Origin of the sequence: Flavobacterium sp. K5-23 (assembly GCF_023278045.1) — a bacterium.
Taxonomy (GTDB): domain Bacteria; phylum Bacteroidota; class Bacteroidia; order Flavobacteriales; family Flavobacteriaceae; genus Flavobacterium.
On record NZ_CP056783.1, the window covers coordinates 3,069,970 to 3,185,312 of the forward strand.

Genomic DNA, 115,343 nt, shown 5'->3' on the forward strand with positions numbered 1-115,343 from the left:
CACTCGAAATAAAATCAATAAATTAGCCACTTCAAATTTATAAACATACACAATGAAAAATACTGCACTTACGCACATACACGAAAGTTTGGGAGCAAAAATGCTTCCGTTTGCTGGATACAATATGCCTATTTTATATGAAGGGGTGAATGCTGAACATGAAACTGTTAGAAATGCTGTGGGTGTTTTTGATGTTTCGCACATGGGGGAATTCTTGCTTTCGGGACCAAATGCTTTGGCTTTGATCCAAAAAGTGACTTCAAATGATGCATCAGTTTTGACTGTTGGTAGAGCGCAATATTCTTGCTTGCCTAATAATGACGGTGGTGTTGTAGATGATTTGATTATCTATAAAATCAAAGAAGAGCAGTATTTATTAGTTGTAAATGCTTCGAATATTGAAAAAGACTGGAACTGGATTTCATCTCATAATGACTTAGGAGTGGATATGAAAGACCTTTCGGAAGATTATTCATTGCTTGCTATTCAAGGGCCAAAAGCGGTTGAAGCGATGCAATCATTGTCTTCAATAGATTTGTCTGCTATTAAGTACTACCATTTTGAAGTGGCTGATTTTGCAGGAATCGAGCATGTTATCATCTCTGCAACGGGTTATACCGGTTCAGGAGGTTTTGAGATATATTGTAAAAATAGCGAAGTGGAGCAAATTTGGACTAAAGTTTTTGAAGCTGGAGCAGCTTTTGGAATTAAACCAATTGGATTAGCGGCACGTGATACTTTGCGTTTAGAAATGGGATTCTGTTTGTACGGAAACGACATCAGCGATACTACTTCTCCCCTTGAAGCTGGATTAGGATGGATTACTAAATTCACAAAAGAGTTTACCAATTCAGAGAACTTGAAAAAACAAAAAGAGGAAGGCGTTACTAGAAAACTGGTAGCTTTTGAAATGCAAGAACGTGCAGTACCAAGACACGACTACGAAATTGTAGACGGAACTGGAGCAGTAATTGGAATTGTAACATCTGGAACGATGTCTCCTTCCATGAATAAAGGTATTGGATTGGGTTATGTAACTGTTGCTAATAGCGCAGTGGACAACGATATCTTCATTAGAATTCGTAAAAATGATGTTCCTGCGAAAGTGGTAAAATTACCTTTCTACAAGAAATAAGAGGGTTTTTAGTCAAAAATTATGACTTTATTGGGCTTCTTTTTTAAAAAAATAGCCTAAATTTAAGTGTAATTTATGCCATAAGAACCTATGGGAAAGTCTGCACTGATATTGTTTTTCACAACATTTTCACTTTTTGCTCAAAATGATGTAAAAACATGTGAAATACTTTCTAAAATAAACACGTTAATTTTACGTGAACACATCCAACCTAAACCGATAGACGACAGCCTATCGGTTTTTGTTTTTGATAGCTTTATGGATGAACTCGATCCTTCCCGAAATATTTTCCTTAAGTCAGAATACGATGGTCTTGTTCAAAAATACCGTAAGCAAATTGATGACAACATTAAAAACAAAAATTGCAGTTTTCTAACGGAAATCATAACTGTATACAAAAGCAACTTATTGAGAAATAAGACTGTCTTAGAAAAAATCAACCTAAGTGAAATTGATTTCGAACTAATAGATACAATCCGATTTTACAAAAAACAATTTCCTTTTTATATGTTGGAAAATCAAGTAGAGAAAGTATGGACAAAAAAAATAAGATATGAAATATTAGATGATATCGCCTCAACAAGTAAAAATTTAGATTCTTTAAAAGTTAATTTTAATGCAATGGCAATTGTTTCTAAAAACGCCATAATACAAAAAGAACTGTGTAAAATAAACACTCTTTTAGAAAGTCCTGCATCTTATGATGAAAGTATCTATAATCATTTTTGCCGTTATTTTGACCCTCACACTTCCTATTTTAGTAATGATTCTAAATCCAGTTTTGTTGCTTCTTTATCTAATGAACGATTATCATTAGGAATGGTTGTAAATCTTAATGAAAAAAACGAAATTATTATTCACGAATTAGATCCAAAAGGACCTGCTTTCCAAACAGGAAAAATAAAAAAAGGGGATCAGATTATTTCTATTTCGAATCAGAAAGAAACACTTCAGGTTTCCTGTTCATCCTTAGAGTCTATTTCAAATATGATCCAGTCAGAAACAAATAAAGAAATTGTTTTGACATTGAAAAGAAATTCAAGTAACTATTTTGAAGTGCCAATTGAAAAAAAAATATTAAAAGACGAGAGCGATTCGGTTTACAGTTTTATCGTTGAAAAAAACAAAAAAATTGGATATATAAAAATACCGGGGTTTTATGGTGATTTCGAAGGAGAAAGCGGAAAAGGTTGTGCCGAAGATGTAGCTAAAGAAATATTCAATTTACAAAAAGAGAATGTAAAGGGCTTAGTTATCGACTTAAGTGATAATGGTGGAGGGTCAATGGAAGAAGCCATCAAATTAGCAGGGATATTTGTCGACAAAGGGCCTATTTCTATAATTATCGACAACAAACAAACACAAACAATTATAGAGGATCCCTTTTTTGGAATGCTATACAAAGACCCAATAGTTTTAATGATAAATAGCAGTTCAGCGTCGGCATCTGAGTTTTTTGCCTCGATATTGCAAGATTACAATAGAGCTATATTGGTAGGCACTCCCACTTTAGGAAAGGCAACTATGCAATCTATTCGTCCATTAGAAGAATATAAAGATGATCATTTTCTTAAAATAACTATTAATAAATTTTACAGAATTACTGGAAAAAGCCATCAGAAAACAGGCGTAAATCCTGATGTGTACCTGCCGGAATTCTATGAAAACATTTATCAAAAAGAGAAAGATCAAATCACGGCTTTCAAAAATGACAGTATTGAAACCCCTATTTATATCAAACCATATATAAAGCCAAGTTTGATTCAAAAAATAGCACTAAAAAATAATCGAAGAATTGATACAATCTCTTATTTTAATGAAATTAAAATAATCAATACTAAATTAAATTCCCTTAATAATAATCCTAAAAGGGAAACAGCAATGACACTAGACTCTGTTTTCAATGACCAAAAAGCAATTAATAGTTTATTTGAAGAAATCAGTTCTTTTGAAAGTAAAAAACTCGATTTAAACATTTATAATTCAGACCTAACCAATTTACATTTGAATTTTAATTTACCCGATAAAGAAAATAATCAGCTACGATTGAAAGCTTTAAAAACAAACCATTACCTAGGTGAAGCGATACAAATATTAGAAGATTTCATTACATTGAAATAAAAAATTGAATTATAACTCAAATTCGTTAAAAGAATATAGTTTAATTTTTTGTAAAATAACTAATAACTGTATTTTTGCATTACAAAACAATAAATAGAAATGGGAAGAGCATTTGAGTTTAGAAAAGGTAGAAAAATGAAACGTTGGTCAGCAATGGCTAAAGCATTTACTAGAATTGGAAAAGATATCGTAATGGCTGTTAAGGAAGGTGGACCAAATCCTGATGCAAATTCAAGATTACGTGCAGTTATCCAAAACTCTAAGGCAGCTAATATGCCCAAAGAAAATGTAGAGCGTGCCATTAAGAAAGCAACAGATAAAGATACGGCTAACTATAAAGAAATATTGTTTGAAGGTTATGCTCCACACGGAATTGCGATATTAATCGAAACAGCCTCTGATAACAACAATAGAACTGTAGCAAATATTCGTAGTTATTTTAATAAATGCAACGGAACAATGGGAACTCAAGGTTCAGTTGAATTTATGTTTGACCATACTTGTAATTTCAGGATTCCTGCAAACGGAATTGATCCAGAAGAGTTAGAATTAGAATTAATCGATTTTGGAGCCGAAGAAGTATTTGAAGACGAGGATGGTATTTTAATTTATGCTGCTTTTAATAGTTTTGGTACCATTCAAAAAGAATTAGAAAGCAGAAATTTAGAAATCCTTTCTTCAGGTTTTGAGAGAATTCCTCAAATCACAAAAAAACTATCAGAAGCTGAAATGGCTGATGTAGAGAAACTAATTGAAAAAATAGAGGAAGATGACGACGTGATGAACGTGTATCATACAATGGAAGAAGCATAATCTATCCTCCTTATATATACTAAACTCCAGTTAAGCTGGAGTTTTTTATTTAATATTGTGTTTAAATTCAAAATCAATACCCATGTTATTTCTTATTTTCAGTATTTTATGTAGTGTTACTGTAGGGGTTATTTTCAAAATTTCTCGAAAGTATACTATTAACACCATACAAATTGTTACTTGGAATTATGTTTTTGCCCTGCTTCTTTGTTACTTTTCTTTCTCCCCAGACTTAAAAACATTAGATGCTACTGCACCTTGGAGTATTTATATATCTCTAGGTATTTTGCTGCCATCAGTCTTTCTTTTTTTGGCTGCATCGATAAAACATATGGGTATCGTAAAAACAGACGCCGCACAACGGCTATCGCTGTTCATCCCCATCATAGCTGCTTGGTTATTATTTAAAGAAGATTTTAATCCACTAAAAATCACTGCTTTTATAATAGCTTTACCGGCACTATTACTTATTCTTTCTAAGAAATCAGACAATAAAAGTAATAAATGGATTTATCCAGCCGTCGTGTTGATTGGATTTGGAGTTATTGACGTATTATTCAAACAAATTGCATTAACTACAAGCTTGGCATTCACAACATCATTGTTGGTTATTTTTTGCATTGCATTGCTTATAATGATTGCTGTGGTCGTTTATGAAGTTGTTTTCAAAAAAGAAAAATTAAAAGGGATCAATTTCCTTTTAGGAGGCTTGGTTGGTGTATTTAATTTTGGAAATATCCTCTTCTACTTGAAAGCTCACAAGGCATTTTCAGAGAACCCTTCAACCGTTTTTGCAGGAATGAATATGGGAGTAATTATCATTGGAAGTCTCATTGGAATTTTAGTGTTTAAAGAAAAAATAAGCCTGAAAAACTACATAGGTTTATTTTTAGCTTTAGTCGCTATAATATTGATTGTAGCATCCCAAATCTATGCCTAAATAATTTCACGAAAACTCATCATAATTAAACCTGAACAATAAATCATAAAAGTTCTATAAATATAAAAAAACAAAAACTCCAGATTGCTCTGGAGTTTTTAATATCTAAAAAATAGAGTTACTATTTTATCATTTCAATTTTTTGAGATTCCTCTTCATTGATACTATCAAAGAATCCTTGCTCATTCATCCAGTCATCACTGAATACTTTACTCATATAGCGTGAACCGTGATCTGGGAATATAGCGATAACATTACTGTTAGCATCAAACTCTCCATCTTCGGCATATTGCTTTATGGCTTGTAATACAGCCCCTGAAGTATACCCTACAAACAATCCCTCTTTCCTAACGATTTCTCTTGCTGAATGTGCGCTTTCTTCATCGGTAACTTTAATGAATTTATCGATGATGTCAAAATCTGTAGCTGAAGGAATTAAATTTTTTCCCAATCCTTCAATACGGTAAGGATAGATCTCTTCATTATCGAATTCTTTTGTTTCATGGTACTTTTTCAATACCGAACCAAAAGCATCAACACCAAGAACTCTAATATCAGGATTTTGCTCTTTCAAGAATTTTGCCGTACCGGAAATTGTACCACCCGTTCCGCTACAAGCGATAAGATGGGTAATTTTTCCGTTAGTTTGTTTCCAAATTTCGGGTCCTGTTGAATTATAATGGGCATCAATATTCAATTGATTGAAATATTGATTTATATAAACTGAACCTTTCGTTTCTTCATGCAAACGTTTAGCAACATTATAATAAGAGCGTTCATCATCAGCAGATACATGAGCTGGACACACATAAACTTTTGCGCCCATACTACGTAACATGTCAATTTTATCTTTGGATGATTTAGAACTAACTGCAAGAATACAACTGTATCCTTTAATAATACTCACCATCGCTAAACTAAAACCAGTATTTCCTGATGTAGTTTCGATAATAGTATCACCTGGAGTTAAAATTCCTTTTCTCTCAGCCTCTTCAATTATGTATAATGCAATTCTATCTTTAGAGGAATGTCCCGGATTAAAAGCTTCAACCTTTGCGTAGAAGTTTCCTTCTAATTTTTCGGTGACCTTGTTTAGTTTAATAAGTGGTGTATTACCTATTAATTCTAAAACGTTATTATAAGCATCTATATCTTCTCTCATAAAAAAATAGTTAATCAAAGTTTCATTTTATTGAAACCTCGAACTATGGCAAATTTAACAAAAAAATTCTAATTACATTTTAATTTTCTCTAAATCTAATAAAAAGGCAAACTCCTTTGCCAACTCTTTCAGTGCTTCAAACCTACCTGAAGCCCCACCATGACCCGCATCCATATTCGTGTCAAGGTATAAAACAGTATTATCTTTTTTTAAAGTTCTTAACTTTGCTACCCATTTTGCAGGCTCCCAGTACTGAACTTGAGAGTCATGAAGCCCTGTAGAGATATACATATTAGGATATGCTTGCTCTTTTAGGTTATCATACGGAGAATAAGATCTCATATAATTGTAATATTTTTTAACATTTGGATTTCCCCATTCATCATATTCCCCAGTTGTCAAAGGAATGGTGTCATCAAGCATTGTTGTCATTACATCGACAAAAGCAACCTGAGCAATAACGCCGTTATATAATTCAGGTGCCATATTTATTAATGCTCCCATTAACAATCCTCCTGCCGAACCTCCTTCAGCATACAAATGTGCAGGTGATGTATATTTTTGTTCAATTACAAATTTAGAACAATCGATAAAATCCGTAAAAGTATTTTTCTTTTTAAGCAATTTTCCATCTTCATACCATTGACGTCCAAGGTCTTCTCCTCCACGTATGTGTGCAATTGCAAAAATAAATCCTCTGTCTAACAATGTTAATCGAGTTGATGAGAAATTAGGATCCATAGAGTGTCCATATGAACCGTAGGCATATAATAACATTGGGTTTTCCCCATCTTTTTTCAACCCTTTTCTATAAACCATAGAAATAGGCACTTTAGTCCCATCATTTGCAGTTGCCCAAACACGTTCTTCAATATAATTATCTTTGTCAAATTTACCTCCAAGAACTTCCAGTTCTTTTTTAATATCTTTTACTTTGGTTTTCATATTGAAATCAATAATCGAAGCGGGAGTGGCCAATGATTGGTATCCGTAACGCAAAATATCTGTATCAAAATCAACATTTATTGAAGTATAGGCCGTATAAGTTTCGCTTTTAAAAGGTAAATAATACTCCCCTTTCCCACTCCAAGGCATAATACGTATCTTACATAAACCATTAGATCGCTCTTCAACAACTAAATAGTCTTTAAATATCTCTATATTCTCAATTAACACATCGTCTCTGTGTGGGATTATATCAACCCAATTCTCCATTGAAGTAGCTATTTCAGGAGTTTTCATCAATTTGAAATTGGTCGCCTTGTCTTTATTGGTTACAATATAAAAACTATCTTCATAATGAGAAATATCGTATTCCAATCCTCTTTTTCGTTTTTGAAAAACTTTGAATTTCCCTTCTGGCTTATCAGCTAATAAAGTTCTATACTCCGTAGTCAAAGTACTTGAAGAACCTATTACTAAATATTTTTTTGATTTTTCTTTACCAACACCAACATTGAATGTATCATCTTTTTCAAAATAAACAAGTATGTCTTCTGATGAATCGGTTCCAAGTTTATGTTTAAAAACTTTATCAGAACGCAACGTTTTCTCGTCCTGTCTTGTGTAAAAAATCGTTTTATTGTCATTTGCCCAAGTTGAATTTCCTGTGGCATTTTCTATTTTGTCGGCATAAATCTCTCCAGTTAAAAGATTTTTAACGTATAAAGTATAGATTCGTCTTCCTACTACATCAATAGCATAAGTAGCAAATTGATTGTCAGTACTGATACTTAATCCACTCAATTTGAAATATTTTTTATCCTTAGCCATTTCGTTGCAATCGAACATAATTTCTTCTTTTGCATCTAGACTACCATTTTTACGAGAATAAACAGGATAATCTTTACCCGTCTCAAAACGAGTAATATAATAATAACCATTATATAAATAAGGAACTGACTCATCATCTTCCTTGATTCTGCCTTTCATTTCCTCGTACAATTCTTTTTGAAAATCTTTAGTATGAGCAGTCATTTCATGATAATACTCATTCTCTTTATTAAGATAATCAATAACCTCTGGATTTTCCCTGTTATTCATCCAAAAATAATTATCGACTCTTATATCTCCGAATTTTTCAAATATTGTAGGGATAATTTTAGCAACTGGTGGCTGTATGTTTTCTATCATTTCTAGAGCTTCATTTTTGTGGAAGTAGTTGCAAAAATAACAAAAAGACTACTTAGGATGAATATGTTTTTGATTAAACTTTTATTGATAATGATTCAACAATGTATTAAATTTGTAAATCAATAATTTATAAATTTAAAATTATAAAAATGGATTTAATGGGAATGATGGGAAAACTTAGGGATACCCAACAAAAAATAGAAGAAACAAAAAAGAGATTGGACAGTGTTTTAATAGACGAACAAAGTAATGATGGTTTATTAAAAGTAACATTGAGTGCTAATACCAAAATAAAATCAATCACAATTGATGATAGTTTACTAGAAGACAAAGAACAACTGGAGGATTATTTGATCTTGGTAATGAATAAAGCCATTGAAAAAGCATCAAGTGTGAATCAGGCTGAATTAGATGCGGTTACCAAAATGGATATGCCAATGATTCCAGGAATGGATGATTTGTTTAAATAAAAAATGTTTAAGGTTTAAAGTTTTAGTCAACACTAAAACTTTAAACCTTAAATTTTATAGTCAAGTTACATTTTCTCTAAGGTTTCTAACACATAATTATGCATTACCTCTCTATAATCTAAGTGCGTAACAATTCTAAGCTTGCCAAAGCCCAAAGAACTTATAGAAATATTTTTTTGCTTTAATTTCTCAATTAAAAGCTGCTCACTATAATTAGGCACTAATGAGAAAATCAAAATATTAGTCTCAACTGGTTCAACTGAGGCTACCCAACTCACTTTACTCAATACAGCAGCCAGTTCTTTGGCTCTTCGATGATCCTCAGCAAGACGTCCTATGTTATTTTCTAAAGCATAAAGTCCTGCAGCAGCTAAATAACCAACCTGACGCATACCTCCGCCTAAAATTTTTCTAATTCTAAGCGCTTTGTGAATAGTCGCTTTATCACCTAACAAAACAGACCCAATAGGTGCACCAAGTCCTTTTGACAAACAAACTGATATGGTATCAAAAATTTTACCAAAGGCTTTAGGATCTTGCTTTTTAGCTACTAAAGCATTCCAAATTCGAGCACCGTCAAGATGAAACTTTAAATTATTAGCATCACAAACTTCTTTTATTTTTTGTAAATCTTCCAATTCATAACAGGCTCCACCCCCTTTATTAGTTGTGTTTTCAACACATACTAAAGTTGTTAATGGGCTATGATAAAACTCGGGGTCATTGATTGCCCCAGCTACTTGGTCCGCTGTTATCATACCGCGATCTCCATCCAATAAACAACAAGAAACTCCACTGTTGAAAGAAACTCCACCCCCTTCATAATTATAAACATGTGCATATTTATCAGCGATTAACTGTTCACCTGGTTGAGTATGCAATTTTATAGCCGTTTGATTAGCCATTGTTCCTGAAGGGAAAAACAAACCCGCTTCCATACCAAATATTTGAGCAATAGTATCTTCTAATTCAATAACTGTTGGATCTTGTTTGTAAACATCATCACCCACCTGGGCATTAAACATATATTGCAACATTTCATAGGTAGGCTTAGTAACAGTATCGCTTATTAAATTTATTTCCATGTATTGATTTTATATTGTTTTTAAAGACACCATAAAACGTGTCTCTATTTATATTTTATTATTTTTGTCACACAAAATTACATAATTTATGACAACTACCGAACAAATAAAAGGTATTGTAGAGCGCCTTGGTGCGTTGAGGAGGTATCTTTGACGTTGATGCCAAACTAATTGAGATTTCCAACGAAGAAGAAAAGACTTTTGCACCTGATTTTTGGAACAATGCAAAGGAAGCTGAACTAATTGTTAAGAATCTAAGAAACAAGAAAAAATGGATAGAAGATTACGATAAAGCAGTTGAAATGACTGACGAATTGCAATTAGCCTATGAGTTTTATCGAGAAGGCGAATTGACTGTTGAGGAACTTGACGATCAATATACACTTGTTGAAAATCATATCGAAGCCATTGAATTCAAAAATATGCTTTCGGAAGAAGGTGATAGTTTGAGTGCTGTTCTACAAATAACAGCTGGTGCAGGTGGAACAGAAAGTTGCGATTGGGCTGAAATGCTTATGCGTATGTATATGATGTGGGCCGAGAAATATGGCTACAAAATCAAAGAACTCAATTACCAAAAAGGAGATGCTGCAGGAATAAAAACAGTGACTCTGGAAATTGAAGGTGATTATTCTTTTGGTTACCTAAAAGGTGAAAACGGTGTACACCGATTAGTACGAATATCTCCTTTTGACAGTAATGCTAAAAGACATACTTCGTTTGCTTCGGTTTATGTATATCCACTTGTCGATGATACTATTGAAATTGAAATTAATCCAGCCGATATCGACATTGTAACAGCTCGTTCTAGTGGTGCCGGTGGACAAAATGTGAATAAGGTTGAGACTAAAGTACAGTTGACTCACAAACCAACTGGAATTCAGATTCAATGTTCAGAAACGCGGTCCCAACACGATAACAGAAACAGGGCAATGCAAATGTTACGTTCGCAACTTTATGAAATAGAACTTAAAAAACAGCAGGAACAACGTAGCGATATTGAAGCTGGAAAAATGAAAATAGAATGGGGTTCGCAAATACGAAACTATGTTATGCAACCTTATAAATTAGTTAAAGACGTTAGAACTGGTTATGAAACCAGCAATGTAGACGGCGTTATGAACGGTGAAATAGACGAATTTCTAAAAGCATATTTAATGATGATGGGGCAAAAAGAAGAAGACTCATAAATTCATTTAATAAATTCAAACCCGACAGTTTTATGAAAAATTGTCGGGTTTTTTATATTTTTGAACAAGACACCTTACCTATTATAATTTCTATAAATAGTATAATACCTTTAAAAGGTAGAGCATTAATAAATTACTTTCTCCTATAAATAGAAATAAAGTTAATCTTATCCATTCCGAATCTTAAAATATTAGGAATTACAACACTAAATTGTTTTATTTGACTTCCATAATGTAACTAAACCAATTAATTAATGAAATCCTATTCAATCCAAGAAATAAATGATATTCTGAAAGGAGTCATTGTAGGTAATACCATAAACAAGATTACCGCACCAGAACAAATAGAAATTGCTTCCGATACTGAAATTACATTTATTGGTAACAAAAAATACGAAAAATTCTGGGCAACTTCTAAAGCTTGCGCTGCAGTTGTTAATGAAGATATCTCTATAGAACCAGGAGATAACAGGGTTTTTATAAAAGTTAAAAATGCGGATTTAGCTATGTCTCAAGTATTGGAACTTTATGCACCTCCTACACCTTTATTTAATGTAGCTATTCACCCAACAGCTGTTGTTGATGAAACAGCAATCATTTGTAATGGAGTGAAAATTGGTGCTGGTTGCTATATAGGTCCAAAAGTTATTATTGGAGATAATGCCGTACTATATCCTAATGTTACCATTCTTGATGAATGTAGCATAGGGAAAAACACAATTATTTGGTCAGGAGCAGTAGTTAGAGAGCGTTGCCATATAGGAAATGATTGTATAATTCATCCTAACGCTACTATTGGAGCAGATGGATTTGGTTTTCGTCCAGATCCAGAAAGAGGCTTGGTTAAAGTACCTCAAATAGGAAATGTAATCATCGGAAACGGTGTTGAAATTGGCGCTAATTCTTGTGTTGACAGAGGAAAATTCAGTTCTACCGTTTTAGGTGACGGATGTAAAATTGATAATTTAGTACAAATTGGTCATAACAGTAAACTGGGACGTTTTTGTATTATGGCAGGTCATAGTGGATTGGCTGGTTCAGTGACTTTAGGAAACGGAGTAATCATTGGCGGAAGCGCTTCTATTAAAGACCACGCAACCATAGGTGACGGAGCAATCGTAGGCGCAGGTTCTGGTGTTACTGGAGATATTGCAGCAGGAAAAACAATGCTTGGCTATCCTGCAATTGATGCGAGAGACGCACTCAGACAATGGGCTATTTTGAAAAGGCTCGTTAACGATTCTAAAAAATAACTTCGCTTTCACAACTAAATCAACAATAAAACAGTAGCTATCTACTGTTTTATTGTTGATATAACAATCCAAACATAAAAAACAGATTCTATTCTATCAATTACACTGAATATATTTCAGAAGATTTTGTATTTTAGCCGTCTATTTCTTCAAACACTATAACACATGGATTTAAGCTTCAATAAAAACGAAGATCACAATAAACTTTTACTTTCAGCTTTAAAACAAAAATTTGGGCAAGTAAAATTAGGCGGAGGCGAAAAACGCATCCAAAAATTGCATAACGAAGGTAAAATGACTGCCCGCGAGCGTATTGATTATTTACTTGATCCAAAAGCTAAAAGCATTGAAATTGGAGCTTTTGTAGGTGAAGGAATGTACAAAGAGCATGGCGGTTGTCCTTCTGGAGGAGTAATCGTAAAAATAGGTTATATTAGAGGAAAACAATGTATCGTAGTTGCAAATGACGCTACTGTAAAAGCAGGTGCCTGGTTCCCTATAACAGCAAAGAAAAACTTACGTGCGCAAGAAATTGCAATGGAAAATAGATTGCCTATTATTTATCTTGTAGATAGCGCTGGAGTTTACTTACCATTACAAGACGAAATATTCCCGGATAAAGAACATTTTGGACGTATTTTTAGAAATAATGCTCAAATGAGTAGTATGGGAATTACACAAATCTCTGCTATTATGGGAAGCTGTGTTGCTGGTGGAGCTTACCTACCTATTATGAGTGACGAAGCTATTATTGTTGATAAAACAGGAAGTATATTCCTGGCTGGAAGTTATTTGGTTAAAGCAGCCATTGGCGAAAGCATCGATAACGAAACATTGGGTGGAGCAACAACACATTGCGAAATATCAGGAGTTACAGATTACAAAGCCAAAGACGACAAAGACGCATTAGACAAAATAAAAAATATAGTTGATAAAATAGGTGATTTTGATAAAGCTGGATACAGCCGAATTAAAGCCGTAAAACCAGCCTTAGACGAAAAAGAATTATTTGGAGTTTTACCAAAAGCCAGAAACGAACAATATGATATGATGGAAATCATCAATCGTCTTGTTGATAATTCTGAGTTCGAAGCTTATAAGGACGGCTATGGCCAAACGATTTTAACAGGTTATGCCCGTATTGACGGTTGGGCTGTTGGAATTGTTGCTAACCAAAGAAAAGTGGTAAAAACTAAAACTGGAGAAATGCAATTTGGCGGTGTTATCTATTCTGATAGTGCTGATAAAGCCACACGATTTATAGCAAATTGTAATCAGAAAAAAATACCATTGGTATTCATTCAAGATGTTACCGGATTTATGGTGGGTTCAAAATCAGAACAAGGCGGAATCATAAAAGATGGTGCCAAAATGGTTAATGCCCTTAGTAATTCAGTAGTTCCAAAATTTACAGTGATTGTTGGTAATTCATATGGTGCCGGTAATTATGCGATGTGTGGAAAAGCATTTGATCCTAGATTGATTTTTGCCTGGCCAAGTGCTGAACTTGCCGTAATGGGAGGAACACAAGCAGCAAAAGTATTGGCCCAAATAGAAGCTTCTTCGCTTAAATCTAAAGGAGAAATTGTTGATGAAGCTAAAGAAGCCGAATTATTCTCAAAAATAAAAGCGAGATACGACGAACAAGTTTCTCCGTATTATGCCGCTTCAAGATTATGGACTGATGCTATTATAGATCCTTTAGATACCAGAACTTGGATTTCTATGGGGATTGAAGCAGCAAATCACGCTCCTATTGAAAAGAAATTTAATCTAGGAGTGATTCAAGTATAAATTACATCCAAATAGTTTACAAATAGCAGGTTGTTCCTTTTACAGCCTGCTATTTTTTTTTATATTTATCGCATCCAATATAAAGGAGATCCTAAATCCTAATATTGTAACAATAAGTTAGTTTTGGAATTATGAAAAAATTCGTTTTTTTAGTTTTAGCAATAGTCTTTTTTGTACAATGTACATCTACAAAAAGGCATAATGAACATTTGAATAATTTAATTTCTGTACAAAATCTAAAAGCAGATGTTGATTTCACTTATAAAAAATTACAAAAACTGCACCCAAAACTTTATTGGTATATTAGTAAAGAAGAACTTGATTATAAGTTTGACAGTCTTAAAACCAGTATTACAAAGCCACTAACAAGTTTCGAGTTTTACAAAAAATTAAGTCCTGTGGTTTCGGCTGTAAAACAGGGACACATATCTATTTCTCCACCCACTAAGAAAAGGACGAAAAAAGAAAAAAAAGCCTTTATAAAAAAAGGTACAAGCCCATTCACACAATTTGATTTTGAAATTTTCAACGATAAATTGTATGTTGTAAAAAACAAATCATACGATGAAACTGTGAAAATTGGTTCAGAAGTTGAAGCGATCAATAATGAAAGTATTGACGACTTATTTAAGGAGTATGAAAAAGAATTCTCATCTGATGGTTACAATAAAACTTTTATTTCAAAAAAATTACCTGATTATTTCTCAGGCGCCTACACGCTAAAAAATGGATTTCAAGATAGTTTAAAATACAGTTTCAATTATAATGACGAACAAAGATTGGTGTCCATTATTAGAAAAGTAGTAGATACCACTAAACCAAAAAAAGAAATTAAAAAGAAACTCACTGCATTCGAGAAAGCTAAAAAGAAAGCAGACGATAGGGACAAAAACACTTTTGGTTACAATCCGGATACCAAAACAAACAATAGAAACCTGCGGTTTATAGAAAAAGACAACAGTATTGCCGTAATTAAAATTAGAAGTTTTTCAAACGGGAATTATAGACGGTTTTACGAGGAATCCTTCAGTAAAATTGATTATAATAATTCAAAAACATTGATTATTGATTTAAGAAATAATGGAGGAGGCAGACTTGCTGAAATAGCTGATTTATATTCCTATTTATCAGATTCCACTTTTGTCTTTTTAGATAAGTCAGAAGTAGCGTCAAAAACGAGTATGTTTAAAAGTAATCCGTTGACAGGATTGCCTTTTTTATTGAAATTTACCATACCTTTTTATTATCCATATATCTTTTTTGCAGTACATAAAAACAAAGAAGGAAGCTATGTTTACCCTACGGAAACAAAACCTCATAAAATAAAAAAAGATGCTTTTAAGGGAAACATATATGTCCTTATCAACGGAGGTAGTTTCTCTGCTTCAAGTATAATTTCTTCAAATTTAAAAGGTTCTAAAAGAGCTTTTTTTGTAGGTGAGGAAACTGGCGGTGCATATAATGGAACAGTCGCAGGAAGAATGACTGATATAAAACTTCCCAAAAGCGCTATTTCAATGAAGATAGGATTAATGCTTGTAGCGCCTTTTCATAAAACAGTAATTGATGGCCATGGTGTTTATCCCGACAAAGAAATAACACCAACACTTGAAGATCGAATAAAAGGAATTGATCCGGAAATGAATTGGATTTTAAATGAAATTAACTCCAACAAATCTGAAATTTCAAATACAATTGAAAAGTAAAAAAATAATATAATAAAGTAATAATTTTATACAATTTCTTTAACACTCCCTCTTAAATGATTCTTAATCATCGGGGCACAACTAGTTTTTTACGTACCTTTATATAGTATTCGACCTACTCCTAAGTCTTTACAAAAACCTATTTATCAGTTTATTAATATTTTTAGTTTAATTCATTTAAAAAGATTTTTCTTATTTAGATAATTTCAAATTAATATATAATGAAACAAATTTTACTTTTATACATAGGGCTGTCTTTTTTATTTACACAGCAAATTAAAGCACAAGTAAAGCCTGAAAAGATCACAAATCAGGATCCAAATAACCCGACTATAATTGAAGTGGGTTTTAATGTGTCATTACCCGTTCATATAGAAATGTATCGCTCACACAGACTTGCAATAGGTGCCAACTTAAGAATAGCAGAAAAGATTACATCAACTACAGAGTTTGGTTTTAGAGTCGAATATGATTATCGATTCACTAAAAAAAACCATCCGGAAGTACCTCCTGATAGTACAATAAAAGAAAGAGCACTATATAGAAATTTTAGTTTATTTAGCATTAAACCTAATATCCAATTTAATTTAAATTCAAATTGGAGCTTGGGAGCTGAATCCGGAATAGGTTATGCCCGTTCTGACGAAGACCCTAATATTGGACTTGGTTTTGTATCTGAATTTAACGGGCCAACTCCATTTGGTTGGTGTTCTGGGATATATGTTGGGAAATATTTAGTTAAAAACAAACTCAACATATCCTTATGTTTGACAAATTTCGTAGCACATGGACATGCAGAAAATACCCTTGGACTAAAATTTAATTATTGTTTTAATAAAAAGGGGAGTTAAAAAACAGACTTTCTGGAGAATTATTTAATAGATTAAAATCAAATCAGGATATTATTCAAAAACTCTTTTACTCAGAACTCTAACGAAGATATTAACTTTTTCAATACTAATGTTAAAATAAAGTTTACAACATCTTGTTTTTTTTATAAAAACAAGTCCTATTACCTTAAAAATCACTAACTTAGTATAGTAAACCCTAAACATAAGTGACATGAACAACGTGAAAAACTTAAATAAATGGGCCAATGCCCACACTTATTTATCAGTAGATTTATTGCGAATTGCTCTTGGTGTTTTTTTATTTATAAAAGGTATTTCTTTTATAACGAATATACAATATTTAGTAGAGCTCATTTCGCCAATTGATAAAATTGGCGGTGGAATGTTTCTCATACATTATATAGCACCCGCACATATGATAGGTGGTATTATGATTGTATTTGGGTTGCTTACCAGATGGGCAATAATAGCTCAATTACCAATTCTAATTGGAGCTGTTATCGTTAATTTTATGGGTGAAATGCATTCTGAAAATCTTATAATAGCACTTTTAACATTGGGATTATGTAGCTTTTTCTTATTCTATGGAAGCGGAAAAAACTCCGCTGATTATTATTTTAAATTAGAAAAATAAATAAAAGATAAAAGCCTCTTGAGTCTCAAGATGCTTTTATCTTTTAATTTTACAAAATACTGGCTAATACCTCTTTCCTTTTTATTTTACCATTCTCAGTTTCAATGAATTTAGAAACAAAAAACACTTCTTTTGGTTTTTCATACTTATCCAGCACTTCAAACACAGTTTTCTCCAGAGTATCATTCTCTCCTTCAATAATAAGCACTAATTTTTCGCCCAATTCATCATCTGGGATTCCAGCAACAAAAAATCTTGATTGAATTTTTGTCGAAAGCTTTTCTTCTATTTGCTCGGGAATTAGTTTGACGCCACCACTATTAACAAGGTTATCTATACGACCTAAAAAAAGGAATTGATTATCATTTATTATTTCGACCAAATCATTCGTTATGATTGGCTCTAATGAAATATTTGGCGCATTTATAACTAAACAGTTCTTGTCGTTTTGTGAAATCTGAATATTCGGCAGTAAACTAAATGCCTCCTCTCCTACTTTTTTAGCAGCAATATGTGTAATCGTTTCAGTCATTCCATAAGTTTCATAAACTTTTGAAGAAACATCCGAAAGCTTATTTTCCAATGATTTATTCATTTTAGCTCCACCAACAATTATTTTATTTACATTTTTCAATTCGGAAATCGAATTTTGAACTTGTAAAGGAACCATCGCTACAAAATCATACCATTTATTATTATTCAACAATGGAAATGAACTAGGAGAAATAACATCGATTTCCAGCCCTAGTATAATACTTCTCACGAGCATCATTTTTCCGGCTATATAATTTGTAGACAAACACAGTAAAGCTTTGTCACCTGGCTTTAATTCGAAAAAATCACCCGTTGCTAAAGCGGAATTTACCATAGCCTGTTTGCTAATTTGAATGATTTTAGGTTCGCTTGTAGTACCTGAAGTTTTTAAATTTATATGAGTTTTAGAATCAAACCAATCCAAAATAAACTTACCAGCTGCAATTTCAAACTCGGCTCCTTCCTTTATCAAAGAATTAGCTATAATACATAAATCAAATCGATTCATTTTATACCCATTCAGTTTAAAACGATTATGTACGTTCTCATAAGTTATCACTCTCATTATTATCGTTTTTTATTAATTGTATAATGTGTTCTATTCAATTTTACCAGTTAATTTTTCTTTCCAGTTAGACCAATTGTATTTTCTACTAAATATATAAATAAGAATTGGGTAAATTACTAATACAGGTAAAATAACATCTAATCCTGCCTTTGGTTCTGAGATATCTTTTAAAATAGAATGCGTTTGAAAAGCGGACCAATCTGAGGTAATTAACAAAGCTCCCACCAGATTATTAGCGGCATGAAAACCTAAAGCAAGCTCTATTCCTTCGTCCATTAAAGTGATAATCCCTAGAAACAATCCTGTCCCTATGTAATATATAAATATGATGTTTCCCATTTTAACTACTTCGGGATTAGACAAATGCATAGCACCAAAAATAACTGAAGTCATTAACAAAGGAAACCATTTGTTATTTACAAGATTAGCAAAACCCTGCATTAAATACCCTCTGAAAATGTATTCCTCCGTACTGGTTTGAATGGGGATCAAGAACACGCCTATTACAACTAATATGGCAAACGGAACAGGCTTAAAATTAACCACAAAATCAGCCGGATTAGAGTAATAAAATAACACTGTAGATATAATCGTAAATGCAGACCATACTGAAAAAGAGAAAAACACCCTGTTCCAATCTATTTTGGACCTTGATGTAGTTACAGATAACATCGTTTGATTATGTAAATAGCGAACCACAAAATAAATAGCAACTAAAGTAAACACAAATGAAATCAAAATTAAAAACAAAGTCAGATTTGGTTCAAAAAAACGCATCATCTCTGTTTCATTTGCTGGATACTGCTTTCCGTTTACAGCAGTTTCATAAAAAAAACCAGCCAAAATGGGGATCTGACCTATAAATGAAGCCGTCAAAATCAATACAATACCTACAATATATTTCCAAAACTTATTCTCTGGACTCACTCCTTGTTCTATAAACATCTTTTATAATTTAATTATATACCTAAATATAAGTTATCAAAAGCTATTTTTGTTACATCAAAGTCTATTTAAAATTAAAAATATAACAAACACACTAATGATACAAATATACCATAATCCACGTTGTGGAAAGTCAAGAAATTGCTTAGCTTTTATTGAAGATGCTGGCGAGTCATTTGAAATTATTAAATATCTGGAACAACCACCTACTTTTCAAGAAATGGTTTCCCTTTTGAAAAAATTAAATTTTAAGCCAATCGAATTGGTTAGACAAAAAGAAAGTATTTGGATCGAAAAATTCAAAAACCAGGAGATGACTGATGATGAAATCATTCAGGCTATGATAACCAACCCTATTCTTATTGAAAGGCCAATTGTAATAAAAGAAGACAAAGCCTTTATTGCCAGAGATCAAGAAAAACTCCGAGATCTATTGTAAGTAATTTTAATTATTTTAACAGATTTTTATGATTTCCTTTTTAAACCTATTTGGATTCAAACAGTCCAAGTTGGATAATTTAAACCCTAACTAATGCAAAAAAGAATGAAATTTGTCGTTACATTAACATTTCTATTTACTTTCCTGTGCAATTTTGCGCAATCTGGTCCACCAGCAAAAGAAAAAATTAGAATTACAGGAAAAGTAATTGATAAAATAAGCAACCAACCGCTAGAATACGCAACTATTACCTTAATAAATCCTAAAAACCCCAAAGCTATTGCCGGTGGGATCACTAATCCAAAAGGAGAATTTGATGTGGAAGCCTTTCCAGGTGTTTATTCCATCAAGATTGAATTTATTTCATTCAAACCAACAGAAATAAAACAACAGATTATTCAAAAAAGCATCAATTTAGGAACAATAGCTTTGGTTGAAGATGCACAGCTATTAAATGAAGTTGTAATTCGTGCCGAAAAATCTACTGTTGAAATAAAATTAGACAAAAAAGTCTATAACGTAGGGAATGACCTTATGGTAAAAGGAGGAACGGTAAGCGATGTATTAGACAATATCCCTTCAGTTTCAGTTGATGTGGAAGGTAAAGTAAGTCTTCGAGGTAACGAAAATGTAAAAGTACTTATAGACGGAAAACCATCAAACGCCATTAATATATCTGATGCACTTCGATTAATTCCTGCTGATGCAATTGAAAAAGTAGAGGTTATTACTAATCCATCCGCAAGATACGATGCTGAAGGTGGTGGAGGAATATTAAATATTATTCTAAAAAAAGGAAAAAATCAAGGTTTAAACGGAACAATAATAGCTTCTACTGGTTATCCTGACAACCATGGCTTAAGCGGTAGTTTTAATTATAAAGCTGAAAAATTTAATCTTTTCACAACTCAAGGATATAATTACAGGAACAGTCCTGGAAACGCCTTAACTAATTCAGAATACCTAAATCCTGATAATATCACTAGAAATTACGTTAACGAGTCAAGAGAAAACGACAGATACAGTAAAGGGTATAATGGAAGTTTTGGTATGGAATTATATTTAGATAAATCATCATCTTGGACTAACACTTTTAATTATAGAAAAAGTAACGGAGACAATATTGACGACGTATTTCAAAATTATTTCAATGCTAACAATGTTTATGATTATACCAGAAATCGTATTAATAGAGAAGATAGTGACAGTGAAAGCATAGACTTTTCTACTAACTACACTAAAAACTTTAAAAAGGAAGGTCACAAATTAACAATTGACGGTTCGTTTTCAACAAATGATGAAATAAACACAGCGCTAATTAATGATTCAGCTACAAATTCAAATCAACTAAAACTTGACGCTACCATTAATAATCAAGATCAAAACAGAAATTTAATCCAAATGGATTATGTTCTTCCATTTGGAAAAGGAAGCCAATTTGAAGCGGGTTATCGTGGTGATTTCACTAATCTAACAACTGATTATCAAGTTAAAAATGATGGTGTTTCTAATCCTAATTTCACTAATATTTTAGAATACAAAGAGGCAGTAAATGCATTCTACTCCCAGTATGGCTTTAAAGTCAATAAATTTTCAGCTCTTTTTGGTTTACGTTGGGAAGATTCAAATATTGACATTAATCAATTGGTTACAAGTGACTTTAACACAAAAAAGTACAACAATTTCTTCCCTAGTGCATTCTTTACCTATGAAATATCAGATAAAAGCAGCACATCTATAAGCTATAGTAAACGTATTCACAGACCTAGAGGGAGAATGATTAATCCATTCAACAACTTATCCAGCAACATTAATATCTTCGTAGGTAATCCTGATTTAAACCCTCAATTTACTGATGCCATAGATCTGGGTTACATCAAGCGTTGGGATAACCTAACATTTAATACTTCTGTATACGTAAACAAAACGACGGATGCTTTTCAGTTTGCTAGGAGAGAATCTGGTGATTTTGTAAACGGAATACCTATTATCATTAGTTCACCAATAAATTTAGCTACTGAATATAGAGCAGGTTTTGAATTTACATTAAATTATTCTCCTTATAAATGGTGGAAATTAAATGGAAACTTCAATTTCTTTAGAAATGAAACTCAAGGTGATTTTGTTTATACAAATTCAAGTAACGTCCTTATTACTCAAGATTTTGATAATGTTGCCACAACTTGGTCATCAAGAATAACATCCAAAATAAATTTACCTTATAAAATAGACTGGCAAACTAATGTTAGTTATAATGGACCTGAATCTAGTGCCCAAGGGAAACGTTTAGGGATTTTTGCTGCAAACTTAGCCTTTAGTAAAGACGTCTTAAAAGACAAAGGAACACTTTCATTCAACATCAGTGACGTATTTAACACTAGAAAAAGAATGATGGAAGCTAATATTCCTGGAATCGTTAATTCCTATTCTGAAATGCAATGGAGAGTGAGACAGTTCAGCCTTTCCTTCACTTACAGAATAAATAAGAAGAAAAACGAAAGGGAAAAACAACCTAAGAAAATGCAAAATGAAGGTGATAATGACTTTCAAGGATAAAAAAAAAGGACTCGTAAAACGGGTCCTTTTTTTATGTAAAAATCAAATTAACTTTTAAAGTGATTCTTCTTTCTTTGCTTTTCTTTCTTTGTACATTTCCCATAAAGCTCCGCCAATCCAATACTGAACGAAACCTACTAAGAAGAACATTAACCAAAATCCTATAGTAAGAATGGTTAAGAAAAGTAAAAAGCCTAAATACTGTGAAAATTCAAACATGTTTTCCGGAATTTTTGAATGTAGCCACAAATGTAGGTCTAATATTTTTTCTTGGCAATAAAAAACCAGTTCAATTTTAATTAAAAAGGAATTATTCGTAAATTTATGGAGCTATTTCCCGCTATCGTTACATTCTTATATGCCAGAAAAAGGCATATAAGGGTTTTCACTTCAAACGAAGTTCACTGAACACCAATGAAAATAGAAATCAAGTGAAGTAATCGGGGCTAAAAAAAGAGCACTAAAATAGCGCTCTTTCCCAAAAATATATTATCCTAATACATCCTTCTACAATGAAATACCGAATAGAAAAAGACACAATGGGTGAAGTACAAGTTCCCGCAGATAAATACTGGGGTGCACAAACTGAACGTTCCAGAAACAATTTCAAAATAGGTCCTACGGCATCAATGCCAAAGGAAATAATCAAAGGTTTTGCTTATTTAAAAAAAGCTGCAGCTTATACTAATTGTGATTTAGGTGTTTTAACAACCGAAAAGCGTGACGCCATTGCAGAGGTTTGTGACGAAATCCTGGCAGGAAAACTAGACGATCAATTTCCATTGGTAATTTGGCAAACCGGTTCCGGTACGCAAAGCAATATGAACGTAAATGAAGTAATTGCTAATCGGGCCCAAGTTTTAAAAGGCTTTGCAATAGGAGAAGGAGAACAATTTATTAAGGCTAATGATGATGTTAATAAATCACAGTCTTCAAACGACACTTTCCCAACAGGAATGCATATCGCAGCGTATAAAGTTATAGTAGAAAACACTATTCCAGCCATTGAAAAACTAAGAAATACATTAGATACAAAAGCAAACGAATATAAGAGTGTTGTAAAAATAGGCCGTACGCATCTTATGGATGCTACTCCCCTAACCTTGGGTCAGGAATTGTCCGGATATACAGCTCAATTAAACTATGGATTAAAAGCTTTAAAAAACACTTTAGCCCATTTATCAGAAATCGCTTTGGGAGGAACTGCAGTAGGTACAGGAATAAACACCCCTGAAGGCTACGACATAAAAGTAGCCGAATACATAGCAGAATTCACTGGATTGCCATTTATCACAGCCGAAAACAAATTTGAAGCCCTAGCTGCTCACGATGCCATAGTCGAAACACACGGTGCTTTAAAACAGCTGGCTGTTTCACTAAACAAAATTGCCAATGACATCCGAATGTTGGCTTCCGGACCCCGTTCTGGAATTGGAGAAATTATTATCCCCGAAAACGAACCTGGTTCCTCAATTATGCCTGGAAAAGTAAACCCAACACAATGCGAGGCGCTAACAATGGTTTGTGCTCAAGTGATGGGGAACGATGTGGCTATTACTGTTGGAGGAATGCAGGGTCACTATGAACTTAATGTATTCAAACCGTTAATGGCGGCTAACTTCTTGCAGTCGGCACGCTTGTTAGGCGATGCTTGTTTATCTTTTGAGGAACATTGTGCTCAAGGAATAGAACCAAACTACAAACGAATTAAAGAATTAGTTGATAACTCATTGATGTTAGTTACCGCTTTAAACACTAAAATAGGTTATTATAAATCAGCTGAGATTGCACAAACCGCTCACAAAAACGGAACAACTCTAAAAGAAGAAGCGATACGATTAGGATATCTAACTCCTGATGAATTTGACTCTTGGGTAAAACCAGAAGATATGGTAGGGAAGATAAAATAATTATGAGTTATGAGATAAAAACCCTGCAATGTTGCCATTGCAGGGTTTTCTATGTTTAAATTGAGTCTCATTTATTCGAAAAATTAAACTTTTGTCGAAGTCCACCTCCTATTTAATAACCTTAATTATTTCCCGTCTACATAATCTTGTAAATAACTGAATCTAGGAGTTAGCTTTCCTTTATCGGTCATTTTTGCTCTATCCAATATTCCGTCTTTATCGCCGTTAAAAAATGCTGGAATCACATACTCCATAAACATAAGCCCAAAACCTTCACTAGCATCTTTTGGCAACTCACAAGGCAAATTATCTACTGCCATAACCACAATTGCTGCAGGATGAAAAACATCCACTTCTTTATGCTCAGAAGGCAAATATCCGTATATTGGTTCTGCAATTGTTGAAGCTCTAAGTGTACAAGCAATAGGACCATCAATATCACAAGAAACATCTCCCACTACTTTTATTTTACAATCTTTAGATTGAAGCATTTCTCTAGTAAGAATTGCTGGTGCGTCATTTCCATAAAAATGTCCCGTAATTACAATATCCGAAACTTTTGAAAAACGTTCAAAATCAGAAACATATTCCGTTGGATTTTTATAAAAATCTTTAGTATCTAATACTCTTCCGTCTAACCTCTTGTTGTAATCTAAAACATCAAGCTGTGTATAAACTGGTTGCGCATAGTTTTTTGTAAGGAAATTATCAACAGAAACCTCTTTTATTTTTATAGCATCCAAAATTTCTTTTATACCATTCCCAACTTTTCCAGAACCCGTGATTGTAATTTTTATTGGGGGAAAAACAATACGCTTTAATTGCGAAATCAATTCCTCTCTTCCCGATAGAGTCTCCGCTTTTGGTAATTTGAATAATTCAAATTTTATTCCAAAGGCACGAATACTATTATAAGCACCAACAATACCTGCATACCTCCCAAAACCAATTAATCTGCGATTCTCAGCAGTTACAATAGTTTCATGGTCGTATAAATCAATTTTTTTATCAAGAACAGCCAGTAATAGTTTTCTGTTATAAGGTTGCTTCTTTATTGTATGTGAAAAAAAGAAATACGCTTTATCAGCAATTAAACTTTCAACAGGAACTTCTTTAACACCAAATAAAACATCACAGTCATTCATGTCTTCTGACACTTCAATACCTAAATTAGTATATTGCTCGTCAGTAAATATTCGAATATCAGAACTTTCCACTTTCACTGAAGCATCTTGATAAAGCGCTTTTAATTTGACCAATTCATCAGGTGAAAATACCACTCTTCTGTCCGGTGGACTCTTTCTTTCTTTTATAATTCCGAATTTCATATTTATTACTGCTATTTAATGTTTTGGCTTTATATAACTTTATACGCGATATTTGTTACAAATATAACATATTTAACTAAATTGTGATTCTTTTTAAAAAAATAATTGTTTTTAAAAACTATTAGATACTGACTCCCAAAAAATTACAACTATTCATTTCTAAAGTCGTAATAAAATGTTGTTAAGTTTTAAAAAAAATAGAACTCAAAAGAGATTGATTCTATATATTTGCGATAATAGTACCACCAAAAATGATTATTCTAAAAAAAACAAATATACTACAAATAATACTTCTATTGCTCGTGTTGGGGTCATGTAAAGATGAGACTAACTCTAAAGCAAAAGAGGAGAGTTTTGTAGAAGACACATTACCTAAAATGAAACCTTTAATAAAGGAGTCATCAATACCAACAACCGCATACATAAATTCTAAAAAAGCAGAGGTAACTTCTTTTTATAATAAAAAATGGCCAAATCAAAGTGCTAACGGAAGTTTTCTTGTTGCAAAGAATGGTCAAATTATTTATGAAAAATATGAAGGCTTCGCAAATTTTAGATCAAAAACAAAAATTACAACCAATACTCCATTGCATCTTGCGTCAGTAAGTAAAGTAATTACCGCTACGGCCATATTACTATTGATTGATGGAAAAAAAATAGATTTAAATCAAAAAATAAACACCATTTTAAAGGAGTTTCCTTATCCAGAAGTAACCATTAAAACATTATTGAATCACCGAAGCGGAATACGTAATTATTCTTATTTTACTGATAAAAAAGAAATTTGGGACAGACATGACATTCTTACCAATAAAGACATCCTGAATTTACTGGTTACCAAAGACATCGATTTAGAATTTAAAACCGATTCCCGATTTAGTTATTGCAACACGAATTACGCCATTTTGGCATTGGTAATTGAAAAAATCACCCAATTGTCTTTCAAGGAAGCTATGAGCGAGATGATTTTTAAACCACTGGGGATGAAAAATACCTATGTTTATGATTATGAGAAAGACAAGAAAACTGCTGTTCCATCTTATAAAGGAAACAAAGTCGAAATAGGGTTAGATCATTTAGATGCTATTTATGGTGACAAAAACATTTATTCGACACCCAGAGATTTATTAAAATTTGACCGTGCACGAAATTCAGCTGAATTTTTAAATCCAACACTTCTAAAACAAGTGTATCATGGTTATAGCAATGAACGCAAAGGAACTAAGAATTATGGTTTAGGTATCCGAATGATTAATTGGCCAACCGGACAAAATTTCTATTTCCACAACGGCTGGTGGCATGGTAACACATCGGCATTTATTACTTTACCAAAAGATCAGGTAACCATTATAGCGCTTTCTAATAAATTCACAAGAAAAACCTATGATGTACGCAAATTGGCTGTTTTGTTTGGTGACTATCCTTTTAAAATAGAGGATGATTAAAAAAGGTATGATATTTGTATAATAATATATAGAAAGTAGATGTCAGAGTTCGTTTAAAAAGGATATATTTGCCATCTCAAATTAATTTTTGAATTTTAAAATAAAAAAGGGGTCGACTGGTTTTGACAGCAAGTCGAATTGAGAAGTAAGCACGTCGAGCATTGAGACCTTGCTCGTAAATATAAGATCTTATCATTTTACACGGCGAAAATAACTACGCTTTAGCTGCATAATCCGAATTATAGTAAGATTAAGCCACGTTCCTATCAGATAGGAAAGCTGGATTCTCCTTGAAAGCCTTGGTTTGTGGCGGTCAGTCCAGGAGAACCGTAAAAATAAACCTAGATTTCCATAAGCTTCGGGTGGTTATCGAATTAAAGAAGATAAGTAGTGTGTGGCTGTTTCTGGCCTAGCCCACTATCGAAAATCTAATCAGGAAATAAACGCGTAGAAAGCCTTTTAGTTGCTTGTTTGGACCCGGGTTCGATTCCCGGCGACTCCACAAAAAAAAGAAACCTGTAGTTCATTGAACTACAGGTTTTTTTTAGTTTCTGACCAATAATTCAAACCACTTCACAACTAGGAAAATGTACAATAGGAAAATTACAGGAGTTGGCAATAAAACAGAGTTGATTTGCTTTTTTATGCAAGCATAATGCTTCAGCGATTTTTTCTGGCTGTGCTATGATAACTTTTGGATTTAAGCTCATTTCAATAAAACGGCCTCTACCATCCTCAAGAACTTCAAGAATTGCCTCAGCTTCATCAGTATAAGACACCACTTCGATTCCGTTTTGAGCACAAACATATAAATACGACATCATATGGCAAGAAACCACACTGCTTAACAATAAATCTTCTGGATTATAACATAGCGGGTCGCCTTTGAAAGCTTTGGCAGCTGAAACATTTAGAATTGCTTTTCCTTCTATGGCAATCGTATGGCTTTTAGTATATTTCTTTACGGCTGAATCAAGATCTTTTGTTTCAGAAAACCAATTCAATTTTGCTTTAAAAAAATGTTTAAAAGTCATTTCGTTTATTTTATTTCAAAAGTAATCAAAAACCACTACAAGAATTAATCTTATTTCAGTGTCGGCATCTCTATAAATTAGTTGAAAACGATTTTTCTGAAATACAGACTTCACTAGAAGAACTCTCTATTAATTTCAATCTAGGTTAAAACAAAATTTTTAAATAATAATTTTTGTAGTTTTACCAGCCAATTCCTGATTTATAAAGTGAAAAATAAGATACTCAATATACCGCCAATACCTGCTGTGCTCTTTGCAATAATAAGCGTACAGTCAGGAGCTGCCATTGCAAAAACACTCTTCCCTATGCTTGGAGCTGCTGCTACTGCAACGCTAAGAATAGGACTGTCCGCTATTATTCTTTTGGCTGTTTACAGACCTAACTTATTTAAAATCACAGCCATCCAATGGAAAATTGTAATCCCTTATGGTTTATCCTTGGGTGCAATGAATTTAATTTTTTATTTGGCTATAGAGCGTATTCCGATCGGGCTTGCTGTTACCCTGGAATTTATTGGCCCGTTATTAGTGGCTGTTTTGGGCTCAAAACGTTTACTGGATTATTTATGGGTACTTCTTGCCGCCTCGGGAATTGTTTTAATTGCACCTTGGTCAAATAACGGAATAGATTTAATTGGAGTACTGTTTGCTTTATTAGCAGGTGCGCTTTGGGCAGCTTATATTGTATTGGGAGGGAAAGTCTCTAAAATAATGAAAGGCGGTGAAGCAGTTGCCACAGGAATGCTCTTTGCTACTATACTAATACTCCCTTTTGGAATTTTAGGAAACGGCCTAAATAGCCTCACGCCAACATTCTTTTATTTAGGGATTGCTCTTGCCCTTTTGTCCAGTGCCATTCCATTTACACTAGAGATGAAAGCCCTAGGACAATTACCTTCCCGAACCTTCAGTATTTTAATGAGTTTAGAACCTGCCGCTGCTTCAATTTGTGCGTTACTTTTTTTACAAGAATACTTAACTGTAAATGAAGTTATAGCGGTTGTCTTTGTTGTAATCGCCTCGGTTGGATCAACGTTTACATCGAAATCTAATGTTTAATATTTTGCAAATTACTTTTAAGAATATAGAATATCTTTATCTATACCTTTTTTTACCATTTTAAAAGATTAAGATCGATTGCAAATACCTTCAAAAACCATCCAATACTAATCGACAGTCCCAATCATAAACTTAAAGCAGATGTTCTTCCTCTGCATATTTCCATATCCTTTCTATTGTGCTGGGGGAATAATAACCTCTTTTTTCCTCTTTTATTCAAGAATTAATTTAATGCGAGTCTAGTCTGGTTTGGCTTTTAAAACAAAGTCCATACCTTCAATAATATCACCATCTTCAGATACTTTAATTGTAAAGTTTCTACAGGCTGGTTCAGCAACAAAATTAAGATTAGAAAGTTGCTCTGAATCAATACAAGCGCGATACTCTCCAGGTTTAAGTCCTAGCAAGTAAATATATCCATCTGATTCAGAAAGTATTTCTTTAAAAACGGTATCGCTCCCTTTTTTGTATACTTTTATCAAAACACGACCTAGTCCTTTCAATAAATCACCTTTGTCTAAATAAACCATACCACTAATTTCTCCCATAGACTGAATAGGTACATCAATACGCTTAAATTGATTTGGATCAATCATCACTTGATAGAATTTATCTTTAAATCGCCATGCAATATTATCTAATTCGGTATCACTAAAGGTTAAGGTATAGTCATTAAATGCATTCAAATTTGGAATACGAACTATCAAATCTTTTTCATTAAAAATAGCTTGGCCTCCATTTACTTTAACATTATTTATTTTAACCAAATGTTCTCCTTTATCGAAAACTCCATTTTGATTTATATCTAAAAATGGATAAATTAAAATACCTCCTTTACCTACCGAAGAATTATTACTGGTGTAAACTTGGTTATGCCCACCAGCACCAAGTGCTAAACTTCCTTGAGCTCCCATAGAAGACACAACTTGATTCCTGCTTTGAGACAAACCAACATTTGTTCGCGCAAAAGGCAAATCATATTTGTAACTTACATTTAAAAAATGATCGTTACTAAGTATGTTTTTTTCGTAAGAGACTGCGTAATACCCTTTAGTGGTTCTTTTTTCAACCTCTCCCCTATAAGACAAAAACAAACCGTTTGTAGCGTTATAACGCGCTGAAGTACGCAAAACAATATTGCTTTTAAGTCGGTACGACAACGCTAAATCATTTGTAACAAATAGACTCTTCTCTCCTACCCAGTTCATTTGTGAAGAGGTATAGAAACTGAAGTTTTTATAGTAGGATGAAAAGAGAAAATTAGCAAAATTATAATCAAAATTTTCATACGCTAATTTGGAATAATCCATTTTTAAAAACCCGTTGATTTTTTTAAATTTAAAAGGAACTGATATTTTCGCTTTAAATTCTTCAGAAGCATTAAATACGGTAGCTACTTGCCCATCAACATAGTTTGCATAATCTAATTCCAGTAAAATATTTTTAGTTAAATAATAATTAAGCAATGCTCTACTTCTAACCCCATGTACATACTCGCCGTTTAATAACATTTTACTAAAAGGTTGAATAGTTGTTTTAAAAAACGGAAGAATTCCTCCATTAGGCAAAGTCGATACATATTCCATACCACCACCAACAGTTATAAAACGATTTAGTCCATAATTAAATTCTGCTTTCCCAAAACGACTTTGATTCCCATCTTCAATCATCCCTGCGGACAAACCATATTCAAACTCGTTTACAGCCATTACAGTATACGGCACGTTCATTACACGCTCCTCAACGCGTTCTTCGCCTAAAGGACCATAATATTTTAGCTTTAAAGTAGAAAATCCATAAACATTGGGTACATTAAAAACAAAGGCTCCAGAAGCATCTGCAGTGGTGAAATTAACAAGAACATTATTAATATACAGCTCAATAGTCCAGTTAGGTTCCGTAAAATCACTTATAACATAACTCCCTTTTGCTTTTCTAACTGAAGTTGATGAATTACGAATAGTTGCTCCAATTAATGGGGCATTAATAAAGGAATACATTGGAACGTTTATTTTTCCAACTTGCGCTTGTTTGATTATAGTTTTATCATTGTCTACCCATTGCCAATGATAACGTAACTGCCTGTTATCAAATTTAATTTTGTCATTATAGATCATGGAAAAGTTAGCTTCACCATACAATAATTCAGTCCCTACATTTAACCCTATTATATTTGTAGTTAATCCTTTCCATACTTGAAACGAAGAAGCTGACCAATCGATAGTTCCGAATTTAAATAGATGGTAATTACGATTTATAATAGTATCAACTATTTGTTCTCCTTTTAATTTAGAAATATTAGTTCTAATTTTATCGAGTCGCATTTGTTTTTCAACTGGAAGTTCAAAATTAGCTTTTAATTTTATAGTTAAAGATCGATAGTTAAAATCCATCTTAATACCAAAAACGGGTAAAAAAAGAGAGGATTCCATATACAATGCTCCTTCTTCTTTTAATAAACTCCCTTTTATTTTTACAATTCTGCCACCAACATTAATTGATTCATTAGCAAAATCGACAGAAAAAGGATATTGTTCTTTTCCAATAAAGCCTTCAAGATTCAGCCCATTAGAACCATAATTACAAGGGATTTTTAAAATACTAAATAATTCCTGAATATTTATATACAACAAATTTTTATCTGTATATAACACATCGATATCAAAACTACCCACACCCTCTATAGTAACTGTTACAGGAAAGCCATCTAGGTTTATTGGGTCAACTGTTTTTTCAATAGTATCAAAATCGTTAACTATGGCACTATAGCTATTAAACGAGGTAAGTAAAAAAGCAAAAAAAATTATTTTAATAAAAAAAATAAAATTTCTTCGCATAGTAAATCCTATCCAAGATGATTTTATGCAATAAAAACTATAATTAATCATTCTTTATTCCTGATTAAAAGTAATAAAGAAACTCCCTGTATACACTCCTGGTATTGAGCCACCAGGCACATCAAGCGTCCCTCCAACACGAAGAGGTGTAACAAAATTACAATCTGTATTAATAATAAATGTAGTACCATTTGGTCCCTTTTCAGTTGGACCTACGTGAAGGGTAAGATTACCTCCATCGCTACCGGATAAATTAACCGTGGGATCAAAACTGATATTTACACTTCTTCCCGCACACAATTTTAGTTCGAAAATTGCAGGTTGATAGGTAGGAGCCAGACTCAATAAAGTAATATTACCCGTGTTAGTTCTTGTACCGTCCCAACCCACGATAACACTCCCTCCGCCAGCCCCTACTGCAAAAGTACCAAAATGAAGTTGTTGCGTAGCCATCACAGTTATTGAACGTTGTGGTAAACTTGGTTGAGCATAAGAAAAATCACAGCACAAGATTAGTATAGCCATAACAACTAGTCCCTTGTAGTACCTTATATTTTTAAAGAAAATTTCCAAACTCAATTTAATAATAAATAAACTATTTAATTTCTAACTCATTTTCGGCGTAGACTACAGGCTTACCACCTCCATTACTTATGTAACTAACTTTAATTGTTCCTCTTGTCCAAACATTTCCAGATGAATTACCTAATCTTATCTTAATATTTCGCTTTTCAATATTAGTATACACTCCTACTCCATTAACCGCAGCAATTTCATATGCTTTACCAATAGAAGGAACAAAAGAAACACGTATATCACCGTATAGGGATATATTCCCTTTACGATGTATGTTTAAATTTAGAATGCGATTCGTTTTGTCAACTATTTCCAGTTTTAAATCTTCTAAAGCTGCCGTAACACTTACTTCACCTGTTCTAATAATTACTGGAATACTCATCCCAAATATTGGAATTATTTGCACACTTAAAGATTTAGAATCCTTAATAGTGTCTTTTTGGCCAAGTGCCGTATAATCTTTCTCAGATCTGAAGTACAAATGAGAACGGTATTCTCCAGCTGCCATTTCCGGTTTTCTTCTATATTGCAACATAATAACCTGTGCTTCCTGAGGAGCAAGAGTTACTTGTCGTGGAAAAATACGCAAGTAAGGATCCGCAAAAGGTTGCCCAGGCAATTCTTCAACAAGATCTACAAAACTACCATCTTCATTCATTTTCTTTTGAACAAATGAAACAGAATAGGTTGTGGTTTCAGTACCCATATTCACTAAACTCAGTGATTCTCTCTGTTTATTCCCCTCAAAAACCACTCTTGTAGGAGTAACAAGTAAATCACCTTGTGCTTTCGTTTTATAACTAAAACCCAAAACAATAATACACAGTAATAAAATCCTTTTTTTCATTGTTCTAATATTTACCATAAAGCCAAAAATAAAACATTCTTTCCAAAAAAAAAGGGGAAAACTATTTTGTTTTCCCCCTATAGTATTTTATAAAATAATTCTAGTTATAATCAACACTAACATTAAAAATTCCTGCGTAAACACCTCCTGCATCTAACGCAGTTACATTTAATGTTCCACCAACCTTAAAACTATCCTGACCTGATCCATTAAGAATACCTCTGAAAGCAATCGCTCCCGCAGTTGCAAAACTCGCAGTTATATTATCAATTGTCATTGTAGTTGTTCCGTCAGTCACAAAAATTTCACTAGGCAATGACACTAGGTAAAAGGTATCTTTAGTTCCTGTAACATTAAATGCAGCATTTGTAGCAGGAGGATTAACTAATGATTGTTGTAGAACACCTGTAAAAGTACGAGTAGCATCACTTGGATTAAGAATAACTGTCCCTGACCCAGGGGTTAAGATATTTATAGTTCCAAAATGTAAAGCAGAAGTTCGAGAAAGACCCATCGGTCTAATTAATTTTGCTCCAGCTGTAGTTCCTGTTACAGTTGCAATAGTCTGAGCAGATACATTCGATGCTAATGTTGTAAATACAAATACAACGAAAAGCAATAGTAGGTTTTTTTTCAATTTTAGTAGGTTTTAGTTTTGTTTGGGCAAATATGAATAAAAATATATTCAGATTGCAAGATTAAACAACAATTGACTGTAATAACAATAAAATCGACTAAACGCACATTTATTCGTTTAAATACACATACAAACAAGTTTTTCTAAATTTTTTGTTAATAACCTACGTATTTTTACTTGAGTATGATTTACAAGCTAAACAAAAACACTTAACTAACTTAAATCAATCGCTTTACTATTTATTACACCAATAATAATGGTAAGATGATAAATCCAATTCATTCAAAAAAATTGAATAAATGAAAAATTATAAAAAAATCCAAAATGAATTTTCTTATTTGTTTATCAAACAAGAAAATTCATTTTGGATTAATAAAAAACTATTTGGGAAAACTTGAAATTTTAAAATTATATAAATACTTTCATTTAAGAAGAAAACTATTTCTTAAAATCAAAATGTAGATTTGTTACACTTCTTAAGGATAAAGAAATAAATACCGCTTGAATTAAATTCAATTTGGTGAAAATAAGACAATAAAAAATCACACTTTAATATATTCCCTAATTATAATCTACCATTACAACATAAGTTCCTGAATACATTCCTGCTTCTTGATCAGAATCAATGTTTAATTTTCCGCCTAATCTAAAACTACTTGTTCCGTTATCGCTAAGCACCTGACTTAGACTATTATTTCCTTCGTTAATTAAAATGTCACCAGTAGTATTTACAAATCGTACTTTAAGATCATCGATAATCATTGTACTAGATCCTGACTCCGCTATTGTAATTGAAGAAGGTAAGGTAATTGAATAACTTTTATTATGTGTTCCGGAAATTTCAAAAATAGCATTAGATGGAGATTCTCCAATTGAAGAAGCAGAAACCCCCCCGTTAAAATCTCTCGAGGCATCACCAGTAGAAAGTACTACTGAACCACCTAATCCAACTTGTTTAGTACTAGTACCAAAATTTAAAGAATTTTTCTCCGAAAGTTTCATTGGAACAACTATACTTGCTCCTGCCGAAGCATTTACTGATGCCCCTGATTGCGCTTTAACATTCGATGATAAACCAACTGCAATAAATACCAATAAATATGTAAATAGATTCTTCATATTAAAGCTGATTATATTCTATACTAACTTTGATTGCAATTAATAAATTTTGTAGTAATCTTTTTTCCCTCACTAACAACATTCAAGACTTTCCACATCTTAAATCTACTCCTAATTAACGCTATATTGCAAATAAATCCGATTAAATACACTTATTTTATAATTTGATAATACTTATACTACATAGCAATGAATTTACCTATGTTTAATATATAACCGAAATGATTGTAAGAAGTATCCAAACACATTGGTAATCTTTTTAGAATTTGTGGTATTTAATTCAATTTGACAGTATAGAAGTAGTTTTCTTTTTTTCTATCAATCCAAAAGATTAGAATAAAATTAGATTAAATAATATTATAAAATAGTTAAAAATTTCATAATATTCTAAAATACAGATGCTTACAAACTAATACTGAATTCTACTTCATATGGAATTCAATAAAATTAAATTACAAAAAATCAGTATTTAATTATTAACCTCCATTAGAAAACAATAGAAAATATTAAGAATTCTGCTCCCGTATTGTAATAAAAAAAACACTTACTCCAATAAAAAGGAATAAGTGTTTTATAAATTATGGCATTGAGACATTAAAAGTTATTATCTTAATGGATTGAACAATACTTTAGTTCTGACTTCCCCATTTTCATTTTTTAGTTGTATTAATAGCATTTGATTCGTGGCATTAATATCTAGCTTATGTACTTTTTGACCTTCTAAACGACTTTTTAACAACAATCTACCTGAAACATCATAACAACTAATTTCTGTATCAACATTTACGACTGATAAGTCAACAATAAGTTGATTCTCTTTCGAATAAACAATAGCAGGTATTTTGTCAATATTTTTAGCTTCTAACTCGTTAAAATGAACCACAAAACGATTTGGATCCTCTTTTTTAGAAGCACTAAACTTATATGCTTTTGCAGATTCTAAAGTAATAAGGGTTTCCAATAAACGATCTTCTAATAATACTGTTTCAAAATCTTTAACATCAAACTCAAATATAAGTGAAAAATAACCATCATTACCCGACTTGAAAGAAACTGGAATAGCTTTATTTTCTTCCGTATTTGTAAAATAACGAACCGAATAATATTCTGATGCAGTAGCCAAATAAAGGCTTGGAGCAGTAAGAACGTGACTGAACAACTTTGTCGCTCCTGGTTCGTTTTTGTTATAACCAAATTGCAACAAAGCCTCATCTCCATTTTGGTTAGCTTCAGAAAGCACTTTAACACGGATTAAACCCGTTTGTGTGTTTTTGGTTTTAAACCAATTTCCAGCGCCTGTATGCACTCGAGTATTATTGTTTACTACCAGATTTCCTGAAGTTGCTGCCTTAACAAAATAACCTTGCATAGGAGCTATAAATCTTGAAATAGCGTTAGTACCTATTAATGTAGTCGAGTTATAAACCCCATAATTGTTTAAAGTTGGATTCCAAATCCACATGTCTTTTCCACCTGCATTATCAACCAAGTTTGAACGTGTCCATCCTGATGATGCACTCCAATCAATCGAAGACGGATAAGGGTTACCAATTAAATTAAATCCTTCAAGGTCTTTCAATAACAGATCTGCAGTTGTAGTGATCGTAATTGGAGAAATCACAACGCCATTGTTCAAATTTCCTATAAATTCTTTTGTTGGATTTAAATCCTGAACTGAATAAAGATATCCCTTACCCGATACAAAATTGGGTGATGGATGTACTGTATTCCAATTGATAATTGAAGTTGTATTGGTTCTATATACCCATCTAAATGTAGATTCGTTCCAAACATTTAAATCATACCCTGTTCCGGTTACAGGATTACCCGTTCCATAAGTCCCAGAAGGCAACCAACTACCACTAATACCTTGATCAAAAACTGGCGAGGAAAGGAAATGCCAATCTTCTTTAGCTCCTTTAATATAACGCTGAACTGTAGCAACAACATTATTAGAATTGTGTATTAATGAGGCTGTTCCTGTTGCATCAGACCTAAGAACAAAGCCAGCTGCATCTGAATTATTAGTTATTGTTCCTAATGCTGTTAATTGATACAAAGGGGATACTGCAACTTTTTTAGTTGGATTAATCAATAGTGCATTAGTTACTTCAAAATTAGAATTAATATTTACCCCTATTGCATTATCTACAGTAAGATTATAAACTTTTCCACCTAGAAATTGATTATTACCAATAGTTTGTAACGTACTTCCAGCATACGTTATTACTGGAAAATTTGTAAATGCGTCTAATAATCCTGTGGTGGTGGTGAAATTATTTAACAAGCCTAAGTTTCCACTAAGCAACACATTATTCGAATTATTAATATTCAAATTATAAACGGCATCATTTTTAAATACACCGGCATTTATTGTTTGCACTGCCATTCCCGAAAATTGCATCGTAGAATTTACAGCAGAAGCATCTATTGTTGCCCCTCCTGAGAATAATAAATCTCCTTTTAACGTTAGTCTGTTTCCATTTAAAACCAACCCATAAGTTGATTGCGTATTGGTAATATTAGTTACTGAACGGTCCTGATCTAAATAACAATCATTAACAGGTAAATCATCAAAAACAATACTCGCATCAGCAGATGGAATTATATTTCTAGTCCAATTTCCAACAGTACCCCAATCTTGACTTATAGCTCCTTTCCATACATTAAAAAACATTCCTTCAAACTCATCAGCACCTATATCTGGATTTGTTCCTGTACCAACATAACCTCCGTTACCTTGACGTATACTGCCTTTAAAGTCATTTATAAATCCGCTAATATTTACAGCTCCGCTTTCTGCTAAAGTAGCTTTCGAGGGATTAATGTGGAGGTAATCTACCGATGACCCTAGAATACTTTTAAATTTCAGGTCAGAAATCATATCCTCCGTTACAGAAGCAAGATCCCTGTTAATCATCCTGCCCTTGAGCTGTGTTAATGACTGGTCACTGTTGGTTCCGTCATAATACAACAGATATTTTGCAGAAGGTGTCCCCGAATAATACAAGTTATTGTTAGAAGAACTTGAATAGTTATCTAATGCAATACCCAATCTTCTCAAAGCTACTGTAAAACCTGTTCCTTTGGCAAGAGAATGATTCTGAATGATATTATTCCTTAAAACCAAGAAAGCAGTCGTGGCAGTGGCATTTGCAGTATGGAATATTCCAGAAGTTCCAAAATTTGTTGTGCCAGTGGACGAGGCATTCAAATAGATGGAATTGAAATACACATTGATATTTGAAGGAGCAACTGTTGATATAATACTTATTCCCCGTATTGCATCAGGAGCATTATTAGCATTAGATGCAAACAAGCTCCCAATAATATTATTGTATAAATACACATTTGACCCTGCAGAAACAATCATTCCATTTAATTGCCCTGTAAAACCTGAACTGGCAGTTGACAAATCATAAACCTTATTGCGATAAGCGTTTACCGTTATCCCCCCTGCTATTGAAATCCCATTCATCGATCCGGCAGCAATTGTCGTTAATGCGTTTCCTGTAAACCCGCTAATCGTATTCTGAAATACATTCACGTTTGTTCCTGCTGCAATTGTAACACCAGTTAAAAATCCTGTCAGTATATTGTTGGCAGTAAGACCTGATATTGCATTCTGATTCACATTAACCGTACCCCCCGTCGTTACAACAATCCCGCGCATTTGGCCTGTAGTTCCGGCAGTGTTTGAACAGGTAGTGATTGTATTGGAAGCAATGGAAACATTAGATGCATTGGGCGTATTTACAATACCGGTAAACAAAGAAGCTCCACTACCATATACTGTAACATTCTGAATTGTATTCCCCGTTATTGAAACTGTCCCGGTGGCTGTGCTGTTGTTAATTCCATTAAATGTACAAACTGCCGATGTAGATCCACTTCCTAAGGAAATATTGTTCGCTGTTTCATTTCCAATCGTATTGCCCGATACGGTGAAATTACCAAGCAGGCCTGCAACAAGTACCCCATTAAAGATATAACCAGATGTCGTTATGCCGCCTGTACTAACCGTATGAATAGTGTTGTTTTGTATACTTACCGTACCAGTGGATGTGGCAGATATGGCACTGATTACCGGAGTTGTTATTCCCGAAGCCGAAAGGGTATGAATCGTATGGTTGCTAATCGTTGCATTGGTCGCTGCTGTCACATTGATACCGATTACAGAAGCTGTAGTTCCAGTAGAGGACAATCCACTGATGTTATTGGCATCAATATTTACAAGGGGTGATAAATTTGCACTTGCCAAAGCGATTACCGAACCACCTGTTCCTGTGGAACTCAAACCTGTAATATTATTTCCACTGACTGTCAAAGTAGTGGCAGTACCAAATCCACCAATAGTAAGTCCAGTGATTGCAGCTTGACCATTGATATTTGTAATTGTATTATTAGAAATCGAGGAAGTTCCTCCGAATCCGCTGACATTCATTCCTGTTACTGCAGAACCACCTGTTGTCCAGTTATTGAAGATATTGCCCGAAAATGTTTTATTAGCAAATGAAGTTCCACTAGCTTCGGTATGTACCCATCCTGCGATTACTGTCGCACCAGTAAGCGTAATGTTTGAAAAATTATTATTGGTATGCGTAACAGTTAAATTACTTGCCGGCGATAATGCTGTACTCGAAAATAACGTTATCGTTCCTCCGGCTACAGTCTTAGCAAAACTAGTATTAATTTTGTTGTTGCTAACCGTTTGGAATCCGCCTGCTCTTAATACAACACTGTTGGAGATAAAAATTACACCACCTGCTGTTTTCAAACTCAAACCAGTAAAAGTATTGTTGCTGATGTTTTGAGAAAAGGTTGTTGCTGAATTTAAAATAAATGTTATTCCACCGACACCATTTGCTCCGGTATAATTAATTCCTTGAAAATCATTATTACTAATTGACAATGCAGCCGAAGCTCCACCAGCAGTGTTGTTAATAAAAATATGCGCACCATTATTTGCAGCGGCAAAAGTTACTAAAGGATTGATTGCCGTACCTAAAAAATTATTATTAATATTAATTGATGTTACAATTGCTCCCGTGTTTCGTATAAAATTGATATTACCTGTACCTGTTTGTGAAGTACTGAAATTTGTCAAGGTATTTCCAATAATATTTAGTGTATTTATACCTGTTGTATTGTTAATGCCAATGAAATATGAGGCAAGCGGTGTACCGGTTCCTATTGAAAAGGCTTTTACATTAAATCCATCAAGGATATTATTGGAAATAGTAGCAGTAGTTGTTCCTGCAGCTACAGATGAATTAGTAATTCCACTGGTAATACCGGTGGTACCACTTTCTACATAAAAATTACGAAGTGAATTATTATTGATTAGAACCGTTGAATTGATGGCCGCAGACGACAAGATTCCCGTAAAACTTCCTGTTGTATTAGTTGTATTCAATCTGGAAATATTTTGAACGATATTCCCATCTACAGTTATTGCAGTTACAGTTGTTCCTATATTAATACCTGTTAAACTAGTGGCTACAGCTTGTGAAGTTGGCAAAACTCTAATACTTGCTGCTTGACTTAAACCAACAGCATTATTTAAAATATTAGGTGCTGATGCATTTATGATATAAATCCCCAAAAAAGTAGATGCAGCAGGTGCGGCTCCAATATTATTGATGTCAATCCCACCAATTTTATTATTTTTAATTACCCCATCAGTTCCTTTGGCACTCAATCCATTAATCCCTCTAATTAAAGAAGTAAAAGTATTTGTATTTGTAGTTGTTGTAATGGCAATACTTCCATTCGCAGTATTTGAACCAATGGTATTCCCATCAATTGAATTATCTCCTCCTACAACAATATTGCTTCCGGCTCCTGGCAAATCAACACCATAAAAAGTAACTGAATTAGCCACAGTAGGAACTGAATTAATTACAATCGATTTAATAACATTAGATTTAATCTCTGATTTTGTAAAGGGTGTTGTTGTAGTTAATGAAATACCATAAAACCCTATTCTTCCTAAAGTTGAACCATAAGTAGCGCTACTTCCTCCTGCACTCACATCACTTCCTCCTATATAATTACCTGAAATAGTATAACCACTACCTCCCAGAATTCGAATACCATAAAAATCAGTAGAAGCTGGAAAATTAGTTGCAGAAACAAGCCCTCCATTATAAATACTATTTCCTGTAATAATCCAATTAGTAGAACCCGTAGCAGCAATATCGATTCCTCTTTGACGGAAATTATATATGGAATTATTTTTAATAGTATTATTTGTGTTTTCTTTACCAACTGCTCCAGCCGAATAAATCGCAACAGTACTTGAATCACTTCCCACAGTAGCATTGATAGTACAACTTTCAATCGTATTATTATTATTTCCTGTTGCCGAAGTTGAGCTTCCAAACAAAACCACTCCACTAGTAGCACTCAGTGACGAGCCTTCAATAGTACAATTACGAACCGTATTTGCATTTGCATTATTAATAAATCGTAAAGTAGATGCTGATGCAGAAGTACTTGCATTTGATATGGTCAAGGCATTGCCATTGCTGTTTAATCCATCAATGATTACATTAGTAGCTCCGTTTAAATCAATCAAGGGGGTTGACAAAACACCGCTTATTGATCTACTTACCCCACCCAATGGCCTGATCGTTATACTTGTATAAATCGAAGGTCCTGTTCCACTGGCATTTAATAAAGCCGAAACAGTCTCTGTTGTGTTTCCAACAATGTTAATAGAAATCACACCACGATGTGTTCCCGCATTGATTGCATCAAAAGCCAATTTTAAAGTTGCATAGCAGTTTTGCGAAGCACCCAAACTTGATACTACTTCAATTGGATTAGAAGAACTTATGGTAGCGATAACAGCCGTTCTTGAACTAGTAGTAAAACCGTTATAAGTGGCATCTACCCAGTATGAAGTTGTATTAGTTAAAAATCCCGTTGTAAAGGAAATACCAGAACCAAGTGAAGCTCCTCCAGTTGATGCCGAATACCAATTGATTGTTCCCCCTGACGTCGCTGTTGCTCCAAGAACAACAGTACCTGGACCACAACGTAAATTAGGTGTAACTCCTGTAATTATTGGCACAACATTTAAAGTGTACTCTTCTACCTCACCCCATGTCGTATCACCACAAGGGTCAAGAGCGCCATTGTACCTAATCCTTATCCTCATTCTAGTAGAACCTAAACTAGCCCCAGATGGAGGAATTATAGTACCCGAAAACTTATCATCCACCATAGTTGTACTAAAAAATTCACCGCTATCAGTGAAATCTCCGTTATGATTCCAATCTACCCAGATTCCCACTTGACTACCAGTATCCAGATATCCATTCGTAACGATTATGGGATATGACTTTCCAATATCAGTATTGGTTGATAAATTTGTATAATCAGCATATCCTCCAGCACTAAGTCCTGAATCATTATTAATGGTTCCTATTTCCACTAGAATTATTCGTTCATAAGTCGAACTATTAGTAGCTCCAGCGGCACAACTTACAACTGCAACTACTGCTGTTCTTGGACTTGAAGCACAACTATTCAATACCGCCTCAGCATAATATGTCGTAGTTGAGGATATCGAGGGAGTTGTAAAACTTGTGCCTGTTCCAATTGCAGTTCCTCCAACAGAAGTTGTGTACCAATTTATTGTACCTGCAGATACTGTAGCACCTAATACAACCGTTCCATTACCCACTCTTGAACCTGTGGTAGTACTTGTTATTGTAGGGATAATGGCACTTACTGTAATGTCAACACTCCCGTTTTGACTACATATTCCAGAAAGTTTTTCAGTCAATGAATAAGTATAAGTAGTATTAGAGGCAGGACTTACTGTAATAGATTTAGTAGACGCTCCTCCAGGAGACCACAAAATAGTAGGGATTAATGGAGCGTCATCATCATAAACCGGACTTCCATTCAACACTCCACTTTCAGCAGTTGGATTATCAGCAATATCTAACACTGAATTATTAAAATCAATATACACGTCTAAATCAGCGTCAATCACAGGACTTGTAAGCCAATGGTTTTTTTCAATAACAATTTCAGCTTGCGTCAATGAACGGTTCCATAATTTAAACCCATCTACATAACCATTAAAATAATTATTTGAACTAGTCGAATTATTATGAAAACGGATGTTGGAATTAGATCCAATGGCAACCGGTCCAGAATGCGCACTCATTCCATTATTTCCACCAGACCCTTGGTTAAACTGACCTATATTAACCCCGTCTAAATATCCTTTAAAGTGATATCCATCGGTTGCATTTTCATCAAAAACAAAAGTTATATTGTACCATTGACCAACATTAATAGCTGCATTTGGTGCGTTCCAGGCTGAATTTGACTCCCAACCCAATACATAGACCCTACCGCCTTCGATATACATAGAGAACCCATTAGTTGCTCCCCCTTCATTATACAGTACTTGACGGCTTGTTATATCGTTAGCCTTAAACCACATCGAGACAGTTCTGAAATCTGTTATTCCAAGATTGATTAAGTTTGAATTCGAAATCCCCACATAATCTGATGTTCCATTAAGTTTTAGTGATTTATTTGTAAAATTTAAACTAAGATTTGTTGCGCTTCCGTTACAAATCGTTTGGTTAGGAGTTGTTGTAAAAGCTGATTTCTGGTCAATATAAATTTTACGCGTTGCAGTTCCTTGAGAAATACCACTATTAAAACCCTCAACAGTAATTTGACCTCTATTTCCAGTACCCCAAGTTACATTTATCGTCGACCCTGTTCCGCTCGATGGAGTCCCGCCGGTTACAGTCCATTGATAAGTAGTAAAAGAATTAGAAAGACTATAATTAACTGTTTGTCCTTGACAAGCAATATTTTGAGTTCCATTAATTATAGGCTGAGCTAGTATTGAGGAAAACGAAAATAAAGTAAAAAGCAAAAAAATAAGTTTTGCTCCTAAAACGGTACTTCCTAAAAAGTCTTTTTTAAAAATAGTATTACTCCCTTTATTCAGCTTAAAAAAATTAGAAACAGTTCTTTTAAATGATTTTTTTTGATTTTTTTCTATTGCCTTAACAGCATTCGAAAAATATAAAATTACAGATTGTGGTATAAACATAGGTTTTATAGATGCTGAGAATAGAGGGCTAAGATTCGTTTTTTCAAGTAGTAGGGCGTACAACTATATATAAGCGAAAGCATTTAAGCTCAGTATTAATATTATTTGATATTCAGAAGCAACTTTATTGTCTCTGAATTAACGTCGTAACCACTTAAATATCAAGAGGTAACATATTTATCTTTAATGCATTATTAAATGCCCTTATCATTAATAAGGAAAATGTTAACAAATATATAAATAAAAGACATTTATTCTTAAGAAAAACTTTAAAAAACAGTCGAAATTCAATGATAGTGAGACTATTATTAAAATAATATTAATTTATTCTTAAGTATACTTATTTGGCTATATTCTAAAATAAACAACATTTAATTTTAACCATATAAGAAATATAAGGTCATTTAAGCAGGATGTAAAAAACAATACCTTATAATGGTAAACCTTTTCAACCCGATCCAGAAGCTTCGGGAGCCGGATTACTTTAAAATATCATTCAACAACCCACGGGCAATTAGCATTTTCATAATTTCATTTGTACCTGCATAAATTCTCGCAACACGATTATCTGCATACATACGAGCAATTGGGTAATCCCACATATAACCATAACCACCAAATAATTGTAAACACTCATCAACCACTACTCCGCACATATCCGTTGCTGAATATTTAATCATCGAAGCACTTTCGGTTGTTAATTCGTGGTCTTTCAATAATTCGATACATCGATCAAGGAAAGTTTGATGTATTTGCATTTGTGTAGCGCATTCAGCCAGTTTAAATTGGGTGTTTTGAAATCCAGCGATAGGTGTACCAAAGGCGGTACGCTCTGTGGTATAAGCAATTGTATCTTCAATTGCTCCTTCAGCAGTAGCAACAGCCATAATTCCAACAGTTAGACGCTCCCGAGCCAATTCCTTCATCATTATTTTGAATCCCATTTTTTCATCACCAAGCCTATTCTCTTTTGGAACTTTCACATTATCAAAAAACAACTCGGCTGTATCTTGTGATTTCATCCCTATTTTTTTCAGCGGAACGCCTTTATTAAAACCTTTCATCGAAGATTCCATAATAAGCAAGGTGACCCCTTCCTCTTCCGTATTGTGGTTCGTTTTCACAGCAACAATTGCCATATCACACATAAAGCCATTGGTTATAAATGTTTTTTGGCCATTTACTAAGTAATGATCTCCTTTATCTTCAGCGGTTGTAAGCAGTGCTTTTAAATCACTTCCGCAATTTGGTTCTGTCATTCCTATGGCCGTAATCATTTCCCCAGATGCCATCAACGGCAAATACTTTTTCTTCTGTGCTTCGGTTCCATAATACAATAAATAAGGCGCCACAATATCAGAATGCAATGAAAACCCGGGTCCGGTTATTCCTTTTTTGGCAAACTCTTCAATTAATAATGCATTAAAAGTAAAATCTAGTCCTCCGCCTCCGTAAATTTCAGGAATGTCTAAACACAACAACCCTAATTCACCCGCTCGTTTCCATATTTCACGGCTTACCATTCCGTTTTTTTCCCATTCATCCAGCTGATCCATAATTTCATTCGAAATGAATTCCTGAATCATGGCCTGCATCATTTTATGTTCTTCGGATGCGTAAGTTTTTCGTTGCATTAATATATTTTGAAGCATATTCTTTTTTTTAGATGAATAGATTATGTAATTGAAATAAGTAAATTATAATTGCATCCTCTAAAGTTACAGATTATTTTTAATTATCCCTTTCAAACTTATTTTACATTTATTTTACTACAATTAGTCAGGAAATTAATTTTTTCTCGTCTATAAATTTAAATACCTTTATAAAAAAACTATATGCGTTTCTATTTATATACCATCTTCTTACTCTTTTCAGTACTGATTTCGGCACAAAGCACGATTCCACAAGCCTTGAAAAAGCACAATAAGCAAAGTGTTCCCTATATCAAAGTCGAGGAACTAAAAACTAAAAACAACCTCATTTTACTAGATACACGTGAGCCAAAAGAGTTCCATGTCAGTCATATTAAAAATGCAATTTTTGTTGGTTTTGATCATTTCAAAAGTAAAGAGGTCTCCTCAATAGTAAAAGATAAAAATGCAACTATCGTAGTTTATTGTTCCATAGGTGTTCGCAGTGAGCAAATTGGGGAAAAACTATTGAAATTAGGATATAAGAATGTATACAATTTATACGGTGGTATTTTCGAATATAAAAATACTGGTGGTAAAGTCGTTAATGACCAAAATAAGGAAACGGATAGTGTACACGCATATAATAAAGAATGGAGTGCTTATCTAAAAAAAGGAATCAAAATATATGAAGACTAATGCACTCATAATATTTACTCGAAATCCTGAACTGGGAAAAGTAAAAACCCGCTTGGCAAAAACCATAGGTGACGTTAAGGCACTAGAAGTATATAAAGACCTGCTTCAACATACTATGGAGCAAACCCAAAATATAGACTGTGATAAATTTGTTTTTTATGACATTGCAATTGTTGAAGGTGACATTTGGAAAAAAGGTGTATATCATAAAAAGATTCAATCAAAAGGTGATTTAGGTGAAAAAATGCAGGCTGCGTTCGAACAGCTTTTCGAACAAGGATATACAAATTGCATTATTGTAGGCAGTGATTTATTCGAATTAAAATCAGAAATTATAGAAACTGCTTTTACAGAATTAGAAAGAAACGAAGTTATTCTAGGTCCCGCGGAAGATGGCGGATATTATTTATTAGGATTAAAAAAAATGATTCCTTCGCTTTTCAAGAATAAAGATTGGGGGAGTTCTACCGTTTTAAGGGATACTCTAAAAGATTTAACCAATCACAAAATTAATTTTTTAGAAACATTAAATGACATTGATACCTTTGAAGATTTAGAAAAAAGTAATTATCAATTTAAACAAAATTAATATGAAAAAAATAGTAGTATTTGCAATTGTTGCACTCGTTTATAGTAGTCAATCCGTCTATTCACAAAGTCCTTGGACTAGAGAAAAAGGGAAAGCTTACATACAATTAGGGATGACTAGTTTAAATTATAATTCCTTTCAATTTGACGGAAAAAAACTGGAGAATCAAGGAGATTATAATGATATTACGGTTCAAGCTTACGCAGAATACGGTTTAAGCAATAAATTAGAAGCCCAATTAATTTTACCTTACAAATCAGCTTCTTATGATTTCGGGAATGTTTCTCAAAATATTTCTGGACTAGGAAATGTAACTATTGGTTTGAAATACAAACTATCCGATAACAAATGGAAAATCAGTTCTGGGGTTTTCTATTCGGCCAATTCCATAAAGAAAGATGAAAATCTAGTAGTAAGTACTACTGGAATTAATGCGTCAACTATTTTACCTTATGTTACCATTGGCTCAAGCCAAAATAAATGGTATTATTTTGGTAATATCGGTTATGGATATATGGACAATGAATATTCTGATTTCTTAAAAGCAACTCTAGAAGTAGGCTATAATATCATTCCAAAGGGACATTTAATTCTGGTTTTAGATACTCGAAATCCAATTTCGAAAGAAAATGCTTTTATAAACGATCAATATCAATGGGCATCGCATTTAGACAGACAAACTTATAACGCACTCGCATTAAAGGCAAATTACGAATTTATTGAAGGTAAATTTGGAGTTAATTTTTCAACCATTGGAGCATTTGGAATTGATAACTCCCCTTTGGCACCAACATTCAACATTGGAATATATACAAAACTATAATTGATAAATGGATAAGTACATTGATTTAATAATCAACTCTTACAAAGGCTATTTTAACTATTTAATAAGCGAAATTCTCTATTTGAAATGGGACAACTATTTCTATGGATTACTGGCTATTTCATTAGTGGTGTGGATGCTGGAAATAGCTTTTCCATGGAGGAAAAACCAACCTATATTTAGAAAAGATTTTTGGTTGGATTTATTCTATCTCTTTTTCAATTTTTTTATTTTAAACCTGATACTATTAATTGCTTTATCTAATGTAACAGCGCAGTTTTTAAATGATATACTATCGGTTTTTGGATTGCAATTAGCTTCTGTTCAATTGTTTTCTTTATCCCAATTTTCGAAACCAGTTTCCTTGTTTTTATTTTTTATAATAAGTGACTTTATTCAATGGAACACACATCGATTGTTACACAGTATTCCGTTTTTATGGAAAGTGCACAAAACACACCATTCCGTTAAACAAATGGGATTTGCAGCACATTTTCGGTATCATTGGATGGAGCCTATTGTCTATAAATCTATTATGTACCTTCCGCTCATCTTGATAGGTGGATTTGACCTAGAAGATGTTTTTATTGTTCATTTTATATCTATCGCAATTGGCCATTTAAATCACGCTAACTTGGGTTGGGATTATGGTTTCTTGAAATATATAGTTAACAATCCAAAAATGCATATTTGGCATCACAGTAAAGTTTTACCCAATAAATACGGGAACAATTTTGGCATCTCATTAAGCATTTGGGATTATATATTCAAAACCAATTACATACCTAATGATGGTAGAGATATCGAACTAGGGTTTAAAGATGAAAATGAATTTCCAAAGGATTTTATCGAACAAGAATTGTATCCTTTCAAAAAATAATTTGTCAGGAATTAGGCCTTACTACGTCTAAACTTAAAAATATATTATAATGAAAAATATAGCTCTTATTTTGGCTTTTATGCCTTTACTATCTTGTGCAAAAAGCACTAATTCAATTTCAGAAAAAGTCAAAACTCAACAAATAGAAATCAGTAGCACTAGCAATCATATTGACCATAAACAATGGGACGATTTGCTAAGAAAAAACGTGTCTGCCAAAGGGAATGTAAACTACAAAGGTTTTAAAAAAGAGGCCAAGCAGTTGCAATCTTATTTAGATGAATTAGCAAATAAAACGCCCGAAAAATCGTGGTCAAAAAATGCAGTTTTGGCTTATTGGATAAATGCTTATAATGCCTTTACCGTTAAATTAATAATAGACAATTATCCAGTAAAAAGCATCAAGGACATCAATGATCCTTGGGGTAAAAAGTTTTTCACTTTAGGAGGTAAAAAATATAGTTTAGAACAAATAGAACACGAAATTTTGAGAAAAATGGACGAACCTCGGATTCATTTCGCCATTAATTGTGCTTCTTTTTCTTGTCCAAATTTATTAAATGAAGCGTATACAGAGGCTAAGATTGAAAAACAATTAGAATCAGTTTCAAAATCATTTGTGAACGACAAAACTAAAAACACAATCTCAGCAGATAGAATTGAAATTTCGGAAATATTCAATTGGTTTTCTGGAGATTTTAAAACAAAAGGAACATTGATTGATTTTTTAAATCAATACAGTTCAACAAAAATCAATAAAAAAGCAACCGTTAAATTTAAATCCTACAACTGGAATTTGAATGAATAAAATATCCATAATTATTCCTATACTCAATGAAGTCGGTGTAATACATCGACTTTTGTTACATTTAGAAAACTCAATTTCAAAAACAATTGAATACGAAATTATTGTAGTTGACGGCGGGAGTACTGATGGCTTTCAAACAGAAGTTCAAAAGCATCCAAAAACAGCAATTGTTTATGCTAATATAGGAAGGGCAAAACAAATGAATGCAGGTGCCCAAGTTGCTACAGGAAACACGTTGTATTTTTTACACTGTGATAGTTTTCCGCCAAGAGATTTTGACCGCTTTATCGACAATGAAATAACAAAAGGGAATAATGCAGGTTGTTTCAGAATGAAATTTGATTCTCAACATCCATTATTAGTAATTTCACAATGGTTTACAAGAATTAATCACATTTCTTGTCGCGGTGGTGATCAATCCTTATTTATTAGCAAAGAAATATTTGACGAAATTGGAGGTTATAATGAAAATTTTACGATTTATGAAGACAATGAAATTATCAGTAGGCTTTACGCCAAAAATCAATTTACAGTAATCCCGAAAACATTGATTACTTCGGCCAGAAGGTACCGCCAAAATGGTGTTACGAGATTGCATTATCATTTTACAATGATCCATCTTAAACGAAGATTAGGACATTCAGCCGAAAGTATGCTTCGCTACTATAAAAACAATATTACTTAATAAGAATAAATACTTAATCATTAAAATATACATAATGAACAAAATTGCCACTACTCTATTACTCGCATCACTAGTGTTTATTGGATGTAAATCCAATGAAAAACCAGAAACTTTTACCGAAAAAACAGAAAAAGCACATCAAAAAGAAATTTTTTCAATCAAGCAAGCTATTCAATTTGATTTGAAGTTGGATTTTGGAGGCCAAGAAAGAATGGACGCTAAATTTACAATTCTGACCAATTCAACAGAAGGAGTTATTGAATTTAAAAATGGTTCCAAAATAGTTTATAACAACGATAAAGTGTACTACTCCCCTACGATTCCAAATGAGGAGGCAGTGCGTTTTGATGCCTTTACTTGGGGTTATTTTTTCCTTTTCCCGTATAAATTAACTGATCCTGGAACAATATGGAATCCATATACTAATAATGAGAAAGACAAAGATAATTTCAATTCGGAGAAACTTACCTTTAAATCAGGTACAGGTGATGCGCCAGATGACTGGTATGTTGTGTATACCGATATAAAAACAAATTTACTTGCTAAAGCTGCCTATATCGTAACAATAGGTGGAAATAAAGAAGAAGCAGAGAAAAATCCACACGCCATTCAATATCTAGATTATAAAGAAATTGATGGTGTTCAAGTTGCTACAAAATGGGTTTTCTGGGGATGGAAAGAAGGAACTGGACTTACTGATGAAATAGGTCACGCTGCCTTAACGAATATTAAATTTGTTACTGTTGACGAGTCTACTTTTAAAACAGATGCCAATTTTAAAACAAAATAATATTTCAAACTATTTAGTTATTATAATGTGGCTGTAAATCAATCAAAACCAACAACTATTTGAAGGTTATAATTGATTTACAGCCATTATTTTTTAAGTAAAAGTAATTGTCACAGGTTTTAAAACTGATATAATAAAGCTGTCTTTTAGAAATACTGACCAATTCCAAAAACAAATCCTTTTGAAGCATTTTCAGTAATACCATACCCATAATCAAATCTAAAAACAGCATTAAAAATACTTTTATGAATAAATCGAAGGCCTAAACCTGGATAAATTCTAATGTTTTTAGCAGCAACAAAATCACTGAAATCACCGCCAGGCAATCGCCAAGTACCACTATCGACAAATGCGTTTCCTTGTAATACAAACCATTTTTTTTCGAAAAGTGTTTTTCTGAATTCCGTATTAAAAACGACAGAACCTGTTCCTCTATCGATAATATATCCTACTCCTCTTAAATTTACATTATTATCTACTGAAAAAGGGGCAAACGGACTTTCATTGTTTGTTGACAAACCTAATCGAAGTCTGGAAGCCCAATTTCCTGACTTACCTACTCTTTTATAAAACAAAAAATCATTCCATCCAATTACAAATTTATCCTGAAATTCATTTTCTGAAATCACTAGTTGAGTATATAAATTACTTCTAAAACCTTTAGCTAAATAATAATCATACGTTACATTGTCAAAACGATATTCCAGTTTTAAAAGTTTTTTGTCAATTGCCAAAAACTGAGGAATCGAACTTGAAGTTGCTCCGTCTAAATAATTATATTTTTCGTTCAAAAATGCAATTCCAACTCTTATTTCGTTTTTTATATTTATTCGATAATTCCCTATCATCTCAGCAGATGAATTAGTATATTGATAGTTGGCTGCTTGATTAGAAAAATAAACGGGTTCTTTACTTATTAACTTTTGAAGGTTTATCTCAATTCCATATTTAGGAGAAAAAAATTGTGGTGATCTAAAATTAAGACCGTAAGAATGAAATCCATTGTATTGATAAAAACCGCCAATTCCATTATTTTTTCCTAAAAAATTGGACTCATATATCCCTATTCTATAAGAACCTATTTCATCAGTAGTCCAGACAGAAGCATTCGGGATTAAAGTTATATTTTCGGATATTATAAAATTTATATCGACTAAGTTACCTGCTTTTTTTATTACAGAAAACTCGGCTTTTGAAACACCATTGAGACGGTTCAAGATTTGAACATCATTATTCAATTGGATACTATCCAAAACAACTCCGCTCTTGGAATAAATTAATTTTTCTAAAAATGATTTATCCAGTCTTTTTGTTCCTAAAAACGCTGTTTTATCTATGGTCAAACTTTGAGAATAGGAAATAGAAGTAAACAACCACAACAGCAAATGAATATATTTCATATCCCAAAATTAGATTTTCAACAAATATCAGTTAAAAAAGAACAAAAAGTAAACGGTAAGGAAGAATTGCCAACAAATAGTGTGAAATTGAAAATAGTGGATAAAAATAATTCTCGAAATTTGTAATAAATAAAATCAACATAATAACGGAACAATTTGTCAGGAAAATCAAAATGAGCCGACTATTAAAAAACATATATCATATTAATGCTTGTTTGCAATACCATTTCATTAATGTAAACACATTTAGAAAATAACATTGATACAATTCAAGTAACCACTAACAAAATCATCAACTTTAAAAAGAACAAATGAGAGTAAAAAAAAATATATTCGTGGCAATTACATTACTGTTAATTACCTCCGTATTTGCGCAAACAGAAGCAAATGAAGAAGAAAAATCTAATATTCAAAATTATACCCCTTCTAAACTTTTAGAAAAAGGAAAAGTAGATATAAAATGGTTTAATAATCTATATACTCAAACTCGATCAGAAAGTAACGGAGTAAAAATTGATGTACCACGTTCTAACTTTTTCACAACTTCTTTAGAAGTATTTACTGGAGTTTCAAACAATAAAAAAATCAATGCCGGTTTAATATTAGAATACCGTTCCAATAGTTTTAATGGTCAGAAAGCCACTAGTGTTTTTGATTTTAATAACGAAGCTGGAAAATCAAGAAATGGGCTATCTCATTTCGCTCCTTCTATAAAAATAGCTCCTTTTAATAAATGGAATAATTTTTCTATTCAAAGTTCCCTTTTCATTCCTCTTCTAAAAGAAGAAATCAATGCTAACGGCTATTTAGGGAATAAAAGTTATATTTGGCAAAACCGTTTTTTCTATGACTATACGTTTTCTGGAAAGAAATTTCAATTGTTTACTGAATTAGGGACTCGTTTTTTCTTTGGTAAAAAAGGAGAAGGATACGCTAACAACAGTTTAGAATTAGCTCCCGGAGTTTTCTTAAGTTATTTCCCAACAAATAAATTTACAGTTCTTACATTCGTTCAACACGCACAATTACTAGATTTAGGGAATAATTTCGAACAAAATTACTCGGCAGCCGGTTTTGGTGCAAAATACCAATTGACAAAAACACTAAATTTAGAAACACTTTACAGTAAATTTGTAAGAGGAAATGATACAGGTTTAGGGCAATCTTTTAATTTAGGACTTAGAGCCATATTTTAATAGCTTCCATAAACTTTATTATAATCTAATATTCCAAAAATATAAATATGAAAAATATTGTCATTATAGGAAACGGAATTGCAGGAGTAACACTTGCACGCCATATACGCAAGCAATCCAAACAGGATATAACGATCATCTCCTCTGAGACCGAATTTTTCTATTCAAGAACGGCTTTAATGTATGTTTTTATGGGGCATATGAAATTTGAGCATACCCAACCTTATGAAAATGATTTTTGGAAAAAAAACAATATTACGCTAAAACAAGGTTTGGTTACAGCTGTTGTTCCAACATCAAAACAAATTGTATTAGACACTAATGAAACGCTTACCTACGATAAATTAGTCATAGCCACAGGTTCTATACCTAACAAATACGGATGGCCGGGACAGGATTTAAACGGAGTTACGGGCTTGTATCATAAACAGGATTTAGACCGTTTAGAAGAATGGGCTCCCACAACTAAACGTGCCGTAATTGTTGGTGGTGGATTAATAGGAATTGAATTAGCCGAAATGCTTCGTTCTCGAAATATTCCAGTGACTTTTCTAGTTCGTGAAAAAAGTTTTTGGAATGGTGTATTGCCTTTTGGCGAAAGCCAGATGATCAACAAACATATAGAAGAACATCATATCGATTTACGATTAGACACTAATCTCGTGGAAATTTTATCTGATGAAAACGGGAACGCAAGAGCTGTTGTTACAGATAAAAATGAAACCATAGAATGTGAAATTGTAGGTTTGACTGCAGGGGTTTCCCCTAATGTTGATTTCTTGAAAGAATCTGGAATCGAATTAGGTCGTGGAGTGAAAGTAAATCGTTTTCTAGAGACTAATTTCAAGGATATTTACGCCATAGGTGATTGTGCTGAGCAGCATCAAGGCATTGGCTTACGTCGTCCTATAGAAGCAGTATGGTACACTGGTCGAATGATGGCTGAAGCACTTGCTCAAACACTAACTGGTAATCCTACACAATACAATCCGGGGCATTGGTTCAACTCGGCGAAATTTTTAGACATTGAATATCAAACATACGGTTGGGTTTTTGCAAATCCTATGGATTATGAAAACCAATTTTACTGGGAACATAAAGACGGAAAAAAAGCGGTGCGAATCTCGTTTCACAAAGAAACTAGAGCTTTTCTAGGTATCAATACTTTCGGAATCAGAATGCGACATGCGTTTTTTGATAAAGTACTAACCGAAAATAAATCGGTGGATTATGTGATTCAGCATTTGGCGGAAGCTAATTTTGATCCTGAATTTTTTACCTCATACATTAAAGAAATTCAAGAACAATTCACAACACAGTTTACAGGATTTAAAACGGTATAATTATGAGCAAATCAACAAAAAATAGTTCTATTACTTCAAATCAAAGTAATAAATTAAGTAACATTCAAAAACTAGGATTATCGATTGGTTTTATTGGGCTTATCATTATGTTCTTGGCCTCTTTTAATGTTAATTTTTCCAATAAAACATTGTGGTTTACTATAGCAATTTCCTCTATTTTAGTTGGAATTATTATTTATTCCAGAAGTACCTACTTATCAAAACCAGAAGGAATTAGCAACAATGGACTTTTCCATAAATCACTAACTAATAAAGGTGTTTTTGCTTGGATTATTGGGGTTTTCCTGACTTCATTTTATATTGTATTGTATTGGTTTCCAAGCTTTTTAGGCTTGGGTGAAAATGGAGCGGCTAATACTGGAATTGTAGGTTTCTTTGATTCTTTTAGTTATTTTTTAAATGGACACGCTGCCAGTCAGTGGTTTGTATATGGAACATTTTATACTGTTGCCATTTTAGGTCTAGGTTATAAATTTATTTTAAAGTACAGACATAACAAATACCAATTAGTTAGAACCATTTCCGTGATGTTTTTTCAATTGGGTTTTGCCTTTTTAATACCGGAAGTTTTATCAAAATTAAATCCTGAACTGCCTTATTTTGCCAAAGATTTAAAGAATATGTGGCCCTTAAACCATTACTTCTTTGAAGATTGGCATTTGACTAATATGCTACAAGGTGGGAATATCGGTATGTTTATGTTAATATTTGGTATTGCAATGATCTTTATAATATCACCAATTTTAACCTATTTCTATGGTAAAAGATGGTATTGTTCTTGGGTTTGTGGCTGCGGAGGATTAGCCGAAACCGCTGGGGATGCATTTCGTCATTTATCTGATTCAACACAAAAAGTATGGAAATTGGAACGTTGGCTCATTCATTCTGTTTTAGTATTTTCATTTATAACCACAATTGCAGTAATTTTTACTTTTTTATCGAATAATCCTGAGTTGAGTTTTATTACTAGAAACCAATTTATATACGGGATTGTTACCTTTTTAATCCTTTTTACCGGGGCTTTGTTTTATTTCAAACGCAACGATTTAGATACAGATGCTAAGTTTACGATGCTTTCATTGGTAGCAATTATCATTATTTCGATTGGAATTAATTTATTTTCCGGAAATCAAAACATACTATTTATAGATAGCTACGAGTTAAGAAAATGGTATGGCTTTGCAATAGGTGCCGCATTTAGTGGTGTCATAGGAGTGGGCTTCTACCCTATTTTTGGAAACCGTGTTTGGTGTCGTTTTGGCTGTCCTATGGCAGCAATTTTAGGATTGCAACAACGCTTATTTTCTAAATTCAGAATTACTACAAACGGTGGTCAATGTATCTCTTGTGGAAATTGCACCACGCATTGTGAAATGGGAATAGACGTTAGAAGTTATGCTCAAAAAGGAGAAAATATTGTTCGTTCTTCCTGTGTAGGTTGTGGAATATGTGCCGCTGTATGTCCTAGAGGAGTTTTGAAATTAGAAAATGCTGGAGAAGAAGGACGAATAAATTCGAATGAAATATTATTAGGAAATGATGTAAATTTGATGGATTTGCTGAACAATAAATAGAATGAAAAAAGTTATTTATATATTGCTTTTATTCGCTTATTTCCAAGTGTCTGGCCAAAAAACCTATTCTAAAGAGTATTTTGAAAACGGAAAATTAAAATCGGAAGGTTGGTTAAACCAAAATAAAAAAGTGGACTACTGGTTTTATTATTTCGAAAACGGAAATAAAAAAGAAGAAGGTCATTTTATAAATAACAAAAAATGCAAATGGTGGATTTTTTACAATTCGAATGAAGAAATCAAGAAGAAATGCGAGTTTGAAAACGATCAAATTAATGGCTTTTCAATATTTTATAGAAACAGCCAAATTATTAAAGCCGAAAAATATTTTATGGGTAAAAAAATAAAGCAATGGAATTCGGTATCAGAATTCAAAAAAGACAATAAACTAAACTTCTTATGAGTATAATAAAAGTAATTATTCCTGCTTATAACGAAGAAAAAGCTATCGCAAATGTCATTAAAGAAATTCCTTCAATAGTTGACGAAATAATTGTAATCAGCAATAATTCAACCGACAATACGGAGTTAGAAGCCCGAAATGCTGGAGCAACCGTACTTTCTGAAAAAAGAAAAGGATATGGATATGCTTGCTTAAAAGGAATGGAATACATTTCGAAACAAGAAATAAAACCAGATATTGTCGTTTTTCTCGATGGAGATTACTCTGATTATCCGGAAGAGTTGACATTATTAATCGAACCCATTCTCCATCAAAATGTGGAATGTGTAATAGGTTCAAGAGTGGTAACGCTTCGAGAAAAAGGGTCAATGACACCGCAGCAAATATTTGGAAACGGGCTAGCTACTTTCTTGATGAAGCTTTTTTTTAATTCAAAATTCACTGATTTAGGTCCGTTTAGAGCCATCAAATATTCCACTCTTTTAGATTTAGAAATGGTAGATAAAACGTATGGTTGGACGGTTGAATTGCAGTTAAAAATTTTAAGAAAAAAAATTCCCTATACCGAAATCCCTGTACGTTATAAAAACCGAATAGGTGTTTCTAAAGTTTCTGGAACAGTAAAGGGTTCTGTTATGGCTGGAATAAAAATAATAGGTTGGATTTTTAAATACGCTTTCAAATAAAATGGAATTACTCTCTTACATCATTCTCTTTCTCTATAGTTTTGCTATCCTGTTAGTATTTTTCTACGGATTGGCCCAATTTAACTTGCTGATTAACTACTTAAGAAGCAAGAAACAAACTGACAATTCTGAAAAATTCAATTTTGAAAACCCAAGCGAAATTCCATTAGTAACCATTCAATTGCCTATTTATAATGAAAAATATGTGGTGGAACGTTTACTAACTACCATTGCGAAACTCGATTATCCAAAGGAAAAACTCGAAATTCAAGTACTTGATGACAGTACAGATGATAGTGTTATCGAAACCAAAAAAATAATTGATGCTATTCATAAATCAGGTTTAGACATCAAACACATTACAAGAACCAATCGCGTTGGTTTCAAGGCTGGAGCGCTAAAAGAAGGCTTAGAAATTGCCAAGGGAGAATTTATTGTGATTTTTGATGCCGACTTTGTTCCGCAAACCGACTGGCTTTATCAAACTATACCTTATTTCAAAGAGGCATCCGTGGGTGTGGTACAAACACGTTGGGGTCATTTGAATCGTAATTATTCTATTTTAACCAAAATTCAAGCTTTTGCACTTGATGCGCACTTTACGTTAGAGCAAGTGGGACGAAACTCGCAATCTCATTTTATCAATTTTAACGGAACAGCTGGTGCCTGGAGAAAAGAATGCATCATCGATGCTGGAAACTGGGAAAGTGACACCCTTACTGAAGATCTGGATTTGAGTTACAGGGCACAAATGAAAAACTGGAAATTCAAGTATTTAGAAAATGTAGAAACTCCAGCCGAACTTCCTGTTATCATCAGTGCAGCGCGTTCACAACAATTTCGCTGGAATAAAGGAGGGGCCGAGAATTTCAGAAAGATGAATTGGAGAGTCATTACTTCAACCACAATGCCTTTAAAAACTAAAATTCACGGAGTATTGCATCTACTTAATAGTTCTATGTTTCTGGCAATTTTCACAATGGCTGTTTTAAGTATACCTATTTTGTTTATCAAAAACACATATACACATTTAGCCGTGTACTTTGATATTCTTATCTTTTTTGTAATTACATCTGTTTTGTTTTTTATAAGCTATTGGGTTACTTTCAAAAAAATGCATGGCGGTGGATTTAAAAATTTCATAAAATACATCAGCTTATTTTTTACTTTTTATGCTATTGCAATGGGCTTTTCATTTCACAACACAATTGCCGTTTTAGAAGGGCTTCTGGGTAAAAAAAGTGAATTTGTAAGAACTCCAAAATTCAATATCGAAGCCTTAAAAGACAAGTGGAAACAGAATGTTTACATCTCCAATAAAATTTCTAAAAATGTAATTATGGAAGGAGTTTTAATGCTCTACTTCTTCTTTGGAATGCTCTCAGGAATCCATTTTAATGACTTCGGATTATTCCCATTTCATTTAATGCTTTTCTTTGGTTTCGGATTTGTATTCGTTAAATCTATTAATGTAATACGATGAATATTGCCTTATCAAATACGGCTAAATCTTATATTTACTTATTAGCAAGTATGATTCTATATGGCTTTATAGGCTATCAATTAGAACGAGCTCAATTTGTTCCTTTGGTTGTTTCTTATGGTTTATTGTTCTTTTTTGTGTATAAAATCATCCAATTACAAAAAAGTAACTTGCCTTTTCTGATTGCCGCTACAGTGTTATTTCGTTTGATATTTATTGCGGAAATACCTAATTTATCTCAAGATTTTTATCGCTTTCTATGGGATGGAAGATTGATTCTGGAAGGAATAAATCCATTTGTACATCTGCCTAACGATTTGGTTTTAGACCCTAATTTCTCACTCTCACAAGCACAAGAATTACTACAAGGAATGGGCGATTTAAGTGCATCTCATTATTCTAATTATCCTCCTATAAATCAATTGTTTTTTGTTCTAGCAGGATTATTAAGTAACCATTCCATTATTGGTGGGGCTATTGTTTTACGAATTATAATCATTCTGGCTGATTTAGGTACGCTCTTTTTTGGAAGCAAATTATTAGAAAACCTTGGGTTAGAAAAACACCGTATTTTTTGGTACCTATTGAATCCTTTAGTAATAATTGAATGTACTGGTAATCTCCATTTTGAAGGCATGATGCTATTCTTTTTTGTTTGGAGTATGTATTTGTTACATCAAAATAAATGGAAAACTGCTGCCTTTATATTGGCTTTGTCAATTTCGGTAAAGCTATTGCCTTTATTGTTGTTACCCTTGTTCTTTCAGAAATTAGGGTTCAAAAAAAGTATCGCTTTTTATGGAATTGTCATTGGAACAAATATTCTTTTGTTTTTACCATTCCTTTCTCCTGATCTTATCGAAAATTACACGAAAACCATTGGATTGTGGTTTACTAATTTTGAATTCAACGCCAGTATTTATTATGTTATAAGGGAAATTGGCTATTGGATAACTGGTTATAATATCATTCATACCACTGGAAAAATAATTCCCGTATTGATTATCCTTTTTATAGTTTATCAAACATTCAAAGGGAAAAATAAAACTACATCTGAATTGACACACAGTTTCCTATTGGTTTTAACCGTGTATTTTATTGCCTCTACTACTGTTCATCCTTGGTATGTCATCAATCTAGTTTTGATAGGAGTTTTTACAAAATACAATTTCCCTATTGTATGGAGTTTAACTGTATTCTTGAGCTATAGTGCCTACTCAAATATGGATTTCAAAGAGAATTTTTGGTTGATTGGTCTTGAATATAGTCTTGTGATCCTTTTTATAGTAATTGAAAGGTTCAATATTTTGAAGTTTAAAAAAATACTATCTTTAAATTTTTAAATTAAAACATAAGCGATTTATGGAAGTTCTCAAGGAAAATTATAAAATAGTATTTGAAAATTGGGTCAACCAGTTTAGTGACGAGCTTTTTTCTTGGGCTTTATACAAAACCTCCTCTAAAGAAACTGCTGAAGACTTAGTACAGGAAACTTTTCTAGCTGCATTTCATAAAATAGACACTTTTCAAGGTAAAAGCCAACCAAAAACCTGGTTGTTTTCTATTTTGAACAACAAAGTTATAGACTATTATCGTTTAAGTGCAAGAACCACTAAACAAAACTTTAGTATTAGTGAAAATAGCGGTTACGAATTATCCGAAGCAATTTTTACCAAAATTGGATGTTGGGAGAATTATGACATAAATCCTATTTGGGATCAAGAAGTAGAATTACTGGACAACCCGGAATTCAATAGTGTGATGCAGGATTGTATGGAAGATTTACCAAAAAAATGGAGAATTGCATTGACTTCCAAATATTTAACCGATAAAAACACGGATGCAATTTGTCAGGAATTAGAAATTTCGTTGTCTAATTATTGGCAGATTGTTCATAGAGCAAAACTACTTTTGAAAAAATGTTTAGAAATGAAATGGGTTTAATAATCCTTTAAAATTTTATAGAAATGATACTGAAAAGAATAATGAATATAATGGTAAATCCCTGTAAAAAGACTACTGAATTAATAGACAAACAGCAGCTTACATCGTTATCCACAAAAGAAAAAATACAATTACAAGTGCATCAAAGAATGTGTAAAACTTGCACTGCTTATGAGCATCAATCAAAATTAATTGATAAAGCCATTGGTAGGTGGTTTGGTTTTGACAAATCAAAATCTACTGTAAAATTATCTGATAATGTAAAGACCCAGATTATTTCGGAAATAAAAAAAGCATAATTTCTTTTCAATTGTTGTCAGTAATTTAAAATAAGGGAGTCTATTCATATAGTAAACAAATTTTAAAACCATAAAGATGACACATTTAAAATTAGAGACTAATTCAGTTTCACCAATCTCACAAGCTATTTATGATTCCAGTAAAAAAGCACTAGGGTTTGTTCCCAATATGTACACCAAAATGGGGCAAAACCCCGCTTTACTAGATTCTTATATCTACGCTTACAATAGTTTCAGGGCTAATTCAGGTTTCAATCCTATCGAACAAGAAATCGTTTTCCTATCAGTGGCTTACGAAAACAGTTGCGAATATTGTATGGCAGCGCACAGTTTCATTGCAGATGCAATGTCAAAAGTCCCAACAGAAATCACAGATGCCATTCGTGACGGAAAACAAATTCCTGATGCAAAACTAGCTGCTCTATCAAAATTAACTCGTTCATTAACTGTAAGCCGCGGGAATGTTTCTCAGGATGAAATAGACGCATTTTTAGCAGCAGGTTTTACCGAAAACCACGTTTTAGGTATTATTGCCGGGATTGCCGTAAAAACGATGAGCAATTACTCCAATCACATTACACATCCTGAAATAGATTCAGCTTTCGAAGGACGAGTTTGGAAAAAATAAATCCCCTTTTTCAAAACTAACACATTTTTATTTTATAAAAACACAGTTAAATAATTGAATATTAACAACATAAAACTTAAACAATTATTGTGTTTTGAAGAGTTTTTTGTAAATTGTGTTTCCTCATTTCTTGCGAATGGTTCCAAAATTTAAATCAAAAAAAATGAAACTCAAAACAACAATTATTTGCACTATTGCAGCATTCTGTTTTTCGGCCTGTTCTAAATCCCAAAATTCAATTGCAATTGAAAAAAGGAATGTTTCAGAAGAGTTTAAAAAATATTGGTATAATGGAGAAGCCGAAATATCAAGTTACCAACTTACACAAGCTCGCTATGGCGAATTGCGTGATGGAAAAGCGGTTATGATATTTGTAACAGAACCTTTTTCGAGAACCAAATTAGTAAAATCAGATAGTCCAACCGAAAAAGACGTGTCTGTCTTGAAACTGAATTTTACCAAAAACTTTGTCACGGGAATTTATCCGTATTCAATGATTACAAGTTCATTTTTACCTGTTTATGAAAACGAACACGCAATGAAAATTTCGACCAGTATTCAGGAATGGTGTGGACACGTGTTTATGCAACTCGAGAACAGAAACGAATTTGAATTGCAAATGCACTCCTATTTTGAAAGCGAAGGAGAACAAAAATTCAAACTTAAAAAAGACCATCTAGAAGATGAAATCTGGTCATTAATCCGAATAAATCCCGAAAAATTACCCATTGGAAAAATAAAAATGCTTCCCTCCTTTTTCTATTTGCGCTTAACGCATCAAAAAATTGAAATGCAAAACGTGGTTGCCACAAAAGAAAACTTGGAAAATAATATTTCCTGTTATACACTGGATTATAAAGACTTGCAACGGAACGTAAAAATATATTTTGAAAATAATTTCCCATACCGAATTGTGAAATTTGAAGAAACCTATCCCGATGGTTTTGCCTCAAAAAAAATGTTGACTACTACCGCTATACTCATTAAAAACATAAGAAGTGATTATTGGAAAAAAAATGGTGTTATTGATGAAAAATTTTATAAAGATTTGGGATTTTAAATAAATGTTCAATCAAATAAAGAATAAGACATTAGGTTTTGGGTATTGGGTATTTGCACGTCCCTAATTAAAGTTGACCGATTTCTATTAATTTATCATTGTCAAAAATAGTAATAATAGGCTTAGAAAAAAGAGGATTATTGAACCAATTATTTTCAAAATCAACAGGGCTTAATTTCCCTATGTTGTTATGAGGTCTCTTATTATTATAATGTTCAACTGCTCTATCTACATCCTTTTTTAATTGTTCAAATGTTTTAGGTTTCCAATGGTCTATATACTCTTCTTTTATTGTTCTGTTAATCCTTTCTGCATAAGCATTGTCTTGTCCTGACAATGCCATGCTGATTTCGCATCCACTCACTTTGAGAAGAGCTATATATTCATTGTAAATATACTGACTACCTCTATCAGAGTGGTGTATCATTGGAGCTTGATTGTTTTCTAATGCCATTTGCATTGCGCTTAAATTAGCAGTAGCTCTCATATGATTAGATAGTTGATGTCCAACGATTTTCTTTGTATAAACATCTATTATAAACACTGCGTAATAAAATCTTTCTCCAACATAAATATAAGTTATATCCGATTGCCAAATCGTCGACGGAGCATATACAGACATTGACTTTATTAGATTCGGAAAATAAACTTTCACAGAAAACGTTGTTCTCCTGTAATTTTTATGCCTTTTTATCCTGAACCCTAAATCCATAAACGTATCGATAAATCTATCTCTTCCTATGAAATTAGGACGCAAAGCATAATACATTTTCTCAACCCCACAACCAGGGGGTGTTCTTTCCTTAGTTCCTCTGCTTCTAAAATCAGACATTCTATCTTTCTTTCAAAAGCAACCTGTCTTTTTGAATACTGATTAACTGCTTGCTTGCTTATTTCAAGTGTTTCGTAAAGCTGATTTAAAGAAAAACTTATTACTTTCTGGTTCTCAACGAACCAGCTGATTGTGGGGTGTTGGAGTTTTTTTTTATGTCGATATTAAATTCATCTTTAGCTATATCAATCATCTTTTCGAGATAATCAATTTTTATTTGCTTCTGACCAACCGCTTGTTCAAGTTCTTTTATCTTGAGTTCTAACTGTTTTAGCTTATCAATGTTACTATCTTTCATTTCTACAACTCTAATTCCTTTTTCATTAAAAGTAGAAAATTTATAAATCCAATTGTAGATTGTAACGTTATTTACTCCGTAAAGTCGTTCTAATTGCAGAACACTATACTTCCCGCTTTCGTAAAAACTTACGATTCCTTTTTTAAACTCTTCCGAATAAACTCGGAGTTTCCTAATTTCTTTTAAATTTGCATTCATATAACTTGACTTTTGTGGTCAACCTATATCAGGGAAGTACAGATCACTGAACACTGATTACTGAACACTGAATACTGACCACTGATTACTGAAAACTGACCACTGATTACTGACCACTAAACGCGCGTGAAGGATAGAAGCAATCCGCCACAGCGGAGCGGATAGCCTGACAGCCGTTAAGAAAAGGGGCTTATAAACACTGTTTTTATAAGCCCCTTTTCTTAGCTGGTGACACGCCCAAAAAATTTAAATTTTGGGATGCAAACTTTTTTCTTCTTCAAACAATAGTTTGATATTTTCATACGAGTTTTTCAATGCCTCTGGAATATCTTCGGGTTTAAACCAGGCCACTTTTTCAATTCCTTCGTCTAACTGTCCTTGAGGAATTCCTTCGAAATCAGATTGCATTTCGAACCAATGCGTTATTTTGAGTTTAAAAACACCATTGCGTTTAAAAACATGATACGTTTTTTGAAGTTTATTTGTAATTCGTAGTAAATTTACACCTGTTTCTTCTTCGACTTCTCGCATTGCGGTGCCTTCAATTGATTCCCCTTTTTCGGTTCCGCCTTTGGGTAAATCCCATTTTCCGTTTCTAAAAATGAATAAAACTTCCCCTTTTTTATTATATACCAAGCCTCCACCCGCTTTATTTACGGGGATTTTAGCTTTCAAAGTTTTCATAATTTCTTTTTCATCAGGATGATAAAGACTTGCCTGATGAATTTTATTTTGATAAATTTGAACTATAAGCTGCTTGATATCAACACTTTCTAACAAGAATATTTGAAAATCTGTTTCTTTGGAGATTTTATTTGTCAAAAAAAGTGGTTTGTCGTTCACAAAAACTTTATACATTTGTATTATGATTTTTAATAAAGATACAGCCGAAAAAACAGCCGAATTGCTTTTACAAATAAATGCAATTAAATTGAATCCAGGAAATCCTTTTACGTGGGCTTCCGGATGGAAATCACCTATTTATTGTGATAACCGCCTAATCCTCTCATTTCCAACGATAAGAAATTACATAAGAGATGAGTTTTCTAAAAATATTGAAAAACAATTTGGAAAACCAGATGTTATTGCCGGTGTTGCCACTGGAGCAATAGGAATTGGAATACTAGTTGCTGAAAGTTTAGGGTTGCCATTTGTATATGTGCGTCCAGAAGCGAAGAAGCATGGTAGACAAAACCAAGTGGAAGGATTTTTGCAAAAAGGTCAAAATGTTGTCGTAGTCGAAGATTTAATCAGCACAGGAAACAGTAGTTTGCTTGCGGTTGAAGCTTTACGTGCAGCAGGTGCAAACATTAAAGGAATGGCAGCGATCTTTACCTATGGTTTTGATGTAGCTGAACAAAACTTTAAAAATGCAAACCTTGACTTATACACATTGAGTAATTATCAGAATTTGTTGAATTTAGCGGTTGCTAAAAGCTACATTACTGAAAAAGAAGAACAAACTTTGAGAGAATGGAGCGTTTCTCCTTCTACTTGGGATATTGTTTAGAAATTAAAAACAAACAAAAAAGATGAACTTAGAAAGTCCTAAAGTAAACGTTGAAAAATCAGCGCAAGAATTATTCAATCTATTGACTGATGTAAAAAGTTTCGAAAAATTAATGCCTGATAACATTGCGAAATTTGAAGTAATTGGAGACGATGCTTTTATTTTTGGATTAAAAGGTATGCCGGAAATTAAATTAAAAATGAAGGAAAAAGTAGCGCCAAATAAAGTAGTTCTTGGAGCAGCTAGTGATAAACTTCCTTTTACTTTGACGGCAAACATTGATTCAATTTCAGATAATTCAAGTGCAGTGAAATTAGATTTTGAAGGGGACTTCAATCCTATGATGGCAATGATGATAAAAGGACCAATTGGTAAATTTATCGAAACATTGGCAACAAATATGGGGAAACTATAAACCCTTTTTTAAAAGCGATATATAAAAATCTTTTGGTTCAACCCAAAAGATTTTTTTTTTATTTATTCCCTTTCCAATCCTTAATAAAGATTAATACAACATCTGGATTTCCTTAATACTATATTCTGACACCGTTTCATCTTCTAAAAGAACCTGAAGTTGGCCATAAGGGGAAACACCCTGAATAATTCCCATAAAAGTATTGTCTTTATTATCCCTGAAAGGCATGGGAATTCCTTTTTTGAAAAGAAAATTGGTATAAGTTTGCCATAAAGAATCAGCCTGTAAATTTTCTACAATTAAAAGCTTTTCAAACTTTTCAACGATGGAAATAAGCAAGGCTTCTTTATCGAATTCTGTCTTACAAATAACAGCTAGAGATGACGCTTTAGGAAGATTTACAAAATTAATTTGGTTAACATTCAGCCCTAAACCAATAATTGAATTGACAGTTCCATCACTTTTTATGCTGTTTTCAATCAAAATACCGCCAATTTTAAAATTATATGACATTATGTCGTTCGGCCATTTTATAGTTAAAGCAGGAATATTTAATACTTCTAACACCTGAATTACAGAAATTGCTACAGCTATATTTAAATTATATATTTGGTTAATATCTGAAAGACTATTTTTAACAAAAGCACTCATTACTAGATTTTTACCTACCTCAGAGTTCCAAACTGAGCCCATTTGCCCTTTACCTTTAGTTTGATTTTGAGCAGTAACAACAGTGAAATTTTCCAGTTCTTGTTTATTCGACAATCCTTTTAGGAATTCATTAGTTGAATCTATGGCATCGAGTTTGATTAGTTTCATTGACGGTTTTTAGTGTATCTGAATTTAATATTTTGTTAAGGTTCAAAAATAATCACAAAAAATGGTAACTTTACAAACTTATTTAAAAATAATTCATGGCAAAAAAGACTATAAATAATGATGCTTTATTAGCGAACATTATTAAAGGGATTGAAGAGGTAAAAGGAAATGACATTGACATTCTTGACTTAAGAGAAATAGACAGCGCAGTATGCGACTATTTTATTGTATGCAACGGTAATTCAAACACACAGGTTAACGCAATTGTTAACTCTATTCAAAAAACAGTTTCTAAGGAATTAAAGGACAAACCATGGCACGTGGAAGGTTCTGATAATGCGGAATGGGTTCTTATGGATTATGTTCATATTGTAGTTCACGTATTTCAAAAACACATTCGAGAATATTACAACATCGAAAGTTTGTGGGGAGATGCTAAAATCACTAAAATAGAAAACAAATACTAAAGAAAGACACTTCGCATGGCTAAAGATAATAATCAGAATCCGAATAAATTTAAAGTAAGTCCTTGGTTAGTTTATACTGCAATTTTACTTATTTTTCTATTTATAAGTTTTATAACCGGCAGTTCAAGTTTACAAGAACCATCTCAATTGACATCTTCTAAATTCAATGTGTTTTTAGAAAAAGGCCAAATTGAAAAGGTTATTGTATATAATAAAACGGAAGCCGAAGTGTTCCTTAAAGCTGATGCTCTAAAGGATAAAGATCATAAAAAAGTATCAAAAGATATTTTTGACAGACCTAATAAAGGTCCGCATTATACTTTTGACATTGGTAATGATCAAATTTTTCAAAACAAATTAGAAAAAGCGGTTAGCGAAGGAAAATTAAAAGATTTTAATTTCTTGGCAAAAAGCAATTGGTCAGATATTCTTATCAGTTTACTACCTATCATAATCATAATTGGTGTTTGGATCTTTATTATGAGAAAAATGTCAGGTGGTGGCGCAGGTGGAGGTGGTCAGATTTTCAATATTGGAAAATCTAAAGCCAAACTATTTGATGAAAAAACCGACATTAAAACAACTTTTAAAGATGTTGCTGGATTAGAAGGTGCTAAAGAAGAAATACAAGAAATTGTAGAGTTCTTGAAAAACCCTGAAAAATACACCAACCTTGGTGGTAAAATACCTAAAGGTGCTTTACTTGTAGGGCCTCCTGGAACAGGAAAAACCTTATTAGCAAAAGCTGTAGCTGGAGAAGCTCAAGTTCCATTTTTCTCTTTGTCAGGTTCTGATTTTGTTGAAATGTTTGTTGGTGTTGGTGCTTCACGTGTACGTGATTTATTTAAACAAGCAAAAGAAAAAGCGCCAGCAATTATTTTCATTGATGAAATTGATGCTGTGGGTAGAGCTAGAGGAAAAAGCAATATGTCAGGTGGTAATGATGAAAGAGAAAACACTCTAAATCAATTGTTAACTGAGATGGATGGTTTTGGTACTAATTCTAATGTAATTGTATTAGCTGCTACAAACAGAGCCGATGTATTAGACAAAGCATTAATGCGTGCAGGTCGTTTTGACAGACAGATTTTTGTGGATTTACCAGATATTCGCGAGCGTGCCGAAATTTTCAAAGTGCATCTTGCACCATTGAAAAAAGTGGAAGGACTTGATACAGACTTTTTAGCAAAACAAACTCCGGGATTCTCAGGAGCTGACATTGCTAATGTGTGTAATGAAGCGGCACTTATTGCAGCACGTTACAACAAAACAGCTGTTGACAAACAAGATTTCTTAGATGCAGTTGACAGAATTGTAGGTGGTCTAGAAAAGAAAAACAAAATTGTAACTCCAGCCGAAAAGAAAGCAATCGCTATTCATGAAGCAGGACACGCAACTGTAAGTTGGATGCTTGAACATGCTGCTCCACTTATCAAAGTAACTATAGTTCCTAGAGGACAAAGCTTAGGTGCTGCTTGGTACTTACCAGAAGAACGTCTAATTGTTCGTCCAGATCAAATGCTGGATGAAATGTGTGCTACTATGGGAGGAAGAGCCGCTGAAAAAGTAATATTCAATAGAATTTCTACTGGTGCTTTAAGTGATTTAGAAAAAGTAACTAAACAAGCGAGAGCTATGGTTACTATTTATGGTTTGAATGATAAAATCGGAAACGTAACTTATTACGATTCGACTGGTCAAAGTGAATATAATTTCTCTAAACCATATTCTGAAGAAACTGCTAAAATCATTGATACAGAAATTTCTATATTGATAGAAAGTCAGTACCAAAGAGCAATTGATATCTTAGAAGAAAACAAAGACAAATTAAATCAGCTAGCTGATATCCTAATAGAAAAAGAAGTTATCTTCAAAGATGACCTTGAAGCTATTTTTGGAAAAAGAACTTTTGATGCTAATTTGGAAGAAGTAGTGTCGTAACTTTAGATAAAATCTAAATATTTTTAAAATCTTAATTCAAAAGCTACTTTTGAATTAAGATTTTTTTATCTTTGAACGTTTTCAATTACAATCTAAAGTACCCAAACAACTATATGAGTCTTTTCAGCAAATTTTTTGGTTCTATTAATCCTGCTTCAGAAGAAGAAAAAGAAAATGACATTTCTTCTCCAGATAACGCTATGTCTATAGACGAACAGTTTATTTTTAACTTCAAAAAAAATGGAGGAAAGTTTTTATACTGCGAAAATATAAAGGAAATAGAAGAACAGTTTGAAAATATACTGGAAGAAAATGACTGGTATGAAAGTGAGGTTATGTGTTACGACCCTAAACTTTTTAAATTACTAGAGGATAACAAATTAAGCCACTCTGGATCTTTATCCCCAAAATTCATTTTTGCGAGTTGTGAAAATTTAATTGCCGAAGAAGGTTCTATTTTGTTTTCTTCAAAGCAAATCAAACAACACAAGCCTAACGAATTGCCTACGAATATTGTAGTGTTTGCAACTACAAGTCAAATCCTTGCTGTAAAAAGTGATGGTTTAAGCGCAATTAAAAAGAAATACGAAAGAGATTACCCAACAAACATTACCACTATAAAATATTTTGAAAAAGCAAAGGAAGAAGATTTTACCCAATACGGTAGTTCGGCTAAAAACCTTTATTTATTGCTTTTAGAAGATCTATAAGATGAACGAAACACTCAAGAGAGCAATATCTGGTGCTGTTTACATTGCCTTGTTATTAGCTTCTATCCTATTTTCTACTGAAAGTTTTATTACTTTATTTGGTATTTTTCTAGTCATTGCAACTTATGAGTTTTGCAGTTTAGTTAAAATCAATAAAATTTTCCCACTTATTTTTGTTTCCCTTTTTTATACAAGTATCACTTTGATCAGTTATTATAAAATTGAAACTGAAAGATTTATTAATGGGTTTCTTGAAGAAAACATAAAGCTTACTGTCAACATAAATCTTATTGATACTATACTTCTTCTATTTACATTGATGGTGTCTTTAAAATGTATTGTACTTTTATTTGATGACACCGTTCAATCCTTAAGTAAAACAACAAAATATATTTACTTACTAGGGTATATTGTAATGCCATTCGTTTTTATTACAAAAATTTCATTCGGAATTAAAGACTATAATCCAAAAATCATAATTGGATTATTCATTCTTATATGGACTAATGATACCTTTGCATATATAGTGGGAAAATCCATTGGAAAGAATAAATTATTTGAACGTATTTCTCCTAAAAAAACCATCGAAGGATTTATTGGAGGAGTTGTATTTGCTGTTTTTGCAGGTTTTTTAATTTCGAAATTATACATTAGACCTAGTGCTCATTTTAGCAACAAATCGGTTATAATCTGGACAACCATCGCTTTAATTGTGGGTATTTTCGGGACAATTGGTGATTTAATTGAATCCAAATTCAAACGTATTGCTGGAGTAAAAGACAGCGGAAAGATAATGCCTGGTCACGGAGGTGTTTTAGATCGTCTAGATAGTGTTATCTTTGTAGCACCAATTATATTTTTATTTTATCAAATTTTAAACTATGTTTCATAAAGAAGGAACCAAAACTATTCTATTAGGAATAATTTTCACATCGATTGTACTTTTATTGGCTGACAATTTTATTGAGGCAGCAGGACTTAAAATGTTAGTTCAACTATTTGCGTTAGCAATTTTGATTATCATTTTACAATTTTTCAGGAATCCGAAACGTACGGTTATTATCAATGAAAACCACATTCTTGCTCCTGTTGATGGAAAAGTGGTTGTTATAGAAGAAGTTTTTGAAAGCGAATACTTTAAAGATAAGCGTTTGCAAGTTTCAATTTTTATGTCACCTATCAATGTGCATGTAACTCGTTACGGACTAAGCGGTCTTGTGAAATTCAGTAAATACCATCCTGGTAAGTTTTTGGTTGCTTGGCATCCAAAAGCAAGTGAGGAAAATGAGAGAACGACAATTGTAATCGAGAATAAAACTTTTGGTGAAGTTTTATACCGACAAATTGCAGGTGCTTTGGCACGTAGAATTGTAAATTACGCCGAAGAAGGAATGCAAGTTGTTCAGGGAACTGATGCCGGATTTATTAAATTTGGTTCAAGAGTAGATATCTTTTTTCCTTTAGGAACTCCTATAAATGTAGTTCTTAATCAAAAAGCTATTGGTGGAAAAACTATTATTGCAACAAAAGGTTAATGACTGAAAAAGATTTAGATAAACGATTTCAGGAAGCTTTTGAAATAGCTTCCAAAATGAGTCAGGCATCTTTACCACAAGATGTACAGCTACGTCTTTATGCTTTTTATAAACAAGCCGCCTTTGGTACATTAGAACCAAGACAGCCTTCCACTTTTCATTTAAGAGACGCTTTCAAGACAAATGCATGGATGCAAATAAGTCATCTTAGCTCTGAGGAAGCAAAGGAAGAGTATATAAAAATCATTAAATCTCTTTTGAAAAAATAATGATTACTATGAAAAAATATTTTTTTTTAATATCTAATTTACTTTTAATTACATTTTTAATTTCTTGTAATAACAAGAAATATACTGAAGTAGTTGAAGTGCCTTTGCCTACTGCCCAGGAAAAAGTAACTATTGGTTTTGCAGAAGATGTAAAGGCTGAGGAAGGTTCGTTTCAATTAGAAAAGCTACCTTATACCTACGATGCTTTAGCACCTAGTATCTCCCCTCTTACATTAGAAACTCATTATTCCAAGCATTATCTAACCTATACCAATAATTTAAATAAAGCAGTAGCAGGAACTGAATTTGAGAATAAACGTATCGAAGAAGTTTTAGCAACATTAGATGTAAATAATACTGAGTTAAGAAACAATGCAGGTGGTTATTACAATCACTCTTTATACTGGAAAAGTATGGCTCCTAATACTGGAGGCGTACCTAATGATACATTAGCTTCAATTATTAAAAGAGATTTTGGGTCATATGAAAATTTTGCTTCTCAATTTAAAAACGAAGCGACAAGGCAATTTGGATCTGCATGGGTATGGTTAGTGGTAAATAAATCTGGTAAACTTCAGATTACAAGTACACAAAATCAAGACAATCCTTTAATGAGAAACGCATTGGTACCAGGAACACCAATTCTAGCTTTAGACCTATGGGAACATGCTTATTACTTAGGTTTTCAATACCGACGTAGAAGTTATATCGATTCCTTTTTTGAAGTCATAAATTGGAAAAAAATTACTGAGAACTACCAAGAGGCTGTAAGAAGAAAATATTAGTTTTAATATCATAAATCAAAAATGCTGATGTTGTACCCACAGGTATATCATCAGCATTTTTCTATTTAATCAATCCTTATATTCAGCAACTACCCATTTTTAAGGGTCTGTAAAATCTTGTGTTTGATTAAAATACAGTTAAGCGATACTTTACCATACTTGAAAAACACGAAAACTTAATTTTGTTGATGCATCCCGAAGTCTAAAGTTGTATCATTTATTTTATAAGTTTTACACAGTACAGTTGAAACAAACTTTTACATTTATTCTTTACAATTGCAATATAAAAGATTCAGAAGGGGCAATATTAATTTTCACTTTCCCTTCTCCGTTTTCTATTTTCAAAATTGCAGAATGTTTTTTATACAACTGATCTATTACATTATAATTACCGTTTTTTAAATTCCACTTTTTAATAATGTCAGCAGGTAATATCAGTTCGAATGCACTGGTAGTATCCGCAGAAAAATTAGTTACAATGATTAATTTTTCAGTCTCAGACCAACGGGAATATGCGTAGATTCCTGAATCATATCCTTTTGTTTGCTGACGGTTTATTGTTTGGATTTCTTGAAAATCACCCATTAAAGCAGTACTGTTTAAAGAAAAGTTGAGAAGCCTTTTATAAAAATCACGAAGTTCTTTTTCGTTATTAGTCAGTTGGCCACCATCAAACTTGCCGTTATTCATCCATCGCTGATGATTAGGCACACCCACATAATCAAAAATTGAAGTTCTGGAACGCGTTCCAAAACCAGCATTTTCATTCCCAGCCTCCCCTACTTCCTGACCAAAATAAATCATCGTAGGTGATGAGCTTATAGTTGTGGAAACTACCATTAAGGGTTTCCCTTTCTCAGGAGAACCAGCAAATTCCGGACTTGCTAATCGTTGCTCGTCATGATTGTCTAAAAAGTGTAACATATGATGCTCAATATCTTTCATATTCTTTTGAATATCTGACAATCCATCAGGCAAAGATTTACCCTGAATCACCTCTTTCAACTTATCATACGTTTCTACTTTATCATACAGGTAATCCATTTTACCTAGGTGAATATAATTACGATACTCTTTTGGATTATACACTTCAGCTAATAAAAAAGCATCTGGATTACTTGTCTTTATTGCAGAGTTCATATAACTCCAAAATTCGTAAGGAACCATTTCAGCCATATCATATCGAAAACCATCTACTCCTTTAGCTGTCCAATACAAGGCAATCGATTTAAATTTTTTCCAAGAATCCGGAACCTCTTTATTCTTCCAAAACTCAAAATGCTCTTTAAACGATTTAATATCATATCCCGAAGGAAGTTCCGGAAAATCTTTAGAACCGTCAAGACGAACTCCGTAGTTTACTTTTACCGTTTCATACCAATCATTTTGATCAGGCTTAGATAACTTCGAACCATTACCGGTCCATTTTGCAGGCACTTCATTAAATTTACCATCACTTAATATATGTTCTTCTCCGTTCAAAGGTTTCTTAGTGTCAGGAACTTCAAATTTAGAATTTGGTATATAATAGAAATTATTATCTTTCTTGTATTCAACCGACACATCATCATTAGCACCAAAATCAGAAACCCCAACAGGATTATTCCTTCCTTCGTATTTACGGGCAATGTGGTTAGGGACAATATCAATAATCAGCTTTAGACCTGATTTATGGGTACGGTCAATTAGCGCTTCAAACTCTTGTAACCTATTTGCTGGATTAACAGCCAAATCTGGATTTACATTATAATAATCCTTGACAGCATAAGGTGAACCAGCTCTACCTTTAACTACATCAGGATCGTCATTAGTAATTCCAAAAGCAGTATAATCCCTCACTAAAGCGTGATGCGGAACACCAGTATACCAAATATAGGAAACTCCCAAATCCTTTATTTCATTAAGTGCTTTATCCGTAAAATCATTAAATTTCCCAACGCCATTTTCTTCTATGGTCCCCCAAGGTTTATTGGTCGTGTTTTTATTTCCAAATAAACGCGTAAAAACCTGATACACTACTATTTTCTTTTCAGATGAAGTTTTACTTTTATCCGAAGTAATAATATTCTCTTTTGTTTTACAGGCAGCTGATAAAAGTGCAATGCTAATTCCTGCAACAATAATTGATTTCCTTATCATATAAAATGCTTTATTCAATTTGAATTCCTATTATGATAATACATACTTATATGATTATCATTTTTTAAATTTAATCTAAATTTTGAAACCAACTCCCGATAACCAACATCATACCAAAAGAAATCCATCTAAAAACAATACTACAACGAGAGAGTTACACTTTTTGTTAATAAGTAAATATGATGATTCCATCTTACAACCCTCATTTATTTGCGTTCATAAATAAATGATAATATCGATTCAGGTTGTTTCCTTTTTCATAAATTTGACAAAAATTAAAATCCATTGAAGAAATTACTGTTTTTCATCTGTTATAGTTTGATAGTATTAGGTTCCAATTCAATTTTGGCACAAACACCAAAAAAAATCATTGTTGAACACTCTGATTTTGCAGATGTAAATGAAGTCGAAATCCCTGATGCCTTTTTGTTAACCGGAAATGTACGGGTTAATCATGACGGTGTAGTCTTGACTTGCAATAAAGCCTATTTTTTCAAAAAAGAAAACTACATCAAAGCCTTTGGTAATGTGCAATTGGTTCAGGGTGACACACTATATTTAAACAGTAGATATGCTGAATATAACGGAAACTTGAAACAAGCCTATGCTACTGGAGATGCTGTGATGAGTTCACCAGAATCTACATTAGCTACTGACACCATCAACTTTAATAGAAACACACAAGAAGTTTTTTATAATTCACAGGGAACCATTACTAGTAAAGAGAATACCTTGCGTTCTAAGTCTGGGAAGTATTATGTCGCTCAAAAGAAATTTCAATTCTTGACAGCAGTGACAATTACAAATCCTACCTATGTCATAAAATCTAATCATTTGGATTATTACAGTAATTCTGGGCATTCTTATCTTTTTGGTCCATCTACAATTACCAGTAAAGCCAATTATATTTATACCGAAAAAGGGTTTTATGATACCAAAAAAAACTTAGCCCATTTCCTGAGGAAATCCTATATAAAATATGACGATCGGCTCATAGAAGGCGATAGTTTGTATTATGATCGAAACAAAGAATTTGCATCGGCAACAAGAAATGTAAAAATAACAGACTCCATTAATCGTGGTGTTATTAAAGGTCATTATGCCGAGATTTTCAAAAAGAAAGATTCTATGTTTGTTACCAAAAGAGCGGTGGCAATCAATTTTGTCGAAAACGATTCGGTATACATTCATGGTAAAAGACTAATGGTAACAGGAAAAGAAGGGGACCGAATTATTCGTGCCTTCAATAATGTACGTTTTTACAAAACAGATATGAGCGGAAAATGTGATTCTATTCATTCGAGCTCAAAAAATGCCTTGACAAAACTAATTGGTAATCCAGTACTTTGGAACGGAAAAAACCAGATAACGGGTGATATTATGCATCTAATAGGTAATAATAATTCGCAAGAATTGGACTCTCTAAAAGTCCTTAACAATACATTTCTGGTCTCGAAAGACACCCTTGGAACCGGATTCAATCAGGTAAAAGGACTGAACCTCTTTGGGAAATTTGAGGAAGGAAAACTTCGGGATGTGGATATTATAAAAAATGCCGAAGTAATTTATTTTATGAGGAACGATGATAATGAACTCATAGGTATCAATAAAAACGTAAGCAGTAAAATCAATCTTTTATTAGAAGAAAATGGAGTGGAAACGATTACTTTTTTCAACCAAGTTGACGGAGAAATCTATCCAGAGAAAGATTTGCCCGAAAACGCAAGAAAACTTCGAGGCTTTGTGTGGCGAGAAGATGAACGCATAAAATCCAAAGACGATATTTTCCCTGCCGAAGAAAATGAGCTAAATGACAAATTAGTCAAGGAAGCCAAAATCGAAAATGACAAAAAGAATGTTCCTATGAAAATACGCAAAGAAACATTGAACTACGATAAGAAGAAGGGGAAGAAAAAGTGATTAGTAAGCAGTGGTCAGTTTTCAGTGGTCAGTCACAGTTTGCAGTTATCAGTAGCAGATTTTAGATTGTAGTCCCGATAGCTATCGGAAACGAGTTTTAAATAAGCCCGAATAAACACCTTTAATAACCTAGCGAATTTTTCTGAAAATTTTGCGTCCCGATAGTAAACGGGATTGCGATTAAATACATAAAAAAGTGAATCAAGATTTTATAAAATACCAAGCCCAAACATCACCCTATCCATTAGGAATGGAAGTGTCTTATGCAAAAGGTTCCTATATATACGATATAAACAACAAAAAATACCTGGATTTTGTGGCAGGCGTTTCGGCTTGTACCCTTGGACATCAACCTCCCAGAGTAAACCAAGCCATCAAAGACCAATTAGATAAATATTCTCACGTTATGGTTTATGGAGAATACTCTCAAAGCCCAGCTGTAGAATATTGCAAACTAATGGCCTCTTTACTGCCTGAACCATTAGACAAAACATATCTAGTAAACTCAGGAACCGAAGCGATAGAAGGGGCTTTAAAACTAGCAAGACGAGTTACAGGAAGAAGTCAATTGATTTCTTGCCATAATGCATATCATGGAAACACAATGGGTTCAATGAGCGTGATGGGATTTGAAGACCGTAAACAGGTTTTTCGCCCGCTGATCCCTGATGTTGATTTTATTACTTTCAATAATGAAGCTGATATCGAAAAAATAACCACAAAAACTGCAGGAATCATACTGGAAACCATTCAGGGTGGTGCTGGATTTATAGAACCACACAATGATTTTCTAAAAAAAATAAGAAAACGCTGTACTGAAGTTGGTGCCCTAATGATTCTAGATGAAATTCAACCAGGATTTGGACGAACTGGAACTCTTTTTGGATTCCAAAATTACGATGTCATTCCAGATATTGTAGTTATGGGAAAAGGAATGGGAGGCGGAATGCCTGTTGGAGCTTTTACCGCATCAGCGGCAATGATGGATTTATTGAGTGACAATCCAAAACTGGGACACATCACAACCTTTGGAGGCCACCCTGTCATTGCGTCAGCTTGTCTGGCTACGTTGCAGGAAATAACTGAAACCGACCTAATGGTCAAAACTTTAGAAAAAGAAAAACTCTTTAGATCACTTTTGGTACATCCTTTGATAGAGGAAGTTAGAGGAAGAGGGTTAATGCTTGCAGTAATAACAAATAGTGCAGACATAACAAATGAAGTGATATTAAAATGCCAAGACAAAGGTCTTATTTTATTTTGGTTGCTCTTTGAAGGATGTGCTATAAGAATTACCCCGCCGCTTACAATTTCAGATGATGAAATTCGTGAAGGTTGTGCAATTATGCTAGAAGTGATGAATGAAGTATTGAATGAAAAAAAATGAAGTTTTCCACTTCAAAAACATTCAATTATATAGGTTAATTACCCATTCAAAATTTGTTAATTAAATTGTTCACAACAATTCCAAATTTTCCTCACAAAAGCAGTAAGGATGCCTAACTTTATTTAGGCCAAATTCTAAAAAAAAAAGATATGCAATTAAGCAACGAAGAAGAAGATTATAGCTTATCTCTATCCAAATTTGAGTCCATGTTGAAAACCAACAAAGTGCTCTTTTTTGACTCAGAAGAGTTTGAAGAAATTATTCTTCATTATATAGATATGGGTAAAGCCGCTTTAGCTAAAAAAGCATTAAAACTAGCCCTAGACCAACACCCTAAATCAACAGGATTGAAATTGGTTCAGGTAGAAATGCTTATTTATGACGACAAACTCGAAATAGCCGAAAAATTACTCAATGAGTTATATGCTATTGAACCCACAAACGAAGAAATTTTCATCCAGAAAGCTAATATTTATTCTAAGAGAGATCAGCACGAAAAAGCAGTTGAATCCTTAAAAACCGCTTTAGAGTATACTGAGGATTATGCTGATGTGTACAATCTAATAGGGATGGAATATCTGTTTATGGATAATCTAGAAATGGCAAAAGAAAGTTTCATCAAATGTTTAGAAGAAGATTTCGACGACCAATCTGCATTATATAATGTGGTATATTGTTTCGAATTCTTAGATCAAAACGTTGAGGCAATCTCCTATTTGAATAAATACATTGACAAGAACCCTTATAGCGAAATTGCTTGGCACCAGATGGGGCGTTTGTATTACGGAATAAAAGATTATGACAATGCCATTCGTGCTTTTGATTATGCTACCCTAATTGATGATGAATTCCTTGGCGCCTTTATGGAAAAAGCCAAAGCATTCGAACGCATTAAAAAATATGAGGAAGCTATCGAAAGCTACAATAGAACAATTGAATTAGATGACGCAACTTCATATGCTTTGCTTCGAATAGGAAAATGCTATGAGAAACTAGGTAATAAAGTTCAAGCACTGAAATATTTTAACAAAACAGTTCACGAAGATCCACTTCTTGACAAAGGTTGGATTGCCATCACTGATTTTTATATTCGTCAAAAGAACTTCCAGAAAGCGTTATTTCACGTTAATAAAGCTTTACAAATCGACAATCAAAACCGTTTGTATTGGAAACGTTTTGCTACTATAAACAAACAGATGAATTTCTTTGAAGAAGCGGAATTTGGTTATAGAAAAGCAGTGGAATTTGGTGATACTGAATTAGACACCTGGTTATTTTGGGTTGACTTACTTCAGTTTTTAGGGGAATTTGAAAGTGCCATACAAACTTTATTACAGGCAACGGAATATTATCCTGAAGAAAATGAAATAGAATACCGTCTGGCTGGATTGTACTTTATGTTACAAGACAATACCAAGGCAAAATTTCATTTAAGTAATGCTATGCGTCTTAATTTTGACAACTATATTCTACTAGAGGATTTATATCCGGTTGTATGGTCTAGAAAAATGGTGCAAAACTATATTGCTAAACATAAAAAATAAAACTGCTATTTATATTAATTAGTTAATTTTATAACTTTTACACAAATTTCACAGATTTACACTTATTAATTGGTGTGAATTCGTGAAATTTGTGTTTAGAAACTACACTACTCGATGTCAAAAAAACGCTTTGGTTTACTAGGAAAAAATATAAGTTATTCCTTTTCGAAAGGATATTTTACTGAAAAGTTCAGTACTGAAGAATTAGCAGATTGCACCTACGAAAATTTTGACATTCCAGTAATTAATGATTTTGTTACACTCATAAAAGAAAAACATCAGGAAATATATGGAATGAATGTCACCATTCCATATAAGGAAGCCGTGATGCCTTTTTTGGATAAATTATCAAAAAAAGCAGCATTAATAGGCGCTGTAAACACCATAAAATTCACTCGAAAAGGGCTATTAAAAGGCTACAATACTGATTATTACGGATTTAAAAAAGCACTCAAACCGCTATTACAACCCCATCATAAAAAAGCATTGATTTTAGGAACAGGTGGAGCATCAAAAGGAGTGGCTTATGCACTTGATGAATTAGATATTAGGTATCATTTTGTTTCTAGAATACCAAATGAATATTCGATAAGTTATGACCAAATTAATGCAGATACTTTTGACGAATACCAAATCATAATTAACTCTACTCCAGTAGGAACCAGTCCAAACATTGAGGACGCTCCATTACTGCCTTACGAGTTCTTTACTGAACAACATATTGCTTTTGATCTAATTTATAATCCTGCCGAAACGGCTTTCCTAAAAAAGGCTAAAGCACAAGGAGCACAAATAAAAAACGGATTAGAAATGCTTGTTTTTCAAGCAGAAAAATCCTGGGAGATATGGAATAGATAACATTTATAATTTATCTAAACTAAAATATCAAATTAGGTTAAAAACAGGTAAATAATTAAAGTCACAACATAATTATAAACATTTATTACATTTAAATAAAATTTCCGCTTCAACATAAAACGACTCTAAATAGGTGATTTGTTTTGAATTTCAATACTGCTTTACTATCTTTCGTGTTCGATATAATTAGAAACCTTAAACATTGAAAAAATGTTAGAAGAAATGAACGATAACCTGCAAACTGCAGATGGAAATTTAGCAAATGATTCAAATGAATCAGCACAAGCAGAAACAGTAATGACTGAAGAAACTTCAATAGAAGCTCCTCAAACGGAAGCTGTTGTGGAAAATGACAATCAAAATGCTTTGAATTCTATTGAAGATTCAAATGCTGAGGAAAGTGAAGACGAGACTTTAAAGGAACGTCACGACATCCCGATGCAGGATTATGATACATTTACAATGGATGCTCTAGTAGAGGAATTGAAAAACTTAGTTTCTACGGAAAAAGTGATGTCTGTTAAAGACCATGTGGAAGAAATTAAAAAATCTTTTTTAGCAAAATTCAATCATTTCATTGAGGAAAAAAAAGAGGAATACCATACTGAAAACCCAGACACTACTGAGGATTTTCAATACCATTCTCCTTTAAAATTAAAATTTGACCAATACTATTCTCAGTTTAGAGATAATAAAAATACCCATTTCAAGAGTTTGCAAACGAACCTGAAATCAAATCTTGAAATCAGATTAGCCATTGTTGAAGAATTAAAAGAGCTAATCAACCCACAAGAAAACATCAAGGATACCCTAAAACATTTTAATGAATTAAGAGAAAGATGGAAAACCGCGGGTTCGATTCCAAAAGATAAATACAATCACGTATGGAACAACTACCATTTTCATGTGGAGAACTTCTATGATTATTTACATCTTGACAGAGAAGCGAGAGACCTGGATTTCAAACACAATCTAGAACAAAAACTTAAAATTATTGCTCGTGTTGAAGAGTTAGTAAATGAAGCTGACATCAATAAAGCATTTAGAGAATTACAAGATTTACATAGAATCTGGAAAGAAGACATAGGTCCTGTTTCTAGAGAAAACCGAGATGAAATTTGGAATCAATTTAGTGATTTGACTAAAAAAATGCACGACAAACGTGAAGTTTTATTCGAAAAACTAAGAGGGACTGAGCTAGAGAATCTTGAAACTAAAAAAGGGATTATTGCTGAGATTGATGTTCTGGCAACCGTAAAAGTAAATTCACATTCTCAGTGGCTAGTTCAAATTGAAAAAGTAGAATTATTGAGATCTAATTTCTTTGCAGCTGGAAAAGTACCTTCGGATGTTAATGAAGAAACTTGGTTAGCTTTTAAAAATTCTGTTAGAAATTTTAATTCATTCAAGAACTCTTTTTACAAAGACATTAAGAAAGATCAAAACGAAAATTTAAGTAAAAAAACAGCTCTTGTCACTAAAGCTAAAGAGTTACAAGAAAGCACTGATTTTGCAGCTACAACTCCTGTTATGAAGCAAATTCAGGATGAGTGGAAGAAAATAGGCCATGTTCCTAGAAAATATTCTGACTCAATCTGGAAAGAATTCAAAGATGCTTGCAATCATTATTTTGATAAATTAAAAGAGCATCAAAACGAAGAAAACAGTGAGGAAATAGAAGCTTTCGAAAAAAAGAAAGCTTACTTAGAAACATTAAGAGAATTTCAATTGACTGGTGATCACAAAACGGATCTTGATGCCATCAAATTACATATTGAAACTTGGAAGTCTTTTGGGAAAGTACCTTTTACAAGAAGACATATCGAAGGGAAATTTAATAAAATATTAGATGCTCTATTTGATAAATTAAGTTTAAGTAAGAAAGAAACTGATATGATGCGATTTGCTAATCGCATGGATCATTTATCTGAAAACAACGATACTCGAAAACTAGAAAACGAAAAGATTTTCTTAATGCGTAAAATTGATGAAGTTCAGAATGAAATATTCCAATTGGAAAACAACATTCAGTTTTTCACTAATACAAGAAATGCTAAAAAAGAGAATTCAATTGTTTTAGAAGTACGTAAAAACATTGCAATCCATAAGGAAAGCCTTGATTTATGGAAGGAAAAGTTAAAGCAACTAAGAAATCTAAAATTAGAATAACACTTATAACAATATATAATCAATCCCTCGTATTAGAAATTAGTACGAGGGATTTTTTTTATAAAACCAACTCAACAGCAACTTTTAATTAGAATCCCATTTATAAAAAAGGAATATGACATTTATCATTTCAACTTCTCACGAGTAGGAGTAATTTTGATTAATGAAAAATGTTGATACCATGAAAAACTCTCTTTTACAGAAATACAATGTACCAGGTCCTAGATATACAAGCTACCCTACTGTACCATACTGGGAAGAAACTGATTTCACCAATCAAATTTGGTTAGAAACACTCAAAAAATCATTTATAGAAAGCAATTCTAAGGAAGGAATAAGTTTATACATACACTTACCCTTTTGCGAAAGCCTATGTACCTTTTGTGGCTGTAATAAGAGAATCACAAAAAACCACGATCTTGAAAACCCATATATAGAAGCCGTTTTAAAAGAATGGAGTATGTATTGTAATATTCTGGAAGAGAAACCAAAGGTGAAAGAAATCCATTTAGGTGGAGGAACACCTACGTTTTTTTCAATAGAAAATCTAGAATATTTAATTAATGGGGTTTTCTGTACTGCTGAAAAAGCAAAAGATTATGAATTCAGTTTTGAGGGACATCCTAACAATACTACTCGTGCACATTTACAAAAATTATACGATTTAGGTTTCAGAAGAGTCAGTTTTGGAGTTCAGGATTATTCAGAAAAAGTGCAGAAAGCGATACATAGAGAACAACCTTTCCATAATGTAGCCAAAGTTACTCTTTGGGCCAGAGAAATTGGTTATACTTCGATAGGACATGATCTCATTTTTGGTTTGCCTTTTCAGGAAATTGAAGATATAGTGGACACAATTGAGAAAACAAAATCATTACAACCGGATCGATTAGCATTTTATAGCTATGCTCATGTACCCTGGATAAAAGGAAACGGGCAACGCGGTTTTAAAGACGAAGACATTCCAAAAGACGAAAAGAAAAGAATGCTTTACGAAATAGGTAAAGATTTGTTGTATAAGAATGACTATCACGAAATAGGAATGGATCATTTTGCCTTAAAAAAAGATAGTTTATACGATTCTTTTCAAAACGGCAAACTGCATCGTAATTTTATGGGATACAGTTCATCAAAAACACAACTTATGATTGGATTAGGAGTTTCTTCAATCAGTGACAGTTGGTATAGTTTTGCTCAAAATGTAAAAAAAATAGAAGAATATTACGAGTTATTGAAGAACGATATGCTTCCCGTTTTTAGAGGGCATCTATTGACTGATGAAGACCTCATCATTAGAAAACACATTCTGAATTTAATGTGTAAGTTTGAAACTACTTGGAAAGACAAATCAAATTATTTCAAAGAAATCCCAGAAATATTGATTCAATTAAAAGAAATGGAAAAAGACGGATTCTTAATTATGATAGAAGACGGAATTCAGGTGACTGAAGCAGGGAAACCTTATGTGCGAAACATTTGTATGGCATTTGACCTTCGTCTCAAAAGAAAAGCTCCTGAAACAGCTTTGTTTTCAATGACTATTTAATAAAATATAAACGTTAACAAATATTGACAAAAACCAGAATTATATTATTATAAAATCAGACACAATCCCAGTAGTTTATAAAGATTTATCTATATAAACTAATGGGATTTGTATTTAGAAAACAAAAAAGCTTCAATAAATAAAATTGGCAAAATCAGCTTTTTTATAATTTTAGTGTTTTTAGTTGTCTTCTAATATTGAGGTTATTTCATCCTTTATATAAAGAAATTTTGCTTTCTGAATATAGGCATATTCATCTATGGCAATATCAACACCAGTATTAATACGGTGAATTTCATGTTCCAATACGTGATATTGGTCAAATAACTCCCTGAAGTGAGAATTATAGATTTTTAATTGATGAATTTTTTCCTTATGCTCAGGGAACTCGTGTAATAAATCATGTCTTTCCATAAAAATAATTTTAAAATGTTAATGACAATTAGGTTGCTCTTGTACAAACAAACTCATATTACTAGGCGAAATGTAAGGAATCCCTAACCCTAACCCTCTTAAAATAAATAATACACCAATAAGGATGGCGACATAAGGAATTAGTTTTTGAATTTTGTTTCGAATGGGAATCGTCAAATAGGAATTAATATATACAACACTACTCATCATAGGAACAGTTCCTAAACCGAATAAAATCATATATAAAACACCAAGACTTTCACTTTGCATAGCAATTGAACCAAACAAAGCTACGTAAACCATTCCACATGGCAAAAAACCATTCAATAAACCTATGATAAACAACGACTTATAACTCTTGTTTCTAAATTGACTCCCTAAAGCAGATTTGATTTTAGAAATCAATTTAAAGACTGGTTTTGAAAAATTATAGTTAGCGAATATTTTTTCTGGAACCAGAATAACCACAATCATGGCAACACCTATAAAAATGGATAGGTTTTGTTGTATTCCTGCCATAAAAAAACCTTTTCCAAGCATTCCAAAAACGAAACCAATACTTCCATAAGCAGTCAATCTGCCTAAATGATACGTTAGAATTTGAGTGACTTTTTTAGCCTGATTGCTTCGATCTACGGGTAACATCATAGCAATGGGACCACACATTCCTATGCAGTGAAAACTACTGATTAAACCGAAAAGAAAAGCGGTGTAGAGCATTTTTTTTTAGTTAGGAAGTTAGGAGTTATGAGTTAGTAAAACGTCGATGGTTATGACAAGACACCCTTAAACTTTAAACTTTAGACCTTAATCTATATAAATAGTTTCTTTAGTAAGGTATGACTTTCCGTTATATTGCCATTCCATATTAAGGTCCCAACGGCCGCCTACCAAATTTGATTTAGGTATGAGCAAAGATGGATTAGAAAGCGAAATAAGTATTTCGAAATCTAATTTTTTGTTAGACGGCCTGTAGAGGGACACTTTCCCTTTAATCTTTTTAATATCATAAACTGCAGGAAATTCAATGGTAATCCCTGCTGCTGTTTTTGTAATTATTGGTTTTTGATCTAAATCCTGTGCATTTTGAACACGTACCATTTCTTCGCCAAAGCGCGCGTCTTTCTTGTAATATTCTTCAACAACCAATTCATTATCGTATTTAGAATTAGACTGTACTTTGATAACAAAATATAAGATAAAAGACATAAACAATGCTATCGCTATGACTATTCCTGTTCCCCAATTAATTTTCATTTTTCCTTATTTTATTCGAAGACTTCTTCTTCATTAAAAATTCCGACTAATTTACAAAATGTATAAATCTCTAATCAAAACTCCTCGGGCTGAGGAAATTTGTTGTTGTTGATTCTATTTTTTTATCCCCTTCATAAACTTCTATTAGAAGTTTTGTTTTATCACTTTCTAATAAGTTTTGATTAATTTCCACAAATAAAGTTCCGCTATTCATTTCTTGTTTAGCCACTTTAAACTTCTGATTTCCCACCACTTTTAAAGTTCCCTTGATACTAACTAATTTAAAATGAATATCATTGAAGTCATTATTCGTTTTATTGATAATCTTGAACGTATAAATATTACTTATGTTTTCTCCTTTGTGCTGGAATAACTGCCCCGGCAACCTTAGAATTGTGGCCTCTACATCATTTCTTAAAAACAACAAACCTAATAATACCCCTACCAAAATAGCAAGTATTGCGGTATACCCCTTCATTCTTGCTGTAAACCTAAACGGAGTTTTTTTCTCTATCTCGTCTTCAGATGCGTAACGAATTAATCCTTTAGGCAAACCAACGCCTTCCATAATCGTATCACATTCATCGATACAGGCCGTACAGTTCACACATTCTAACTGAGTACCGTTCCTAATATCAATACCTGTGGGACAAACATTCACGCATTGTTTACAATCAATACAATCTCCTTTACCAGATAATTCTCTATCTTCTTTTTTATTGAACTTGGCTCTACCTTCCTCTTTTTCACCACGTACAAAATCATAGGCGACATTGATGGATTTATTATCGAGAAGAACACCTTGCAATCTACCGTATGGACAAGCAATAATACAAACTTGTTCCCTGAACCAAACAAATATAAAATAGAAAACTCCGGTAAAAATAAGCAGCGCTATCAAAGTACTGACATTACTTTCAGGTCCTTCTTCTATCATTTTAAACAATTCATCAGAACCGATTACATAGGCCAGAAAAACATTGGCGATAGCAAAAGATATAATTAAAAAGACAGTCCATTTTAAGCCTTTCTTTTTTATTTTCTCCGCATTCCACTCTTGTTTTTCTAATCGGATTTGTGCGCCTCTGTCTCCTTCGATCCAATATTCAATTCTTCGAAAAACCATTTCTAAGAAAATCGTTTGTGGACAAATCCAACCGCAAAATATCCGACCAAAAATTACCGTAAACAGGATCACAAAAACGACGGCTACGATCATAAAAATCACAAAAATATAAAAATCCTGTGGCCAGAAAGGGAACCCGAAAATGTTAAAACGGCGTTCATATACATTAAACAACATAAACTGATTGCCATTGATCTTTATAAACGGATTAGCAACAAGAATAATCAGTAAAACATAACTAACCCATTTTCTATAGTCATAAAACCTTCCAGATGGTTTTTTAGGGAAAATAAATTTCCTTTTTCCCTCTTTATCGATTGTACCTATGGTATCTCTAAAAGCTTCATCCGGTATTTTTGACATTTTTTTTGTGTTTTCTCGAACTCGATTCGATATTTTTAAGCTTTATATGCTATTTACTCTTGATCATCAACCCAAACTTCACCCTCAGCTTCTTTTGCGTCTTTTGGATTACTGCCTAATAGAGATATTATATAACTAGACACTTTTTGCATCTCTTTTGGTTTCAACGTACCTTTCCAGGCAATCATACCTTTTCCATCACGTCCACCATTATTTATAGTATGAAAAATGTTTTTTATACCTCCACCTAAAATCCATTTATCATCTGTAAGGTTTGGACCTATTTGCCCACCACCGTCAGCTCTATGGCAAGCAGCACAATTCATTTCAAAAAGTGACTTTCCTTCAGCTAAATCTGCTGGTTCAGTAAGTAGGGTAACTGTTTTTTCATCCATTAAATCAGGAGCAGTTTTCATATATTCTGCAACATCAATTTTGGCTTGAGCCAATTCTTTTTTGAGTTCCATTTCCTGATTATCTCCATCCATTATTTCAAAACGGACAAAATAAATTGCTGAGAAAACAATAGAAGCATAGAATAAATAAACCCACCATGGCGGTAAATTATTATCTAATTCTTTTATCCCATCATAATCATGTTCTAATAAAACACTTCCTTCATCTTCAATAGGCGCTGTTTTAGTAAGACTCTGCATTAAATTTATGTACCAAGCTTTTTCCTTGAAACTCAATTTACTTTCTTCTTCTAATTCATTCTTTTGATCATCTGTCAGTAACTGATAGGTAATATTATCAATTGCTTTAACAGTGATTTCGATTGCTATTAAAAGAAACAGAAATACGAATAAGAACACTGATACCATTGGGTATTTTATAAATGCAGGACGATCACCTGAGTCGATAAAATATTCCATTGCGCTTAAAACAATGAAGAAAATTAGCGGTACTCTTACATAAGCTGGAATTAATTTTTTCATTTTTAATATTTTGAAATCCGCTCTACATCCCTCTCCAAAAAAGAGGGAGGCGAAGCCGAAAATGATTATTTATTGCTTTTATATTCTCTAAATTCAACCTTTTTTACGAGAAGAGGCTGATAATGAAACTAATATTCTGCTTTAGTGATTTAAAAACTAATTACAGAAAATTGCTTGTTTAATTTTCAAATGGGATCTGACTCAATTCTTCAATCTTCTCCTTTTTATAAAAATAAACCCATATTCCAAGTCCTACGAAAAAGGAAAAGAAAATTAACAAAGACAGTATCGGAAATATCTCAACACCTGCGATAGTCTCCATATTGTGTTTTATTTGTTCGAACATAACGCTAGTTTTTAGTTGTTATCTTTTACTTTGATGTCAGTCCCTAATCGTTGTATGTATGAAATCAATGCTACAATTTCACGATTTTTCATTGGGATAAATTTCTCTCCTCTTGCTACAGCTTTTTTCTTGCTGTTTTCATAACTTTTCACAAAATCAGGATCAGCGTGTAGATTATCTTCTATTAGTTGCCCTTGAGTATCCATAGATTTTCTAGCATCAGTAATTTCAGCATCAGTATAAGGAACTCCAAGAGTTTGCATCGCTTTCATTTTTCCTTCAATATTCGAAATGTCTAAAGCGCTATTATCAAACAACCATTTGTAACCTGGCATTATAGAACCTGAAGAGGTACTTTGCGGATTCCACATATGGTTGAAATGCCAATTGTCATTGTACTTCCCTCCTACTCTTAATAAATCTGGACCAGTACGCTTAGAACCCCATAAAAATGGATGATCGTAAACAAACTCTCCTGCTTTAGATTGTGGTCCATAACGCTCTACTTCACTTCTAAAAGGTCTTACCATTTGAGAGTGACAACCCACACAACCTTCACGTATGTATAAATCACGTCCTTCTAATTCTAAAGGAGAATATGGTTTTACACTTGCAATTGTAGGGATATTCGATTTAACCATAAGTGTAGGTACAATCTGGATCACACCACCAATTAAAATAGCTACTGTTGCTAAAATTGTAAGTTGGATAGGTTTTCTTTCTAACCAAGGGTGAAATTTTTCTCCTTTTAATCTACTACTACTTATTCTTTGTAATTCAGGAGCCTCAGCTAATTCATCTTCAATTGCAGCGTTAGCTCTTACTGTTTGTATAATATTATAAACCAGCACTAACATTCCAATAAGATATAATGTACCACCTATGGCACGCATCCAATACATTGGCATAATTTGAGTAACTGTTTCAAGGAAATTTCCGTAAGTCAATGTCCCGTCAGGATTAAATTGTTTCCACATTGACGCTTGCAAGAAACCTGCAACATACATTGGAAGTGTATAAAGAATAATACCTAATGTACCAATCCAAAAATGGAAATCTGCTAATTTTAAAGAGTGCAAAGGTCCTTTAGTCATTCTAGGAACTAACCAATAAATCAAACCAAAAGCCATAAAACCATTCCAAGCCAAAGCACCTACGTGAACGTGAGCAATAATCCAGTCTGTAAAGTGAGCAATAGCATTTACATTTTTAAGAGACAACATAGGTCCTTCAAAAGTTGCCATTCCGTATCCTGTAATTGCAACTACAAAAAATTTCAATACAGGTTCTACTCGAACTTTATCCCAAGCACCACGAAGTGTTAACAATCCGTTGATCATACCTCCCCAAGACGGTGCGATTAACATTATAGAAAAAACAACACCTAAATTCTGAGCCCAGTTAGGCAATGCAGAATACAGTAAATGGTGAGGACCAGCCCAGATATATAAAAATATCAAAGACCAAAAGTGAACAATCGATAAACGATATGAATATACAGGACGGTTAGCCGCTTTTGGAATAAAATAATACATCAATCCCAAGAATGGAGTTGTAAGGAAAAATGCAACTGCATTATGACCATACCACCATTGCACTAATGCATCTTGAACTCCTGCATAAACAGAATAACTTTTCATTGCTGAAACTGGAAGCGCTAAACTATTAAAAATATGTAAAACCGCAACAGTAACAAAAGTAGCCAGGTAAAACCAGATCGCTACATATAAGTGACGCTCTCTTCTTTTTATTATTGTACCAATCATATTGATACCAAAAACTACCCAAATCAAAGCGATTGCAATATCAATAGGCCATTCTAATTCAGCATATTCTTTAGAAGTACTGTACCCAAGTGGTAATGAAATTGCCGCGGCAACAATAATTAATTGCCATCCCCAAAAGTTTAGATTACTTAAAAAATCACTAAACATTCTGGCTTTTAATAAACGTTGTAAAGAGTAATAAATACCTGCAAACATAGCGTTTCCTACGAAAGCAAAAATAACTGCATTTGTATGCAGCGGTCTCAACCTTCCAAAACTCAACCACGATATTCCATCTGTAAGATTAGGAAATAAAAACAAGAATGCTAAAAGCAAACCGGTTAACATTCCTACTACTCCAAAAACAATGGTAGCGTAAATAAACTTTTTAACAATTTTGTTATCGTAATAAAACTGTTGCATTTCCATAATTAAATTTGTTTTTCTTCTGTTGTTTGTATTTCTTTTTTGGGTGTTTTTATGATCTCATCGTCAAAAAGCATTCTGACTGAGGGTGTATAATCGTCGTCATATTGACCATTTTTTACTGCCAAAACAAAAGCAACAAAAAAGCCAATCGCAACAAATATGCTGATGGAGATTAATAAATAAATGACACTCATACCTTAAATTTGTGTTAGACAAAATTACATTCCTATTCTTTTTTAAAATATGACATTTGTCATAATTCGAAATTTATGTAAAAATAGCGCTCTATTTCTTTTTAAAATTTACATAATTATTACTATTTCTTGCATAATAATTACTCATAATCGTAACAAAACTGACAATTGTTATTGTACTTAAAGGCATTATTATAGCAGCAACCAGAGGCTGTAAATTTCCGGTTATAGCAAATGACAAACCAACTACATTATACAACAATGACAATACGAAACTCATTTTTATTGTCGTCATCGCTTTTTTGGACAACCTTAAAAAATAATGCAGTTTCTGAAATTCATTGGCCTCCAAAATAGCATCACAAGCTGGGGAAAAAACATTTACATTTTCGGAAATGGAAATACCTATATTACTTTGAGCCAAAGCACCAGCATCATTTAAACCATCCCCAACCATCATCACGTTTTTACCTGATTCTTGCAAACTCTTGATAAAATCCAGTTTTTGTTCCGGCTTCTGATTAAAAATCAATTCGGTTCCTGCGGGCAACAATTTTTCTAAAGTGGCACGCTCGCCCTCATTATCTCCAGACAAAACTTTGATTTGGTACTCCCCTTTTAAACTTCTAAATAAATTTTCTAATCCTTCTCTATATTGATTATTGAAAATATATTTTCCGCAATACAACCCATCAATTTTAATATGTACTGATGTTTGTTTTATAGAATTCTCTTCCAGCTTGCACACGAAATCCGCAGAACCAATTTGGATCAACTTTCCGTCAATTGAAGCCTGAACTCCTTTTCCTGTAATTTCTTTAAAATCATTTAATTTCAATCTTTTTACATCAGGCAAGAAATCATATAACATTCTGCTCAAAGGATGATTTGAGGCACGTAACACATTTTTTATTAGCAACAAGTTATCATCATTAAGAGCTTCCCCTTCATAAGAAATGTTCGATTTCTTATTTGTAGTTATCGTCCCTGTTTTATCAAAAACAATCGTATCCACTTTAGCCAATTGTTCTATAACCAAAGCGTTCTTGAGATAGAATTTTTTCTTTCCTAAAATCCGCAATACATTACCCATTGTAAACGGGGCTGTTAATGCAAGTGCACAAGGACAAGCCACAATAAGTACAGCCGTAAACACATTGAAAGCAGTATTGGCATCAAAAAAGATCCAATAACCAAAACCTGAAAAGGCAATTAACAATAAGATAGGCGTGAAATAACGACTGATTGCATCAGTTATCGTTTTGTGTTTTCGCTGCACATTTTTCTGGAATACATCATTACTCCACAATTGGGTCAAATAACTTTGAGAAACAGAGTGTAGCACTTCCATTTCAATCACTTCTCCAATTTGTTTCCCGCCAGCAAAAACTTTATCTCCTGACTTCTTAGTAATAGGAACAGCTTCCCCAGTAACAAAACTATAATCTATAGCCGCTTTATCACTAATTAAAATGCCGTCTACCGGAATAAGTTCTTGATTTCTTATTAATAATCGATCCCCTTTTTGAATATCATAAACAGGAACACTTTCCTCAGAAGAATTTGTATTGATACGGGTGATTGCAATTGGGAAATACGATTTAAAATCACGTTCAAAACTCAGAAAGCTATAGGTTTTAATTTGGAACATTTTTCCCAAAAGCATAAAGAAAATCAAACCTGTTAAGCTGTCAAAAAAACCAGAACCGTAATCCAAAACAATATCAAACGTACTACGCACAAACATCACAATGATTCCTAAAGCAATAGGAATATCAATATTTAGCATTTTTGATTTTATGCTTTTGTAAGCAGAAACATAATATCCACTAGCCGAATAAAAGAAAGACGGTAATGCCAAGGCAAAAATTAACCAACGAAAAAATGGTTTGTAATTGTCCAACCAAAATTCTTTCACTTCAAAATATTCTGGAAAAGAAAGCAACATAATGTTCCCAAAACAAAAGAAAGCAACTCCTAATTTATAGGTGAGACTTCGATCAACAGCGCCTTTTTTTATTTCGTAATTCTCTAAACTTATGTAGGGCTCGTATCCTATTGAACTTAGTAAATTCACTATTTCACGGAGTGTCACTAAGTCAGAATTATAAGAAATACGGACTTTCTTTTCGGGAAAATTGACTTGGGAAAAATTGATCCCCTTTTGAAGACGTTGTAAGTTTTCAAGTATCCAAATACAAGAACTACAATGAATGTGAGGAATATTTAACGAAACAATAGCAGCAGAATCCTCTTGGAATTCCAATAGCTTTGAAACGATGCTTTCGTTATCTAAAAAATCATATTTACCTCCAATATCTTGGGGGCTTGCTCCAGGGGAATTTTCGAAATCATAATAACAAGTCAAATCATTAAGACTGAAAATTTCATACACCGTTTTACAACCGTTGCAACAAAAGTTTTTTTCGTCAAAAATTAATTCGTCTTCCTTTACAATATCTAACCCACAATGGAAACAGTTTTGTGTGTCCATAAATTTGCTCATTATACCTGATGCAAAGTTGAGAAAGATTTTAAGTCAATTCTATGACAATTGTCATATTAAAGAGTAACTTCGTAAATTCAGAAATTTTTTTATTATGGGTAAATGCGAACAATGTATCGTTAGGGAATTTAGCTCGCTTAAAGCTTTAAAAAAAGACGAACTTTTAAAAATTGCTAATTGTAAAACTTCCTTTATAATTAAAAAAGGGGAATCTATCTTTCACGAAGGGGAAAGTGTTAATGGTATCTTTTGTATTAAAGATGGTGTTTGTAAACTCTCTAAACTAAGCGCAAACGGGAAAGACCAAATCGTTAAACTTGTAAAACCTGGAGAATTACTTGGTCAACGCTCTATGATAAGTGATGAACCAACTAATTTGAGTGCTGTCGCTCTTGAAGATATGGAAGTGTGTTTTATCCCGAAAACCGAAATAATGGGTTTCTTTGATCACAATAACCAGTTTTCAATGAATGTGATGAAAAACATTTGTGGTGACTTGAAAGAATCTGATGACCATATGGTTTCAATGGCTCAAAAAACAGTTAAAGAAAGACTGGCAGAAACACTTATCTATCTAGAAGACAATTTTGGTAAAAACGAAGATGGTTCTTTACATATTCAATTATCAAGAGAGGAATTAGCAGGAATGATAGGTACAGCGACTGAAAGTTGTATTCGATTACTGTCTGATTTCAATAAATTAGGATTAATAAAATTAGTTGGCAAAAAGATTACTATTATCGACATTAGTAAATTAAAAAAGATTGCTAATTAAACTAATCATAGTATTTAAAATTTTCCAATTCTTCTTTTTTTGACATTGTCATTTCCATCAATAGTATTCCTAAATTCTTCTGCTTAACTATACAAATATTTAAATCGTTTGATATTATTTTTTTGTTGGTTCCTTCGTGCTTTTGGAATCTGCACATTATACTTTTTAGAATAAAAATAATCTTCGAAAAAATTACTTTTCAGAAAAAACTATTTTAGAAATAACTTGACTTTAACTAATTAAGTCACTGTATTTCACTAACTTAGTACGTACCTACAAATAAATAGAGACATCACCTTTACTGCTCCGACTTCTAATGTGTCTATAAACATCTAATTTCTTAAAAATAATACGATGACACAAGTAGTAAAAAATTTAGATTCCTCTTTAATTGATTCTTTATCATCTCAAATAAGAGGAAAAATAATACTTCCCCAAGATGAGCTGTACGATGAAACAAGAAAAGTATATAACGCCATGATCGACAAACATCCAGGAATGTTTGTTATGTGCGTGGATGTTGCTGATGTAATTTATGCAGTAAATTTCGGGAGAGAAAATAATTTATTAGTTTCAATACGAGGTGGTGGACATAATGCGGGAGGCTTAGGAATTTGTGATGACGGTATGGTAATCGATTTATCAGGTTTAAAATTTGTGTTAGTAAATACCAAAGACAATACAGTGAAAGTAGGCGGAGGAAATGTTTGGGGTGAAGTGGATCATGCCACGCATGCGTTTGGACTTGCTATTCCTGCAGGAATAATCTCAACTACAGGCGTAGGAGGGCTAACACTTGGTGGTGGTATAGGACATTTATCACGGAAATACGGCTTAACAATTGATAACCTACTTGAGGCTGAAATGGTACTTGCCGATGGCTCGTTCGTTACTGCTAATTCAGAGGAAAATAGTGATTTATTTTGGGCGATCCGCGGTGGTGGTGGAAATTTTGGCATCGTAACTACTTTTACTTTTCAAGCGCATCCCGTTACTAATGTATTTGGAGGACCAACTCTATGGCCAATCGAAAAAACAAATGAAATTATGAAATGGTATCACGAATTTCTAAATAAAGCACCAGATGACCTGAATGGGTTTTTTACAACGATGGTGATACCTGGACCACCTTTTCCAGAACATCTTCACCATAAACATTTTTGCGGTATCGTATGGTGTTATACAGGCGATTTAGATAAAGCCCAAGAAGTCTTTAAACCTATATTGGATATGGAACCTTTGTTTCAACACATTGGAGAAATGCCTTATCCATCTATTCAGAGCATGTTTGACGGACTGATGCCTCCTGGTTTACAATGGTATTGGAAAGCTGATTTTTTTAATGAGGTTACTCCAGAAATGAGTGCTCAACTCTTAGCCTTTGGAACAAATATACCCACGCCACTTTCTCAAATGCACCTGTACCCAATTAGCGGAGCAGCAGGTAGAGTGCCGAAAGATGCCACACCTTGGGCATATAGAGGAGCAAAATATGCTGGGGTTATTGTTGGGGTTGATCCAAATCCTAAAAATGCCGATAAAATCACCAAATGGTGTAGAGAATATTGGGATGCACTACACCCTTTTTCTTCTGGAGGTGTATATCTGAATTTTATAATGGATGAAGGGCAGAAACGTATAGAAACAAGTTACAAAGACAATTATGAACGCTTAACTAGTTTAAAAAAGAAATACGATCCCAACAATTTCTTTAGAGTGAATCAAAATATTGTACCTAATTAATAAAGATATCTATGTAGCAGATGGCTCCATGTTTTCTCAAGCATTTCAATGCGGAGATAATTAATTGGAAAACGGTAACACTCTTACTAAAACAAGTGTTATAACAAAATTTATCCTAAGACATTTCTTTGTAAATCAACATCTAATTATTAAATCACTTTTTAAATTTGCCGTTAATTAAATTAAGATGTGAAAAAATCGCGAATTGGCAACTTCACTAGACTTTCTTATTCATAAATAAGTAATAAATAGGAATTCCTAAAGCAACAATAGCTAATCCTAATCCCGTATTCACAGTATCATATACTAACAAGGTAATACAAATAGCAGTCGTCACTATTATATATAATCCTGGAATTATTGGATAGCCAAATGCTCTATAAGGTCTTTCAGTATTAGGTTCTTTTTTTCTAAGAATAAAAACACCTATAATTGTTAAAATATAAAACAACAAAGAAGCAAAGGTAGCGTAAGTCAATAAATCCCCGAATTTACCCGAAACACACAATACACACGCCCAAATACATTGAACCCATAATGCTTTTGCTGGGACTTGATTTTTATTTAATTCAGTAGCTTGTTTAAAAAACAAACCATCTTTTGCCATAGCAAAAAACAATCTTCCACCCGAAAGAATTAACCCACTATTACAACCAAACGTAGAGACCATTATCAAAGCAGCCATTACAAACACACTCACGTTACCCATAATCATACTGGCAGCTGCTGCACCTACTCTATCATTACTGGCAAACATAATTCCGCTATCCAAAACATTTGTACTATTTGGAGTTCCGTGCATAGGCAATAAAGCTAAATAAGCAACATTGGCCAAAACATAAATTATGGTGACGATCAAAGTACCCAGAAATAAACTTCTAGGAATATTCTTTTTGGGTTCTTTGATTTCTCCAGCTATAAAAGTAACATTATTCCAAGCATCACTTGAAAACAATGAATTAATCATTGTTGCTGCAGCAGCGCCTAGCAAAGCTGTCCCAGTAAGTTGGGTTATAGTAATTGTACCATCAGAATTTTGTACCGTTCTACTTGCGTCCCACATATTATCAAAATTATTTGACAAGACATCAGTATGTAAACCCACGTATATACCTAAAACTATCAAAGCAAAAAGGGCAATTAGCTTTGCAGCGGTTAATATCAATTGAATTATTTTTCCGCTTTTAACACCTTTTGTATTTATATAAGTCAACAACACTATACTTAATATCGCTAACAATTTGCTGTTTGTAAAAGTAAAATTAGAACCTATTTTAAATAGCGTATTATCTAATGCAGGAAAAAAAATGGCAGAATAATTAGCAAAAGTTACTGCTATCGCTGCTATAACACCTGTTTGAATCACTGTGAAAACGGTCCAACCGTAAAGAAAAGAGACTAATCTCCCATAAGCACGCTGTATGTACACAAATTGTCCTCCAGCATTAGGCATCATACCAGCCAATTCACCGTAGCTTAAGGCAGCGGCAACTGTAATCAAACCAGTTACAACCCAAATAATTAAAAGCCAGGCTGCTGAACCTATGTCCCTAGCCATTGCTGATGTTACAATAAAGATACCGGAACCTATCATAGAACCAGCTACTAAACTAGTAGCATCAATTAATCCTAAAGAGCGTTTTAACTCGATTTTATTATCGGACATACATATAAAATTGACTTATTATAAAAATAGTTTAAAGCTTTTTTGCCTCATTCCAAAAAACATCCATTTCCGCCAGAGTCATATCCATCAGGGGTTTTCCTAACTCAGAAGCTTTCCCTTCTAAATACTGAAATCGTTTAATGAATTTTTTGTTTGTACGTTCTAATGCATCTTCAGGGTTTACATTAAGAAAACGAGCGTAATTAATCATTGAGAATAAAACATCTCCAAATTCGGCTTCTATAAGATCTTGATTTCCTGCTTTAACCTCAACTTGTAGTTCTTCCAATTCCTCTTGTACTTTTTCCCAAACTTGCTGCGGTTCTTCCCAATCAAAACCTACACCTTTTACTTTATCTTGAATTCTACTGGCTTTTACCAATGCTGGTAAACTTTTAGGCACACCTTCTAACACTGATTTTTTACCCTCTTTCAGTTTAAGTTTTTCCCAATTTTGTTTCACCTCTTCTTCATTAGCCACTACTGTATCACTATAAATATGAGGATGGCGATGAATCAACTTGTCACAGATACTGTTGCACACATCAGCCATATCAAAATCATCAGTTTCGCTACCTATTTTAGCATAAAAAACAATATGCAATAACAAATCACCCAATTCATTTTTCACCTCTTTCAAGTCATTATCCAAAATTGCGTCTCCCAGTTCATAGGTTTCTTCAATAGTAAGATGACGTAAACTTTGCAACGTTTGTTTTTTATCCCACGGGCATTGCTCACGCAATTCATCCATGATATTTAAAAGTCTTTCAAAAGCTTGAAGTTGGAGTTGTCTTGAATTCATTACAATTAGTTTTAGGGTAAAAATAACAAATCCTGCTTTCTAAATTCATAGAAGGCAGGATTTATTTATAAAGATTCAGAATGTGTTATTCTTTTACTTTTTTTTCTTTTTTAGGCTTTTCAGCAACAACTTCTTCCTCTACAGCTGGAGTTTCTTCAGTAGCTAAAGCTTCAGTTTCAACAACCATCCCTTTTGCTTGAAGCATATTATACCAGTTCAGTACTTTTTTAATATCTGAAGGATATACTCTTTCTTCATCGTAATCAGCTAAGACTTCTTTGAAATAAGCAGCTAATGTAGCATTGTCTTCCTTATGAGAGATAGCTGGACCATTATTTTCTTTAGTCGCAATGTTTTGCATTATTTCGGCTAAAGGCTTTTCTCCTTCGTAAGTGTAAATTGAAATCTCAGATAATAAACTTACGTTACTTTTTAAGTTTACAGTTATTTTTTTTCCATCCAATAACGATTCTGCTACAAAACCTGTACGAGTTTGTACTTTCAAAACGTATAAACCTGGTTTCCCAGAAATGGCTAATATTTTCTCTAAATTCATGTTTTTGTTAATTATAATTAAGAATTCAATTTGTTTTTATGTTAGGGTCTAAATACCAATTTTTGATTATCAGACTATACTAGAATTACCTCCCTTTCTTAGCGAAAAATTTCATTCTGTAATCTTGGAAAGTTTTACCTTCTAAGATGTTTTTTAATTTCTTTTGAATCAAACGCTTTTTAAGAGACGATATTTTATCTGTAAATAAAATTCCTTCGATATGATCGTACTCGTGCTGGATAACTCTGGCTATCAGTCCGTCAAAAACTTCTGTTTTTACAACAAAATCTTCTTCACAGTATTCGATAGTAATTCTCTCGTTTCTTGTAACATCTTCGCGAACATCAGGAATACTCAAACAACCTTCGTTAAACACCCATTCTTCACCGTCTTCTTTCAACATTTTAGGATTGATAAAAGTTCTTTTAAAACCTTTCAATTCTTTTTGTTCATCATCTTCTAAATCTTCATCCTCACTAAACGGAGTGGTATCCACTATAAACAAGCGAATAGCCATCCCTACCTGAGGCGCAGCCAATCCTACTCCACAAGCATTATACATTGTATCATACATATTTGCAATTGTTTCCTTTAAGTTTGGATGTTCTGGTGAAAGAACTTCCCCTACTTTTCTTAAAACTGGATCGCCATAACCTATAATTGGTAATATCATTATTATTGTATTAAGTATTGTATATAGTGCATTAAGAATCTCTATCCTTATAAATACGGTTGGCAAAAATAGTAAAAAATTGGACAATCGTTAATTCCAAAGACATAATTAGCATTTATTTACAATTTTTATTAAAAACCAACGATTTACACCGCCCCAATTCTTACAATTGTTACCTTTGTGTGTATTCCTTTCTCCTATGATTTCAAAAATTCAAAAATTCACTGAAAGCACCCATTTCACTAATGCCTTAAAAGTTACTATTGCGACTGTAATTCCAGTATTGTTATTTACTTTTTTGGGTTATTTCCAAATAGGCTTTACAATTGCATTAGGTGCCTTTTTCACGTATCCAAGTGATGTTCCAAGTAATTTAAAACAAAAAATAAATGGATTACTAGTCTCTGCATTTATAGTATCAGCTACTAATTTAGTATTAAACATAGCTTATCCATTCTCAGGAATTTTTTACCCTTTTTTAGCTTTATTGATATTCTTACTGTCTATGATATCGGTTTATGGACAAAGAGCAACTATGATTTCATTTTCGGCTTTACTTTCCATTTCTCTGGCATTTGCCCATTTAAATGAAGGTTGGGAAATACTGCATTATTCAGCATTACTGCTCGCAGGAGGTTTATTCTACATAATCATTTCATTACTGTTTTATTACATCAGACCTTATCGTTATGTCGAATTACAAATTGCCGAATGCATTAGACTCACTTCTGATTATCTAGAACTAAGAGCTGATTTATGGACAAATACTGCAGACAAAAAGACAATTATTGAAAAACAATTGAGCCTTCAAGTTCAATTGAATATCATTCAAGAAAACATAAGAGAAGTTCTTATAGGAAACCAAATAAATTCAGGTTCTTCTATCCAAAACCGAAAATTACTCCTCGTTTTCATCTCTTTAGTGGAAATTCTTGAATTAGCATTAGCAACTTCATTTGATCACGACAAACTCCATCAAAAATTCAATAACAATCCCAAAGTATTAACCATTTATCAAAACTTGGCATACAATCTGGCAATCCCTTTAAAACAACTTGCAGATAGTATTGAAAACATACAAAAATATAAGTCTAGTCATCATTTAGCTAATGATTTAAATACACTTCAAACGGCAATTATCGATTACGAAACAGATCTAGGCATAACTTCTGATTCAGAAAGTGGATATATGCTTACCACAATGTTACAGTATGCCGAAAAACAAATAGAAAAAATTAAGATTGTTGAGCGTACATTCAGTTCAACGATCAGTTCAGTTGATTTTAAAGGGAAAGATAAAGATTTAGAAAAATTCCTTACTCCGCTACATTATCCGTTGAGTGCTTTTACTGGAAATCTTAGTTTTTCCTCGTCAGTATTCAGGCATTCTCTTCGAATAACCATTACTATTTTATGTGGTTTTATAATTGGTCAATTTGTTCCTTTCCAAAACGTATATTGGATACTATTAACTATTGTAGTTATATTGAAACCAGGATATGGCTTGACAAAACAACGCTCATTTGAACGTATATTCGGGACTGTAATAGGCGGCTTGATTGCTTTTGGATTGTTGGTTTTAATAAATAACATAATCCTCGTTAGTGTTTTTGCAGTATTGGCTATGGTCTTAGGTTTAACGTTTTCACAATCAAACTATAAAATAGGAGTTATTTTTGTTACCATCAATGTCATTTTTATATACGGAATTCAAACCCCTAATATTGCTGATGTTGTACAATATAGAATCTTAGACACATTAACCGGAGCTGCATTGGCCTTTTTAGCCAATTACTTTTTATGGCCTAGCTGGGAGCTGTTGAATATCCCTAAATATTTAGAAAAAGCGATTACAGCAAACAGAAATTACATAAAAGAGATTTCTATTTATTACAATAAAAAAGGCGAACTTCCTTTAGCGTATCGATTGGCAAGAAAACAAGCTTTTATTGAAGTTGGTAATCTAATGGCTTCCTTTCAGAGAATGATGCAAGAACCTAAATCTAAGCAAATTAAACAAACACAGGTTTATAAATTGACAGTTCTAAACCATACGTTACTTTCTTCGGCAGCTTCTTTAGGTACATATATACAATCTCACAAAACCACAAAAGCTTCAGAAGCTTTTAATGTAGTAGTCGATGGAGTAATAAAAAACTTAGACGATGCAATTTCTATTTTAAAGAATAGAAATATCAAACCTCAGGAAAACAATCACAATACAGAATTACAAAAAAGGTTTACTGAATTAAAAAATATCCGAGAAAAAGAATTAAAATCAGGGAATCCAGTAGATGAAGAAGCGTTTCAATTAAAAATGCAGGAAGCGCAATTAGTAAATGAACAATTAATCTGGCTGACTAATTTATCTCGTAATATTGAAAAAAACACGGAATTAATGATGAAGTCATAAAACATCAATCCCGACTTATATCGGGATTGATATCAAACTATTATTATGCATTCAGTTTTAAAACTGAAGAAGTGTTTTTTCTTATTTCTTCTAGAAGATCTGGATTATCATTTAAAGTCTGTCCATAAGAAGGAATCATCACTTTAAGTTTTTCTTGCCATTCTGGTGTTTCTAACTTGTCTTTAAAGCATCTTCCTAACAAGTCAACCATAATAGATACAGCCGTAGAAGCTCCAGGAGATGCGCCAAGTAATACTGCTAATGAACCATCAGCAGAATTAATTACCTCAGTACCAAATTCAAGAATCCCTCCTTCTTTTTCATCTTTCTTAATTACCTGCACGCGTTGTCCAGCTCTTTCGATAACCCAGTCTTTCGATCTTGCACTTGGCACGTATTCCTTAAGAGCATTCATTCTGTCTTTTGGAGATTGGCGAACTTGTTCAATAAGATATTTAGTAAGCGGAATGTTTTTAATTCCTGCAGCAATCATTGGAATAATATTGTCTTTTTTAATTGAAAAAGGCAAATCAGAATAAGAACCATTTTTCAAAAAACGAGTGGAAAATCCAGCAAAAGGACCAAAAAGCAATGCTTTTTCTCCATCAATCATTCTTGAATCGATATGTGGAACAGACATAGGAGGAGCGCCTACACTAGCCTTACCGTATACTTTAGCTTGGTGTTTAGCAATAACTTCAGGGTTAATACATTTTAACCATTGCCCACTAACGGGAAAACCCCCAAAGCCTTTTCCTTCCGGAATATCTGCTTTTTCTAATAATGGCAAAGAACCTCCACCAGCACCTATAAAAACAAATTTAGTATATACTTTTCTCTTTTGATCAGAAGCTAAATCTTTGATTTTTATTCTCCAGGATTTATCTTTTAATTGTTTCAACTTACGAACTTCATGATTGTAATGAATCGTCACTCCGTCCTGCTGAGACAAATAGTCAAACATCCTTCTGGTTAATTCTCCAAAGTTTACATCAGTACCCATATCCATTGTGGTAGCCGCCACTTTATCAGTATCTTTTCTACCTTCCATAACTAGAGGCATCCATTTTTTCAGTTGTTCAACATCAGTACTGAAAGCCATATCTTTAAAAAGTGGATTTTGACTTAAAACATCAAAACGTTTCTTTAAATATTCGACATTTTTATCTCCCCAAACAAAACTAAGGTGAGGAATGCTTTTAATGAAATTTTCAGGTGATGGGGCGCAATTATTCTGAACTAAATAAGACCAAAATTGTCTTGAAACCTCAAAAGATTCTGCAATACTAATTGCTTTTTTAGGATCTATACTTCCGTCTTGACTTTCTGGAGTGTAGTTCAATTCACAAAAAGCGGAATGACCAGTACCTGCATTATTCCAGGCATCAGAACTTTCGGCTGCAGCTATATCAAGTCTTTCGTAAATCTCTATTTTTATGTCTGGTTGTAATTCTTTTAATAGTACCCCAAGTGTGGCACTCATTATTCCAGCTCCTATAAGAACTACATCAGTATTGGTACGAATTGTTGTGTCAGTCATGGCAATATTTTAAGAATGCAAAGATACTTCATAAAATCACAAAAAAACCAATAAAATCAATTGAAAAAGTTAGACTTTACGAAAACGTTTGAGCCTTATTAATTCATTAAAACGACTATTAAAATTGCTTTCGATTCAAATAATCCTGAAGCATTATTGTTGCTGAAATTTCGTCAATAAGCGCTTTGTTTTGACGTTGTTTTTTATTCAAACCACTATCGATCATTGTTTGAAAAGCCATTTTTGAGGTAAAACGTTCATCCACACGAACCACTTTCATATCCGGAAAATGATTTGTAAAATGAGTTACAAATCCTTTAATAATCGAAGCGCTTTCCGAAGGTTGTCCGTTCATTTGTTTAGGATCACCTATAATTACCGCTTCTACTTTTTCCTTAGCGAAATAATCTTTTAAAAAAGCAATGGCAGTTGCGCTTGGAATTGTAGTCAATCCTGAAGCTATTATTTGCATTTCATCAGTAACAGCAATACCTGTTCGTTTTTGTCCGTAGTCAATAGCTAGAATTCTTGGCATTTATTTGATAGTTTATTTTGCAAAGATACATAACAAGACACAAACTTTCTAAGCCTTTTAGTATTCACATAAAATCATAATTTCTGCTAATTCCCCTTACTTTAATAATAACCAAACCATAAATTTAGATATTGAATCTAAATCAGGAGTACAATAGTAAAATAGCGTGCTAAAATTATTTAAACATTTAAATCAAATATGTTAGTATTACAAAAACAAAGCAGTTTTAGAAGAAAATCCTATTACATTTGCAAAAAATAAAAATTTTGAATTCAAACTTTTCTTATCGTCCAGATATAGATGGAATACGAGCTTTGGCTGTTATACTTGTTATATTATTTCACGCAGGCATTTCTTTTACACCTGGAGGATACATTGGAGTTGATGTGTTTTTTGTTCTTTCTGGTTTTTTGATTTCTTTGAGCATTGATAAAGAGATGAGTAACAACTCTTTTTCTTTCAAACAATTCTATTTAAGACGCATTAGAAGGATAATTCCAGTTCTTATTTTTGTAATGTTAATTGTAACCATTCCTGCTTATATATTTTTATTTGCCGATAATTTAGAGTCATATGGAAGAACATTAATCCATACGTTTTTATCAACCAATAATTTCCATTTATGGTTGAATAGCGGAAATTATTTTGCGGAGAATTCAGACTCAATTCCTTTATTACATACTTGGTCTTTATCCGTTGAGGAACAATATTATATGTTATGGCCATTACTATTATTATTTTTACATAAAAAATTTAGTTTAGAAAAAAGACTTGTCATTATTTTTATTTTTCTGATTTCCGGTATTTTTCTTTCTATTTATTTAACAAACATTAATCCAAAAGCGGCTTACTTTTTATTACCAGCACGCATATTTGAACTTACAATTGGTGCTTGTTTAGCAATGTTTTGGAATAAAACACCTGTTTTATCCAAAACTCAAAATAGTCTGATCTCGATTGTAGGATTAGCATTAATTATAGCACCAGCTGTATTACTTTCTAAATCAAGCATATTCCCAGGATTAAACGCATTTTGGCCTTGTCTAGGAACAGCTTTGATAATTTTTACAGGAAAAGAAATCCGTAATCAAGGCATTGTAAACAAATTGCTTCAGAATAAAATTTTGGTTTTCATCGGTTTACTATCTTATTCGATGTATTTATGGCATTGGCCCTTATTTGTATTTATCAAATATTTGGGAATCAATTTAGAGGGATCGGTTAGAATTATATCATTGCTGTCAATTATCGGTTTGTCTTATTTTTCATGGCGCTTTATTGAGCAACCCTTCAGAATTAAATACAAATACAACTTTAAAAAAACAGTTCTGATTTTAGTAGTACCCTCTTTTATAGCAATATTATTAATATATGTATTTTTAGATGCTAAAGATGGATATCCTGAACGATTTCCTAATCTATCAGAGTTTACGCAAAAAACAAATTTCCCAAACATTGTAAGAAAAAAATGCTTTAACAAATATAAGATAGGAAATTGTGAAGAATGTTTCTTAGGAATAAAAAAAGACAGTTTAGACGGTATGTTAATAGGTGATTCATTTGCAAATCATACTGGGGCTTTTTTAGATGTTTTAGCTAAAGATGCTGGAATGTACATTCACGATAGTGCAGCATCTGGCTACCCCCTTTTAAATAATTTAAATAACGATGGTACTCCAGAATTCCCTTCAGAATATGCTGACAATAGACTGAAATTTGCAACAAAATATAAAAATATTTTTATTGCGGCAAATTGGAATGAACTATCAAATCCTAATAGTAATAATTATAAATCAATATTAAATACAGTAGGGTATTTGATTAAATCTGGAAAAAAAATAATTATATTTGATAGTCCAAGATCAACATCTGAAATGGATTTACATAAATTAAAATTATTGAAATCTGGATTACCTATTTTCTTTTCGCAAAAAATATTTACTATTCCATTTACACCAAGACCCTATAATTACATTGTTTATGAAATGAAAAGAAAGTTTCCTTCAATACTGATAATAGATATAAATGATGTTTTATGCAAAAGTGGTAATTGTGATGTAGAAATAGACAATATGATACTGTACAGAGACCCTACCCATTTAAACACTAGTGGAGGTAAATTGATTGGAGAAAAATACCTGAAATTAAAAGGGAATCCTTTAAAAAACTTATAATCATAATAAATACTTAAAAGCAAATGAATCCATTACAAACAATAATAGAACAAGCATGGGAAAACCGAGCTTTGTTACAAGAAGAAACGACAACAACTGCTATTAGAGAAGTTATTGAATTATTAGACACTGGAAAATTACGTGTAGCTGAACCAAAAGGAGATGCTTGGCAGGTAAACGAATGGGTTAAGAAAGCTGTCGTTATGTATTTCCCTATTCAAAAAATGGAAACTTGGGAATCTGGAATTTTTGAGTACCATGACAAAATGCTTCTTAAAAGAGGATTTGCTGAAAAAGGAATTCGTGTAGTTCCTAATGCTGTTGCCCGTTATGGTGCATATATTTCAAGCGGTGTTATCTTAATGCCAAGTTATGTAAACATTGGAGCTTATGTTGATGAAGGAACAATGGTAGATACTTGGGCAACTGTAGGTAGTTGTGCTCAAATAGGTAAAAACGTTCACTTAAGTGGTGGTGTTGGTATTGGAGGGGTTCTAGAACCTTTGCAAGCAGCTCCAGTAATCATTGAAGATGGTGCTTTTATAGGATCTCGTTGTATCGTTGTTGAAGGTGTTCACGTAGGTAAAGAAGCTGTTCTAGGCGCTAACGTATGTTTGACTGCGTCTACTAAAATCATTGACGTTACAGGTGATTCTCCGGTGGAGATGAAAGGATATGTTCCAGCTCGTTCTGTAGTAATTCCTGGTAGCTATACCAAAAAATTTGCCGCTGGGGAATTTCAAGTTCCTTGTGCGTTAATTATTGGAACTCGTAAACCATCTACTGATTTAAAAACATCATTAAATAACGCTTTACGCGAATATGATGTAGCTGTATAAATCAAGTAAGACTTATAAAAAAATCCCCAAACTTTAAATTAATATGATTTATAGTTTGGGGATTTTCATTACTTCTTGCCTAGCTTGCGCTTTAGGTATTTCTTTTTGGTGATTTTCCTTTTAAACGACGATGTCTTTTTAAGTAAAAGAGTATGCAACTGCTCCTCTGGATAATTGCTTAACTTAGAATAGGCTTTAGCAATTACCTTAACCATTGTTTTAGACAACCACATTTTCTTAAAATTATCCATCCTGTCTTCAATAGACATATCTTCAAATTTCATTCTATTTAAATCAATAAGGTAGAAGTCATATATTCCTGGCTCTTTTTTTACTACTAATGTATTACCAGGAGAATGGTCCAAAAAATTGATTCTCGCTTCATGCATATTATAGGTGAAATGAGCAAACTGCTCTAAAACAACATTTCTTTCCGGAAATAAAGGCTGGTGAATTAATTCTCTAATGGTAAAATCATAGTCAATTTGCTCACAGATATAATAACTTTCTCCCAATAGGTTAACACTACTACGCGATTCAACATAAGCGATAGGAAATGGAGTGGCAATTTTATGATTCAATAAGTAATTAGCATACTCAAAGGAGCGCTTTGCCTTAGTACTTCTAAAAAAAGAATAAATAACCGATTTTAAAGGACCTGGTTTTGCGAAAAATTTGATGTTTACCTTTTCATCTCCTAAAACGTTTGACTTAATTGTATTTCGGGATCCTTGCACGATAAGCTCTCCTTTAGTAAAAAAGCCTTCAACTAACTGTAAAATAGCCTCTTTCTGATGTTCGTATTTTGGATGAAGTATTATTTTCACGTTCTGTTATATTATTTTGGTTTAAAAGTATAAAAAATAGTACTTTGCAGCAACAATTAATTTTATGAAGAAAGTTTTAATCATTCAGAACAAGCGTATTGGAGACGTATTAATCAGCTCAGTAATTGCTAATAATTTCAAAGCAAAACACCCCGATAGCGAAGTTCACTTTATGGCCTACGATTTCACTCATGGTGTCATTCAAAACAATCCAAATATTGACAAAATTATTTCGATAAACGACAAAGAACTAAAAAAACTTCCAGTTCTGTTTAAACTAATACGTAAAATTCGAAAAGAAAATTACGATATTATTTTCGATCCGTATTCGAAGACACAAAGTAAATTAATCTGTAAGTTCTCAGGAGCGAAACAAACCATTGGACATAAAAGTCGTAAAAAATTAGGGAATTGGGGATATTACACTAATCCGGTGACAATCTCTAAAGAAAAAACCAAAATTTGCGGCAAAGCAATTGAAGACCGAATCCATTTATTAAGCCAAGCTGGGAATTTTGAACCTATCGATTATGAGCCAAAGATATTTTTAACAGACGAAGAAAAAAAAGAAGATTATTTAGGAAAGTATGCTGACAAGAAAGTTATCGTTCTTGGAGTTTTAGGCAGTACTCCCCAAAAATCAATGCCTTATGAATATGTAGCGGAAATGGTTGATTACATAGCGTCAAATTATGATGTAAACATTCTTTTCAATTATGCTCCAAATCAAAAACAAGAAGCGCAAAAAATATACGAAATGTGTAAAAACAAGTCCAATATCATTTTGGATATTTACGCAAAAAGCATTCGAGATTTCATTAAACTAATGAGTCAATGTACTGTTTTAGTTTCGAATGAAGGAGGAACAGTGCATATAGCCAAAGCGTTAAACAAACCTACTTTTACGATCTTCTCCCCTTATGTCAACAAAGACCACTGGGCCAGTTTTGAAGACGGGAAATTTCACCACTCGGTACATTTATTGGAAATGAAACCTAATTTATTTGACAGCTTCACATTTGAAGAAAGAAAAAAAATAGAAAAAAATCCTGACGAGTTATACAAACAACTCACTCCCGAAATGATTCTACCCGAATTAGACCGTTTCCTAAAAAACAATTTATAATAAAAAAGCAACTCGTCGAGTTGCTTTTTTATTATTTAACGATCCCAAAATCAGTTCGGTTTTTCTTTTGTTCCTTAGTTTCTTTTCGGATGTTTCTATTTTTATTGATTGATTCCGGAGTGGCATAACCACGAGGATGATCTAAATGCAAACAAACGGTGCTATATCGTATTTGTTTGGGTTTAATACCATAATTAACTAGTCGTTCTCCAAGTTCTCTATCCTGACCTCCATATTGCATTCTTTCATCAAAACCATTGATGGCAAGAATATCCTCTTTCCATCCCGAAGCATTGTGTCCATTCCAACTTGGCGTAGTGGGTGTCAAAAAATTCAAAATATCGCTAAGCAATCCTTTGGCGTCCACTTTGTTATTTTTAAAGGAAGTTTTCATTCCGTTTTTCTTCAACCAGGAAACATCAAAACACTGATCAGAATAAATATCTTCTTTGGTTATATTTTTCGACAACTCCATTGGTAATTTGTGGTAACCTCCAGATAGAAAATAACCTTCTTCTCTAAATTTTATATGCTGCTCTACAAAATCAGGACGAGGAATACAATCTCCGTCGGACATCATAATGTAATTTGTAGTGCAGGCTAAAATTGCTTTATTCAAAATCTGTGATTTCTGAAATCCTTTATCCTCATGCCACACATGAATAATAGGATAAAAAACTTCTTTCTTCATCTCTTCGATTAAATCCAAAGTTTCCTGACGTGAACCATCATCGGCAATAACCATTTCGAAATTACGATAGGTTTGCGTATTGTATCCCCAAATTACTTTTTTAAGCCATTCGGGTGAATTGTACGTACTAATAACAACTGAAATATTCTTTTGCATAATGGGGCAAAGATAGCCTAAATTTGTTAATTTTGTTTTTTGGTAAAAAAAATAATGAGTACACTTTCTGTAATAATCCCTACATATAACGAGATCGACTATATTGAAGACGCCATTAAATCGGTTGCATTCGCCGATGAAATAATTGTCATTGATTCCTATAGTACGGATGGAACAAAAGAAAAAGCAATTAGTTTAGGGTGTACTGTTTTAGAAAGGAAATTCGACAATTTTTCGAATCAAAAAAACCACGCCATTTCCTCTGCAACAAGTGACTGGGTATTATTTTTGGATGGAGATGAACGAGTAACTCAAAAACTAAGATTAGAGATACTCTCAGTAATAAAAAGTGACAAACATTCTGGATATAAAATTAGCTTCCCACATTTTTATATGAACCGCTTTTTATACCATAAAGTAGACCGAGTTGTACGATTAGTAAAAAACAAAAACATCAAGTTCACGGGAGATGTACATGAAAAATTGCATGTAGATGGAAGTATTGGAACACTGAAAAATTTCATGATTCATTACACCTATAAAGGACTTTTCCATTTACTGGAAAAAAAAGATTCTTACGCTTGGTTTCAGGCAAACACATCATTTAAAAAAGGAAAAAAAGCCACTTATTTCCATTTGATCTTTAAACCATTTTATCGCTTTTTCTCATCCTATATATTAAAAAGAGGATTTATGGACGGAGTTCCTGGTTTAGCTTTAGCAAGCATAAATGCTTATGGTGTTTTTTCAAGGTATGTGAAAATTATTTTAATTCAAAAAGGCCTAAAATAAATTTAATTTACCAAAACGAAGTTTCAATTTGAATTTCAACATACTGTCCTCCCCTTTCACATCAATTCTCATTATTTCATACGGGTTTTTAAAAGGAAACTTATTTACTTTATTCCCTATTCGCAATCCCATTTTGACATTATTATGTTTTAAAACCGATTTAAACTGCGTTTTTTTAGGTTCCTTTTTCGGGTAATTCCCATAAGGATAAGCCAATGCATTATAAACTTTCAAACCATTTTGCTCAATTATCTGATTGCATTTTTCAAAATCTTCATTAATTTCAGATTCAGACATTTCAGCGTATTTCTTATGGTCGAAAGAGTGAAAACCCAACTCTACTCTACTATCCAGCTGTCGTAATTGCTGAAGAGACATAATTGGTTCTTTTCCTTCATTCCACAAATCAGCTTTACCGATATAACTAAAGGGTATAAAAAAAGTAGCCTTCAAATTGTATTTTACAAGTAAGGGAACAGCATAATCAAGTTGGTTAACGGTAACATCATCAAAAGTAATAACAACGCTTTTTTGAGGAATAGCTGTCAAATTATCCAACTCGGAAAGATGAAAAGAAGTAAATTCATTTTCGACCAGATAACGAAACTGATTTTCTAATTTTTGTACAGCGATAGTCAGTCCAGAACTAAGCTCTTCTTTACTGGATACATTATGATACATCAATATAGGCAGTCGGGTCATTTGGTGAATTTAATATTAATAAATAATTGTAAAATTATTACATTTGCCTTTAATATTCCTCAAAATAGAAATCAAATTAATTTGAAACCAAAAATAACTGCATTAGCAATTACTCTGAACGAAGAAGAAAACGTAAAAAGACATATTCAAAGTTTGGGTTTTGCCGATGAAATCATTTTCATCGATTCAAATAGTACAGATGCTACCGTAAAAATAGCAGAAGAACTAGGTGTAAAAGTTATACAGAGGAGTTTTGATGATTTTTCCAAACAACGTAATTTTGGAATAGAACAAGCCAAAAATGATTGGATTGTTTTTTTCGACTTGGATGAAATTATTTCTCCTGAACTTGGGGAAGAAATTGTCTCAAAGGTTGCTTCTCAAGATGATTCTGTAGCTTATACTGTTAGAAGAAATTTGTTTTTTCTTGGAAAACAAATAAAATATGGCGGCTGGCAATCAGACAAAGTAATCAGGATTTTTAATAAAAACCACTGTAAATACAATGGGGATTTAGTACACGAATCAATCGTAACTAATGGCAAAGTGGGACGCTTAAAAGAAAGAGCAAACCATTACAGCTATAAAAACTTTGACAACTACAATTCCAAACTTAATTTATACAGCAAATTACAAGCAGAGGCTCTTTACTTAAAAAAAATCAGACCTAATAGCTATCATTTCTTCATTAGACCTAACTATCGTTTCTTTTGGCAATATGTATATCGCCTGGGTTTTTTAGATGGTAAAGAAGGTTTTATTCTGGCTTATATACATTCCTTTGCCGTTTTAAAGCGCTATTTGCAACTATGGATGATGCATAGAAAAATACAATAATCATAAATTTATAAACTACATAAAATGTTTGAAATTGCTGCTATACTGATCAATTATAATTCCAGTACTCTTACTCAGGAATGCATAGAAAGCATTTTAAAAAACACGGATTCAACAATTAATTTTCAAATTATTGTTGTAGACAATTGCTCTGAAAAAGACGACTTTTTAAAACTGAAACAATATTGTGATCAAAACACTTTTCAACACTTACAACTAGTAAGAAGTAAAATAAACACAGGTTTTGGCGCAGGAAATATGTTAGGAATTCATTATGCATCAGCAAAACATATCGCATTTATAAATAACGACACCGTTTTTTTAAATGACTGTTTAAGCGTCCTAATGAAAGCGCTAAAAAATGACAATTCAATTGGAATGGTTGGCGGACAATCATTTAAAGAGGATGGCAAAATAATGCAAGCTTTTGATCATTTTTCATCTGTTTCAAAAGAATTTTTCGGAAGAGATTTTCTTGAAAAAATAAATCCTAAAAAATACCCAAAAAGAAAAGCAACTTATCTTACCCCTACAAAAGTAAATTATGTTCAAGGAAGCTTTATGATGGTAAGAAATGAAGATTTTAATTCAATAGGTGGTTTTGACACCAATATCTTTTTGTATTATGAAGAAACGGATTTATGTAAGAGATTAGAAAAAACAAATAAAAGTTGCTTTCTAATACCTGAAGCACGCTACATTCATTATCACGGAGCAAGTACGCCCAGTTCAATAAACATAAAAATTGAACTTAAAATTTCTTTGTTATATGTTATTAGAAAACATTCTGGATACTTAGGCTATAAATTATTACTGAGCCACTTGCAGTTTCAATATTTCTTTAAAAGCTTTTTTAAACCTAAATACTGGAAATTATTCAGAGTCCTTTTGGTTGGTGCTCCATTATCTAAATCCTTAAAAACCATTCAGAAAATTCAAACTATAAATTAACATTATATTTAAAAATAGAATATTAAATTTATCGTTTTGCAATCTGTATTAATCAAATAAAACAATTATGAATTCAAATCCTAAAATATCTGTAATTATCCCATGTTACAACAATGAGAAAACAATTATAGATACTGTTAAATCCGTAATTGATCAAGAATATACTTCAATAGAAATAATTATCATTAACGACGGATCAACTGATAATAGTTTAGATATAGTAACAAATTACATATCTAAAAATAATCTGGACATTATTTTAATTAACCAAAAGAACACCGGTGCTTCAAAAGCAAGAAATAACGGTGCATTACAAGCATCGGGGAAATATTTACTGTTTTTAGATGCTGATGACATTATATCAAAATGTTATTTGAGAAAATGCATCCAACATTTAGAACAAGATAAAACATTAAATATAGTCTATTCAGGGGCTGAATATTTTGGAGCAAGAAAAGGACCTTGGAAACTACCTGAATATTCCATATCTAACTTTTTAGAGTCAAATTGTATTCCCGTTTCTGCTGTAATAAAAAGAGACGTATTTAATAAAGTAGGAGGATTTGATGAAAACCTAATCTATACTGAAGATTGGGAATTATGGATTAAAATTATTAAAGATTTTGGAGGTGTTTATAAAATAAATGAGCCTTTATTTTTCTACCGAAAAAATGAAGATAAAAGTTCTATAACAGACAATAGTAAAAACTTAGGGCAAAAGTCAACAATTTACATATACAATAAGCATTATGATTTTTTCTCAAAAAACAAATACGACATTGAAACCTTACTAAAATCAAAAGATAGTAACGAAAAATACAAGAAAAAATATTACAATGTTTGGTATAGAAAATTGTTTTACAAAATAACAAAAAAATGAATCAAGACATCAACCAAGAAATACACAACGCACACGAAGTTATAAAAGAAGGAGGCCTCATACTTTACCCTACTGATACGATCTGGGGAATTGGCTGCGACGCGACAAATCCTGAAGCCGTTGCTAAATTATATAAATTAAAACAAAGGGTAGAAACTCAAAGTATGATTTGTCTGATGAATGGCGAAAAAATGATGTACAATGTGTTCAAAGAAATACCAGAAGTGGCGTGGCAAATTATGGATTTATCCGAAAATCCAACTACTTTAATTCTTGATAACCCAAGAAATGTGGCTCCAAACTTAATCGCTCCTGATAAAACATTGGCAATCCGTATCGTAAAAGATCCGTTTTGTTTTAAATTATTGGAACGAATGAAAAAACCACTGGTTTCCACCTCCGCCAATATTTCAGGGCAACCTACTCCAAAAAGTTTTAAAGAAATTAGCCCCGTGATTTTAAAAGGCGTGGACTATGTTGTAAATTTGCACCGCGATCAAATTTCAGGAAAACCTTCGACAATTATAAAATTGACGAATGATTCTCAAGTAAAAGTGATTCGTAAATAGAAATACGTTATTGTTTGTCATTTCGACAAAGGAGACTCGAGCGACAGCGAACTGGCGAAGCAAATCACACAATCTGAATCACTTGATGAGATTTCTCCTTCGTCGAAATGACAAAATACAGAAAAATGAATGAATTACACAAAAGCATTAAATAATAAAATTTTTGAAGTTATTTCACAAGCTTCCCAAGAACTTAACGTTGATAGTTATGTAATTGGTGGTTTTGTGAGAGACTATATTCTAGGTAGGGATTTT

100 protein-coding genes and 1 other RNA gene (1 of these 101 running past the window's edge) are annotated in these 115,343 nt (G+C 32.8%); 62 read left to right on the forward strand and 39 right to left on the reverse strand.

Translation table 11 applies throughout. The features are described 5' to 3' along the window. Positions 1-52 precede the first annotated feature (52 nt). The 4 genes from gcvT (at position 53) to FLAK523_RS13310 (ending at position 5,009) form a co-directional block, all read left to right on the forward strand. Complete coding sequence (gene gcvT, locus FLAK523_RS13295; protein ID WP_248904284.1) at positions 53-1,135, forward strand: glycine cleavage system aminomethyltransferase GcvT; 1,083 nt, start codon at positions 53-55, stop codon at positions 1,133-1,135. Positions 1,136-1,225: 90 nt separating this feature from the next. Beyond that, positions 1,226-3,256 carry a S41 family peptidase gene (locus tag FLAK523_RS13300; RefSeq protein ID WP_248904286.1) on the forward strand — a complete coding sequence of 677 codons (2,031 nt, stop codon included), beginning with the start codon at positions 1,226-1,228 and terminating at the stop codon, positions 3,254-3,256. A gap of 99 nt (positions 3,257-3,355) precedes the next feature. Continuing rightward, complete coding sequence (locus FLAK523_RS13305) at positions 3,356-4,069, forward strand: YebC/PmpR family DNA-binding transcriptional regulator (RefSeq protein WP_248904288.1); 714 nt, start codon at positions 3,356-3,358, stop codon at positions 4,067-4,069. Positions 4,070-4,151: 82 nt separating this feature from the next. Further along, positions 4,152-5,009, forward strand: coding sequence for an EamA/RhaT family transporter (locus tag FLAK523_RS13310; protein WP_248904290.1), 858 nt, complete (start codon positions 4,152-4,154; stop codon positions 5,007-5,009). Positions 5,010-5,130: 121 nt separating this feature from the next. Here FLAK523_RS13310 and FLAK523_RS13315 read toward each other — a convergent pair whose 3' ends face one another. Together FLAK523_RS13315 and FLAK523_RS13320 are read right to left on the reverse strand one after the other, a co-directional pair. After that, positions 5,131-6,171 (reverse strand): PLP-dependent cysteine synthase family protein, encoded by a 1,041-nt coding sequence (locus tag FLAK523_RS13315; protein WP_248904292.1) that lies wholly within the window; start codon positions 6,169-6,171, stop codon positions 5,131-5,133. 72 nt (positions 6,172-6,243) lie between these two features. Then, on the reverse strand, positions 6,244-8,304 hold the full coding sequence (locus tag FLAK523_RS13320) for a S9 family peptidase (RefSeq protein ID WP_248904294.1): 2,061 nt from the start codon (positions 8,302-8,304) through the stop codon (positions 6,244-6,246). Between the two features lie 149 nt (positions 8,305-8,453). Here FLAK523_RS13320 and FLAK523_RS13325 point away from each other — a divergent pair, with 149 nt between their 5' ends. Continuing rightward, the gene (locus FLAK523_RS13325) at positions 8,454-8,774 is read left to right on the forward strand and encodes a YbaB/EbfC family nucleoid-associated protein (RefSeq protein ID WP_248904303.1); all 321 of its coding nucleotides are present in this window, start codon (positions 8,454-8,456) and stop codon (positions 8,772-8,774) included. A 65-nt stretch (positions 8,775-8,839) separates the two neighbouring features. Here the strand turns inward: FLAK523_RS13325 and FLAK523_RS13330 are convergent, their stop codons facing one another. Continuing rightward, positions 8,840-9,859, reverse strand: a complete 1,020-nt coding sequence (locus tag FLAK523_RS13330; RefSeq protein ID WP_248904305.1) for a low specificity L-threonine aldolase — start codon at positions 9,857-9,859, stop codon at positions 8,840-8,842. Between the two features lie 88 nt (positions 9,860-9,947). Here FLAK523_RS13330 and prfB point away from each other — a divergent pair. From prfB to FLAK523_RS13360, 6 genes are all read left to right on the forward strand, one after another. Then, positions 9,948-11,049, forward strand: a protein-coding gene (gene prfB, locus FLAK523_RS13335; RefSeq protein WP_248904307.1) for a peptide chain release factor 2 whose coding sequence is annotated in 2 segments (ribosomal slippage) — positions 9,948-10,010 and positions 10,012-11,049 — 1,101 coding nt in all. Because the reading frame shifts where the segments join, the coding sequence is not laid out codon by codon here. A 254-nt stretch (positions 11,050-11,303) separates the two neighbouring features. Then, on the forward strand, positions 11,304-12,302 hold the full coding sequence (gene lpxD, locus FLAK523_RS13340) for a UDP-3-O-(3-hydroxymyristoyl)glucosamine N-acyltransferase (protein WP_248904310.1): 999 nt from the start codon (positions 11,304-11,306) through the stop codon (positions 12,300-12,302). Between the two features lie 165 nt (positions 12,303-12,467). Continuing rightward, the gene (locus tag FLAK523_RS13345) at positions 12,468-14,096 is read left to right on the forward strand and encodes an acyl-CoA carboxylase subunit beta (protein WP_248904312.1); all 1,629 of its coding nucleotides are present in this window, start codon (positions 12,468-12,470) and stop codon (positions 14,094-14,096) included. A 209-nt stretch (positions 14,097-14,305) separates the two neighbouring features. Further along, a complete protein-coding gene (locus FLAK523_RS13350) occupies positions 14,306-15,802 on the forward strand; it encodes a S41 family peptidase (protein ID WP_248904314.1) in 1,497 nt (498 codons plus the stop codon). A 221-nt stretch (positions 15,803-16,023) separates the two neighbouring features. Beyond that, on the forward strand, positions 16,024-16,653 hold the full coding sequence (locus FLAK523_RS13355) for a hypothetical protein (protein ID WP_248904316.1): 630 nt from the start codon (positions 16,024-16,026) through the stop codon (positions 16,651-16,653). A gap of 211 nt (positions 16,654-16,864) precedes the next feature. After that, a complete protein-coding gene (locus FLAK523_RS13360; protein ID WP_248904318.1) occupies positions 16,865-17,287 on the forward strand; it encodes a DoxX family protein in 423 nt (140 codons plus the stop codon). A 49-nt stretch (positions 17,288-17,336) separates the two neighbouring features. Here FLAK523_RS13360 and FLAK523_RS13365 read toward each other — a convergent pair whose 3' ends face one another. Together FLAK523_RS13365 and FLAK523_RS13370 are read right to left on the reverse strand one after the other, a co-directional pair. Next, entirely contained in the window at positions 17,337-18,386 is a 1,050-nt protein-coding gene (locus tag FLAK523_RS13365; protein ID WP_248904320.1) for an AMP-binding protein, read from the reverse strand. Positions 18,387-18,419: 33 nt separating this feature from the next. Further along, complete coding sequence (locus FLAK523_RS13370; RefSeq protein WP_248904322.1) at positions 18,420-19,334, reverse strand: CPBP family intramembrane glutamic endopeptidase; 915 nt, start codon at positions 19,332-19,334, stop codon at positions 18,420-18,422. 97 nt (positions 19,335-19,431) lie between these two features. On the opposite strand from FLAK523_RS13370, the gene arsC reads away from it, so the two are divergent. After that, the gene (gene arsC, locus FLAK523_RS13375) at positions 19,432-19,773 is read left to right on the forward strand and encodes an arsenate reductase (glutaredoxin) (RefSeq protein ID WP_248904324.1); all 342 of its coding nucleotides are present in this window, start codon (positions 19,432-19,434) and stop codon (positions 19,771-19,773) included. Between the two features lie 93 nt (positions 19,774-19,866). Beyond that, entirely contained in the window at positions 19,867-22,329 is a 2,463-nt protein-coding gene (locus tag FLAK523_RS13380) for a TonB-dependent receptor (protein WP_248904326.1), read from the forward strand. 54 nt (positions 22,330-22,383) lie between these two features. On the opposite strand, the gene FLAK523_RS13385 is transcribed toward FLAK523_RS13380, so the two are convergent. Continuing rightward, entirely contained in the window at positions 22,384-22,548 is a 165-nt protein-coding gene (locus tag FLAK523_RS13385) for a hypothetical protein (protein ID WP_248904328.1), read from the reverse strand. Between the two features lie 293 nt (positions 22,549-22,841). Here FLAK523_RS13385 and fumC point away from each other — a divergent pair, with 293 nt between their 5' ends. After that, positions 22,842-24,239 (forward strand): class II fumarate hydratase, encoded by a 1,398-nt coding sequence (gene fumC / locus FLAK523_RS13390; RefSeq protein ID WP_248904330.1) that lies wholly within the window; start codon positions 22,842-22,844, stop codon positions 24,237-24,239. 125 nt (positions 24,240-24,364) lie between these two features. Here fumC and FLAK523_RS13395 read toward each other — a convergent pair whose 3' ends face one another. Then, positions 24,365-25,567: an NAD(P)-dependent oxidoreductase gene (locus FLAK523_RS13395; RefSeq protein WP_248904332.1), complete on the reverse strand. Its 1,203-nt coding sequence runs from the start codon at positions 25,565-25,567 to the stop codon at positions 24,365-24,367. A gap of 251 nt (positions 25,568-25,818) precedes the next feature. Between FLAK523_RS13395 and FLAK523_RS13400 the strand changes: the two genes are divergently transcribed. Next, on the forward strand, positions 25,819-27,012 hold the full coding sequence (locus FLAK523_RS13400) for a serine hydrolase (protein ID WP_248904334.1): 1,194 nt from the start codon (positions 25,819-25,821) through the stop codon (positions 27,010-27,012). Positions 27,013-27,120: 108 nt separating this feature from the next. After that, positions 27,121-27,517, forward strand: a transfer-messenger RNA (tmRNA) gene (gene ssrA, locus FLAK523_RS13405). 58 nt (positions 27,518-27,575) lie between these two features. Here ssrA and FLAK523_RS13410 read toward each other — a convergent pair. Continuing rightward, complete coding sequence (locus FLAK523_RS13410) at positions 27,576-28,046, reverse strand: OsmC family protein (protein ID WP_248904336.1); 471 nt, start codon at positions 28,044-28,046, stop codon at positions 27,576-27,578. Between the two features lie 207 nt (positions 28,047-28,253). On the opposite strand from FLAK523_RS13410, the gene FLAK523_RS13415 reads away from it, so the two are divergent. Further along, complete coding sequence (locus FLAK523_RS13415) at positions 28,254-29,105, forward strand: DMT family transporter (protein WP_248904338.1); 852 nt, start codon at positions 28,254-28,256, stop codon at positions 29,103-29,105. Between the two features lie 239 nt (positions 29,106-29,344). On the opposite strand, the gene FLAK523_RS13420 is transcribed toward FLAK523_RS13415, so the two are convergent. The 7 genes from FLAK523_RS13420 to FLAK523_RS13450 all read right to left on the reverse strand — a co-directional run bounded on the left by FLAK523_RS13420 (position 29,345) and on the right by FLAK523_RS13450 (position 45,867). After that, a complete protein-coding gene (locus FLAK523_RS13420) occupies positions 29,345-31,993 on the reverse strand; it encodes a hypothetical protein (protein ID WP_248904340.1) in 2,649 nt (882 codons plus the stop codon). A gap of 3 nt (positions 31,994-31,996) precedes the next feature. Next, entirely contained in the window at positions 31,997-32,467 is a 471-nt protein-coding gene (locus FLAK523_RS13425) for a DUF4402 domain-containing protein (protein WP_248904341.1), read from the reverse strand. A gap of 70 nt (positions 32,468-32,537) precedes the next feature. Then, positions 32,538-33,365 carry a molecular chaperone gene (locus FLAK523_RS13430; RefSeq protein ID WP_248904342.1) on the reverse strand — a complete coding sequence of 276 codons (828 nt, stop codon included), beginning with the start codon at positions 33,363-33,365 and terminating at the stop codon, positions 32,538-32,540. A gap of 100 nt (positions 33,366-33,465) precedes the next feature. Continuing rightward, entirely contained in the window at positions 33,466-34,002 is a 537-nt protein-coding gene (locus tag FLAK523_RS13435; RefSeq protein WP_248904343.1) for a DUF4402 domain-containing protein, read from the reverse strand. 561 nt (positions 34,003-34,563) lie between these two features. Continuing rightward, the gene (locus tag FLAK523_RS13440) at positions 34,564-35,121 is read right to left on the reverse strand and encodes a DUF4402 domain-containing protein (RefSeq protein WP_248904344.1); all 558 of its coding nucleotides are present in this window, start codon (positions 35,119-35,121) and stop codon (positions 34,564-34,566) included. A gap of 604 nt (positions 35,122-35,725) precedes the next feature. Next, positions 35,726-44,215 carry a GEVED domain-containing protein gene (locus FLAK523_RS13445; protein ID WP_248904345.1) on the reverse strand — a complete coding sequence of 2,830 codons (8,490 nt, stop codon included), beginning with the start codon at positions 44,213-44,215 and terminating at the stop codon, positions 35,726-35,728. A 479-nt stretch (positions 44,216-44,694) separates the two neighbouring features. Then, complete coding sequence (locus FLAK523_RS13450; RefSeq protein WP_248904346.1) at positions 44,695-45,867, reverse strand: acyl-CoA dehydrogenase family protein; 1,173 nt, start codon at positions 45,865-45,867, stop codon at positions 44,695-44,697. Positions 45,868-46,050: 183 nt separating this feature from the next. On the opposite strand from FLAK523_RS13450, the gene FLAK523_RS13455 reads away from it, so the two are divergent. The 7 genes from FLAK523_RS13455 to FLAK523_RS13485 are packed head-to-tail and all read left to right on the forward strand — an operon-like array spanning position 46,051 to position 51,120. Beyond that, on the forward strand, positions 46,051-46,545 hold the full coding sequence (locus FLAK523_RS13455) for a rhodanese-like domain-containing protein (protein ID WP_248904347.1): 495 nt from the start codon (positions 46,051-46,053) through the stop codon (positions 46,543-46,545). Continuing rightward, positions 46,535-47,134: a TIGR04282 family arsenosugar biosynthesis glycosyltransferase gene (locus tag FLAK523_RS13460; RefSeq protein ID WP_248904348.1), complete on the forward strand. Its 600-nt coding sequence runs from the start codon at positions 46,535-46,537 to the stop codon at positions 47,132-47,134. Before FLAK523_RS13455 ends, FLAK523_RS13460 begins: the two co-directional genes overlap by 11 nt. 1 nt (position 47,135) lies before the next feature. Next, positions 47,136-47,957, forward strand: a complete 822-nt coding sequence (locus FLAK523_RS13465) for a hypothetical protein (protein WP_248904349.1) — start codon at positions 47,136-47,138, stop codon at positions 47,955-47,957. Between the two features lie 7 nt (positions 47,958-47,964). After that, positions 47,965-48,837 carry a sterol desaturase family protein gene (locus FLAK523_RS13470; RefSeq protein ID WP_248904350.1) on the forward strand — a complete coding sequence of 291 codons (873 nt, stop codon included), beginning with the start codon at positions 47,965-47,967 and terminating at the stop codon, positions 48,835-48,837. A gap of 49 nt (positions 48,838-48,886) precedes the next feature. Beyond that, positions 48,887-49,645, forward strand: a complete 759-nt coding sequence (locus FLAK523_RS13475; protein ID WP_248904351.1) for a DUF547 domain-containing protein — start codon at positions 48,887-48,889, stop codon at positions 49,643-49,645. Next, entirely contained in the window at positions 49,638-50,330 is a 693-nt protein-coding gene (locus FLAK523_RS13480) for a TIGR04283 family arsenosugar biosynthesis glycosyltransferase (RefSeq protein WP_248904352.1), read from the forward strand. Before FLAK523_RS13475 ends, FLAK523_RS13480 begins: the two co-directional genes overlap by 8 nt. A 34-nt stretch (positions 50,331-50,364) precedes the next feature. After that, positions 50,365-51,120 (forward strand): hypothetical protein, encoded by a 756-nt coding sequence (locus FLAK523_RS13485; protein ID WP_248904353.1) that lies wholly within the window; start codon positions 50,365-50,367, stop codon positions 51,118-51,120. Between the two features lie 146 nt (positions 51,121-51,266). Here the strand turns inward: FLAK523_RS13485 and FLAK523_RS13490 are convergent, their stop codons facing one another. Further along, the gene (locus FLAK523_RS13490) at positions 51,267-52,520 is read right to left on the reverse strand and encodes an outer membrane protein assembly factor (RefSeq protein WP_248904355.1); all 1,254 of its coding nucleotides are present in this window, start codon (positions 52,518-52,520) and stop codon (positions 51,267-51,269) included. 311 nt (positions 52,521-52,831) lie between these two features. Between FLAK523_RS13490 and FLAK523_RS13495 the strand changes: the two genes are divergently transcribed. From FLAK523_RS13495 to FLAK523_RS13545, 11 genes are all read left to right on the forward strand, one after another. Beyond that, the gene (locus FLAK523_RS13495; protein WP_248904357.1) at positions 52,832-53,716 is read left to right on the forward strand and encodes a hypothetical protein; all 885 of its coding nucleotides are present in this window, start codon (positions 52,832-52,834) and stop codon (positions 53,714-53,716) included. Between the two features lie 47 nt (positions 53,717-53,763). After that, positions 53,764-55,059: an NAD(P)/FAD-dependent oxidoreductase gene (locus FLAK523_RS13500; protein WP_248904359.1), complete on the forward strand. Its 1,296-nt coding sequence runs from the start codon at positions 53,764-53,766 to the stop codon at positions 55,057-55,059. Positions 55,060-55,061: 2 nt separating this feature from the next. Continuing rightward, positions 55,062-56,654: a 4Fe-4S dicluster domain-containing protein gene (locus FLAK523_RS13505; RefSeq protein WP_248904361.1), complete on the forward strand. Its 1,593-nt coding sequence runs from the start codon at positions 55,062-55,064 to the stop codon at positions 56,652-56,654. Between the two features lies 1 nt (position 56,655). After that, positions 56,656-57,057, forward strand: coding sequence for a toxin-antitoxin system YwqK family antitoxin (locus tag FLAK523_RS13510; RefSeq protein WP_248904363.1), 402 nt, complete (start codon positions 56,656-56,658; stop codon positions 57,055-57,057). Further along, on the forward strand, positions 57,054-57,743 hold the full coding sequence (locus FLAK523_RS13515) for a glycosyltransferase family 2 protein (RefSeq protein WP_248904365.1): 690 nt from the start codon (positions 57,054-57,056) through the stop codon (positions 57,741-57,743). Before FLAK523_RS13510 ends, FLAK523_RS13515 begins: the two co-directional genes overlap by 4 nt. 1 nt (position 57,744) lies before the next feature. Further along, positions 57,745-59,226, forward strand: coding sequence for a cellulose synthase family protein (locus tag FLAK523_RS13520; RefSeq protein WP_248904367.1), 1,482 nt, complete (start codon positions 57,745-57,747; stop codon positions 59,224-59,226). After that, positions 59,223-60,569, forward strand: a complete 1,347-nt coding sequence (locus FLAK523_RS13525) for a glycosyltransferase 87 family protein (protein WP_248904369.1) — start codon at positions 59,223-59,225, stop codon at positions 60,567-60,569. Before FLAK523_RS13520 ends, FLAK523_RS13525 begins: the two co-directional genes overlap by 4 nt. Before the next feature lie 19 nt (positions 60,570-60,588). Continuing rightward, positions 60,589-61,170: a sigma-70 family RNA polymerase sigma factor gene (locus FLAK523_RS13530; RefSeq protein WP_248904370.1), complete on the forward strand. Its 582-nt coding sequence runs from the start codon at positions 60,589-60,591 to the stop codon at positions 61,168-61,170. A gap of 23 nt (positions 61,171-61,193) precedes the next feature. Continuing rightward, positions 61,194-61,469: a hypothetical protein gene (locus tag FLAK523_RS13535; RefSeq protein WP_248904372.1), complete on the forward strand. Its 276-nt coding sequence runs from the start codon at positions 61,194-61,196 to the stop codon at positions 61,467-61,469. 76 nt (positions 61,470-61,545) lie between these two features. Continuing rightward, positions 61,546-62,097, forward strand: a complete 552-nt coding sequence (locus tag FLAK523_RS13540; protein WP_248904374.1) for a carboxymuconolactone decarboxylase family protein — start codon at positions 61,546-61,548, stop codon at positions 62,095-62,097. Between the two features lie 163 nt (positions 62,098-62,260). Then, on the forward strand, positions 62,261-63,157 hold the full coding sequence (locus tag FLAK523_RS13545) for a septum formation inhibitor Maf (RefSeq protein WP_248904376.1): 897 nt from the start codon (positions 62,261-62,263) through the stop codon (positions 63,155-63,157). A gap of 67 nt (positions 63,158-63,224) precedes the next feature. Here FLAK523_RS13545 and FLAK523_RS13550 read toward each other — a convergent pair whose 3' ends face one another. The 3 genes from FLAK523_RS13550 to FLAK523_RS13560 form a co-directional block, all read right to left on the reverse strand. Beyond that, positions 63,225-63,989: an IS3 family transposase gene (locus FLAK523_RS13550; protein WP_248904378.1), complete on the reverse strand. Its 765-nt coding sequence runs from the start codon at positions 63,987-63,989 to the stop codon at positions 63,225-63,227. Between the two features lie 100 nt (positions 63,990-64,089). Further along, the gene (locus FLAK523_RS13555; protein WP_248902299.1) at positions 64,090-64,485 is read right to left on the reverse strand and encodes a transposase; all 396 of its coding nucleotides are present in this window, start codon (positions 64,483-64,485) and stop codon (positions 64,090-64,092) included. Positions 64,486-64,731: 246 nt separating this feature from the next. After that, positions 64,732-65,343 (reverse strand): NUDIX hydrolase, encoded by a 612-nt coding sequence (locus FLAK523_RS13560; RefSeq protein WP_248904380.1) that lies wholly within the window; start codon positions 65,341-65,343, stop codon positions 64,732-64,734. A 7-nt stretch (positions 65,344-65,350) separates the two neighbouring features. On the opposite strand from FLAK523_RS13560, the gene pyrE reads away from it, so the two are divergent. Together pyrE and FLAK523_RS13570 are read left to right on the forward strand one after the other, a co-directional pair. Beyond that, the gene (gene pyrE / locus FLAK523_RS13565; protein WP_248904382.1) at positions 65,351-65,995 is read left to right on the forward strand and encodes an orotate phosphoribosyltransferase; all 645 of its coding nucleotides are present in this window, start codon (positions 65,351-65,353) and stop codon (positions 65,993-65,995) included. 22 nt (positions 65,996-66,017) lie between these two features. Continuing rightward, complete coding sequence (locus FLAK523_RS13570) at positions 66,018-66,410, forward strand: SRPBCC family protein (protein WP_248904384.1); 393 nt, start codon at positions 66,018-66,020, stop codon at positions 66,408-66,410. Between the two features lie 90 nt (positions 66,411-66,500). On the opposite strand, the gene FLAK523_RS13575 is transcribed toward FLAK523_RS13570, so the two are convergent. Then, positions 66,501-67,229: a biotin--[acetyl-CoA-carboxylase] ligase gene (locus FLAK523_RS13575; RefSeq protein WP_248904386.1), complete on the reverse strand. Its 729-nt coding sequence runs from the start codon at positions 67,227-67,229 to the stop codon at positions 66,501-66,503. 95 nt (positions 67,230-67,324) lie between these two features. Between FLAK523_RS13575 and rsfS the strand changes: the two genes are divergently transcribed. The 7 genes from rsfS to FLAK523_RS13610 all read left to right on the forward strand — a co-directional run bounded on the left by rsfS (position 67,325) and on the right by FLAK523_RS13610 (position 72,936). Continuing rightward, positions 67,325-67,696, forward strand: a complete 372-nt coding sequence (gene rsfS, locus FLAK523_RS13580; protein WP_248904395.1) for a ribosome silencing factor — start codon at positions 67,325-67,327, stop codon at positions 67,694-67,696. A gap of 15 nt (positions 67,697-67,711) precedes the next feature. After that, positions 67,712-69,637: an ATP-dependent zinc metalloprotease FtsH gene (gene ftsH, locus FLAK523_RS13585; protein ID WP_248904396.1), complete on the forward strand. Its 1,926-nt coding sequence runs from the start codon at positions 67,712-67,714 to the stop codon at positions 69,635-69,637. A gap of 113 nt (positions 69,638-69,750) precedes the next feature. After that, a complete protein-coding gene (locus FLAK523_RS13590) occupies positions 69,751-70,347 on the forward strand; it encodes a lactate utilization protein B/C (protein ID WP_248904398.1) in 597 nt (198 codons plus the stop codon). Between the two features lies 1 nt (position 70,348). Further along, positions 70,349-71,239, forward strand: a complete 891-nt coding sequence (locus tag FLAK523_RS13595) for a phosphatidate cytidylyltransferase (protein ID WP_248904400.1) — start codon at positions 70,349-70,351, stop codon at positions 71,237-71,239. Further along, positions 71,229-71,882: a phosphatidylserine decarboxylase family protein gene (locus tag FLAK523_RS13600; protein WP_248904402.1), complete on the forward strand. Its 654-nt coding sequence runs from the start codon at positions 71,229-71,231 to the stop codon at positions 71,880-71,882. The genes FLAK523_RS13595 and FLAK523_RS13600 overlap by 11 nt, the downstream gene beginning before the upstream one ends. Continuing rightward, positions 71,882-72,151 carry an acyl-CoA-binding protein gene (locus tag FLAK523_RS13605; protein ID WP_248904404.1) on the forward strand — a complete coding sequence of 90 codons (270 nt, stop codon included), beginning with the start codon at positions 71,882-71,884 and terminating at the stop codon, positions 72,149-72,151. Before FLAK523_RS13600 ends, FLAK523_RS13605 begins: the two co-directional genes overlap by 1 nt. Before the next feature lie 8 nt (positions 72,152-72,159). Continuing rightward, positions 72,160-72,936 (forward strand): superoxide dismutase, encoded by a 777-nt coding sequence (locus FLAK523_RS13610; protein WP_248904406.1) that lies wholly within the window; start codon positions 72,160-72,162, stop codon positions 72,934-72,936. Positions 72,937-73,206: 270 nt separating this feature from the next. Here FLAK523_RS13610 and FLAK523_RS13615 read toward each other — a convergent pair whose 3' ends face one another. After that, positions 73,207-75,075, reverse strand: a complete 1,869-nt coding sequence (locus FLAK523_RS13615; protein ID WP_248904408.1) for an alpha-amylase family protein — start codon at positions 75,073-75,075, stop codon at positions 73,207-73,209. 285 nt (positions 75,076-75,360) lie between these two features. Here FLAK523_RS13615 and FLAK523_RS13620 point away from each other — a divergent pair, with 285 nt between their 5' ends. The 6 genes from FLAK523_RS13620 to hemN all read left to right on the forward strand — a co-directional run bounded on the left by FLAK523_RS13620 (position 75,361) and on the right by hemN (position 84,499). After that, complete coding sequence (locus FLAK523_RS13620; protein ID WP_248904410.1) at positions 75,361-76,995, forward strand: OstA-like protein; 1,635 nt, start codon at positions 75,361-75,363, stop codon at positions 76,993-76,995. 196 nt (positions 76,996-77,191) lie between these two features. Beyond that, positions 77,192-78,382: an aspartate aminotransferase family protein gene (locus tag FLAK523_RS13625; protein WP_248904412.1), complete on the forward strand. Its 1,191-nt coding sequence runs from the start codon at positions 77,192-77,194 to the stop codon at positions 78,380-78,382. A gap of 149 nt (positions 78,383-78,531) precedes the next feature. Further along, positions 78,532-79,926 carry a tetratricopeptide repeat protein gene (locus FLAK523_RS13630; protein WP_248904413.1) on the forward strand — a complete coding sequence of 465 codons (1,395 nt, stop codon included), beginning with the start codon at positions 78,532-78,534 and terminating at the stop codon, positions 79,924-79,926. 114 nt (positions 79,927-80,040) lie between these two features. After that, positions 80,041-80,784 (forward strand): shikimate dehydrogenase, encoded by a 744-nt coding sequence (locus tag FLAK523_RS13635; protein ID WP_248904416.1) that lies wholly within the window; start codon positions 80,041-80,043, stop codon positions 80,782-80,784. A gap of 210 nt (positions 80,785-80,994) precedes the next feature. Then, the gene (locus FLAK523_RS13640; protein ID WP_248904418.1) at positions 80,995-82,953 is read left to right on the forward strand and encodes a DUF349 domain-containing protein; all 1,959 of its coding nucleotides are present in this window, start codon (positions 80,995-80,997) and stop codon (positions 82,951-82,953) included. Positions 82,954-83,134: 181 nt separating this feature from the next. Then, positions 83,135-84,499: an oxygen-independent coproporphyrinogen III oxidase gene (hemN, locus tag FLAK523_RS13645; protein WP_248904420.1), complete on the forward strand. Its 1,365-nt coding sequence runs from the start codon at positions 83,135-83,137 to the stop codon at positions 84,497-84,499. A gap of 180 nt (positions 84,500-84,679) precedes the next feature. Here the strand turns inward: hemN and FLAK523_RS13650 are convergent, their stop codons facing one another. The 9 genes from FLAK523_RS13650 to FLAK523_RS13690 form a co-directional block, all read right to left on the reverse strand. Next, positions 84,680-84,913: a YdcH family protein gene (locus FLAK523_RS13650; RefSeq protein WP_248904422.1), complete on the reverse strand. Its 234-nt coding sequence runs from the start codon at positions 84,911-84,913 to the stop codon at positions 84,680-84,682. Positions 84,914-84,931: 18 nt separating this feature from the next. Beyond that, entirely contained in the window at positions 84,932-85,633 is a 702-nt protein-coding gene (locus FLAK523_RS13655) for a sulfite exporter TauE/SafE family protein (RefSeq protein WP_248904430.1), read from the reverse strand. An 87-nt stretch (positions 85,634-85,720) separates the two neighbouring features. Further along, positions 85,721-86,170: a FixH family protein gene (locus FLAK523_RS13660; protein WP_248904432.1), complete on the reverse strand. Its 450-nt coding sequence runs from the start codon at positions 86,168-86,170 to the stop codon at positions 85,721-85,723. A 70-nt stretch (positions 86,171-86,240) separates the two neighbouring features. Continuing rightward, positions 86,241-87,659 carry a cytochrome c oxidase accessory protein CcoG gene (gene ccoG, locus FLAK523_RS13665; RefSeq protein ID WP_248904434.1) on the reverse strand — a complete coding sequence of 473 codons (1,419 nt, stop codon included), beginning with the start codon at positions 87,657-87,659 and terminating at the stop codon, positions 86,241-86,243. A 53-nt stretch (positions 87,660-87,712) separates the two neighbouring features. Continuing rightward, on the reverse strand, positions 87,713-88,597 hold the full coding sequence (locus FLAK523_RS13670) for a cbb3-type cytochrome c oxidase N-terminal domain-containing protein (protein WP_248904435.1): 885 nt from the start codon (positions 88,595-88,597) through the stop codon (positions 87,713-87,715). A gap of 178 nt (positions 88,598-88,775) precedes the next feature. Beyond that, positions 88,776-88,943 carry a CcoQ/FixQ family Cbb3-type cytochrome c oxidase assembly chaperone gene (locus FLAK523_RS13675; protein WP_248904437.1) on the reverse strand — a complete coding sequence of 56 codons (168 nt, stop codon included), beginning with the start codon at positions 88,941-88,943 and terminating at the stop codon, positions 88,776-88,778. Positions 88,944-88,954: 11 nt separating this feature from the next. After that, the gene (ccoN, locus tag FLAK523_RS13680) at positions 88,955-91,138 is read right to left on the reverse strand and encodes a cytochrome-c oxidase, cbb3-type subunit I (protein ID WP_248904439.1); all 2,184 of its coding nucleotides are present in this window, start codon (positions 91,136-91,138) and stop codon (positions 88,955-88,957) included. Between the two features lie 2 nt (positions 91,139-91,140). Further along, positions 91,141-91,332: a cbb3-type cytochrome oxidase assembly protein CcoS gene (gene ccoS / locus FLAK523_RS13685; RefSeq protein ID WP_248904441.1), complete on the reverse strand. Its 192-nt coding sequence runs from the start codon at positions 91,330-91,332 to the stop codon at positions 91,141-91,143. Between the two features lie 91 nt (positions 91,333-91,423). Beyond that, positions 91,424-93,826, reverse strand: a complete 2,403-nt coding sequence (locus FLAK523_RS13690; RefSeq protein ID WP_248904443.1) for a heavy metal translocating P-type ATPase metal-binding domain-containing protein — start codon at positions 93,824-93,826, stop codon at positions 91,424-91,426. 106 nt (positions 93,827-93,932) lie between these two features. Between FLAK523_RS13690 and FLAK523_RS13695 the strand changes: the two genes are divergently transcribed. Both FLAK523_RS13695 and FLAK523_RS13700 read left to right on the forward strand, forming a co-directional pair. Beyond that, on the forward strand, positions 93,933-94,613 hold the full coding sequence (locus FLAK523_RS13695) for a Crp/Fnr family transcriptional regulator (RefSeq protein ID WP_248904444.1): 681 nt from the start codon (positions 93,933-93,935) through the stop codon (positions 94,611-94,613). Between the two features lie 354 nt (positions 94,614-94,967). Then, entirely contained in the window at positions 94,968-96,356 is a 1,389-nt protein-coding gene (locus tag FLAK523_RS13700) for an FAD-binding oxidoreductase (RefSeq protein ID WP_248904446.1), read from the forward strand. Positions 96,357-96,573: 217 nt separating this feature from the next. Here the strand turns inward: FLAK523_RS13700 and FLAK523_RS13705 are convergent, their stop codons facing one another. The 4 genes from FLAK523_RS13705 to def all read right to left on the reverse strand — a co-directional run bounded on the left by FLAK523_RS13705 (position 96,574) and on the right by def (position 100,056). Beyond that, positions 96,574-98,022: an APC family permease gene (locus FLAK523_RS13705; protein WP_248904448.1), complete on the reverse strand. Its 1,449-nt coding sequence runs from the start codon at positions 98,020-98,022 to the stop codon at positions 96,574-96,576. Positions 98,023-98,053: 31 nt separating this feature from the next. Next, a complete protein-coding gene (gene mazG / locus FLAK523_RS13710) occupies positions 98,054-98,827 on the reverse strand; it encodes a nucleoside triphosphate pyrophosphohydrolase (protein WP_248904449.1) in 774 nt (257 codons plus the stop codon). A gap of 85 nt (positions 98,828-98,912) precedes the next feature. Further along, complete coding sequence (locus FLAK523_RS13715) at positions 98,913-99,383, reverse strand: DUF5606 domain-containing protein (protein ID WP_248904451.1); 471 nt, start codon at positions 99,381-99,383, stop codon at positions 98,913-98,915. A gap of 85 nt (positions 99,384-99,468) precedes the next feature. Beyond that, positions 99,469-100,056 (reverse strand): peptide deformylase, encoded by a 588-nt coding sequence (gene def / locus FLAK523_RS13720; RefSeq protein ID WP_248904453.1) that lies wholly within the window; start codon positions 100,054-100,056, stop codon positions 99,469-99,471. 199 nt (positions 100,057-100,255) lie between these two features. Here def and FLAK523_RS13725 point away from each other — a divergent pair, with 199 nt between their 5' ends. Further along, positions 100,256-102,469 carry an FUSC family membrane protein gene (locus FLAK523_RS13725; protein ID WP_248904454.1) on the forward strand — a complete coding sequence of 738 codons (2,214 nt, stop codon included), beginning with the start codon at positions 100,256-100,258 and terminating at the stop codon, positions 102,467-102,469. A 43-nt stretch (positions 102,470-102,512) separates the two neighbouring features. Here the strand turns inward: FLAK523_RS13725 and FLAK523_RS13730 are convergent, their stop codons facing one another. Together FLAK523_RS13730 and ruvX are read right to left on the reverse strand one after the other, a co-directional pair. Continuing rightward, the gene (locus FLAK523_RS13730) at positions 102,513-104,009 is read right to left on the reverse strand and encodes a malate:quinone oxidoreductase (RefSeq protein ID WP_248904457.1); all 1,497 of its coding nucleotides are present in this window, start codon (positions 104,007-104,009) and stop codon (positions 102,513-102,515) included. 118 nt (positions 104,010-104,127) lie between these two features. Then, on the reverse strand, positions 104,128-104,544 hold the full coding sequence (gene ruvX / locus FLAK523_RS13735) for a Holliday junction resolvase RuvX (protein WP_248904474.1): 417 nt from the start codon (positions 104,542-104,544) through the stop codon (positions 104,128-104,130). Positions 104,545-104,810: 266 nt separating this feature from the next. Here ruvX and FLAK523_RS13740 point away from each other — a divergent pair, with 266 nt between their 5' ends. Both FLAK523_RS13740 and FLAK523_RS13745 read left to right on the forward strand, forming a co-directional pair. Further along, the gene (locus FLAK523_RS13740) at positions 104,811-106,718 is read left to right on the forward strand and encodes an acyltransferase family protein (RefSeq protein WP_248904475.1); all 1,908 of its coding nucleotides are present in this window, start codon (positions 104,811-104,813) and stop codon (positions 106,716-106,718) included. A gap of 23 nt (positions 106,719-106,741) precedes the next feature. Further along, complete coding sequence (locus FLAK523_RS13745) at positions 106,742-107,557, forward strand: 2,3,4,5-tetrahydropyridine-2,6-dicarboxylate N-succinyltransferase (protein ID WP_248904477.1); 816 nt, start codon at positions 106,742-106,744, stop codon at positions 107,555-107,557. Between the two features lie 68 nt (positions 107,558-107,625). Here FLAK523_RS13745 and FLAK523_RS13750 read toward each other — a convergent pair whose 3' ends face one another. Beyond that, complete coding sequence (locus FLAK523_RS13750) at positions 107,626-108,384, reverse strand: lipopolysaccharide kinase InaA family protein (RefSeq protein ID WP_248904479.1); 759 nt, start codon at positions 108,382-108,384, stop codon at positions 107,626-107,628. A gap of 64 nt (positions 108,385-108,448) precedes the next feature. Here FLAK523_RS13750 and FLAK523_RS13755 point away from each other — a divergent pair, with 64 nt between their 5' ends. Beyond that, entirely contained in the window at positions 108,449-109,510 is a 1,062-nt protein-coding gene (locus FLAK523_RS13755; protein WP_248904482.1) for a glycosyltransferase family 9 protein, read from the forward strand. Between the two features lie 31 nt (positions 109,511-109,541). Here the strand turns inward: FLAK523_RS13755 and FLAK523_RS13760 are convergent, their stop codons facing one another. Beyond that, a complete protein-coding gene (locus FLAK523_RS13760; protein WP_248904490.1) occupies positions 109,542-110,357 on the reverse strand; it encodes a glycosyltransferase family 2 protein in 816 nt (271 codons plus the stop codon). A 54-nt stretch (positions 110,358-110,411) separates the two neighbouring features. On the opposite strand from FLAK523_RS13760, the gene FLAK523_RS13765 reads away from it, so the two are divergent. Then, on the forward strand, positions 110,412-111,149 hold the full coding sequence (locus tag FLAK523_RS13765; protein ID WP_248904492.1) for a glycosyltransferase family 2 protein: 738 nt from the start codon (positions 110,412-110,414) through the stop codon (positions 111,147-111,149). Here FLAK523_RS13765 and FLAK523_RS13770 read toward each other — a convergent pair. Beyond that, positions 111,141-111,851 carry a polysaccharide deacetylase family protein gene (locus tag FLAK523_RS13770; RefSeq protein WP_248904494.1) on the reverse strand — a complete coding sequence of 237 codons (711 nt, stop codon included), beginning with the start codon at positions 111,849-111,851 and terminating at the stop codon, positions 111,141-111,143. The two genes, FLAK523_RS13765 and FLAK523_RS13770, sit on opposite strands and share 9 nt — an antisense overlap. A gap of 81 nt (positions 111,852-111,932) precedes the next feature. Here FLAK523_RS13770 and FLAK523_RS13775 point away from each other — a divergent pair, with 81 nt between their 5' ends. The 5 genes from FLAK523_RS13775 to FLAK523_RS13795 all read left to right on the forward strand — a co-directional run. Beyond that, entirely contained in the window at positions 111,933-112,688 is a 756-nt protein-coding gene (locus FLAK523_RS13775; protein ID WP_248904496.1) for a glycosyltransferase family 2 protein, read from the forward strand. A gap of 24 nt (positions 112,689-112,712) precedes the next feature. Next, positions 112,713-113,639, forward strand: a complete 927-nt coding sequence (locus tag FLAK523_RS13780; RefSeq protein ID WP_248904498.1) for a glycosyltransferase family 2 protein — start codon at positions 112,713-112,715, stop codon at positions 113,637-113,639. A 67-nt stretch (positions 113,640-113,706) separates the two neighbouring features. Then, the gene (locus tag FLAK523_RS13785) at positions 113,707-114,519 is read left to right on the forward strand and encodes a glycosyltransferase (RefSeq protein ID WP_248904500.1); all 813 of its coding nucleotides are present in this window, start codon (positions 113,707-113,709) and stop codon (positions 114,517-114,519) included. Beyond that, on the forward strand, positions 114,516-115,088 hold the full coding sequence (locus FLAK523_RS13790; RefSeq protein WP_248904509.1) for an L-threonylcarbamoyladenylate synthase: 573 nt from the start codon (positions 114,516-114,518) through the stop codon (positions 115,086-115,088). Before FLAK523_RS13785 ends, FLAK523_RS13790 begins: the two co-directional genes overlap by 4 nt. A gap of 129 nt (positions 115,089-115,217) precedes the next feature. Continuing rightward, positions 115,218-115,343 carry the beginning of a CCA tRNA nucleotidyltransferase gene (locus FLAK523_RS13795; protein WP_248904510.1) on the forward strand. It continues 1,305 nt past the right edge of the window, so 126 of the gene's 1,431 nt are visible here — the first part of the coding sequence; its start codon is at positions 115,218-115,220; its stop codon lies beyond the right edge, outside the window.

Excerpts from the sequence above, each read along its gene's own strand:
- FLAK523_RS13790 (WP_248904509.1), top strand. The coding sequence starts at position 114,516 with ATGAATCAAGACATCAACCAAGAAATACACAACGCACACGAAGTTATA.
- FLAK523_RS13480 (WP_248904352.1), top strand. The coding sequence starts at position 49,638 with ATGAATAAAATATCCATAATTATTCCTATACTCAATGAAGTCGGTGTA.
- FLAK523_RS13330 (WP_248904305.1), bottom strand. The coding sequence starts at position 9,859 with ATGGAAATAAATTTAATAAGCGATACTGTTACTAAGCCTACCTATGAA.
- FLAK523_RS13715 (WP_248904451.1), bottom strand. The coding sequence starts at position 99,383 with ATGAATTTAGAGAAAATATTAGCCATTTCTGGGAAACCAGGTTTATAC.
- lpxD (WP_248904310.1), top strand. The coding sequence starts at position 11,304 with ATGAAATCCTATTCAATCCAAGAAATAAATGATATTCTGAAAGGAGTC.
- FLAK523_RS13445 (WP_248904345.1), bottom strand. The coding sequence starts at position 44,215 with ATGTTTATACCACAATCTGTAATTTTATATTTTTCGAATGCTGTTAAG.
- FLAK523_RS13300 (WP_248904286.1), top strand. The coding sequence starts at position 1,226 with ATGGGAAAGTCTGCACTGATATTGTTTTTCACAACATTTTCACTTTTT.
- FLAK523_RS13440 (WP_248904344.1), bottom strand. The coding sequence starts at position 35,121 with ATGAAGAATCTATTTACATATTTATTGGTATTTATTGCAGTTGGTTTA.
- FLAK523_RS13650 (WP_248904422.1), bottom strand. The coding sequence starts at position 84,913 with ATGGAAAGACATGATTTATTACACGAGTTCCCTGAGCATAAGGAAAAA.
- FLAK523_RS13755 (WP_248904482.1), top strand. The coding sequence starts at position 108,449 with ATGAAGAAAGTTTTAATCATTCAGAACAAGCGTATTGGAGACGTATTA.
- ftsH (WP_248904396.1), top strand. The coding sequence starts at position 67,712 with ATGGCTAAAGATAATAATCAGAATCCGAATAAATTTAAAGTAAGTCCT.
- FLAK523_RS13305 (WP_248904288.1), top strand. The coding sequence starts at position 3,356 with ATGGGAAGAGCATTTGAGTTTAGAAAAGGTAGAAAAATGAAACGTTGG.
- FLAK523_RS13575 (WP_248904386.1), bottom strand. The coding sequence starts at position 67,229 with ATGAAACTAATCAAACTCGATGCCATAGATTCAACTAATGAATTCCTA.
- FLAK523_RS13425 (WP_248904341.1), bottom strand. The coding sequence starts at position 32,467 with ATGGCTATACTAATCTTGTGCTGTGATTTTTCTTATGCTCAACCAAGT.
- FLAK523_RS13470 (WP_248904350.1), top strand. The coding sequence starts at position 47,965 with ATGGATAAGTACATTGATTTAATAATCAACTCTTACAAAGGCTATTTT.
- FLAK523_RS13475 (WP_248904351.1), top strand. The coding sequence starts at position 48,887 with ATGAAAAATATAGCTCTTATTTTGGCTTTTATGCCTTTACTATCTTGT.
- arsC (WP_248904324.1), top strand. The coding sequence starts at position 19,432 with ATGATACAAATATACCATAATCCACGTTGTGGAAAGTCAAGAAATTGC.
- FLAK523_RS13690 (WP_248904443.1), bottom strand. The coding sequence starts at position 93,826 with ATGGACACACAAAACTGTTTCCATTGTGGGTTAGATATTGTAAAGGAA.
- FLAK523_RS13460 (WP_248904348.1), top strand. The coding sequence starts at position 46,535 with ATGAAGACTAATGCACTCATAATATTTACTCGAAATCCTGAACTGGGA.
- FLAK523_RS13760 (WP_248904490.1), bottom strand. The coding sequence starts at position 110,357 with ATGCAAAAGAATATTTCAGTTGTTATTAGTACGTACAATTCACCCGAA.
- gcvT (WP_248904284.1), top strand. The coding sequence starts at position 53 with ATGAAAAATACTGCACTTACGCACATACACGAAAGTTTGGGAGCAAAA.
- FLAK523_RS13600 (WP_248904402.1), top strand. The coding sequence starts at position 71,229 with ATGTTTCATAAAGAAGGAACCAAAACTATTCTATTAGGAATAATTTTC.
- FLAK523_RS13675 (WP_248904437.1), bottom strand. The coding sequence starts at position 88,943 with ATGTTCGAACAAATAAAACACAATATGGAGACTATCGCAGGTGTTGAG.
- FLAK523_RS13465 (WP_248904349.1), top strand. The coding sequence starts at position 47,136 with ATGAAAAAAATAGTAGTATTTGCAATTGTTGCACTCGTTTATAGTAGT.
- FLAK523_RS13660 (WP_248904432.1), bottom strand. The coding sequence starts at position 86,170 with ATGAAAATTAATTGGGGAACAGGAATAGTCATAGCGATAGCATTGTTT.
- FLAK523_RS13410 (WP_248904336.1), bottom strand. The coding sequence starts at position 28,046 with ATGACTTTTAAACATTTTTTTAAAGCAAAATTGAATTGGTTTTCTGAA.
- FLAK523_RS13560 (WP_248904380.1), bottom strand. The coding sequence starts at position 65,343 with ATGTATAAAGTTTTTGTGAACGACAAACCACTTTTTTTGACAAATAAA.
- FLAK523_RS13380 (WP_248904326.1), top strand. The coding sequence starts at position 19,867 with ATGCAAAAAAGAATGAAATTTGTCGTTACATTAACATTTCTATTTACT.
- FLAK523_RS13695 (WP_248904444.1), top strand. The coding sequence starts at position 93,933 with ATGGGTAAATGCGAACAATGTATCGTTAGGGAATTTAGCTCGCTTAAA.
- fumC (WP_248904330.1), top strand. The coding sequence starts at position 22,842 with ATGAAATACCGAATAGAAAAAGACACAATGGGTGAAGTACAAGTTCCC.
- FLAK523_RS13550 (WP_248904378.1), bottom strand. The coding sequence starts at position 63,989 with ATGTCTGATTTTAGAAGCAGAGGAACTAAGGAAAGAACACCCCCTGGT.
- FLAK523_RS13315 (WP_248904292.1), bottom strand. The coding sequence starts at position 6,171 with ATGAGAGAAGATATAGATGCTTATAATAACGTTTTAGAATTAATAGGT.
- ccoN (WP_248904439.1), bottom strand. The coding sequence starts at position 91,138 with ATGGAAATGCAACAGTTTTATTACGATAACAAAATTGTTAAAAAGTTT.
- FLAK523_RS13770 (WP_248904494.1), bottom strand. The coding sequence starts at position 111,851 with ATGACCCGACTGCCTATATTGATGTATCATAATGTATCCAGTAAAGAA.
- FLAK523_RS13635 (WP_248904416.1), top strand. The coding sequence starts at position 80,041 with ATGTCAAAAAAACGCTTTGGTTTACTAGGAAAAAATATAAGTTATTCC.
- FLAK523_RS13535 (WP_248904372.1), top strand. The coding sequence starts at position 61,194 with ATGATACTGAAAAGAATAATGAATATAATGGTAAATCCCTGTAAAAAG.
- FLAK523_RS13525 (WP_248904369.1), top strand. The coding sequence starts at position 59,223 with ATGAATATTGCCTTATCAAATACGGCTAAATCTTATATTTACTTATTA.
- FLAK523_RS13540 (WP_248904374.1), top strand. The coding sequence starts at position 61,546 with ATGACACATTTAAAATTAGAGACTAATTCAGTTTCACCAATCTCACAA.
- FLAK523_RS13495 (WP_248904357.1), top strand. The coding sequence starts at position 52,832 with ATGAGAGTAAAAAAAAATATATTCGTGGCAATTACATTACTGTTAATT.
- FLAK523_RS13610 (WP_248904406.1), top strand. The coding sequence starts at position 72,160 with ATGAAAAAATATTTTTTTTTAATATCTAATTTACTTTTAATTACATTT.
- ccoG (WP_248904434.1), bottom strand. The coding sequence starts at position 87,659 with ATGTCAAAAATACCGGATGAAGCTTTTAGAGATACCATAGGTACAATC.
- FLAK523_RS13360 (WP_248904318.1), top strand. The coding sequence starts at position 16,865 with ATGAACAACGTGAAAAACTTAAATAAATGGGCCAATGCCCACACTTAT.
- FLAK523_RS13455 (WP_248904347.1), top strand. The coding sequence starts at position 46,051 with ATGCGTTTCTATTTATATACCATCTTCTTACTCTTTTCAGTACTGATT.
- FLAK523_RS13785 (WP_248904500.1), top strand. The coding sequence starts at position 113,707 with ATGAATTCAAATCCTAAAATATCTGTAATTATCCCATGTTACAACAAT.
- FLAK523_RS13530 (WP_248904370.1), top strand. The coding sequence starts at position 60,589 with ATGGAAGTTCTCAAGGAAAATTATAAAATAGTATTTGAAAATTGGGTC.
- FLAK523_RS13430 (WP_248904342.1), bottom strand. The coding sequence starts at position 33,365 with ATGAAAAAAAGGATTTTATTACTGTGTATTATTGTTTTGGGTTTTAGT.
- FLAK523_RS13730 (WP_248904457.1), bottom strand. The coding sequence starts at position 104,009 with ATGACTGACACAACAATTCGTACCAATACTGATGTAGTTCTTATAGGA.
- ccoS (WP_248904441.1), bottom strand. The coding sequence starts at position 91,332 with ATGAGTGTCATTTATTTATTAATCTCCATCAGCATATTTGTTGCGATT.
- FLAK523_RS13370 (WP_248904322.1), bottom strand. The coding sequence starts at position 19,334 with ATGTTTATAGAACAAGGAGTGAGTCCAGAGAATAAGTTTTGGAAATAT.
- FLAK523_RS13320 (WP_248904294.1), bottom strand. The coding sequence starts at position 8,304 with ATGATAGAAAACATACAGCCACCAGTTGCTAAAATTATCCCTACAATA.
- pyrE (WP_248904382.1), top strand. The coding sequence starts at position 65,351 with ATGATTTTTAATAAAGATACAGCCGAAAAAACAGCCGAATTGCTTTTA.
- FLAK523_RS13655 (WP_248904430.1), bottom strand. The coding sequence starts at position 85,633 with ATGCTCTACACCGCTTTTCTTTTCGGTTTAATCAGTAGTTTTCACTGC.
- FLAK523_RS13705 (WP_248904448.1), bottom strand. The coding sequence starts at position 98,022 with ATGTCCGATAATAAAATCGAGTTAAAACGCTCTTTAGGATTAATTGAT.
- ruvX (WP_248904474.1), bottom strand. The coding sequence starts at position 104,544 with ATGCCAAGAATTCTAGCTATTGACTACGGACAAAAACGAACAGGTATT.
- FLAK523_RS13510 (WP_248904363.1), top strand. The coding sequence starts at position 56,656 with ATGAAAAAAGTTATTTATATATTGCTTTTATTCGCTTATTTCCAAGTG.
- FLAK523_RS13605 (WP_248904404.1), top strand. The coding sequence starts at position 71,882 with ATGACTGAAAAAGATTTAGATAAACGATTTCAGGAAGCTTTTGAAATA.
- FLAK523_RS13400 (WP_248904334.1), top strand. The coding sequence starts at position 25,819 with ATGATTATTCTAAAAAAAACAAATATACTACAAATAATACTTCTATTG.
- hemN (WP_248904420.1), top strand. The coding sequence starts at position 83,135 with ATGAAAAACTCTCTTTTACAGAAATACAATGTACCAGGTCCTAGATAT.
- FLAK523_RS13505 (WP_248904361.1), top strand. The coding sequence starts at position 55,062 with ATGAGCAAATCAACAAAAAATAGTTCTATTACTTCAAATCAAAGTAAT.
- FLAK523_RS13725 (WP_248904454.1), top strand. The coding sequence starts at position 100,256 with ATGATTTCAAAAATTCAAAAATTCACTGAAAGCACCCATTTCACTAAT.
- FLAK523_RS13515 (WP_248904365.1), top strand. The coding sequence starts at position 57,054 with ATGAGTATAATAAAAGTAATTATTCCTGCTTATAACGAAGAAAAAGCT.
- FLAK523_RS13520 (WP_248904367.1), top strand. The coding sequence starts at position 57,745 with ATGGAATTACTCTCTTACATCATTCTCTTTCTCTATAGTTTTGCTATC.
- FLAK523_RS13765 (WP_248904492.1), top strand. The coding sequence starts at position 110,412 with ATGAGTACACTTTCTGTAATAATCCCTACATATAACGAGATCGACTAT.
- FLAK523_RS13570 (WP_248904384.1), top strand. The coding sequence starts at position 66,018 with ATGAACTTAGAAAGTCCTAAAGTAAACGTTGAAAAATCAGCGCAAGAA.
- FLAK523_RS13325 (WP_248904303.1), top strand. The coding sequence starts at position 8,454 with ATGGATTTAATGGGAATGATGGGAAAACTTAGGGATACCCAACAAAAA.
- FLAK523_RS13555 (WP_248902299.1), bottom strand. The coding sequence starts at position 64,485 with ATGAATGCAAATTTAAAAGAAATTAGGAAACTCCGAGTTTATTCGGAA.
- FLAK523_RS13630 (WP_248904413.1), top strand. The coding sequence starts at position 78,532 with ATGCAATTAAGCAACGAAGAAGAAGATTATAGCTTATCTCTATCCAAA.
- FLAK523_RS13355 (WP_248904316.1), top strand. The coding sequence starts at position 16,024 with ATGAAACAAATTTTACTTTTATACATAGGGCTGTCTTTTTTATTTACA.
- FLAK523_RS13365 (WP_248904320.1), bottom strand. The coding sequence starts at position 18,386 with ATGAGAGTGATAACTTATGAGAACGTACATAATCGTTTTAAACTGAAT.
- FLAK523_RS13450 (WP_248904346.1), bottom strand. The coding sequence starts at position 45,867 with ATGCTTCAAAATATATTAATGCAACGAAAAACTTACGCATCCGAAGAA.
- FLAK523_RS13485 (WP_248904353.1), top strand. The coding sequence starts at position 50,365 with ATGAACAAAATTGCCACTACTCTATTACTCGCATCACTAGTGTTTATT.
- FLAK523_RS13745 (WP_248904477.1), top strand. The coding sequence starts at position 106,742 with ATGAATCCATTACAAACAATAATAGAACAAGCATGGGAAAACCGAGCT.
- FLAK523_RS13640 (WP_248904418.1), top strand. The coding sequence starts at position 80,995 with ATGTTAGAAGAAATGAACGATAACCTGCAAACTGCAGATGGAAATTTA.
- FLAK523_RS13385 (WP_248904328.1), bottom strand. The coding sequence starts at position 22,548 with ATGTTTGAATTTTCACAGTATTTAGGCTTTTTACTTTTCTTAACCATT.
- FLAK523_RS13615 (WP_248904408.1), bottom strand. The coding sequence starts at position 75,075 with ATGATAAGGAAATCAATTATTGTTGCAGGAATTAGCATTGCACTTTTA.
- FLAK523_RS13345 (WP_248904312.1), top strand. The coding sequence starts at position 12,468 with ATGGATTTAAGCTTCAATAAAAACGAAGATCACAATAAACTTTTACTT.
- FLAK523_RS13490 (WP_248904355.1), bottom strand. The coding sequence starts at position 52,520 with ATGAAATATATTCATTTGCTGTTGTGGTTGTTTACTTCTATTTCCTAT.
- FLAK523_RS13595 (WP_248904400.1), top strand. The coding sequence starts at position 70,349 with ATGAACGAAACACTCAAGAGAGCAATATCTGGTGCTGTTTACATTGCC.
- rsfS (WP_248904395.1), top strand. The coding sequence starts at position 67,325 with ATGGCAAAAAAGACTATAAATAATGATGCTTTATTAGCGAACATTATT.
- FLAK523_RS13670 (WP_248904435.1), bottom strand. The coding sequence starts at position 88,597 with ATGAAAAAATTAATTCCAGCTTATGTAAGAGTACCGCTAATTTTCTTC.
- FLAK523_RS13420 (WP_248904340.1), bottom strand. The coding sequence starts at position 31,993 with ATGATTAATTATAGTTTTTATTGCATAAAATCATCTTGGATAGGATTT.
- FLAK523_RS13545 (WP_248904376.1), top strand. The coding sequence starts at position 62,261 with ATGAAACTCAAAACAACAATTATTTGCACTATTGCAGCATTCTGTTTT.
- def (WP_248904453.1), bottom strand. The coding sequence starts at position 100,056 with ATGATATTACCAATTATAGGTTATGGCGATCCAGTTTTAAGAAAAGTA.
- FLAK523_RS13395 (WP_248904332.1), bottom strand. The coding sequence starts at position 25,567 with ATGAAATTCGGAATTATAAAAGAAAGAAAGAGTCCACCGGACAGAAGA.
- FLAK523_RS13700 (WP_248904446.1), top strand. The coding sequence starts at position 94,968 with ATGACACAAGTAGTAAAAAATTTAGATTCCTCTTTAATTGATTCTTTA.
- mazG (WP_248904449.1), bottom strand. The coding sequence starts at position 98,827 with ATGAATTCAAGACAACTCCAACTTCAAGCTTTTGAAAGACTTTTAAAT.
- FLAK523_RS13780 (WP_248904498.1), top strand. The coding sequence starts at position 112,713 with ATGTTTGAAATTGCTGCTATACTGATCAATTATAATTCCAGTACTCTT.
- FLAK523_RS13500 (WP_248904359.1), top strand. The coding sequence starts at position 53,764 with ATGAAAAATATTGTCATTATAGGAAACGGAATTGCAGGAGTAACACTT.
- FLAK523_RS13590 (WP_248904398.1), top strand. The coding sequence starts at position 69,751 with ATGAGTCTTTTCAGCAAATTTTTTGGTTCTATTAATCCTGCTTCAGAA.
- FLAK523_RS13310 (WP_248904290.1), top strand. The coding sequence starts at position 4,152 with ATGTTATTTCTTATTTTCAGTATTTTATGTAGTGTTACTGTAGGGGTT.